We start from the raw sequence: 113421 nt of genomic DNA, 5'->3' as shown, positions 1-113421 counted from the left end.
CCGCCATCGGGACGCTTCTCGCGGGCGATCTTGCGGCCTGCCGCCCAGGTACCGCCTTCCAGAATGCGCGCCAGCGGCATTTCGGCTTTGGTCTTGCCCAGGCGCTCGCGCACCCGATCGGCGATACGATCCAGCAGCGCCAGCGTCAATGCCCGCCACTCCACCACTGCCTCGTCTTCCACCGGAAGGGCGAACTGCCCCAAAGCCTCATGGCGCAGACTGAGCACCCCCAGATCGAGGAACAGCCCGCCATTGCGATATTCGGGCAGGCCGGTGAGGTCATCGAGGCCGGTGATTGCAATGCCTGCATCCTCGAATATCTCGACCAGCGAGTAGGTCAGCCATTGCGATAGTTTATGGAATGGCACCAAGCCAGAGGTCAGGTCGCCGCTGACGATGCCCCGGTGCCGCCAGACGTCGCCCAGATTGACGCCATCCATGGTCATACGCGAAGGCCAGATCGGCCCGAAACCATCCAGCACAGCCGACAGGATGGTACGCGCCGGCAGCTTGCCGTCTTGCGCCTGGCGCCTCAGGTAGTCATAGAGGCCGCCGATGCGGGCATCGCGGCCGAACAGATCCGGCCGCGCCTTCAGGGCAGCGCCGAGATTACGCATCAGGGCGGCGCGGCCTTCGACGCCGACCAGCGGATTCTTCTCGGTCACCTGGAACGCCTTTTCGATGGCGTTAGGCGGGATCGGACAAAGTCCGGCCGCATCAGCGCGCAAAGGCTGCGCCCTGTCGCCTGAGAAAAGCCCACTGCGGAAGGCATGCAGGCTGGCGACAGCCAGACCTTCCGAACGTGCGATCGTCTGCCCCGTTTCGGCCTCGGCGTATTTCCAGTCCGGACCTGCGCCAGCATCCAGCAACACGCTGGTAACGCAGAGATCGAAGCGGATGCGGGCGATTTCGTCCTGATCGACATCCTTCAATTCAGCAGCCAGCTTGCCCCAGCGATCAATGCCGCCAGCGGCGAAGTGACGCCACCGCGCGTGATAGGGAATCTCCAGGGTCGGATAGTTCTCCCGGATCACCTTTGCGACATAGTCCGCCGCCGCCGGCATGGCGTCGAAATGGACGTGGAAATTCGGCAGAGCATCTCGCTCGCCGAGCGCCAGCAGTTCATGACAACGCGCGCGAATTGCTTCCGGCGAACGCAGCCAGGCTACCGCCTGCGCCGGATCATTCAGATTACCCAAGTTTGTTACTCCTCGAGACCGCGGCCCTTGGCCTTCTTCAACTCTTCAGCGTCAGGCACTTTCTCGGTGTAGTAACCGGCTGCCTTCTTGGCGTCCATCTCCACCTTGGCATCGGCCGGAATTAATTCGTCCGGAATCGGCACCCGCTCGACCACCTGGATACCGCTATCGACGATGGGCTGGAACTTCATGTTGCTCATCGATACCAGACGGTCGATGCGGCTGATGCCAAGCCAATGCAGCACATCCGGCATCAACTCCTGGAAGCGCATGTCCTGAACGCCAGCTACGCATTCGGTGCGCTGGAAATAGGCCTCGGCGCGGTCGCCGCCTTCCTGCCGCTTGCGCGCGTTGTAGACGAGGAACTTGGTGACTTCGCCCAGCGCGCGGCCCTCCTTGCGGTTATAGACGATGACGCCCACCCCGCCCTGCTGCGCCTGCTCGATGCAAACCTCGATGCCATGCGCCAGATAGGGGCGGCAGGTGCAGATATCCGAACCAAAGACATCTGAGCCGTTGCACTCGTCATGAACCCGGCAGGCGATCTTGGTTTCGGTCTGGCCCAGCTTGCGCGGGTCGCCGAACAGATAGATCGTCATGCCACCGATGGGCGGCAGGAAGACCTTCAGGTCGGGGCGCGTAACCAGTTCCGGGAACATGCCGCCGGTCTGCTCGAACAAGCCGCGGCGTAATTCGGTCTCGCTGATCTTGAACCGCTTGGCGACGCCCGGCAGCCACCAGACCGGCTCGACGGCAATCTTGGTAACCTTCACATCGCCATTGGCGGCCAGGATATTGCCGTCTGGCTTCAGGCGGCCGGCCTGTACCGCCTGCTGCAGCTCCGGCATGTTGATATGCGCCTTGGTAACCGCGATGGTGGGGCGGATGTCCCAACCCGCCGCGATCTGCTCGGCGAAGACCTCGGCCGTCATATGGCCCCAGGGATCGAGCGAGACGATCTTCTCGGGATCGGCCCATTGCGGGAAAGGCCCGATGGGTTCGGCCGGCGTCGTATTGGTCAGGTCGGGCTTGTGCTCGGCCTTGAGCTGCCCTGCAGCAATCGCCAGCGCACGATAAAGCGAATAGGCGCCGGAATGCGTGCCGATAGCATTCTTGCCGCCAGGGTTTTTCAGCGTCGCCACCACCGGGCCGCGCAGGATCGGATCCGCCATGCCCCATTCAATGGGCAGCGGCTTGGCCCCTTCCACCTTGCTGGGATGCGACGTGAGAATGATCGGCTTTGGCGCCGCTTTCTTCTCGTTGGGAATGTTCGGGATATCGGTGGTAGTTGTCATGGTCTGTACCCGAAGGTTGGAACACCCGGCCGCCGCAGTGGCGCGGCCAGATTGGCAAATTCGCAAAGCAGCGGGCGTGTGTCGCGCGGATCGATGATCTCTTCCACCAGGAAGGCCTCGGCCGTTCGGAATGGCGAGCGCACCTTGTTCAGGCGGTCCTCGATCTGCTTGAGCAGAGCGGCTGGATCGTCGGCTTTCTCCAGTTCGGCGCGGTAAGCTGCCTCGATGCCGCCCTCAAGCGGCAGGCTCCCCCAGTCGCCCGAGGGCCAAGCATAACGATAGTGCAGCCGTGCGTGATTGGAATGCCCGGCACCGGCGACGCCGAAAGCCTTGCGTACGATGATCGAGCACCAGGGCACAGTCGCCTGATACACCGCCGCTAGCGCCCGCGCGCCATGCCGGATGGTGCCGGCCTGTTCGGCCTCCGGTCCAATCAGGAAACCGGGAATATCGACGAAATGCACGACCGGCAGATGAAAGGTCTCGGCCAGGTCGACGAAGCGCGTGATCTTGTGCGAGGAATCCGCCGTCCAGCCGCCGCCATAATGATAGGGATCGCTGGCCAGCACCGCGACGGGCCAGCCATCCAGCCGCGCCAGTCCGGTGATCACCGAGCGGCCATACAGGCGGCCGATCTCGAAGAAGCTGCCGGCATCCAACGTCATGTCGAGGATGTCACGCATCTTGTAGACACGCCGCCGGTCGCGCGGCACGATGGAAAGAAGCTTCTCTTCGCGCCGATTGACGTCATCCTGCGGCGTGACGCGCGGCGGCAAGTCGTAGACCGATTGCGGCAGATAGGACAGGAAGCGCCGCGCCGCCTCAAACGCCTCATCCTCCGTCGCCACGGACAGATCGGCCGCACCCGCACGCATATGGATTTCGGCGCCGCCCAGTTCCTCCTTGGTCATCTGCACGCCGGTGCGGGCTACTACCGGCGGACCGGCGATGAACATCTGCGAGATGCCTTCGACCATCACGCAAAGATGGCTGCTGACAGCGCGCGCTGCGCCTAATCCCGCCACAGAGCCAAGCGCCAGCGACACCACCGGAACCGTGCTGAGATTCGCCACCACATGATCCCAGCCCGGCATCATGGGAACATAGGTGCGGCCGTCCATATCCAGGGACTTCACCGAACCGCCGCCGCCCGTGCCATCGACCAGCCGAATCATGGGAATACGCAGCTCGCGCGCCATCTGTTCGGCATGAACCTGTTTCTGCCAGATCGAGGCATCGGCCGCTCCGCCGCGGACGGTGAAGTCATCGCCACCGACTACGACCGGCCGGCCGTTGATCCGACCACGGCCGAAAACGAAATTGGTGGGGCTGAAATCGACCAGATCGCCGTTGGCGTCGTACTGGCCGCGTCCGGCGATGGCGCCGATCTCATGAAAAGTGCCAGCATCGAGCAGACGGTCGATGCGTTCGCGCACCGTCAGCTTGCCACCGTCATGCTGGCGTTTGACCTTCTCCGCTCCGCCCATGCGGCGAGCGAGTTCCTCACGGCGCCGGAGTTCGGCGATCTCGGCTTCCCAGCTCATATGCTCCTTCCGGACCAGGGTCCAAAGCACTGGAAAGCGATGGAGTGTAACGCCCGCCGAAGGGGTACACAACGGCCTCGCATACCCATGCCTCTCGGTCTCAAAACTGTCATCCCGCCCTTCCCTGACGGCAACCGCCGGAACGGGGCTGGGCGGTGCGACACAAACCCGCCCTGTGAACCGTCATGGATCCGTGAAGGCCAAAATAACACCCACTGGAGAAGCCATGCCCCCCGATTGAAAGACCATATCAAGCTCGCCCCGGAACCCATCAAGGCGATGATGGCGCTGGAAAACGCCCTGGCCAAAAGCGGCCTGGAGGAAAGCCTCCGGCATCTTGTGAAGCTGCGTGCATCGCAGATCAATGGATGCGCCTTCTGCATCCATATGCATGCCACCGATGCACGCAAGCAGGGCGCAAGCGAAATGCGGCTATACATGCTGAACGCCTGGCGCGAGAGCCCGCTATACAGCGACTGCGAGCGCGCGGCCCTTGCCTGGACGGAAGCGCTGACCCCGCTGGCACAGACCGGAGCGCCGGATGCCGATCACGATCTGGCGAAGGCTCAGTTCAGCGATGCCGAACTGGTCAACCTCACTTTGCTGATCGGCGATCAATACCTGGAACCGACTGCAGCTCGGCTTCCGGGTACAGCATCCGTTGGATGCTTCGATGAAGACGGCGTGAGGGGATAATGAAAAGGAGGCGAAAGCCTCCTTCTCACTCAATGACAGAAATTTGGCAGCGGCTTAGAACGTCCCCGGATAGCTGCCGCCGTCCAGCAGAATGTTCTGCGCCGTGAGATAGGCCGCAGGAACCGAGCAGAGGAAAGCGCAGACCTGACCAAACTCCTCGGCGGTGCCGAAGCGGCCAGCGGGAATAGTGGCCGCCTGCTTCTCAATCTCGGCTTCCAGCTCAGCCCCGCTTTTCTTGGTCTGCGCGCCGATGGTGATCTTCAGCCGATCGGTCAGGAAACGGCCCGGCAGCAGGTTGTTGATCGTCACACCATCCTTGGCCACCTGACGCGCCACGCCGCTGATGAAGCCGGTCAAACCGGCACGTGCGCCATTCGACAATCCAAGATGCGGAATTGGCGCCTTCACCGAGTTCGAGGTGATATTGACGATGCGGCCGAACTTGCGCTGCGCCATGCCGTCGACCACCGCCTTGGTCAGCAGGATCGGCGTGATCATGTTGGCGTCAACGGCCTTGATCCAGGCATCGCGATCCCAGTCGCGGAAATCGCCTGGCGGCGGGCCGCCGGCATTGGTCACCAGGATGTCGATAGTGCCTGCCGCAGCCAGTGCCTGCTGACGCCCTTCCTCGGTGGTGATGTCGCCGGCGACCGTCTTCACGGTCACGCCCGGCGCCGCGGCGCGGATCTTCTGCGCTGCTTCTTCCAGCACATCCTTGTTACGCGCCGTGATGGTGACGTTGACCCCCTCCTTGGCCAAGGCCAATGCGCAGCCGAAGCCCAACCCCTTGCTGGCGGCGCAAACCAGTGCATTGCGTCCACTGATACCGAAATCCATGACTTTCTCCTCTTTTCTGGGGAACCTGTCTTTATCCGAAGCTTCTTAATCTGGCGTCTATCGAGCGGCAGCACTGCCACCGTGAACGCTGCGATCAGTCAGGATGACAGAGCGGCCTTATTCACCAGACGCGGCACGCATTGCCCCCTTGTTCATCACGCCCCAGTCGCGCAGGGCATCCTCGCCACCCTCGCCGCGCGCTGCGGGCTTCGAGCGGATGGCGCCGGGCGTGCGCGAAAAGCGCGGCGCCGGTGCGGGCTGCACCACACCATCGCGTTCGACGAAGTTTCGCCGCGCTGCCATATGCGGGTGCCCGGGCGCTTCCTCAAGCGAGAGCACAGGCGCAAAGCAGATATCGCTGCCTTCCATCAACGCGCACCATTCATCTCTCGTCCTGGTTTTGAAGACAGCAGCGAAGGCTGCCCGCAGGCTTTCCCAATTCTTGCGGTCATGCTGCTTGGGCAGCGTTACAGGATCGAGTCCCAGAACCTTGATGAGCTCGGCATAGAATTTGCCTTCGATGGACCCGATCGAGACGAACTTGCCGTCCTTGCATTCATATGTGTCGTACCAGGGAGCACCGCTATCGAGGATGTTGACGCCATGCTGATCCGTCCAGATGCCGGCCGCCTTCATGCCGTAGAACATGGTCATCAGCGATGCTGCGCCGTCGACCATGGCGGCATCGACCACCTGCCCTCTGCCGGATTGCTGACGCTCGAACAAGGCCGCCAGCACGCCCATGGCGAGATACAACGAACCGCCGCCGAAATCGCCGACCAGATTAAGCGGCGGCACCGGCTTGCCGTCCTTATGCCCAATGGCATGCAGTGCACCGGTCAGCGCGATGTAATTGATGTCATGCCCGGCGGCGTGGCTCAGCGGACCATCCTGGCCCCAGCCGGTCATCCGGCCATAAACGAGTTTCGGATTGCGCTGACAGGCCACGTCCGGCCCCAGGCCCAGGCGCTCCATCACGCCAGGTCGGAAACCTTCCAGGATGACATCCGCCTTCTCAACAAGCTGAAGCATCAATTCAATGGCCTTGGGATCTTTCAGATCCAGCGCCAGCGAGCGTTTGCCGCGGCCTGCGAGCTCGTACTTCGTTTCCACCGGAAGCCCCAGATCGGCATCGCCCGTGCGGTCGATACGCAACACATCGGCGCCAAGGTCGGCCAGCAGCATGCCGCAGAATGGCACCGGGCCGATGGCCGGCATTTCGATGACCTTGAGGCCGGACAATGGCCCGCTCATTTCTTTTCGCCCTCTGCTTTAGGGACTTTCGGCTGCCACGCAGCGACCGGCAGGCCGGCCTTCTTCCATTCGCCAAAGCCGCCCTCGATATGCGCAACCTTCTTCAGGCCCATATCCTGCGCTGTCTTGGTCGCGAGCGCCGAACGCAGCGCGCCTGCGCAATAAAAGATGAACTCCTTGTCTTCGCTGAACACCTTGCGGTGATAGGGGCTTTCCGGATCGATCCAGAATTCCAGCATGCCGCGAGTAGCATGCAGCGCATTCGGGATCATGCCGTCGCGTTCCAGCTCGCGCGGATCGCGAATGTCGACAAACACGACTTCCGGGTCGTTCAGCTTCGCGGCCGCTTGCTGCGGCGTAAGCGTGACGATCTCAGCCATCGCCTCGGCCACCATGGCCTTATAGCCTTTAGGCATCTGCTATCCTCCCTAAACCTGGGAGGTGGAACTATAAGTCAGCGTTCCGGGCTAGACCATGCTTCCGGCAAACTGAGACGCGGCAAGACTTGCGGCTGCCACCCCCAGCCGCCGGTGAGTACGGTATCGCGCACGGCGGTCAGCAGAGGATCGTCGCTTTCGATCAGAAACGGATTGTTGCGCCAATATTCCGGTAGTGCCGGCGCAGCCCCGGCCTGAGGTGGCTCGCCTACCTGACCGACCAGCAGCAAGGCATTGACGGCGTTGCGTCCGGAATCGAAATCCAAGGTCATGCCCGTGATCCAGGTGCGGCCAGCCAGCTGATCGAAGTCCCCGCGGCGCAGATCGAGCGGATTGCCCGCCAGCATGAAGCGATCCCGATCCGTAACTGCTACGGCACGGACGCGATCGCGATGCTGCTCCAGCAATGTCAGGCGGCGGCGCAACTCGTCCTCGGCGACCGGCGTCCCTTCACCGGGTTGCCACGCCGTCCGCTCCAGCATCAGGGCTGCTATGATCAAGTGGCCCACAACCCACAGCGCGACGACCACGCCATGGCCGGCCCGGCTATGCAGCAACCGTAAAGGCCCGGGGAAACGGCTGGCGCGCAATGCGGGCGTCGCTCGGCGCCGCTTGGCCAGCAGAGCCGAATTCGGCGCATAGAAGGCAAACAGGCTGTCGCCGATCACCAGCCATTGGCCGCGCGCGTAGGTACCGGGCCTGCTTGCTGTCTGAAAGCTGATGCCGGCATCGGCATATTCGACCCCGGCAGCAGCGAAGCTTGCAAAGCGCTGCTCCGCGGCCTGCTCGGCGGCTTGTTGACTGCTGAACCGCGCTGCGATAGTCGCCGTACCGTCCTCGAACCGCGCCAGTTCGGCCGCCTGGGCATTGGGAAAAAGCGGGCGCAGGTCGCGATATTCGGTGGCGTGACGGCCGAACACGGCCCAGGAGTTCATGAAGCCGCCATACCGGGTCGCCAGTGCGACGGTGTCCACTTTCAGCCGCCGGGCTGCCCAGCGGTCAAACAGGCTGTAAAGCAGCGCTGGCAGGACGATGCCGCTGACCAGCATCAGCAGCAGCGCAAGCCAAGGCCCGTCCTCTACCCAGTCGATTTGCGCGCCCTCTATCAAAGAGGCGAAATCCGCCACCTTCTCCCCCCTGTCTGCCCTCTCTCTGTTTGCCTCGAAATCCTTGGCAAAACAAGGGGATATCCGGCTCGCCTTGGCGTTAACGGAATCTTTGCGCCATAAGCTTTATGGATAAGGCTGGTCCAGATTACGTGATTGGCAGATGGCCCCGATTACACCACCCTCCGCCTCCGGCCTGAAGGTCGTCGACAGCTACCGCATCGGCGGGCATAAGGTGAGTTACGAACTCCTCGCCACGCTGCGCCAGGCCAGCCAGCGGACCGGCGTGGATTTCGCCTATCTGGTTTCTCAGGCCGGCCAGGAAAGCGGCTTCAAGGCCGATGCCCAGGCCAAGACGAGTTCCGCCCGCGGCCTGTTCCAGTTCATCGAAAGCACCTGGCTGGAAATGGTGCGCGACCATGGCGCGAAATACGGTCTGGCCGCCCAGGCCCAGCAGATCGATACCGGCAGCGACGGCCGCCCTCGCGTCATGAATGCCTCTGCCCGGCGCGAAATTCTCGCACTGCGCGACGATCCCCGCATCGCCTCGGCTATGGCGGCCGAATATGCCCGCAGCAACCAGCAGATTCTGTCACGTGAAGTCGGCGTCGAGGTCGGAAAGGTGGACCTCTATCTGGGCCATTTCCTTGGTCCGGCCGGCGCCAGCAAGTTCCTGACGGCGCTGAAAGAGAATCCCGCGCAAAATGCCGCCGCCCTTCTGCCCGAAGCTGCGGCGGCCAATCGCAACGTCTTCTACACGGCCGATGGCCAGCCCCGCAGCGTGGGCGACATCTACGGCTATTTTGAGCGCAAGCTGGAAAACAATGCCGCTGGCCTCGATGCCGTGGCAGCCGGCACTGCTCCGGCTGGGCGCTCCTCGCCGGTTGCCGACCATCTGGCCGAGCAGCGCCGGATTACCGATCACGCCGTGAAGATGATGGCGTTCGAGGCGCTGCGCGACCTGATGATGCGGACCCGCAGCCGCTGGGGCAGCGGTACCGACAGCTCCTGGTAATTACACCACCCGGGTCAGCACCGGCTGGCCCGCGAAATGGGCTGCAAGGTTCTTCAGCACAAGCTCGCCCATCGCCCGCCGCGTCTCATGAGTGGCACTGCCGACATGCGGCGCCAGCGCGACATTGTCCAGCGTCAGCAACTCCTGCGGCACATGGGGCTCATTGGCGAAGACGTCCAGGCCGGCGCCGGCAATCTTCTTCTCGACCAGCGCTTTCACCATCGCCGGCTCATCAACCACGCTGCCGCGGGCGATATTGACGATATAGCCTTTCGGCCCCAGCGCCTCGATCACTGCAGCATTCACAATCCCGGCTGTCTCCTTGCCGCCCGGGCAGGCGATCATCAGGATGTCGACATCCTTCGCCATGGCGACGAGGTTGTCGTAATAACGGTAGGGCACGCTGTCCTTGCGACGCGGACCGAAATAGCGGATCTCGATGCCGAATGGCTCGGCCCGGCGCGCGATGGCCTGGCCGATCCGGCCCAGACCGACGATTCCCATAACCTTCCCGCCCATCTTGTCGGTCAGCGGGAACTTGCCCCGGGCCCATAGCCCCTGACGGACGAATTGGTCGCCCTGCGGAATGCGGCGCATGACACTGAGCAGCAACACCATCGCGATATCGGCGACATCGTCGGTCAGCACGTCGGGCGTGTTGGTAACGATCACGCCCCGCTCCTTCGCGCAGTCGATGTCGATGGGATCATAACCGACACCAAAGGAGGAAATGATCTCCAGCTTGGGGAGGGCCTCGATCAGGCTGCGGTCGGCGCCGACACTGCCCGAAGTAACAAGGCCTCGTACACGACCGGCAACCTCGCCCAGCAGGGCGCCGCGATCCGGCGCCTGCCATAGCCGATGGACCTGGTAATCGCGCTGCAGAATTTCTTCTACCGCCGGAGGCAATGGCGTAGTCTGCAGAATCTCAATACCCATCCGAGGCGTCTCCCTTGTGACTGAGCCAGTCTTCTGATCTGGGAAGGAAGCTACCTGCCGACAGGGCTTTGCATCAAGCCATACGTCTTCCTGCGCTACTCGGCGGCCTGCGCCTGCAGGTGTCCCTGGAATAATGCAGCGCCACCGGTCGGATTTCGGGACAGGCCGGGCTGGCTGCCATCGGAACCGCTCCGGTCCAATCACTCGGCGACATGCCCCGCCGCTCCAGCACCTCGCGCAGATCATCGTCTTGGAGATGCCATGCATCAGAAACGATCAAAATGCGCATAGTTTGAACTGCCCTTTCCCAGCAAGCCGGCCGAATCGCCCCATTCCGACTGCATCGCGATTCGGCGACAGAGCCATGAAGGGTTAGGGACAAGGTGGGGACAGCCGTAAGCCTCCTAGGCTAACATCCGCCCCTGCCATTGCTGAGAGCGAACCCCGTTGTCATAATTCGACTCTCACTGAACGAGGGAATCCGTCGCCATGCGTCTAGCCGCCCTGCTTACCGCACTTCTGGCCACCGCTGCCCTGCCCTTCGCCCCCCATGCGGCTGCGCAGGAGAAAGTTGTCAATGTCTACAACTGGTCAGACTATATCGACGCCGAAGTCCTGAAGGATTTCGAGAAGCAGACCGGCATCAAGGTACGATACGACGTCTATGATTCCAACGACACGCTGGAATCCAAGCTGCTGGCTGGCAAGACCGGTTATGACGTGGTGGTGCCAACGCAGTACTACATGGCGCGCCAGGTGCAGGCCAAATTACTGCGGCCGCTCGATAAGGACAAAATCCCGAACCTGAAGAACCTCGATCCGGCGCAGATGGAGCGCCTGGCGAAATACGATCCCGAGAACAAGCATGCCGTGATCTATCTGTGGGGAACCAGCGGCATCGGCCTGAACCCCGACAAGATCAAGCAGCGCATGCCAAATCCGCCGGCCTACAGCCTGCGCATGCTCTTCGATCCCGAAGTGGTGTCGAAATTTGCCGATTGCGGCGTTGTGCTGCTGGACGCGCCGGACGAGATCATGGTGGCCGCGATGAAATATCTCGGCCTCGATCCGAACTCCAAGGATGCCGCCAGCATTGCCAAGGCCGAGGAAGTGCTGATGAAGGTGCGTCCTTACATCCGAAAATTCCATTCCTCGCAATACATCAATGACCTTGCCAATGGCGATGCCTGCCTGGCCTATGGCTTCTCGGGCGACATTTTGCAGGCGCGCACCCGCGCCGAGGAGGCGCAGAAAGGCGTCCGCGTGCAGTATCTGCTACCCAAGGAAGGCGCGCAGCAATGGTTCGACGTGATGGCAATCCCCGCCGACGCGCCGAATGTGGACAATGCCCATGCCTTCATCAACTACATTCTCGACCCCAAGGTGATCGCCAAAATCACCAACGCCGTGCAGTATCCGAACGCCGTGCCGGCCTCGATGCCCTTCATCGATCAGGAAGCCATGGCCGACAAGGACGTCTTCCCGCCGGCAGAGGCGATCAAGAACCTCTATACCGTTCAGCCCTATAACCAGGCGGAGCAGCGTATCCTGACCCGCGCCTGGACGCGTGTTAAAGGCGGCGGCTGAGCATGCCTCTGCTCAACATCCAGGGCGTCAGCAAGTATTACGGCGACGAAACGGCGGTCGATAATCTTGACCTGGAGGTCGAGGAGGGCGAATCCCTCGTCCTCCTCGGCCCGTCCGGCTGCGGCAAGTCCACGCTGCTGCGCATGATCGCCGGCCTAGAAATGCCGGACGAAGGAAAGATCCTGCTCGACAATCAGGACATCACGCGCCTGCCGCCTCATAAGCGGCCGATCAATATGATGTTCCAGTCTTATGCGCTGTTTCCGCATCTGAGTGTGAGGGACAACATCGCCTTCGGCCTGCGGCGTGAAGGCATGGCCAGTGCCGAGATTGCCCGCCGCGTCGACGAAGCCATGGCGATGCTGGAGATCGGCAACTATGGCAACCGCAAACCGCACCAGCTTTCCGGCGGTCAGCAGCAGCGTGTGGCCTTAGCCCGCGCACTGGTGAAACGGCCGCGGCTTTTGCTGCTCGACGAGCCGCTTGGCGCCCTGGACAAAAGGTTGCGGCAACAGACCCAGGCCGAATTGCGCAAGCTGAACCGGCAAACCGGCATCGCCTTCGTTTTCGTCACGCATGATAACGATGAAGCCATGGCGCTGGCCGACCGCATTGCCGTCATGCAGGCGGGCCGCTTGCGGCAGGTGGACCATCCGCGCCGTATCTACGACCGTCCCGTCGACCGCTTCGTCGCCACCTTGATGGCCGATGCCAACCTCTTCGAGAGCATCGTGGTGGAGGAAGCGGAAGACATGGTGCATGCGCGATGCGGCGAGCTCGAGCTGCAATTCCGTGCAGACGGCATCCCTCGCCCCGCCGACAGCTACCAGTTGCTAGGGTTGCGTCTGGAACAGATTGAAGTGTCACGGGACCCGTTGCCCAAAGGGCCGAATACAGCGTCAGGCACCGTGATCGACATCGATTATATCGGCGACATGACGACCATCGAGGTACGGTTGAGCGACAACCAGATCGTCAAGGCCTCGCAATTGAACGCATTGCACGAGCCGCTGATCGAACTGGACGAGACCGTGTGGCTGACCTGGGAAGCCGATGCCCTGGTGCCGCTGGCCGATGCGTAGCGCGCCATGATTTATCGCAGCCTCGCCCTCATCGCCCTGCCCGCGTTGTGGACGCTTCTGTTCGTCGCGATCCCGGCGGCCTTGATCCTGAAGATCAGCTTCGCCGAGCCACAATTGGCGCAGCCGCCCTATACGCCACTCTTCGAGGCCGGCGAATACGGTCTGGTCCTGAAAGCGCATCTGGCCAATTACACCCTGATCTTCAGTGATCCCCTGTATATCCGCGCGCTCGGCAACAGCCTGCTTTATGCCGGCATCGCAACCTTGTGCTGCCTTGCGCTCGGGCTGGCAATTGCGCGCGCGGTCTCCTGCGCTGCGCCGCGCTGGCAGCCGCTGCTGCTTACGCTGATCATCCTGCCCTTCTGGACCTCGTTCCTGATCCGCGTCTATGCCTGGATCGCTTTGCTGAAGCCTGAAGGCTTGATCAATGCAGCCCTGATGGGGCTTGGTTTGATCGATGAGCCGCTGGTGATGATCAATACAGGCTTTGGCGTGGTCATTGGCATGACCTACACTTATCTGCCTTTCGCCATCCTGCCGATCTATGCCAGCCTGATCGGACAGTCTCCACGCCTGACGGAAGCCGCCGTCGATCTCGGTGCCTCGCCCATCGCTGCTTTCTGGCTGGTCACTGTGCCGCTGGCGCGCTCTGGCATCCTCGCGGCAGGCCTGATGGTATTCATTCCGACCGTGGGCGAATTCGTCATTCCCGATCTGCTCGGCGGCTCGGCCACGATCATGCTGGGACAGGCGCTGTGGTCGGAGTTCTTCTCCAACCGTGACTGGACCATGGCCAGCGCGCTTGCCGTCATCCTCACCATCCTTCTTCTGGCACCTGCCCTTATTTTACAGCGCCTGGAGCTGGGCAGCCGGCCAGGGATGAAAAAATGAAGCGGCTTGGCAGCATCCATATCACAGCGCTGACCTTCGGGCTGGCCTTCCTTTACCTGCCGATCCTGCTGGTGGTGATCTTCTCGTTCAACGCCTCCAAGCTGGTTACCGTCTGGGGAGGCTTCTCGCTGCACTGGTATGGCGTTCTGTTCTCCAATTCCGCCTATCTGGAAGCGGCGCTCAATTCGCTGAAGATCGCGACCACGGCGGCGACCATAGCCACCCTGCTCGGTACCTTGGGCGCACTTGTGCTGACGCGGCTCGGACGGTTCCCGGGCCGCCAGGCCATTGGCGGATTCATGCTGGCGCCGATGGTGCTCCCGGAGGTGATTCTGGGCGTCAGCACGCTAATGCTGTTCGTCTCGCTCGGCATCGAACGCGGCCTGCTGACGGTTGCGCTTGCGCATGCCACCTTCGGTGCAGCCTTCGTCCTGGTGATCGTGCAATCCAAACTCGTCAGCCTCGATCCCAACCTTGAAGCTGCCGCCCGCGATCTCGGTGCCGGACCGGTCCAGGCCTTTCTGCTGGTCACCGTACCAAGCCTCGCCCCTGCCTTGGTCGCCGGCTGGCTGCTGGCCTTCACCTTGTCGCTGGACGATGTGGTGGTCGCCTCTTTCGTCAATGGCCCCGGCGCCACCACTCTGCCGGTACGCGTCTACTCGGCTGTGCGGTTAGGCGTCTCGCCGGAGATCAACGCGATCTCCACTATTTTGCTCGTAGTGGTCAGCGCGGTTGTGATCATGGCCAGCCTGCTGCAGAAGCAGGCGCTGATGCGCGATCAGCGCTGAATCGGGTATTCCTGCAATACCACGCCAAGGCGCCGCCGGAACTCCGCCTCATCACCCGGCAAGCCAAAGCGCATCCATCGTGGCTGTGCTTCGAAAATGCGAACATGAATTCCCTGCCGGCGCAGCGCGGCCGCAAACGCCGCCGCATTAGCGACCTCGGCCAGCCGGAAAAGACTGGTTCCGCCGATCACTGGAATGCCATGTTCTTGCAAAACCGCATCCAGCTTCCGTTGACGTTGTCCCAGTTGTGCGCGCATCTGCGATTGCCAGTCGGCATCACGCAGCGCCGCGGCGCCAATGACTGCTGCCGGGCCCGCCACCGCCCAGGGACCAAGCGCCTGACGCAGGGCATGCACCAGGCGCGGATCACCCAGCACGAAACCGAGCCTGATCCCGGCAAGGCCGAAGAACTTGCCGAAAGAACGCAGGATGATAAGTCCTGGCTTGCCTGCTTCGTCAGCCATGGAAATTTCCGGCGCCACATCGGCGAAGGCCTCGTCGAGGATCAGACATCCCTCGCGCGCCACAAGCTCTTCGCGCCTACGGCGCAACACGTTTTTGTCAATGATGCGGCCATCCGGATTATTCGGGTTGACCGCAATCAGAATCTCGATGCCATCAAGATTGTCCGGAAGAACTGAAAGCTCCGCAACCTCATGGCCGGCCTGCCTCCAGACATAGGCATGCTCGGCATAGGTCGGTCCCAGAACGGCCACGCGCTTTGGCGAAAACAAGCGTGGCAGCCATTGGATGGCCGCCTGTGTTCCGGGTGCCGCAACCACTTCGCTGTCATCCGGACAGCCGTATGCCTCACGCGCTGCCGCCAACAAGGCCTCGATGTCGGCTGCAACCGGCAGACGCCGCCATGCATCATCCGGAATCGGCGCCAATGGATAGGATAGCGGATTGATCCCGGTACTGAGATCAAGCCATGCACCGGCATAAGCGCCGGGCACGGCACGGAGAGCGCTTAGATCGCCGCCGTGAACCGGCGCCTGTTGACGACCCCGCTCCGCCTCGCCCATGGTGCCCTCAAGAATGAAACTACGGCGATCTTACGGTGACTGACACGGCGATCAACCTTTGGCTTCTCGTCATCGCACTCAGTGTGGATGCGGTGATCGGTTATCCGGATGCGCTTTATCGTGCGATCCGGCATCCGGTCGTCTGGTTTGGCATGGCCATCAGCCTGCTGGAGCATGTGCTGAACCGCCCGGCTTGGCGTAATGCGCGGCGTCGCCTCGCTGGGATTGTCGCCCTGCTGTTTCTGCTTGCGCTGGTAGGCATCGCTGCCTGGATCATCAGCGCCATGCTGCGCGGCCTGCCCTATGGCTGGGTGCTGGAAGCATTGCTGGGGGCCAGCCTGATCGCACAGCGCAGCTTGTACCGCCATGTGGCTGAGGTCGCGAAAGGATTGGAACAGGATGGCCTCTCCGGAGGACGCGAAGCGGTGGCGATGATTGTCGGCCGCGATCCGGAAAGCCTGGACGAACATGGCGTCAGCCGGGCAGCAATCGAAAGCCTGGCCGAGAATTTCTCAGACGGCGTCGTGGCGCCGGCCTTCTGGCTGGCAATCGGCGGCCTGCCGGGCATCGCACTGTACAAGGCGATCAACACGGCCGACAGCATGATCGGCCACAAGTCGGACAAATACCGGGCCTATGGCTGGGCGGCGGCACGGCTGGATGACCTTGTCAATCTCCCTGCCTCCCGGCTGAGCGCCCTGCTGCTGATCATTGCCTCTAGGCTTACCAAAGGAGCTTCGGCTTTATGCGCTTTCGCTGCGGTTGAGCGCGATGCCGGCCGACACCGCTCGCCGAATGCCGGCTGGCCGGAAGCGGCCATGGCCGGTGCGCTCGGACTGCGGCTGGCGGGACCGCGGCGCTATGGCGAAAGCTGGGTGGATGACGCCTGGATGGGTGATGGTCGCGCCGAAGCCAATGCGGAAGACATCCGCAAAGCATTGGCCTTGTACAAGCTAGCCTGCCTGATTTTGGGAATTGCCGCGCTTCTGGGGGCTATCGCGCTGCCGCTATGATTGTGTCGAGATCGAGATGCGTTTCGATGGCTTCGGCTAAGTCGTCCAGGGCCTGTTCCACACCGGCCTCGTAATTCTCCACCCCCACCGCGCGGCCTGCCAGTAGCGACAGGTAAGCTTGCCGGAAGGCATCGCTGGCAAACAAGCCATGAAGATAACAGCCGGCAACACGGCCGTCATCGGAAACCGCGCCGTCGTGCCTACCTGCCAACCGCAACATCGGCCGGGTCGCATCCGTCCCGGATGTGACGCCGATATGCATTTCATAGCCGCGCACTTCCTCGCCTGTGAAACGCTCAAAACCATGCGTCTCGACCAGGGTCTTCTCCCGGGTCAGCACGGTTTCGACGTCGAGCAGGCCGAGAGCGCCAATAGCCTCCGCCTCACCCTCTATGCCATGCGGATCGGCTATGCTGCGCCCAAGCATCTGGTATCCGCCGCAGATCCCAAGAACGCGCCCCCCTCGCCGCATATGCGCGGTGAGATCGATATCCCAACCCTGCGCGCGGAAGAATTTAAGATCGGCGATCGTTGCCTTGGTGCCCGGCAGGATGACCAAGGTAGCATCGGCGGGCAGCGGCTGGCCGGGCTGGACGAAAACGAGTTTCACCTCCGGATGCTGCCGCAGCGGATCGAAGTCATCGAAATTGGCAATATGCTGCAGACGCGGCACGGCAATGACAATGGTGCCGTCACGCTGCGCTGTTTTGTCCAGCGCCAGAGCATCTTCTGCCGGCAGGCGTGATACCATCGGCAGGTACGGCAACACGCCTAAGCTTTTCCACCCGGTACGCTGGGTGATGATGCGCAGGCCTTCGTCGAACAGGCTCACGTCGCCACGGAACTTGTTGATCACATAACCGGCGATCAGCGCCTTTTCCTCAGGCTCCAGCAGCACGTGAGTGCCAACCAGGCTTGCAATTACGCCACCCCGTTCGATATCCCCCACCAGGATCACCGGCACATTGGCACGGGTCGCAAACCCCATATTGGCGATGTCGTTGGCGCGCAGATTGACCTCGGCCGGTGAGCCGGCGCCTTCCACAATGATGAAATCGGCTTCACGCTTGAGGCGTTCGAAGCTTTCTGCAACGAACGGCCATAATGTGGCTTTCTTTCCAAGATAGCCGCGCGCGTTGCTCTGGTCATGAATATGGCCATGAACGATGATCTGCGCGGTGCGGTCGCCCTGCGGTTTCAGCAGCACCGGGTTCATGTGCACGCTCGGCGCTACGCCGGCGGCGCGCGCCTGCAGGGCTTGAGCACGGCCAATCTCGCCGCCCTCCGCTGTCACAGCAGCGTTATTCGACATATTCTGGGGCTTAAACGGCAGCACACGATGACCGCGGTTCTTCATCGCACGGATCACACCAGCGCAGAGCACGGATTTGCCGACATCCGAGCCCGTACCCTGGAACATCAAAGCCCGGCTCATTTAAGCACCAGCGGCAGTCCCGCCGCTGTGAAGATCACATGATCGGCCAATTCAGCCACGCGCTGGTTCAGCCGCCCCTGAAGGTCGCGAAAGTCCCGTGCCAGCTTGTTTTCCGGCACGATGCCGAGGCCAACCTCATTGGAAACCAGAATGACGGGGCAAGCAGTGGCCGACAGCGCCGCAAGCAGGCCTTCCTGCTCCCGCTCGACATCGCGAGGGGCGTGCATGAGGTTGGACAGCCACAAGGTCAGGCAATCGATCAGAACGACGCCGGTTTGCTCCGGGAGCGCCAATAAGACTTCGGCCACGGCCAAGGGGGCCTCAATGGTGCTCCAGCGATCGCCGCGCCGCATCTTGTGCTGGGCGATGCGGGCACGCATCTCATCATCCCAGGGTTCGGCGGTGGCAACATAGACCAGCCGCCCGCCATGGCGCTCGGCCAGATTCTCCGCCAGCCGCGACTTGCCCGAGCGGGCACCGCCAAGGATCAGCGTAACCCGGGCATCGGTACGCGGCTGATTGGTCATGTCAGACCTTTGCCGGCTCGCGCACCTTCTCGCGCATGGTGACGAACTCCTCGGCGGCGGTGGGATGGATGCCGATGGTGGCGTCGAAGTGAGCCTTCTTCGCCCCGGCCTTCAGTGCAATGGCGATGCCCTGAATGATCTCGCCAGCCTCGTGGCCGACCATGTGGACGCCAACCACCGCATCGGTCTTGGCATCCACCACCAGCTTCATCATCACCCTTTCGTCGCGGCCAGACAGCGTCGCCTTCATGGGACGGAAGGTGGTGCGGTAGATATCGATCTCGCCGTACTTCTTCCGCGCATCCGCCTCGCTCAATCCCACCGTGCCGACGGTCGGCTGGCTGAAGACGGCTGCCGGAACATTCTGGTAATCCACCGCACGTGGCTTGCCGCCAAAGACCGTATCGGCGAAGGCGTGGCCCTCGCGGATGGCAACCGGGGTGAGGTTCATCCGGTTTGTCACATCACCGACGGCATAAATGTTCGGTACGCTGGTCTGCGAGTAGGCATCGACGACGATGGCGCCTTCTTCGTCAGTCTTGACCCCGACTGCCTCCAGTCCCAGCCCATCGGTATTCGGCTTACGGCCGGTGGCCGCCATGACGCAATCCACCTCCAGCGTGGTGCCGTCGGTGAGATGAATGATCAGACCGCCCGAGCCTTTCTCGACCTTGGTCACATCGGTCTTCACCCGCAGATCGACACCGGTCTTCTTCATCTCTGCGGCAAGATGATCGCGGATATCCTGGTCGAAGCCGCGCAATATCTGCTCTCCGCGGTAAAGCTGAACCACTTCGGAGCCAAAGCCGTTGAATATCCCGGCGAATTCACAGGCGATGAAACCGCCGCCGAGAATGGCTATGCGCTTGGGCAGCTCGGTGAGATGGAAGGCTTCATTGGAGGTGATCATCAATTCGGCACCCGGAACCGCCGGTTTGGACGGATGGCCGCCGGTGGCAATCAGGATCTTGTCGGCTGTTACCGTCTCGCCGCCTTCGATCACGACGGTATGGGCATCCTTCAAGGTCGCACGCGCCTCGAAAGTCTTGGCACCGGCATTCACGAACAGGCCGTGATAGATTTTCTCAAGCCGGGCGATTTCCTTGTCCTTGTTGGCGATCATCGTCGCCCAGTCGAATGTGGGCTTAGGCACCGTCCAGCCGAAGCCAGCGGCATCCTCAAAGGCATGGGCGTATTCCGATCCATAGACCAGCAGCTTCTTCGGCACGCAGCCGCGGATGACGCAGGTTCCGCCGTAGCGGTATTCCTCCGCCACGCCGACGCGGGCGCCGTAGCCGGCAGCAATGCGGCTGGCGCGCACACCGCCCGAGCCGCCGCCGATCACGAACAGGTCGAAGTCATACTGGCTCATGAGGATTCGGTCCTTCATCGAAATCTGCAGGCAATTCATGCCCGCGACCGACGCTGGAGATCAAGGTCCGAACCTCGGGAAAGCGACGGGCTACGGCAATGTGGTGCTGCCGGAGCGCCTCGACAAGCGCCCCGCCCCGGCCCAGCAGCCGGTCGGCATGGCTGATCATCACCGTATTCGGCCAAGCCTTGGGACGGATATCGGCCAGCACATTGAATATCTCGGCTTCGCGGCCGGGATTGCGCTGGGCCATCAGGATGGCGGCAGCGGCCGTCGAGCGCGAAACGCCGGCATAGCAATGCACCAGCAGGTGCTCGACGGATGTTTGGGCCAGGCTGTCGCCAACTTCCAGGATGCCGGCGACATCCTTCTCGCTGGGCAGTACCTTTCGCGGCTCCTCCATCACGATGTCGTAGAAACGGAAGCTGCTGCACACCGCCTTCGGATGAAAGAGACTGTAGACCGGATCCGGCGTCCCAGGATCAAGGATGCCGAGGATGTGGGAAACCCTGCCCGCGAACTGGTGCAGTTCGGCTACGCCGCAGATGCTGAGTCTGAATGGCAGAAGTCCGCGCTCCAGCGCGCTCATATCAATTCCCTTACTCGACGGTCACCGACTTGGCCAGATTGCGCGGCTGATCCACGTCGGTACCTTTCAGCACGGCCACATGATAGGCGAGCAACTGCACCGGGATGGCATAAAGGATCGGCGCCACGAAGGGGTCCACCTGCGGCAGCTCGACCGTGGCGAAGGTGCGGTTGTCGATATGCTTGAAGCCGTTGCGATCCGACATGAAGATCACCTTGCCGCCGCGCGCCATCACCTCCTGCATGTTCGAAATGGTCTTTTCGAACAAGCTGTCGCTGGGGGCGATCACAATGACCGGTACCCCCTCGTCGATGAGGGCGATAGGGCCATGTTTCAGCTCTCCGGCCGCATAGCCCTCGGCGTGGATATAGGAGATTTCCTTCAGTTTCAAAGCCCCCTCCAGCGCCAGCGGGAAGCAGGGGCCGCGGCCGATATACAGCACGTCCCGGGCATCCATGATCTTTTCGGCCAGCGCCTGCAGGGACTCGTCGTGATTCAGCACCTCGGCCGCGCGCGAAGGCGCTTCGATCAAGGCTTCCATCAGGCGTCCAGTCTCGACGGCGCTCAGAGCCTCGCGCGCCTGGGCGACTGCCAGGCTGAAGGCTGCCAGGGTAACGAGCTGGCAGGTGAACGCCTTGGTGGACGCGACACCGATTTCCGGCCCCGCCTTGGTCAGCAGAATACCGTCGGCCTCGCGCGCCATGCTGCTTTCCGGCACGTTGACGATGGCAAGGGTGCGCCCGCCGCTATTCTTCACATAGCGCAGTGCCGCCAGCGTATCAGCGGTTTCGCCCGACTGGGAGATGAAGATGGAGAGGCTTTTCGGGTCGACCGGCGCTTCGCGGTACCGGAATTCAGAGGCGATATCGACCTCGACGCCGATGCGCGCATAGCGTTCAAGCCAGTATTTGGCCACCAGCCCCGAATAATACGACGTGCCGCAGGCGACGATGGTCAGCCGGGAGATCTGCGCCAGGTCGACGCCGAGATCCGGCAGATGCACGAGGCGATCGGTCGGGCTGACGACCGTGTTAATGGTATCGCCCATCACTGCCGGCTGCTCGTAGATCTCCTTCTGCATGTAATGGCGGTAATTGCCCTTGCCGATCATTGCGCCGCTGATGGCAGTGGGGCGCACGACGCGTTCCACCGCACGGCCTTCGGCATCGAAGAAGAGCGCACCTGAGCGGGCGAGAACGACGAAGTCGCCCTCCTCCAGATACGCGATACGGTCGGTCAGCGGCGCCAGCGCCAGGGCATCCGAGCCGAGATACATCTCGCCGTTGCCGAAGCCGACAGCCAGCGGCGCGCCACGCCGCGCGCCGATCAGCAGGTCTTCCTTGCCGTGAAACAGAATGCCAAGCGCAAAGGCGCCATGCAGCCGCGCCAGTGCCGCCTGTACCGCTGCCTGCGGCTCCTTGCCCTCGATCAGGTATTGATCGATCAGGTGCGTCGCCACTTCGGTATCGGTCTGGCTCTGAAAGACATGCCCCTTGGCGAGCAGTTCCTCGGCGATCTCGCGATAATTCTCGATGATGCCGTTATGTACCATCGCCACGCGCTCGGTTGCATGCGGATGGGCATTTGCCTCATTCGGCGCGCCATGGGTGGCCCAGCGCGTATGGGCGATGCCGATCAGCCCACGCAATGGCTGCTGCTGCAAACGTTCTTCCAGCCTGGCGATCTTGCCTTCGGCGCGACGGCGCTCGATTGCGCCATCCTTCCCCAGCGTGGCGATACCTGCGGAGTCATAGCCGCGATATTCCAGCCGCTTGAGGCCGTCGATCAGCAATGGCACGACATCCCGGTTGCCGACGACGCCGACAATTCCGCACATGAGCTTACTCCTTAGCCGTTTTTCTTGGCCGTCCGGCTGGCACGAAACCGGGACGCGAAACCCGCGATATCTTGCTGCCGGCCGCGCGCGACGCCCAGCGCATCCGCGGGCACGTTGCGCGTGATCGTGCTTCCGGCCGCAACAATGGCGCCATCGCCGATCTTGACCGGCGCAACCAGCGCGCTGTTCGAACCGATGAAGGCTCCGGCTCCGATATCGGTGAAATGCTTGGCAAAGCCGTCGTAATTGCAGGTGATGGTGCCTGCACCGATATTCGCCTTGGCCCCGACCCGGGCATCGCCGATATAGGTCAGGTGATTGACCTTGGCGCCGGCTTCGATCTTCGCATTCTTGATCTCGACGAAATTACCGATATGCGCCGCTTCGGCGATCTCCGCGCCTGGCCGCAACCGGGCGAACGGCCCGATGGTCGCGCCCGCTGCGATGCTGGCGCCTTCGACATGGCTGTGGCTGCGGATCACCACATTGTCGCCGACAGAAACTTTCGGGCCGAACACCACGAAAGGCTCAATCACGACATCACGGCCAAACGTCGTGTCACTGCGCAGGTATACGGTGTCCGGCGCCACCATTGTCACGCCGCTCAACATCGCCTGGTGACGCAGCCGCTGCTGCATCGCGGCTTCGGCCTGAGCCAGTTCGGCACGGGTGTTGATCCCCATCACCTCAACGGGATCGACCTCAACAACGCGGCAGGTCCAGCCAGCGGCATTGGCATGCTCGACCACGTCGGTGAGCAGATATTCGCCTTGCATATTCGCATTGCTGAGTTTCTTCAGGAGTTGCGGCAGCCGCACGCCATCCAGTGCCATCAAGCCGCCGTTGCATAGCCGGACCTGACGCTCGCGCTCGGATGCGTTCTTGTATTCGACGATCTTCTCCAGCGCGCCGTCCTTGCCCAGGATCAGACGGCCATAAGCGGCCGGGTCGGCAGGCGTGAAGCCGGCAATCACCGCCGCGGGATTGCCCTCCGCTCGGCGCGCCTCCAGCAACGTCTTGAGCAGATCGGAGGTCAGCAGCGGCGTATCGCCGAACACGACCAGCACATCGCCGGTGAAGCCCTCCAGGGCCGGGAGCGCCGCGCGCACGGCATCACCGGTGCCCTGCGGCGGATCCTGCACCACCGTCACCGCCGGCGCGGCAGCGGCGGCAACGGCATCCTGCCCCTTGCCGATGACGACGACCACCCGGTCCGGATCCAGCGCCCTAGCGGCATCGAGCACATGGTCCAGCATCGGCTTGCCGGCCACCGGATGCAGCACCTTGGGCAGCTGCGACTTCATGCGCGTGCCTTGCCCCGCCGCCAGTACCACTATTGCCACGCCGCTCGTCATATTTGATCCGTAAACAGAAAATCCTTGCAGAAAACCGCGATTCGCCTTCCCCGGCGCAGCGGACTGTGTCATAGCCTCCGTACAGAGCGGAAATCAAAAGGTTTTTCCGTCTGTTTCAGGGTTTTTCAGATTGTAACACGATGATGCGCAAAGCGATTTTGTTCGATCTCGACGGCACGCTGGTGGATACCGCGCCTGATCTGGCCGCTGCCACCGATTACGCGCTTCAGTGCGCTGGCCGCCCGCCGGTCGGCCTCGATGCGATCCGGCAGATGGTCGGCGATGGAGCCCGGGTCATGGTCGAGCGCGGCTTCGAGACGACCGGCGGCCAGCCTTCCGCCGAGGTCTTCGAAAAGGCGATGGCCGATTTCTTCGCCTGCTATGAGGCCAATCTGGCTAACAAAAGCCGCCCATTCCCGGGCGTCGCGACCTGTCTGGCTAAACTGGCCGAGCGAGGCTATCTGCTGGCGGTCTGCACCAACAAATACGAGCATTTCAGCCGTTCGCTGCTGGATCAGCTCGGCCTGAGCAGCTTTTTTGCCGCCATCGTCGGCGGCGACACCTTGCCGGTGCGCAAGCCCGATCCCGGCCATATCCATGGCACTTTGGAGCGCATCGGCGCTTCCGTCGATTGGGCTGCGATGGTCGGGGATTCCGCCAATGATGTGAATGCCGCCAAGGCGGCCGGCCTGCCCTGCGTGGCCGTCAGTTTCGGCTACACGCGCATCCCGGCTCATGAGCTGGGCGCGGATCGCCTGATCGATCACTTCGACGAGTTGCCCGACGCGCTCTCTACTCTAGGCGGTTGAGCATCCGCGATAACCCGCTGCGGCGGCAGGCGGATGTCGACCCTCGTCCCTTCGCCCGGCACGCTATGCAGCGAGAGGCGGCCGCCATGCAGCCGCACCAGACGCTCGCTGAGCGGCAGCCCCAGCCCCGTGCCAGGCTGCGCCCGCGTCAGCGCGTTATGGATCTGACCGAAAGGCTGCAGCGCGATCTTGATTTGCGCCGCGGTCATGCCGATGCCGGTATCGCTCACCGAGTAGATGAAGCTGCCGTCGTCAGCCAGTTCGGCGGAGAGCGTTACTTTGCCCACCCGGGTGAACTTTACAGCATTGCTGAGCAGATTGATCAGCACCTGAAGCAAGGCGCGGCGGTCGGCATGCAAATTCACCCGCCGCACCGGCGGACTTATCTGCAAGTCGATCTGCGCCTGGACCGTCTTTTCGCGCACCAGCCGGGCCGCCGCCTGCATGATCTCTTCGGCGTCAAACTCCTCTTCCGCCAGTTCGAACTTGCCGGCCTCCACTTTCGACAGATCGAGGATGTCACCGATAATGGCAAGCAGATGCTCGCCGCTGGCATGGATATCGCCAGCATACTCGCGATAGCGCGGAATATTCACCGCCCCCAGCATTTCGCTTTTGATGATCGATGAAAAGCCGATGATCGCGTTCAGCGGTGTGCGCAGCTCATGGCTCATATTGGCCAGGAATTCCGATTTCGCACGGCTTGCTTCTTCGGCAGCACGTTTGGCAGCCAGCGCCGCCAGCTCCGCCTGCTCTTTCAACTGGACCACCTGACGCTGGCGGAACAGCAACAGCACCAGTCCGATCACCAGGGCGGCCACAAAGGCGATCAGCACGCCGACGCCATCGGCGAAGCGATCCAGCCGCTGCTCTTGTGTCTGCAGCATCTCGCGGGCGGTAGCGCGTGATTCCTGCAGCAGCAGGACCAGCTTGGTTTCGGCGTCGCGTGCCCGTCCAAGGATCAGCGAGATTACCGCCTGCGAGTCCCGCGCCTGCCCCGGCACGCCCTCCAGGAACCATCGCGTGATGTCCTGCAGCGCAGGATTGGCGACTGCGTACATGCCGGCAGCACCAACCATGTTGTCGAGATTGTAGTTGGCCCGCAGTTCATCTGCGCGGATCCGGGCTGTTCCAAGCAGAACCCCGACCCGGTCGCGGCTCGCTTCCGTTGGCTCGTGAGCCCATAGTTCTACCGCCCAGGCCAGGTTCGCGACTTCGCGGATCAGCATCTCTGCATCCCGCTCCTGATCCAGCAGGGTCACGGGCAGATTGCGCGCAACAGTGGTCAGCGTATCTTGCACATAGAGCGCAATGCCGACTGCACCGGCGACGATCAGGATGATCGCTGCCATGATCCGTTTGCCTTCGAGGAAGAAGCTCATTCGCTTAATCCGGCCTCAGGCCACGATCGCGGTAAAAGCGGTCGGCGCCTGGATGTAGCGGAAGACTGCGGCCCTCCAGCGCCGCTTCGAAACGGATATCGGCTGCACGAGGATGACCGCGTCGCAGAATCGACTGGCCGCGCTCGCTCCATAACGCTGTCAGAACTGCCTCCACGAGATCATCGGGCAGATCGGCACGGGCCACCAGTTGAGCTCCCACCATCAGCGACGGCACAGCGGGAATGCCCGCATATGCATGGGCTGGTATTTCGCCCTTGGTCAGAAAGGGGTTGGACTTGAGGGGACCGGCGGCAGGATCGACGTCAATCGGCAACAGACGCGCATGACCGGATGCCAGGGCATCGAGCACTGGTTTGGCTGGCCAGCCGGCAACCATGAAGAAGGCATCCAGCCGTCCCTCGATCAGCTGCGGCACAGCCAGGTCCGCCTTCACATAAACGCCCTGCAGATCGGCCTCGCGCAGGCTGTAAGCGGTCAGCAGATTGCGGGCGTGGATGAGCGTTCCCGAACCCGGCTCATCCAGCGCCACCTTGCGGCCCTTCAGGGCGGCAAGGGTATCGATCCCGGATTGCCGGCGGGCCACCACATGCATCGCCTCGGGATAAAGGTTGGCAAGGAACCGGACGCGGTCATGCCGCGGCTTGCCCTGGTAAATTTCCTTGGCCTCAAAGGCCCAGTGGGCGACGTCGGCCTGGACCAGTGCGGCTTCGACCTCGCGCGCCTGCAAGGCCGCCATATTGGCGACCGACCCATTCGAAATCTGCGCGACACCGACCAGCCCGGGCACTCCGCAGCGCGGTTCGGCGCAGTTCGGACCGGCAGGCATATCGCTGATCGCCTGAGCAATCAGCAAGCCCACAGGAAAATACGTGCCGCTCTGCCCTCCCGTGGCGATACGGAAAAAGCGCGACTCCTGCGCTTGGCCTGTGGCGAGGGCAACGAAGAAAGCCGAAACCGCGGCCGCGAAGGCGATGCCGAACCGCCGCCTATTCCGCATCCGGCTGCTTACCCGGCGCCGCCTGGGCGAAGGCTTCCAGCTTCTGGCATTCGGCGTCGATGCGCAGCACGGTCGGACAGGCCGAAAGGTCGCAGTTGAAGCGCCGGGCATTTGCTACCTGCGGCACCAGGCAGATGTCCGCCAAGGTAGGCTTGTCGCCATGGCAGAAGCGCCCGGTGGCGGGATTGCCGCTCAGCAGGGCTTCCACAGCCTGCAGGCCCGTCTCCACCCAATGGCGATACCATTGATCCTTCTTCTCGTCTGGCAGCCCCAGATCCTTTACCAGATAGCGCAGCACGCGAAGGTTGTTGATCGGATGGATGTCGCAAGCGATGGCCTGGGCGAGCGCGCGCACCCGGGCCCTTTCGGCCGGCGTCTTGGGCAACAGCGGCGGCTCGGGATGGGTCTCATCCAGATATTCGATGATGGCCAGCGACTGGGTGAGGACCTGCCCGTCGTCAACAAGGGCCGGGACCAGCTTCTGCGGGTTCAGCTTCGCGTATTCGTGAGCGAGCTGGTCGTTCTTCTGCAGGTGGATGAAATGGTTGTCGTAGGCAAGGCCCTTGAGGTTGAGGGCAATCCGGACCCGGTAGGCCGCGGAAGACCGAAAATAACCATATAGAAGCATGCGAATCCCTCCCCTCGGGGCCCAAATCTACCTCATAGGCTTGGCATTACAAAGCCTTGGGCCGGATTTGGACGAACGTAAGGGTTGCCGGTCCGGGTGCACGCGCTCTATTGTCGGCCCTCCTTTCGGACCCCATCTGTCCTGTCAGGTTCGAAAGGAGCGTTCAGGGTGGCCAACATGCGGTTAACGATCAATGGCGAGACCCGCGACATGGCGGGCACGGCGACGGTGGCGGAGCTTCTCGCGAAGCTTGATCTGGATATGCGTAAAATCGCCATCGAGCTGAATCGCGAGATCGTGCCCCGCTCGGCTTATGACGCCACCCGCCTCTCCGACGGCGACCAGATCGAGATCGTGCATTTCATCGGCGGCGGCAACGCCCCCCTCGGTGCGGTTGCAGACGACTATTTTGAAGTCGCCGGCCGCCGCTTCCGGTCGCGCCTGCTGGTCGGCACGGGGAAATACAAGGATTTCGAGCAGACCAAGCTGGCCATCGAGGCCTCAGGCGCCGAGATCGTCACGGTGGCGGTTCGCCGGGTGAATGTCACCGACCCCAAGCAGCCGATGCTGGTCGACTACGTCGACCCCAAGAAATACACCTATCTGCCGAATACCGCCGGCTGCTACACCGCCGAGGAGGCCGTACGCACCCTGCGGCTGGCACGCGAGGCCGGCGGCTGGAAACTGGTCAAGCTGGAAGTGCTGGGCGACCAGAAGAGCCTCTATCCCGACATGGAGCAGACGCTGGCGGCCACCAAGCTGCTGGTGAAGGAAGGCTTCGATGTCATGGTTTACTGCGCCGACGATCCGATCGCGGCGAAGAAGCTGGAAGACCTCGGCGCCTGCGCGATTATGCCGCTGGCCGCACCGATTGGCTCAGGCCTCGGCATCCAGAACCCGGTGAATATCCGGCTGATCATCGAGAACGCCAAAGTGCCGGTGCTGGTCGATGCCGGCGTCGGCACGGCGTCCGATGCTGCGGTGGCAATGGAGCTTGGCTGCGACGGCGTGCTGATGAACACCGCCATCGCCGAGGCCAAGGACCCGATCCGCATGGCGCGGGCGATGAAGCTGGCGATCGAAGCCGGCCGCCTTGCCTATCTGGCGGGGCGCATGCCGAAGAAACGTTATGCCGATCCCTCCTCGCCGCTTGCCGGCCTGATCTAACGCCCAGAGAAAAACCGGCCGCCCCGTGGATATCGATATCTATCAACTGATCGAGCGATACCAGGACTGGTTCTATCTCATCACGTTCATCTGGACCTTCCTGGAAGGCGAGACATTTGTGATCTTTGCCGGCGCAGCAGCCAGCCAAGGCCTGTTGCACATGTACTGGCTGATTGCGGCGGCCTGGCTGGGCAGCTTTTCAGGCGATCAGCTCTACTTCCTGGTCGGACGCCGATACGGCCACCGCCTGCTCAAACGCTTCCCCAAGCTGCAGGGCGGCGTCAACGTCGCGCTCGACATGCTGCACAAATACCATGTCGGCTTCATCCTCAGCTTCCGCTTCATCTATGGCGTGCGCAACTTCTCGTCGCTTGCCATGGGCATGAGCATGATCTCGTGGCCGCGCTTTGCCGTGCTGAACTTCGTCGCCGCCGGCCTGTGGGCGAATGCCTTCTGCTGGGCTGGCTATCTGCTCGGCGTCGCCTTCGAGGCAGTGCTCGGCAACATCGCCAAGGATTTCGGGTTGATCATGCTCGGGATCTTCATCACCGTCGGCATCGTGCTGTTCATTGTCCATCGCCGCGGCAAAGCCCGTTTCGAAGCCCAGATCGCCGCCAAGCAGAAACAGGCCGTGACGGCGTCCGAGGAAGCTTCAGGCTCCTGAAGAACGTAGCGCTACCCGGCCTTTGGCGCGGGGATCGCCCCCTCTTTCACCAGCACCTCATGCGCCGCCCGGAAGGCTTCCAGTCCGGCGGGAATGCCGCAATAGGCGGTGGCATGCAGCAGTGCGGCCTTGATCTCCTCCACGGTTAGGCCGTTGTTCAGCGCGCCTTTGACATGCAGCTTCAGCTCATGCGGCTTACCCATAGCGGTCAGCATCGCGATGTTCATCAGGCTGCGCTGCTTGCGGTCCAGCACCGGATTGCCCCAGGCCCACCCCCAGGCCCAGGCCGTGGTGGCGCGCTGGAATGCCATCATGAAATCGTCGGCCTTGGCCATCGACTCATCGACGTAATCAGCCCCCAGCACGGCGCGGCGGATGGGCATGCCAATTTCGAACAGCGCATCATCAGCAGACATTTGCTTCCTCCCTGGCGAATCGTCTGCCTAAATCTTAGCTGGATTCCGGCATCTCGTTCATCCGCTTGGTCAGCTTGTCGATGATGCGGTTCAGCTGCGCCACCTCATCGGGTGTCAGGGCAGTGAGCAGGTCACGCTCAAAGCCGAGCGCCAGCGGCGCAATCTCGCCATAGACCTGAAGCCCTTTTGCCGAAAGCGACAGCCGCGACTTGCGCTTGTCGCCCGCATCGCGGACACGGTCTAGCAATCCCTTTTCTTCCAATGCCGCCACCGCGCGGGAGACTGTGACCTTGTCCATCGCCGAACGCTCGGCGACTTCATTTGCCGTCAGATCAGGATGCCGGCCGAGATTGGCGATCACCCGCCATTCGGGAATGCTGATGCCAAACCGGGCCGCATAATGCCGTGAGAGTGCACCGCTGATCCGGTTCGTCACGACCGAAAGTCGGTAAGGCAGGAAATGCTCAAGAATGAGCGTTTCTTTTGTCGATCCAATCTTACCCATTCGCTTCCCGCCCGCAGAATCCGGCGCCCTTGAAATTAGTTTCAATTGTAACTATTATCATCCGCAATCGCAAATCCAAACGGGAGGATATCCCAATGGCCGATCTCTTCGATAATCCGATGGGCACGGACGGCTTTGAATTCATCGAATATGCCGCCCCGGAACCCGCCAAGCTGGCCGCCCTGTTCGAGCGGATGGGTTTCTCTGCTGTTGCCAGGCATCGTTCCAAGAACGTCACGCTCTATCGTCAGGGCGACATCAATTTCATCCTCAATGCCGAGCCGGAAAGCTTCGCCCAGAGCTTCGCCCGCATCCACGGTCCGTCTATCTGTGCCATGGCCTTCCGGGTCAAGGATGCCGCCAAGGCCTATAAGCGCGCCCGCGAACTCGGCGCCTGGGGCGTCGAGCCGCATGTCGGCCCGATGGAACTGGCGATCCCGGCGATCAAGGGTATCGGCGACAGCCTGATCTATCTGGTCGACCGCTATGGTTCGCGTGGCACCATCTACGATGTGGACTTCGTGCCGATCAAGGGCGCCGAGCGCAATCCGAAAGGCGTCGGTCTGACCTATGTCGATCACCTCACCCATAATGTGCATCGCGGGCGCATGGCGGAATGGGCGGAGTTCTATGAACGCCTGTTCAATTTCCGTGAGATCAAGTATTTCGACATCGAGGGCAAGCTGACCGGCCTGAAGTCGAAGGCCATGACCAGCCCCTGCGGCAAGATCCGCATCCCAATCAACGAGAGCTCCGACGACAAGTCGCAGATTGCCGAATACCTGAATGCCTATCATGGCGAAGGCATCCAGCACGTCGCGCTCGGCACCGACGACATCTACAGCACCGTCAGCAGCCTGCGCGGCCGCGACGTGCCGTTCCAGTCGACGCTCGACACCTATTACGACCAGGTGCCGGACCGTGTACCTGGCCATAACGAGGATCTTGCCCGCCTCAAGGAGCTGCAGATCCTGATCGACGGCGCACCGACCCAGAATCAGGGCCTGCTGCTGCAGATCTTCACCGAGAATGTAATTGGTCCGATCTTCTTCGAGATCATCCAGCGTAAAGGCAACGAAGGTTTCGGCGAGGGCAACTTCAAGGCGCTGTTCGAGTCCATTGAGCTCGATCAGATCCGCCGCGGTGTGCTCAAGCCGAACGCATAAGCGTCAATAGCAGTTCAATAAGCAGTAAGGAGAAAAACGCCATGGCCAAGACATGGATTCCGATGACCCACAGCGCGGGGGTGGCCTCGCGCCAGGCCCATGTCGCCCTGCCCGAAGGCACTTATGAACGTGAGATGGGCAAGGAGGGTTTCTTCGGTCCAGCGGCCCATCTCTATCACCAGAACCCGCCGACCGGCTGGATCGACTGGGAAGGCCCGCTGAAGCCGCGGGCCTTTGATACGGCGAAGTTCGCCGATGCCGTCAGTTGCCCGTGGAAGGCCAAGCTGCTGCTCGGCAATGCCCATGTGAAATACCGTCACATGCTGATGACCGAGACGATGGATCACCTGGTCCGCAACGGTGACGGCGACGAGCTGCTTTTCGTTCATGATGGCGAAGGCGAGCTGTTCTGCGACTTCGGGCATTTCTCCTACACGGAAGGCGACTACATCATGCTGCCGCGCGGCACCATGTGGCGCCTTGAGCCCCGCAGCCCCAGCAAGTTCCTGCTGATCGAAGCGACCAACGACAGCTATCGCCTGCCCGACAAGGGGCTGCTTGGTCCGCATGCGATCTTCGACCCCGCCGTACTGCGGATTCCGGAGATTGACGAAGCCTTCAAGGCGCAGCAGCAGAAGGGCCCGGTGAGCGGCGGCAAAGCCTGGCGCGTGGTGATCAAGCGGCGCGACCAGCTCTCCACCGTCACCTATCCTTTCAACCCGCTGGATGTGGTCGGCTGGAAGGGCGATCTCACCGCGGTGAAGCTGAACTGGCGCGACATCCGGCCGCTGATGAGCCACCGCTATCACCTGCCGCCTTCGGCGCATACCACCTTCCTGGCATCGCGCTTCGTTGTCTGCACCTTCGTGCCGCGTCCGATCGAGAGCGATCCCGAAGCGCTGAAGGTGCCTTTCTTCCACAACAACGACGATTATGACGAGGTGATCTTCTACCATCAGGGCCAGTTCTTCAGCCGCGACAATATCCATCCCGGCATGATCACCCTGCATCCCTGCGGCTTCCCGCATGGCCCGCATCCCAAGGCTTTCGCCACCGGCGCCAAGGCTGCGCGGAAGGAGACCGACGAAGTCGCCGTGATGCTCGACACCCGCGATGCGCTGGATGTCGCGCCCGCCGCCGAGAGCGTCGAGTTCAAGGGCTATGTCGGCACCTGGAACCCGGAAGGCTTCAAGCAGGCCGCGGAATAATCGCAAACATCAGCTGGCGTCCCCGCACATGCGGGGACCTAGTCTTCAGTTTTTGCTTCCCACGCTCGTGGGAGTATCTAAGCGTTCAGGAGATAAACACCGATGAAACTAGCCTCGCTGCGGCATGGCCGCGATGGCCGCCTTTGCGTTGTCAGCCGGGATCTGACCCGGATGCTGCCGGTCGATAACCTGCTGCCGACATTGCAGATGGCCCTGGACAGCTGGGCGATCAGCGCGCCGAAGCTGCAGCAGATTTCAGATGCGCTGAACAAGGGCGAGATCGGCAATGCCATTGCCTACGATCCGGACAAGCTCGCCTCGCCCCTTCCCCGTGCCTATCAATGGTGCGACGGTTCGGCCTATCTCAATCATGTCGAACTGGTGCGCAAGGCGCGCGGCGCGCAGATGCCGCCGGAATTTTTGCACGATCCGCTGATGTATCAGGGCGGCTCGGACGACTTCCTGCCGCCCACTGCCGACATCCCGGTGGCCGACGAGGCTTACGGCATCGACATGGAAGGCGAAGTGGCCGCAATCACCGATGACGTGCCGATGGGCATTTCGGCGAAGGATGCCGCTGGGCATATCAAGCTGCTGATGCTGGTCAACGACGTCTCGCTGCGCGGCCTTATTCCCAACGAACTCGCCAAGGGCTTCGGCTTCTTCCATGGCAAGCCATCCACCGCTTTTTCGCCGGTGGCGGTAACACCCGATGAACTTGGCCCCGACTGGCGGGATTCCAAGGTCTGCCGCCCGCTGGTGACGCATCTGAACGGCAAGAAGTTCGGCGAGCCCGATGCGGGCACCGACATGCAGTTCAGCCTCGCCGATCTGATCGCCCATGCCGCCAAGACGCGTAACCTGCGCGCCGGCTGCATCGTCGGCAGCGGCACGGTGTCGAACCGCGATGCCTCGAAGGGCTTCTCCTGCCTGGCCGAGATCCGCATGATCGAGACGATCAACGAAGGCAAGCCGAAGACGCCGTTCATGAAATTCGGTGACCGCGTGCGCATCGAGATGTTCGACCGCGACGGCAAGTCGATCTTCGGCGCCATCGATCAGAAGGTGGTGAAATACACCGGGCCGTAAGATCGGGGTTGCTTCATTACCGACGTGCCAAACCTGCTGCACCCTCGGAGTTCCAACTCCGAGGGTGTTGCTTTTCGGCGTAGAGATGCCCGAGCCCGGGCATGACAATTGGAAGCTCGGCAGCAAAGACTCCTGCGCTGCCTTGCGGCTGTCTTACGCTATTCCCAGCGCGCGATCAGAAACGAAAGGGTTGGTCGCCCTCTCCTGACCGAAGGTGGAAAGCGGGCCATGGCCGGGGACAAAGGTAATGTCGTCACCGAGCGGGAACAGTTTCTCGCGGATCGAGCGGATCAAATCGGCGTGATTGCCGCGCGGGAAATCTGTGCGGCCGATGGAGCCCTGGAACAGAACGTCCCCCACCAGCGCCACCCGCGACAGCCGATGCACGAAGACGACATGGCCCGGCGTATGGCCGGGGCAATGCACGACATCCAGCTTCAGATTGCCAACCTCGACAACGTCGCCGTCTTTCAGCCAGCGCGTCGGCGTGAAGCTGCGGCAGGGCGGGAAGCCGTACTGCTTGGCCGCCTGCGGCATGCCATCGATCCAGAATTTGTCGTCCTCATGCGGCCCTTCGATGGGCAGATCGAGCTGCTCGGCAATATCCATCACCGCGCCGGCATGATCGAGATGGCCATGGGTGACCAGCAGCTTCTCAAGGGTCACGCCACGGCGCTTTGCCGCTTCCAGCAATTGCTGCGGCTCGCCGCCGGCATCGACCAGCGCGCCGCGCATCGTCTCCGGGCACCAGATCAGCGAGCAATTCTGCTGGAACGGGGTGACCGGATTGATTTCGGCATGCAGGCGGGGGGCAGCTTCGGAGGGACGGCTATCGTCAGTCATGTACCCGACTTAACCAGCCAGAACGGCTTTGGCAATGCCGTCCGCCCGGAATGATGACCGTTGCGACAGCCTTACGCGGAAAGATCCGCAGACAGCGCCGCGGTATCCGTCGGGTTATCCTGATAGGCCTGTGCGGCGCGCGCGGTGACAGTCAGCGATGCCGCGGCTGGCGCCGCCTCAGCCATGATCGACTGCAGACTCTGGATCGCACTGTTGCGCAGCCAGTCGTCGCCCTGATGCGCCAGATCGGCTAAAGCCCCAATGGCATCGATCGTCGCCAGAAGTCTGGTGGGCATGTCGGCGCCGGCTCGCAGATCGGCCAGCGTCTCACTCAGCAGCCCGACAATCTCACCCGCATAGCGGCGGAAATCGCGGGCCGTATTGGCTGGCGTCGGCAGCCGGTCGAGGAAGCTTTGCAGCGCTGCCATCCCCGCGGTTTCGCCCTTCAGGGCGCGCCCCAGACGACTAATCGCCGAAGCCAGCGGCTGCAGATTGTTGTTGTTCGGATTGGCATCGGTAAGCCGCTTGTCGCCGACGCGGATGATCACGTCGCGCAAGGCATCGGCTGCTGCGCGGTTGGTCGCCGCAGCGAACTGCCGCAAGCCATCGCTCAGATTGCGGAATAGCTGCGGGTCGCGCCAGTAATCGGCGAATTCGAACCCGCCCTGTCCGATCACGCTGGTTTCAATACGGCCCACGATATCGCCAAGAATCTCCCCGCCGCGCGCATTGCCGACCGTTTGTGCGAAGCTCTGCAGGAATCCCGACAGGCTGGTGACCAGAGCGCTGTCACGATCATTGCTGCTCCCGGCGCTGGCAATGCGGTCGAACACGTCGCGCAGTGCGCTCAGCGCATCCAGTGTCCGCGCGCTAACCGGCGCCGTATTGGTATTGACGGGCGTGGAAACGCCGGCGGCCGGCGGCGTCTCAGATGGCGATGGTGGTAGCGTCGGATCGGCGCCAGCCGTATCTGCCGGCACGCCAGAATCAGGCGTCGGAGCGGAGGTGTCCGTTGGAGCCGTCGTATCCGGCGGCGTCGTAGCCGGAGTCGGGCTACCCGGCGATGGCGCGCTCGGCGCCTCAATGCCTGGTGTCGCAGAATTTGGTGTCCCAGTGCTCGGCGCCCCGGGTCCCGGCTTCACAGGATGCGGTGGGGCGGCAGGGCTACGGAAACGCGGCAAAGGCTCAGCATCGCTGTGCCGCCGGCTCTCGGCGCGGCGGGAAGCCTCCAGCGCGGCGATCAGGTCGGTATCGAGAAGTGGCCGGTCCAGACGCAGTTGCGGCCGCTGAGCCTTGTTCTGCTGCTTCTGCTGCGAAGACGACGGCAGTAGCTGCTCAGCCAGCGTCTTCCCTTGGCTGGTCTGGTTGGAGACCATCCGGGAGAGAAGGACAAGCGCTGCGCGCCCATTGACGGGATTAACCATAGGTTTAGAGTTACTGCGCTTCGGGTCGCGTTAAAATATATTGATTTTTAGGCGTTTCCATTGGTTAATTCTACTTGAAGATATATTAAATTCAATATGATTCTAGTTAATTAATTCTACCTGCACTAGGATACAGGGCGTCTATGCGCGTCCCCTGCTCTTCGCCATCCGGGTTATGTTTCACGTGAAACATACCCGGAACACAAACCAGTCTTTCTGGCCTGCGCTCAGATAGCGCGCCTATTCAATCAACGGGTTGCCCCGTTCAATGCGATAGTGTACGGCAAGGCGCTCAAGTCGGACGGAATGGCAGGACTCATGGCGCAGCAACGGAAACAGCCGAAATCGGGCGAGCGTAAAGGTTCGCTGCCGGTCGTTTACGTGCTGAACGGGCCAAACCTCAACATGCTGGGGCTGCGCGAGCCGACCATTTACGGCAAGGAAACCCTGGCCGATGTCGAGAAGCTTTGCCGCGCGGCCGGCAGCCGTCTCGGCCTGGCCATCGATTTCCGCCAGAGCAACCATGAGGGTGAGCTGGTCGACTGGATCCAGGAGGCGCGCAGCAAGGCGGCCGGAATCGTCATCAATGCCGGCGCCTACACGCATACCTCGGTTGCCATGCTGGATGCCTTGAATGCCGCCGAGAAACCGGTTGTCGAAGTCCATTTGTCCAATATCTTCCGGCGCGAGAGCTTCCGCCATCACTCCTATATTTCGCTGGCTGCGAAAGGCGTGATCTGCGGCTTTGGCCCGAAGGGTTATGTCTTGGCGCTGGAAGCGCTGGCCGAAACCATCTGAATCCCGCATCTTCGCGATAACGATTCGCATTCGAATAGAGGAGTTCTCCCATGGCGTCCGCGCCGAAGGAAAAGAACGGCAAGCCCAGCGCCAGCCGCGTTGACCAGCAGATGATCCGCGACCTGGCCGAGTTGCTGAACGAGACCGGCCTGACCGAGATTGAATGGAGCGAAGGTCCGCTGAAGGTACGGGTTACCAAGGGCGGCGCGGTCTACGCCGCTGCTCCGGCCTTTGCCCCTGCCCCGACCGCTGCGGCGGCGCCTGCCGCTGCTGGTGCCAGCGCCGGTGCCTCAGGTGGCGAGGTCGACTATTCCAACCATCCCGGCGCGGTGAAGTCGCCGATGGTCGGCACCGTCTATGTCGCGCCGGAACCGGGCGCTGCGCCCTTCGTCAAGCTGGGCGATACCGTCAATGCCGGTCAGACGCTTCTGATCGTTGAGGCGATGAAGACCATGAACCCGATCACGGCGCCCAAGGGTGGCCGGATCTCGAAAATCCTGATCGAGAATCAGCAGCCGGTCGAATTCGGCCAGCCTCTGCTGATCATCGAATAAGGGATCGGATTGCCCATGTTCGACAAGGTGCTGATCGCCAATCGCGGCGAGATCGCGCTTCGCATTCACCGTGCCTGCCGCGAGATGGGCATTCGCACCGTGGCGGTGCATTCCACCGCGGATGCGGATGCCATGCATGTCCGCATCGCCGATGAGTCCGTCTGCATCGGCCCGCCGCCCTCCAGCCAGAGTTATCTGAACATTCCCGCCATCATCGCGGCTGCCGAAATCACCGGCGCGGACGCGATCCATCCGGGTTACGGCTTCCTGTCCGAGAACGCCAAGTTCGCCGAGATCGTCGAGGCGCATGGCATCGCCTTCATCGGGCCGACGCCCGAGCACATCAAGATGATGGGCGACAAGATCACCGCCAAGCAGGTGGCGAAGGATCTTGGCCTGCCGGTGGTGCCAGGTTCCGACGGCGCCATCGAATCCGAAGCCCAGGGTCGAAAGCTGGCCGATGACATGGGCTACCCGGTGCTGATCAAGGCCACTGCGGGCGGTGGCGGCCGCGGCATGAAAGTGGTCCGTTCGCCTGACGAATTCGGCCCGGCTTTGGCCCAGGCACGCAACGAGGCGCGCAACGCTTTCGGTAATGACTCGGTCTATGTCGAGAAATATCTCGCCCGGCCGCGTCACATCGAAATGCAGATCTTCGGCGACAGTCATGGCAATGCCGTGCATCTGGGCGAACGCGATTGCTCGCTGCAGCGCCGCCACCAGAAGGTGCTGGAAGAAGCCCGCTCGCCGGCACTGAATGACGATCAGCGTGCCCAGATCGGCCAGATTGCCGCCAATGCCATCGCCAAACTCGGCTATCGCGGCGCCGGCACCATCGAGTTCCTGTACGAGAACGGCCAGTTCTATTTCATCGAGATGAATACCCGCCTGCAGGTGGAGCATCCAGTGACCGAGATGATCACCGGCCTCGATCTCGTGCGCGAGCAGATCCGCGTCGCTGATGGCGCGCCGCTCGGCTACACGCAGGACGACATCAAGTTCAACGGCCACGCCATCGAATGCCGCATCAACGCCGAGAATCCGCGCACCTTTGCGCCCTCGCCCGGCCGCGTTACCGAATATCACGTGCCCGGCGGTCTGGGCGTACGCGTCGATAGCGCGCTCTATGCCGGCTATCAGATTCCGCCGCATTACGACAGCTTGATTGGCAAGCTGATCGTCCACGGTACCAACCGCAATGAATGTCTGATGCGGCTGCGCCGGGCGCTGGAGGAGTATGCGATCGGCGGGCTGGAAACCACCATTCCACTGCATCTTGCGCTGATCAACGAGCCCGACTTCGTTAACGGCGCCTACGACATCCACTGGCTGGAAGAGTTTATCGCCCGGCAAGGATAGGTTCGATGGCGGGACTGGCGCGGCGCGTTCGCCGCGCTAAGCTCATGTGCAAATGGTGAGCACCCGCCCCGAACCGCTGACGCCCGAGTTGCTGCTCCAGGCTTATGCGCGCGGCTATTTCCCGATGGCCGACAGCGCCGACGACCCCGGATATTTCTGGGTCTATCCGCAGCGCCGGGGCATCCTGCCGCTGGACAGCTTCCATGTCCCGCGCAAGCTTGCGCGCACGGTGCGCGCCGGTCGTTTCCGCATCACCGTGGATCAGGATTTTGCCGCCGTCATTGCGGCCTGCGCCGCGCCCGCCGATCATCCCCAGCGCCGCAACACCTGGATTAACGAAACCATCCGCCACGCCTATATCCAGCTGCACCGGCTTGGCTTTGCGCATAGCGTCGAATGCTGGGATGGCGAGAACCTCGTCGGCGGGCTTTACGGGGTGAAGCTGGGAGCGGCCTTCTTCGGCGAAAGCATGTTCAGCCGCGCCACCGATGCCTCGAAGGTGGCATTGGTGCATCTGGTCGGTCGCCTGATCGCGGGCGGCTTCGTCTTGCTGGATACCCAGTTCGTGACGCCGCACCTGATGCAGTTCGGTGCCATCGAAGTGCCGCGCGAGAAATACCTAGATATGCTCTTCGACGCGCTGCCGCGCCGCGCTGACTTCTACGGCTTGCCGCCCGATGCGCCGTCCGACCTGGTTCTGCAATCGATCAGCCAGACATCGTAGACGGGATGCTCCAGCGGATTGAGCCCCGGGCTTGAGGCGAACATCCAGCCGTGGAAGCGCTCGAGCGGCTCCTGCTCCGGCCGCTCTTCAACGATTTCGAGATAGGCTGCGCTTTCCGGCGGATATTCCGGCGGCCGCTTGCGGCAGGTCCGCACCGTGACTTTGAGCGTGCCAAAGCCAATGGTCTGATCGACCGGCGCCTCGAAGGTGTAGATGCGTGCGGTGATCTTATCCAATCCCTGCAGCACGGCGATCGGCATCGGATTGGACGGATATTGCGGCGTATTGTCTGGGACCTGCGCCACCGCAGGCGCCGTGGCCAGCAATGCCGTCGCGATGAGGAAGCGCCGAATTACAGCCACAGGGCTACGCGCAATTGAATGGATTACTTCGGCAGCGGAGACAATTCGGTCTCGCCGCCCTCCTGCCCCTTGCCGCTATTGCCGGCGCCGGTGGCGCTGAAGATCGCCTGACCGATCAGATCCATCAGGTTGACCGAACCCTGCGTGTACTTCACTTCCTGGCCGGCCTTCAGCATCACGTCGCTGCCGCCCGGCTCGATGGACAGATAGTTGCCGCCCAGCAGCCCCTCGGAGGCAACCTTCACAGCCGTGTCCTCCGGCAGTTCGTAGCGGCTATCGACAGAGAAGGTGACCACCGCAGTATAGGTCTTCGGATCGAGCGTCTGGCGAGTAATCGTGCCGATCTTGATGCCGGACAGGCGCACATCGCCGCCGACGACCAGGCCATCGGCACGGTTGAAGCGTGCATGCAGCTCGTAACCCGACAGGCCGGCATTGCCGAACCCGGTCTTGGTATAGGCGAAGCCGAGGAAGAACAGGGCCACTGCCAGCACGACCGCGCCGATCAGGGTTTCAACCAGATTGCCGTTCATTGCTGCCCTCTCTCCTGTCAGCTCCAGGTGGCCGTTATTCCGGCCGCCAGGCTTCGTAATCGCCGGTCGCCGCCGGGCGCTGACCGCCCTTGGCGACACTGCCCTGCGGACGATAGGCGTAGGGCGTGCCGCTCAGGTTCGGCACATGCTCCTTCTGCCAGGGCTTCCGCTCGATGCCGCCGATCGGGGCGTCATCCGTCGTATAATGCAGCCAGGCGTGCCATTCCGGCGGAACCTTGGAGGCCTCCGGCTTGCCATTATAGATGACCCAGCGCTTGCGCCCGCCCTTCTCGCGGAAATAGCGGTTGCCAAACTTGTCCTGGCCGACGAATTCGCCCTTCCACCAGGTGTAGAGCTTGGTGCCGATAAGACTCATGGGATTTACCTCAACCGGAATCCGGGCCGAAATTCGGCCGGACTATGGCATTCCCGCCCCCGCCGGGCAAGCCTCGCAGCGGGCGGGCAGGATCACTTAACGTGCTGTAATCAGCGCGATTTCCTGGGCGAATTCGCGCTCCAGTTCACGCTTGGCCGCCGTTTCGAAAGCCGGGTATTTCGCCGCGGCTGCCTGCAGGGCGGGGTTGTCGCGCGGCAGGTCTTCCGGCCGCAGGATGTCGTTCGCCCGCACCTGCCCCTTCTGGCCCAGCCCCAGGACGGCTCGGGTGATGGCGGTGGTCAGCAGGCGCTGCCCCTCCCCGCTGGCGAAATAGGCGTCCAGCGCGTCGATCTCCGATTTGCTGTAGCTCTGCACGGCGGCATTGACCACCGAGCCGCGAAAGCGCTGGCCTGCGCCCGGCGCCCGCTGGCGCAAGCTTTCGGCGCGGGCCTGCTGCGCTGGCGTCTCGGTTGGCAGGAAGGTCAGATAAAGCTGGACCATGGTATCGACCCGCTTTTCCAAGCCGATGGTGGTCATCAGCCGCTCAGCCGCCTCCCGCGTCGCCTTGTCCGGGGCCGCGGCAGCCGGCAAGACGAAAACGGCCGTAAAAAAAATCACGGTGGCGGCAAGAAAGCGGCGCATGAGCGAATCCTGAATAACTCAACGAGTCATATTGAGCAGGGGAATATGGCAAATCCCTGTCAATGTCTCGTCGGGCGATATGTAGCAGATTTCGTGTTTGCTCGTCCCGGCGCGTTCACCTACATTTAGGGCCGTTGCGGCGAGATGGCGCTAGATGTTGGGCTTTTCACCCTTCTTCAGTCGCCTCATTAGACCACAACACATTGATTTCATTGGGCGACTTAGTACGGCGGGGAAAGAATCACCATGCGTATTCAGCGGCATTTCACCATCGCAGGCGAAGACGCTTATGCAGGTCTGGAGTGGAAGACCACGACGAGCGAAATCCGCAATCCGGATGGCAGCGTGGTGTTCAAGCTGGATCAGCTGGAAGTGCCCGCTGGCTGGTCGCAGGTGGCCGCCGACGTGCTGGCCCAGAAGTATTTCCGCCGCGCCGGCGTCCCGGTCGCGCTGAAGCCGGTGCCGGAAGAGGATGTCCCCGAATTCCTCTGGCGCCGCGAGGCTGATACCGAGGCACTTGAGTCGCTGCAGCCGCAGGACCGCACCACCCAGGAAACCAGCGGCCGCGAGGTTTTCGACCGTCTGGCCGGCACCTGGGCCTATTGGGGCTGGAAGGGCGGTTATTTCGATTCGGAAGCAGATGCCCGCGCCTATTATGATGAGATGCGGTTCATGCTGGCGGCCCAGATCGCCGCGCCGAACTCGCCGCAATGGTTCAATACCGGCCTGCATTGGGCCTATGGCATCGACGGCCCGGCGCAGGGCCACTATTACGTCGACTACAAGACCGGAAAGCTGACCAAGTCCAGTTCGGCCTATGAGCATCCGCAGCCGCATGCCTGCTTCATCCAATCGGTGCAGGACGACCTCGTCAACGAGGGCGGCATCATGGATCTGTGGGTGCGCGAAGCGCGCCTGTTCAAATACGGCTCCGGCACCGGCAGCAATTTCTCGAAGCTGCGCGCCGAAGGCGAAAAGCTGTCCGGCGGCGGCAAATCGTCGGGCCTGATGAGCTTCCTGAAAATCGGCGACCGCGCCGCCGGCGCGATCAAGTCGGGCGGCACGACACGCCGCGCTGCCAAGATGGTGATCTGCGATATCGACCATCCCGATATCGAGCAGTTCATCGACTGGAAGGTGGTCGAGGAGCAAAAGGTTGCGGCGCTGGTTGCCGGCTCCAAGCTGGCCAACAAGCACCTCAACCTGATCATGAAAGCCTGCCAACTCGGCTCTGGCGATGACCGCTTTGATCCGAAGAAGAATGTGCAGTTGCGCCGCGAGATCGTCGCCGCCCGCAAGGCGATGATCCCGGAGAACTACATCCAGCGCGTCATCCAGTTCGCCAAGCAGGGCTATACTGAGATCGAATTCCCGACCTATGACACGGATTGGGATTCGGAAGCGTATCTCTCGGTCTCGGGCCAGAACTCGAATAACTCCGTCCGCGTCTCGGACGAGTTCCTGCGTGCCGTCGAGCAGGACGGCAACTGGAACCTCACCTTCCGCGGCAACGGCAAGGTGGCGAAAACGGTGAAGGCCCGCGACCTGTGGGAGCGCATCGGCTATGCGGCCTGGGCTTCGGCCGATCCGGGCATTCAGTTCGATACCAGCATCAACGACTGGCATACCTGTCCGGCGGATGGCCGCATCAACGCGTCCAATCCCTGCTCGGAATACATGTTTCTGGACGATACGGCCTGCAACCTCGCCTCGCTGAACCTGATGTGCTTCCGTCAGGACGACGGCAGCTTCGACGTCGAGGGCTTCCAGCACGCCGTGCGGCTGTGGACCATCACGCTGGAAATCAGCGTGATGATGGCGCAGTTTCCGAGCCGCGAGATCGCTGAGCTGTCTTACAAGTTCCGCACGCTTGGCCTGGGTTATGCCAATCTGGGCGCGCTGCTGATGTCGTGTGGCCTGTCTTACGACTCTGATGCCGGCCGCGCGCTTTGCGGCGCCATCACTGCGCTGATGACCGGTATTGCCTACGCCACCTCGGCCGAGATGGCGGGCGAACTCGGCGCCTTCCCCGGCTATGCGCCGAATGCGGAAAACATGCTGCGTGTGATCCGCAATCACCGCCGCGCCGCCCAGGGCGATCATTTCGGCTATGAAGGCGTGACCACGCCGCCGGTGCCGCTGGATCATGCAAGCTGTCCCGATGCTGCCCTGCTCGGCGCCGCCGAGGCGGCCTGGGATCTGGCACTCGAGCTTGGCCAGCAACATGGCTACCGCAACGCTCAGGTCAGCGTGATCGCGCCGACCGGCACCATCGGTCTGGTGATGGACTGCGATACCACCGGCATCGAGCCGGACTTCGCGCTGGTGAAGTTCAAGAAGCTCGCTGGCGGCGGTTACTTCAAGATCATCAACCGTACCGTACCGCTGGCACTCAAGACGCTGGGCTACACGGATGCACAGATCAAGGATATCGTCGACTACGCGGTCGGCCATGGCACCCTGAAGGGCGCGCCTGGCGTCAACCACGAGACGCTGAAGGCCAAGGGCTTCACCGACGAGGTGATTGCGAAGGTGGAGAAGAACCTGCGCGGCGCCTTCGACATCAAGTTCGTGTTGAACCGCTGGACGGTAGGTGCAGATTTCTGCAAGAGCCTTGGCTTCACCGATGCCCAGCTTGACGATCCCAGCTTCGACCTGCTGTCAGCGCTGGGCTTCAGCAGCCAGGAAATCGCCGCGGCAAACCTTTATTGCTGCGGCGCCATGACGGTGGAAGGCGCGCCGCATCTGCGCGATGCGCATCTGCCGGTTTTCGATTGCGCCAATCCCTGCGGCAAGGACGGTAAGCGCTTCCTCTCGGCGGAAAGCCATATCCGCATGATGGCGGCGGCGCAGCCCTTCATCACGGGCGCGATTTCCAAGACCATCAACATGCCGAACCTTGCCACTGTTGATGACTGCAAGCAGGCCTACATGCTGGCCTGGAAGCTGGGCTGCAAGGCGATTGCGCTCTATCGCGATGGCTCTAAGCTGAGCCAGCCGCTGCAGGCGCAGGTGCTGGAGGATGACAGCGACGATGAAGGCCTCGCCGAGCAGCTGGCAGATGCGCCCTCCGCCCAGCGCGCCCAGGTCATTGCCGAGCGCATCGTCGAGAAGCATGTTGCCGGCCGTCTGAAGCTGCCGCTGCGCCGCAAGGGTTACACCCAGAAGGCGATCGTCGGCGGGCACAAGGTATATCTGCGCACCGGCGAATATGACGACGGCAAGCTGGGCGAGATTTTCATCGACATGCACAAGGAAGGCGCCGCCTTCCGCAGCCTGATGAACAACTTCGCCATCGCGATCTCCATCGGACTGCAGTACGGCGTGCCACTGGAAGAATTCGTCGATGCCTTCACCTTCACCCGCTTCGAGCCCTCGGGCATGGTGGAAGGCAACGACGTCATCAAAATGGCGACGTCGATTCTCGACTACGTCTTCCGCGAACTGGCGATCAGCTATCTCGGCCGCACCGATCTCGCCCATGTGCAGCCCGACGATCTGCGCCACGACGCGCTGGGCGCCAAGCAGGCGCCGATGAAGGAGGTCGAACAGGTCGAGGAAGTGATCAAGGTCGCCTCCACCGGCTATATCCGCTCGAACCTTTACGTGCTGAAGGGCGGCCAGAACCGCGCGCCGACGGCCGAGCTGCAGGCCACCGGCACTGATGGTCCGATGATGTCGGTCTCCGCCGAAACGGCGGTGACGGTGAGCACCAGCAGCAAGGTGATGGAGCGCATCGCCGAAGCCCGCATGAAGGGCTACGAGGGCGATGCCTGCCCCGAATGCGGCAACTTCACGCTGGTGCGCAACGGCACCTGTCTGAAATGCGATAGCTGCGGCTCGACCACGGGCTGCTCGTAAGCCTTAGTTCACAGTTCTCTCCTCCAGAAGAAGCCCCGGCGCACAGAAGTGCGTCGGGGTTTTATTTGGCCGCCAGGGGATTTTGTGTTGACCATCGCTCGGCTAGCCTGCCTCGGATGAAGCAGCAAATCGGCGCATGATTAGGATTGTTCAGGCCCGAACCTGTTCCCCATATTGTTGCTCTGCTCTCTGTTGATGGGAGGCAGCGCAGCCGCTGAAACCAGCTGGCAGAACCAGCTTCTTGCCGCAGTGAACGCAACCCGCGCCACCCATAATCTTGCGTTGCTGCGATGGAGCGACCGTTTGGCGGAGGCGGCGTTAGCTCATGCCGCCGATCTGCAAACCTGTGGCAAGCTCAGCCATGAAGGCTGCGACGGCGGCGATCTGCGCAGGCGGCTGCACCAGGCTGGTTATCGTTTCCGCAATGCAGCCGAGAATATCGCACTTTGCCTCTGCGATCCGTCCGAGGTGGTACGGCTGTGGATGAACAGCGAAGGCCACCGCCGCAATCTGCTCGATCCCAGCATCGTCGAACTGGGCGGCAGCCGTCTCAGTGACCGCGAAGATTTTCGCCGCGATCTATGGGTGCTGGTACTCGGGCGAGAGTAGATATTACTGCCCGAAGGCGAGCTTCAGAGCCACCCCCATCTCAGCCAATGCCTGGCCGGCCTGCGGCATGACTTTACCCAAAGTCACGAAGCCATGAATCTGGCCTGCGAACTCGCGGAACACCACCGGCACGCCAGCCTTCTTCAGCGCCATCGCATAAGCTTCGCCTTCGTCGCGCAGAGGGTCATGGCCGGCCACCAGCACGTAGGCCGGCGGCAAGCCTTGCAGGCTTTTCGCGTGCAGCGGAGACGCGCGCCAGTCGTCCCGATCCTCGGGGCCGTTCAGATAGTGCTGCTGGAACCAGTCCATGCTGGCTCGCGTCAGCAGATGACCCTCGGCAAACTTCGTATGCGAGGCTGTCGTCATATGCATGTCGGTCGCGGGATAGATCAGCAGCTGATAGGCAATCTTCGGCACGTTTTCCAAGCCTCGTGCCATGAGACAGACCACCGCCGCCAGATTGCCGCCGGCGGAATCGCCGCCAACTGCCAGCCTGTCGGCATCGACGCGCAGCGGCTTCGCCTCATCCGCCACCCATTTCGCCGCGGCATAGGCATCGTCTACCGCCATCGGGAACTTGCATTCCGGCCCCATGCGGTAATCGACCGCGATCACCGCGCAGCGGGCCTCGGTGCTCAAGATCCGGCAAACCACGTCATGCGTGTCGAGATCGCCCAGCACCCAGCCGCCCCCATGGTAATAGACCAGAACCGGCAGCACTTCTTTCTTGTCGACACCGGCCGGCCGGTAATAGCGCAGCGGGATCGGGCCATGCGGGCCGGGCGCGGCGATATTGTCGACCTCCGACATTTCCGGCGGCTCCGGCGTGACGGCGCCGCGGCTGTCCTTGTAAAGCTTGCGCGCCGCTTCCGGTGTCATCGTCGCGTAGTCGGGACGATTGGCCGCTTTGACGAGGGCCAGATAGGCTTCGGCTTCTTTGTCCAGCATGGCGAGGCGTGTTCTCTCTTTTTATCAGCCGAGGGCGGGGAATAGCCCCCGTAACCCGTTAGCGAAGATTTGAACCGCTACCGCGGCCAGCAGCAAGCCGAAAATGCGGTTGAGGATGTTGATCCCGGTGCGCCCCAAACGGTTGCCGATCGGCTGGGCCAGCTTCAGCACAATCCAGACGATTACACAGATCAGCGCCAGCACCGCGATGCTCAAGGCGGAATGGGCCAATCCCTCGCCCTTCTGCACATGAATGATGATTGCCGAGATTGAGCCGGGACCGACCAGCAGCGGCATGGCGATCGGCACGACGCCGACGGCTTCGCGGTCGGATGCCTCCGCCTCCTCTTCCGGCGTATGCTGCTGCGGGCTGAGCTTGGCGTTGATCATGCTGAGCGACATCAGAAACAGCACGATACCGCCGCCAACCTGAAAGGCCGGCAGACTGGCGCCCATGAAGCGCAGAATCACGTCGCCCGAGAAGCCGGCGATCAGCAGCCCTCCAAACACGGCCAGGGCCGCCACGCGCGCCGTCTGATTGCGGTAGGATTTCGGCCGCCCCTCGGTCAGCAGCAGGAAGACCGGGATCGCCGCGAAGGGATCGAGAATCGCGAGCAGGGTCAGCGCGAAGCGGACATAATCGAGGATATCGAGCATGCCGCTCCGCCGTCTCCGTCGTTACGATTTCTTGTCCGCTTCAGGTGCGACGACACGGATATGCAGCTCGCGAAGCTGCTTCGGTGTCACTTCGCTCGGCGCCTGCATCATCAGATCCTGCGCCTGCTGGTTCATCGGGAACAGCACGACCTCGCGGATATTTGGCTCATCGGCCAGCAGCATGACGATACGGTCGATGCCCGGCGCGATACCGCCGTGCGGCGGGGCGCCATACTTGAACGCGTTCAGCATGCCGCCGAACTTGCTCTCCACCACTTCAGGGCCATAGCCGGCGATCTCGAAGGCACGGTACATGATCTCGGGCTTGTGGTTACGGATGGCGCCCGAAGACAGTTCCACGCCATTGCAGACGATGTCGTACTGATAGGCCAGGATGTCGAGCGGATCCTTGGTGTTCAGCGCTTCCAGACCACCCTGCGGCATCGAGAAGGGATTGTGCGAGAAGTCGATCTTCTTTTCGTCTTCGTTGTACTCGAACATCGGGAAGTCGACGATCCAGCAGAACTTGAAGACGTTCTTCTCGCAGATGTCCAGTTCGTCGCCGATGCGCAGACGCGCCTGACCGGCCAGCTTGGCCGCCGCCGCTTCCTTGTCGCAGGCGAAGAAGATGGCATCGCCGTCCTTCACGTTGCCCTGCTTCTTCAGCAGCGCGATGCGATCGGCATCAAGGAACTTCGCGATCGGCCCCTTGGCTTCCCCATTGTCAAAAATGATATAGCCCAGACCCGCCGCGCCTTCCTGACGTGCCCAGTCATTGAGCTTGTCGAAGAAGCTGCGCGGACGCGACGCTGCGCCGGGCGCCGGAATGCCGCGCACCACAGCGCCGTTTTCGATGTTGCGCGCGAATACGCCGAAGCCCGAGCCGCGGAACACTTCCGTCACGTCGGCCAGGATGATCGGGTTGCGCAGATCAGGCTTGTCGGAGCCGTATTTCAGCATCGCCTCGCGATAGGGAATGCGCGGAAAGTCCTTCGGTCCGCAATCGCGGCCATTGGCGAACTCCTCGAACACGCCATGGATCACCGGACCGACGGCGTTGAAGACGTCCTCCTGCTCGACGAAGCTCATCTCGACATCGAGCTGGTAGAACTCGCCGGGGCTGCGGTCCTTGCGGGCATCCTCATCGCGGAAGCACGGGGCGATCTGGAAATAGCGATCGAAGCCCGAGACCATGATGAGCTGCTTGAACTGCTGCGGCGCCTGCGGCAGCGCATAGAACTTGCCCGGATGCAGACGGCTCGGCACCAGGAAGTCGCGCGCGCCTTCCGGCGAGGACGCCGTCAGGATTGGCGTCTGGAATTCCATGAAGCCCTGCTCGGTCATGCGCCGGCGGATCGAGGAAATGACCTTCGAGCGCAGCACGATATTGTTGTGCAGGCGCTCGCGGCGCAGATCGAGGAAGCGGTATTTCAGACGGATCTCTTCCGGATATTCCTGCTCGCCGAATACCGGCATCGGCAGTTCCTGCGCTTCGCTCAGGACTTCAATGCCAGACACCACCACCTCGATGCTGCCGGTCGGCAGGTTAGGGTTCACCGTCTCCGGCGTACGGGCGACCACCTTGCCGGTGACGCTGACAACGTATTCCGAGCGCAGTGCCTCCATCTGCTTGAAGGCTTCCGAGCCGCTTTCGGCCACGCACTGGGTGATGCCGTAATGGTCCCGCAGGTCGATGAACAGCAGATTGCCGTGGTCGCGCTTGCGATGGACCCAGCCGGCGAGCTTGACTTGGGCGCCGACCTCGCTGGGACGCAGTTGGCCACAGGTATGCGTGCGATAACGGGACATGGAATAACCTTCGGAATCTCTCTGAAAAACCGACGAAAATCGAGGGGGAACTGGCCCTGTCGGACGGGGAAAGTCAAGGCCGATCCTAGCGGAAAATACGCCCCTCGCATACCCTGAGGGGATTGGGCTGAGGCGTTGAGCATGCTAAGAGGCAGCACATGCGTGCCGACCCCTCCCCCATCACCACCACCGACGAACTCGCCCAATTCTGCGCCTCGCTGGCCGGGACGACCTACGTAACGGTGGACACCGAATTCATGCGGGAAACCACCTATTGGCCCAAGGTCTGCCTGATCCAGCTGGCCGGCCCGGATGAAGCCCGCGTCATCGACCCTCTGGCCGTCGGCCTCTCCCTGGAGCCGCTGTTTGAGCTGCTGCGCAACCCGAAGATTTTGAAGGTATTCCATGCCGCACGGCAGGACCTTGAGATCTTCACCAAACTGATGGGCCAGGTGCCCGCGCCGCTGTTCGATACCCAGGTGGCGGCCATGGTCTGCGGCTTCGGCGACCAGGTTTCCTACGAACAGCTGGCCTCCAAGCTGGCCGGCGCCCAGATCGACAAATCCTCGCGCTTCACCGACTGGGCGCGCCGGCCGCTGACCGAAAAGCAAATCCGCTATGCCCTGTCGGACGTTACGCATCTCCGCAAGATCTACGACAAATTGTCGGCCCGCCTGGAGAAAACCGGCCGCGCCGAGTGGCTGAGCGAGGAAATGGCCGTGCTGGCCGATCCCGCCACCTATGAGCTGCCGCCCGAGAATGCCTGGCGGCGCCTCAAGCCGCGCACCACCAAGGGCGAGTATCTGGCGGTGCTGCAGGCGGCAGCCGCCTGGCGGGAAGTGGAAGCGCGCAACCGCGATATCCCGCGGCAGCGGATCCTGCGCGACGAAAGCCTGATGGAAATCGCCGCCCATCCGCCCAAAACTCCGGAAGACCTGGAGCGCATGCGCGGCCTGTCAAAGGGCTTTGCCGAGGGCAAGATGGGACAAGGGCTGCTTGCCGCCATCGCCTCGAAACTAGCGGCACCCAAGGAGACCTGGCCGGTGCTCGAGCGCGAGCCGGAGCTGCCCCGCGGTATCGGCCCGCTGGTCGAATTGCTGAAAGTGCTGCTCAAGATGAAATGCGACGATCACGACGTCGCGCAGAAGCTGATCGCCTCGTCAGCCGATCTCGACAAGATCGCGGCCGACGACAATGCGGATGTGCCTGCCCTGCAGGGCTGGCGGCGCGAGATCTTCGGCGAGGATGCCCTGCGGCTGAAGCATGGCGAACTGGCGCTGGCGGCCGAAAAAGGCCGGATCAAGCTGGTCCGGCTGAAGGATTAGCCGCCCCCTTCAGCGCGCCTTAGCAACGCGCAACTCGATGCTCCGCCCCAGCGCCTTGCCCAGTGCCTCCATGCGGCGCTGCACGGCCTCACCATCCAGCACTGCATGCTGCGCTGGCAGTTCCAGGACGATGCCATTGCCGCTCGGCCGCAGCTTGCACTCGGCCAGAATGCCGGGCACGCCACCGGATAGCGTCTGAGCCAGGCGAAGCGCCAGACCGACGCGCAAGGCGTATTGGATTTCCTCTGCGTTCAGCAACTGCCAGGCCGGCGCCGCGACCGGATCGCTGGCAGTGCCGGTGTAGCGCGTGAATACGATCAGCGCCAGCAGTGCCCGCTCGTTCTGCAAAATCGCACCAAAAGGTGCATGCAGGATCAGCCCCAGCGATTGCTCGCCGCGATAATCCGGATGCACGCGCCAGGCGGTATCCGACAGGATTGCCGCCGCGTAACGAATGCGCTGCCGCGCCGGCGTGTCGCGCTCGAAGATGGGCGCAATGAATCGGTCGATCTCGGCGCCATGCTCGCCAAAGCGGCCCTCACGGTTTGCCATATGGAGGCAGTAAGCCAGCAGCGGATCTTCGCCGCGCTGGCGCTCATCCAGCAAGGCATAAGCCAGCCCCTCGCGCAGGCCATTGGCCGAGAAGATCACATCTTTGGGCTCCAGCATCTTCAACAGGCGTCGCATCACCAAAGCCGCAATCGGCAGCACATCCTGGCGTTTGCGCGGCACGCCTTCGACGCGGGCCAGGGATTCCTTGCTTTGCTTCGCCAGAAGGCGGGTGAAGTCATTCGCCTCGGCGCGCGGCAGCGAGTATTGATGGATGATGTGCAAGGGGCTGTGCTTCTGCGCCATATGCACGCGGGCAATGGCGCGCCACGAACCGCCCACGGCATAGAGCGACTTGCCCTTCCACTTCTTCAGCCAGCCGACTTCGCTGATCTTTTCGTCGATATAGGCCTTCACGACGGCATAGGAACCGAGATTGGCAATGCGCAGCGGCCCCAGCGGCAGCGTAACGCTGTCGCCAAGCTTCAGACCATCGACAGCCACCAGTTCCAAACTGCCGCCGCCCAAGTCGCCGATGACGCCGCAGGCATCGGGAATGCCGGAGAGCACGCCATAGGCCGAATAGGTTGCCTCCTCCTGACCTGACAGAATGCGAACCTTCTCGCCCGTGTCGCGTTCGATCTGCCTCACAAAAGCGGGACCGTTGCTGGCATCGCGTACGGCAGCGGTGGCCACGATCTGCAACGCCCGCACCTTCATGTGCCGCGCCAAGGCAACAAAGCGACGGATGGCGGCCAGCGCCTGACGCGCCCCCTCCTCGTCCAGCGCGCCCGTTTCGCTCAAGCCGCGGCCGATGCCGCAAAGCACCTTTTCATTGAACATCGGCGTCGGCGCGCGCGACGGCTCATCGAAAACGACAAGACGAACGGAGTTCGACCCGACGTCGATGACGCCAAAAGGCAAACTGCCCGTTACGGCGAGACTTTTGTAAACCGATTGTGCGACTGCCATCCTAGCTCGTCTTCAACTGTAAGCGCGGAATTGCTTCGGGCTTCTTCAATGCCTTGCCGCGCCCAGACAAGCTCGGGTTGGTCATGAAATAGGTATGCGCGCTGAAAGCATCGGGATCGGTCGAGGCGCGGATATACTTATCGCCTTCGACAAGATACCAGCTTTGTGCCTGATCCTTCAGATTGGCAACCATGATCTGATCCAGAATCTGCTCGTGCACGGTGGGATTCTCAATCGGGACCAGCACTTCGACGCGGCGGTCGAAATTGCGCGGCATCCAATCCGCAGAAGATATGAAAACCTTGGCCTCCGGCGACGGCAAGCCATGGCCAGAGCCGAAGCAGACAATGCGCGAATGCTCTAAAAAGCGGCCGATCAGGCTCTTCACCCGGATCGTTTCGCTAAGCCCCGGCAAACCCGGCCGCAGGCAGCAGATGCCGCGCACGATCAGATCGATCTGCACGCCGGCCTGGCTCGCCTGATACAGCGCATCGATCACAACGGGATCAACCAGACTGTTCATCTTGGCCCATATCGCCGCCGGCCGTCCCGCTTCCGCATGACGGATTTCCTCGGTGATCAGCTCCAGCAAACGAGGCCGCAGCGTGTAAGGCGAGATTGCCACCCGCTTCAGATTCTCCGGCGCCGCATAACCGGTTAGAAAATTGAACAGGCAGGTCGCGTCGTGGCAGAGCTCGGGATCATCGGTGAAGAAACTCAGATCCGTATAAACGCGCGCGGTGTATGGATGATAATTGCCGGTACCAAAATGCGCGTAGGTATTGAGCTGGCCACCCTCGCGGCGGATCACCAGCGAAATCTTGGCATGCGTTTTCAGCTCGATGAAGCCGTAGACCACCTGGACGCCGGCACGCTCCAGGTCGCGTGCCCATTTGATGTTGGCGGCCTCATCGAAACGCGCCTTCAACTCAACAAGCGCCGTTACAGACTTGCCGGCTTCCGCAGCCTCGATCAGCGTGCGCACGATCGGGCTGTCATCAGAGGTGCGGTAAAGCGTCTGCTTGATCGCCACAACCTGCGGATCGGCTGCCGCCTGACGCAGGAACTGCACCACTACGTCGAAGCTTTCATACGGATGATGGACGACAATGTCCTTGTGCCGAATTGCGGCAAAGCAGTCGCCGCCGAAATCGCGGATACGCTCCGGAAAACGCGGACTGAACGGCGGGAATTTCAAGTCGGGCAGATCATCGACGATCAGCTTCTTGGTATCGGCAAGACCAAGCAGGCCATCAACGGGGATCACCGTTTCCGGGCTGACGCCGAGTTCCTCGCAAACGAACTTGCGCAGGTCATCTGGCATGTCGTGGTTGATCTTGAGGCGGATCACGTTGCCGCGGCGGCGACGCTTGAGCGCTGTTTCGAACAGCCGCACCAGATCCTCGGCCTCTTCCTCGATTTCGATATCGCTGTCGCGCGTGATGCGGAACAGGCCCGAGCCCAGAATTTCGTAGCCAGGAAACAGCTTGCTGAGAAACAGCCCGACCAGATTCTCCAGCGACAGAAAGCGGATATGCTCGCCTGGCAGGCGCACGAATCGCTCGACCTGGCTCGGCAGCGGCAACAGCGCGTTCAGGCTGCGGCCGTCACGCATCCGCCGCATCTGCATCACCATCGCGAAACCCAGATTGGGGATAAACGGGAAGGGATGCGCGGGATCGATGGCCAGCGGCGTCAGAACCGGAAAGACATGGGCGAGGAAATAATCCTCCAGCCACTTGCGATCGTCGGCAGTGAGATGATGCGGCTCCAGCACATGGATGCCAGCTTCGGCAAGTTCGCGGATTAAGTTGCGCCAGCAAGCCTGCTGCTTAATCATCAGCTCGGTGGCGTCCTGGGTGATCAGCGCCAGTTGCTGCGCGGGTGTCAGGCCGTCCTGGCTATGCTCCTCGATACCGGCGCGGATCTGGCCGTACAGGCCTGCGACGCGGACCATGAAGAACTCATCCAGATTGTTGGCCGAGATCGACAGGAAGCGCAGGCGTTCCAGCAGCGGGTAGCGTTTGTTGTTCGCCTCCTCCATGACGCGCAGATTGAAGGCGAGCCAGGACAGTTCGCGGTTTATGAATCGCTCGCGCGGGCTGAGCGTGATCGGGGGCCGCGCCAGGGGGGCGCCCTCGGGGGGGACGGCCTGGAGATTTTCCGCCAATTGCTGCATATCTGGGCCTCTGTTGCTTCCGGGTATAGGTCTAACGCCCGATCATGTCAAAGCAGCGACAACCGCTCGCCCCCTCGCGCTAAGGATGATTCCATGCTCCGGCTCTGGCTTCTGCGGCATGCCAAATCGGCCTGGGACGACCCCGAGCTGGACGATTTCGCCCGACCATTGAGCCCGCGTGGCGAGAAAGCCTGCCGCCGGCTAGCCCGGCATATGTCCGAGCGCGGCATCCGGCCCGATCTGGTGCTGTGCTCGCCCGCCACTCGCACTCGACAGACCTGGGAGCGGCTGGAAAAACGCCTCGCCCCAACCCCGCCCGACCAAATCAAGACCCGCTTTGAGGCCAAGCTTTATCTGGCTGAGGCGGCCGTCCTGCTCACCGTTATCCGCACTGTGCCCGCCACCTGCCGGGAAGTGCTGCTGATCGGCCACAATCCCGGGTTGGAGGATTTCGCGCGGCGCCTGACCGGGACCAGCGCGGGCAACGCCCTCGCCCGGCTGGAAGAAAAATACCCGACGGCAGGCTTGGCCGAGCTCTGCTTCCCGGTGGAAAACTGGCCGCAGGTCAAACCGGGGGCTGGGTTTCTGGCCAGTTTTGTAACACCGCGCCAACTGGACGGCTGAAAGTCGTAAGGGGCTGACCTGAGCCGGTCGGCGCAAGGGATGCCAAACCAGCCCATCCCGTTCAGCCATCAGCTCCATGCCCGGGAGGGATATTGGCAACACGGAGCGCCCCCTGGACCACCCCTGCCCTTGCCGCCCGGCATTTGGTATCCTGACACGGTTCAGCAGCAGGATTCATCCGTGGCCGATCTGATCAACCTCAACAAGGCCCGCAAGGCGCGGCAGCGGGAGGAGGCCAAGGCGAAGGCGGCCGAGAACCGCATCCGCTATGGCCAGCGCAAGTCCGACCGCGATGCCGCGCGCAAGGAGGAGGCCCGCTTCCAGCGGAAGCTCGACGGCAAGAAACTCGAATAGTCTTCTTTCTTACTGCGCCTGCTCACAGGGCAACGGCATCCGCAGTAGCGCAGGCCATTGCTCGGTCCAGCCCTCGCCATGCGTTGCCACCACACGGCTCACCGCCGCGCAGCGTCCGGCATTCTTTGCGAATTGCTCGATTACGAAAGCCGGAATGACCGTATCCTTAGTTCCCATAAAATGGCGCTGCGGCATCGCGGCAAGCGCTGGGGCCATGGCCGCGATGTCGATGGCGGTGGGCATGGGGGAAACGCGATGAAAGCGGGTGATCGCCGCCGGATCGAGATTGCCCGCCACGGTGCGCAGCGAAACAACATCCTGCCGCCGCGCTGCCAGGGCAGCGGCGATGGCCGCGCCGCCAGAATAGCCGACCAGATGCACGCGCATGTTGGCCGGCTTTAATTGCGTGAGCGCCTGATCGATGGCGGCTATGGCGGATTGATCGAAGCGTCCATCCGTCCAGGTCTCGATCCGGCAGGATGGCTGACGGCTGAGATCGACATACATGCAGGGGCGCGCGATGGCGATCACATTCGGCGCCGGGTCGCGCGCCGCCAAAGCAAGGCCGAGAGGATGGCGCGGTGTGGGATCGGGCGATGGCCGGTTGCGATCCAGCCAGGCCAGGCCATCGCCTTCGATATAGACATGCACCGGCTGCGATGGATCGCTCATGCGCTTCCACGCCGCCAGACGATAAGACGTGGTCTGCGTCGTCCGGAATTGCAGGCCGGCCGGTGCGGCGATCTTCTCCGCGCTTGCGAAACGGTCCGCTGCGCAGCCCGCCAGGCTAAGGCCTGCGGCCATGACGAGGGGCAGGATGCGAGGAATCAAACTACGGGGTATTAAACGGCGCCGCTGCATGCCGGAACCCTAACAGGGGTGGCGGCAGCTTGCCCACCCCTGCTGTCGCCAATCAGGCATCGATGCTTGGCATCACAGCGCGATTTTGGCGCGTCCTGAGAAGGTGTGGTCCTGGGCATCGCGGGCGAGGCTGCCGCCATAGCCGATGCTGAAGGTCAGGCCCTCGCCAAGGTCGATCACATCAAGCCCAAGGCCGATCTCAAGACTGTCGCGCTCCATCTCAGCACCCGTCACCGAGAACCGTGCATCCGGCAGCAGCGCAAAAGCCGCATCCATCCGCGGCGCATCCGCAGCAAACTGATGCGCCCAGCCAAGGCTTACCATCGGCGACAGACGCGTCTCCTTCCCAGCCTGGATGTCAAACTCCCAGCTCGCGCCAACACGGCTCACAAAGCTGTCACGCGTGAAGCTGCCATAGCGAAGGTTCGCCGTTTCGGCCCCGCTCTCGGTGAACGCGCCCTGCCAGTAGCGCTGGGCCGTCACCCCCGCAAAGGGACGCAGCACAGCATGGACATCCTCGCTGCGCGCAACCTCAAGGCCCGTGCTGACCTGCAGCCCAGCCCCAAGGCTCCAGCCGTCATTCTCCCCCTTCGCCGTGGCAGTTGCCACACCCAGCGTGACAGTGCGGCTCTGCTCGCCGTAATGGCGGCCGCCCATCAGGGTGCCGTCCAGGCGGATGCCCCAGTCCTCCAGACGGCCATAGAGGTCCAGGAAGCCCGCCTTGGCATCCGCCGTGCCGCCGTCATTGTCGATCTCCGTGCGGCTGCCGACATAGCCAAACGACACGCCCGCCGTCACACGCTCAGGCTCCAGCGCGAAGTCAAGCCCGCCGGCAAAGCCGCCGGTCCGCGTATCCGAGCCGGCGATGCCGTTCTTCGCATCCACAGACCCGAAGCCGCCCAGCACGGAAACCCAGGCGCCATGATCAGGCGAGGCATCACCCGTCGAGATGCCGCTGCGGCGCCCCGCATCGGCACTGTCGCCTGTGCCGCCAAAGCGCGTCGGCGCCGTCGCCCCGGGCTGCGCCGTGTTGTGGTTGAGCACCGTCGACACCACCGAGGCCGCCGAGACCGTCGGCATCGCCGCCATCGTCGTCGTCGTCTGCCCCGACAGCGAGGTCAGCGCAGCTGCCTTCTGCGCAGGCGGCAATGCGTCCAGCACCGCGATCAGGTTGGTCAGCTGGGAATTGCCGCGCGCCGCATCCAGCACCGCTGCCGCAGCCGTGCCGCTCGCCGTCGTCGCAGCAGGAACAAGCTGACCGCTGTGCCCGCCGCCACCGCCAACGTTGTCGTTGCCACCGTCATCGTCATCATCGTCGTCACTGTCAGGATCGGCATAGGTGCCGAGCTTGACCGTTATCTCATTGGCCGTGTAGCTGGCCGATGCAGCTATGGTTTGCCCTCCGTACAGCTCAATGGTGCTGAATTTGCCGGTAATGCCTTTGGCTGCCGTCAGGATCGAGAATGAGCCATCCGAGAACAGCCCCAAGCCGGGGAAAAGCTCCAGTGTGGTGTTCTTGGCGATGCTCGCACTGCCACCGACGACCAGCCTGCCGGCGGTGTATGCTATCACCGGCGAATAGGCCGTGCCCGATTTGAAGACGACATTTCCACCCACAGCCAGGTCGCTGAAGGTCCTTACCTTGCCATTTGAAACCGTCAGGTTGCCTTTGATGACGACATTTGTTGCGGATGCACCAAAAAAGCCACCTGCTACGTCAACATCGGCATTGTGCTCGCCGAGGAGCATGACCATGCCCCCGGTGACCCGCAGGTCGCGCTTGGGGCCGCCACTGCTGCGCGACACATTCCAGTTGCCATCGGCGAATTCAAAAATCTCAAAACCGCTGTTGTCCGATTTTATGAAATTGTCCAGATCGACTTCTTCGTCCTCCAGAAACGTCATCTCCTTCGAAGCCCGGAAGGTATCCTTGGTGGTCCTGGCTTCCATATAGGAGGCGAGGTCGAAATTACTCGTCTCCACGGTGACGCGGGCCGTGCTGTCAAGGATCAGCCCGCCATTGGGATTAAGCACGGCGCTTGGCTTGAAAAAGATTTCGTAATGGTTGCTCTCTCCCCCCTCCAGGCTGATCAGGGGCTGGGTCGTACCCTCGTTGGTCAGCGTCCCCTCGACAACGATCTTGCCGCTGCCTTGGCCGAGCGAAATCAACGGGCCGCCGGAGGTAGACATCTCCACGCCGGAACCGATGTTGAGCTGGATGCCCGTCCCGCCATTGCCGCTGATCAGCGGGCCGTTGTTGATCCAGTCGGCGGAAACATTGACCGTTACATTGTCATAGCCGCCAATATCGAGTCCATTGCCGGCGATCAGGCTGTCGCAGTTCAGGGTGACGCCATCACCGACACTGGCGCCGCAAAGAGGCGCCGCTGAGGCAGGCAGCGCATAGAGAGCCGTCAAGGCCGTTCCCGCCAAAGCCGCGTTGCGCACAGAAAGCATCGCGTTACGGGGTGCAACGCGCAGACAGAAGCCAATGATCATGGTTCCCCCCAAGGCACTGCTAATGCCAGGCTGATGAATTACTCTTTTCACAAGAATGGGGGGGGTCCTGTCTTCCTACCAATCCCGACCAATTCTTACAGAATCTGACAAACACCCACCTCTGCCCCGCTCCTTTCAAGGCTAGGCAGATGGCAGAGGATGGGACAGGATGCGGCCGCAATGCTCGACCTGAAATCCATCATCATGATGCTCGGCGTTACCGTCACCCTGCAGGGGGTGGTGTGGATCTACGTCTGGGCCATGCAGCGCAGGTTTTACGAATTGCGGCTGATCGCGGCCGGCTCGATTGTCGGCGCGGTCGGCATGTATATGATAATCCTGCGCGGCCCGGCGCCGCCGGCCTGGCACATCGTGCTGGACAACGCCGCCATCAATGCCGGCCTGGTGCTGATCGTCAGCGGGCTCGCCCGCTTCCTCAATCAGCCCGCCTATCCCGTCATCGGCATATCCTGCATCGTCTTCACCCTGCTGTTCTGGCCACTGGCGCTGTATCTGGACCCGGCCAATGTGGCGCCGAGGATTTACGCCACCTCAGGCGTGACCATCATCATCATGCTGATGGCGATCCGGACGATGCTGAACGACCGGACCCAGCCGAAGTCGCTGCGCATCGCGACGATCATCATCCTGCTGACCCACGCCGTCGCCTCTGCCGCGCGCAGCATGCAGATTGCACTCGACTCTGCCGGTACCGAACTGCCAAACGCGAACGGCCAGGCCTGGTATTTCTTCGAGAGCAATCTGTTCATGATGACGCTGTTCCTGGCGATGATGATGATGGTCGGCGTACGCATGGCCTCGGATCTGCGTCAGCGGAATGCCGAGCTTGAACGCGAGGTAGGCGAGCGCCGGCGCCTGCAGGAACAGCTCTCCCAGAGCCTGCGTACCGAGAAGGCCCTGCGAGAGGAACAGCGTCAGCTGCTGCGGATGGTCAGCCACGAATTCCGCACGCCGCTCGCGATCATCGACCGCGCTGCTGAAATGATCGAGGTCGTGCTGGACAAACCACCGGGGACCGTGGAGATGCGCCTGAGCAGCATCCGCGGGGCCGTGCGACGGCTGCTGATGCTGATCGACCGCTTCCTGGATTCCGAACGCCATCCGGCCGAACTCGTGCAGCCGAGCCAGATGACCATCGACGATTTGTTCGCCCGCGTCACTCATCATTTCGACGATCCACACACCATCAAGCGGCTGTCCTTCTCGACGGATTCCGCCTTGCCGGCCTATGGGGGCGATGCCGAGATGCTGGCTACGGTCATGGCAATCATTATTGACAATGCCCTGAAATATTCCGACGAAGACAGCCCGGTCGAAATCGCGGCCGGCCTGGACGGCGATGCCATTCTCATCACCGTGACGGATTGCGGCATCGGTATTCCTGCCGACGAAATGCCGTCCATCGGCCGCCGCTTTTTCCGCGCCTCCAACACCAAGCCGGCGACCGGCACCGGGATTGGATTGCACAGCGCCCGGCAATTGCTGGGCTATCACCATGGCGATCTGAGCCTGCGAACCAGGCCTGAAGGCGGCACCATCGTGACGATCCGCCTGCCGCTGCCGGGACTGGTGCCCGTTACCGAAAGCAAGAAGGACTCTAAAGCAGCATGACGACGCGTATCCTGGTCGTCGAAGACGAACCCTCGCTCCGTACCGATCTCGTCGATTACCTCGCCATGCGCGGTTTTGATGCCACGGGGGTCGGAACCGCGCGCGAGCTGCGCGGCACCCTCGCCGAGGGACCCTTGCCCGACATCGTGATCCTGGATATCGGCCTGCCGGACGGCAACGGCTTCGACCTGGCGGGAGAGATCCGCGCCCGCGCCGATTGCGGCATCATCATGCTGACCGCCTTGGGCGAAGCGGACGACCGGATCAAGGGCTTCGAAAGCGGCGCGGATATCTACCTCGTCAAGCATAGCAGCCTGCGCGAGATCGAAGCCACGATCCACAGCCTGCTCCGGCGCCTGCAGGACCCGCGCAGCACGGCCGTCAACCGTGTGCCGGATCAGTGGATACTCAACCGCAGCGCTTGGCAACTGGTGGCGCCCAACCGGGTGGAGATCAAGCTCACCGCCACCGAACTGGCCTTCATGGGCGCGTTGCTCGAGAATGCCGGTCAGCCCTGCTCACGCGAGATGCTGGCAGAAGTTCTGGCGCATCCGCAGACCAGCTGGGACAACCGCCATCTCGATGCCGTGGTCAACCGGCTGCGCCGCAAGATCAAGGACGCTTCCCAGCTGGAGGCGCCGATCAAGATGATCTATGGCCGCGGCTACACCTTCAGCGCGCCGGGCCGCATCGAAAACTAGAAACCGAGAACTAGAAACCGTTCTCGTCCTCCAGCACCTTGCGGGTCAGTGCCACGGTGACCGCGCGACCCTGCGCCAGGGCTGCGGCATCGAGGGCGGCGACCCAATGGCGGGCAGCGTGACAGGAGCGCTCGATCCGAGCCACCAGGTATTTCACGACGTCTTCGCCGACATTGAGCTGCCGGTCGGCGAACAGCTTGACCAGCACAGCGGCCAGGAGCGCATCGTCCGGCTCTTCGATGCCCTGGGCCGGCATGGCTTTCAGGCGCGACATCAGATCGGGCAGTGCATAAGGCCATTGCGCGGGCGGAGACGATCCGGTGAGCAGCAGGCTATGGCCGCGCTCGCGCATCAGGTTGACCAGATGGAACAGCGCGACGGGATCGCCTACCCGGTCGGCATCGTCCAGTGCCAACGGGCGCTGTGCCAGTTGATCGACCGTAGATGCGGTCAGCGCATCCGCGCCAATCACCTGCGCCTGCGGCACCTGCGCGGCCCAGATATGCGCAAGATGCGTCTTTCCCGTGCCCGCGTTTCCATGCAGCGCGAGTGCGTTATTTGGCCAATCGGGCCAGCGGTCGAGCCAGCCCAGCGCGGCTTCGTTTCCGGGCACGACCAGGAAGTCCTCGCGCGCCCAGGAAATCGGCAGCGTGAGGCCAAGGCTGAGTTGACGCGTCTTCATAGATGGGGATCGAGCGGTGTGCCGGGCTTGTAGAGTTTGCTTTGGCGATAGCGTTCCAGCGTATAGCGGGCCAGCACGCCAATGACCGCGAACATCGGCACCGCCAGCAGCACGCCGACGAAACCGAACAGACTGCCGCCTGCCAGCAGGGCGAAAATGACCCAGACGGCGTGCAACCCGACGCGATCGCCGACCAGCTTGGGCTGCAGGAAATTGCCTTCGATGAACTGGCCAAGGGCAAACAGGCCGGCGACGGCGCCGATCCAGATCCAGTCCGGCCAGAACTGCACGAGAGCCACGCCCACCGATGCAATGAAGCCGAGCGCCGAACCGACATAGGGAATGAAGGAGATCATGCCGGCAGTGATGCCGATGAACAGGCCGAACTGCAGACCCAGGGCGGTCAGGCCGATGCCGTAGAAGAAGGCCAGGAACAGACAGACCATCACCTGGCCGCGCACGAAACCGGCCAGCACGCGGTCGATCTCCATGGCCTGCGTGCGGATGGTTTCGACATGGTCGCGCGGCAGATAGGCATCAATGCGCGCGATCATGCGATCCCAGTCACGCAGCAGATAGAAGGCAACTACCGGCGTGATGACCACCAGCGACAGGGCATTGAAGACGGCCCAGCCGCCGCCCAGCAGGCCATTGACCACCTCACCCAGTACCTTCATCGCCTGCTCGCGATTGTTGCTGAGCGCCTGCTGAACCTCGAATTGCAGGTCGATGCCGAAACGCGCCGCAACATCCTGCACATAGGGCATCACGCGGTGACGCAGCATGCCCATATATTCCGGCAGCCGCTCGATAAAAGCGCCAAGCTGGCTCACCACCACCGGGATCAGCAGAATGAACAGCAGCAATGCCACCAGGAAGAAAATTATGACGATCACCGAGGTGGCCAGGGTACGGGACAAACCCCGGCGCTCCAGCCAGTCGGCCACCGGATCAAGAAAATAGGCGATCGCCATGCCTGCCACGAAGGGCAGCAGAATGGGGCTCAGCAGTACCAGCAGGGCAATGGTAACGGCTGCGATGATGCCCCAGGCGGCATATTGCTGTCGTTCGGTCACTGCTTGCGGCTCCGCAGCTGCCAGAAGCCGTCACGCTGCTCCAGCATGATGTCGCGCTGCGCCAGCGCGACGGCAAGCTGATCCGGATCGCCGTAGAACTCGATCAGCAGCTGGGCATCGCGATGGCTCAGGCGCTGCACTTCCACCTTGCGCAGGCCCGGCACGCCATTCAGCGAGTTGCGCAGCGTGGTCCATTCCGCCAATCCGCCAAACAAGGCGGCGGCGCTGAGCTGGCTCTGCTTTTCCAGATCGATCACGGTGGCGGCCTTCCAGCGCGCCTCAATGCGGCGCGTCATATCCATCGCCGCATTCGTCAGCACCTCTTCCTGGGTACCACCCGTCATCACGAAGCGCTCCAGGCTGTCGAGGAAGGTCGCGCTGCCGTCGTGATAGGGATAGATCTCGATCCGGATATTGCCGAGTTCCTGCTGCTGCAAGGTGGCGGGAACCACCAGGACATCCTCGAAGCCGAGCTTGCGTGCGAAGGTGCGCAACTCATCCGGGTTGCCGAGCAGGCGATCCAGCGGCGGACCATCCTCGCGCGCCGGTGCGATGCTGAGCGGCACCAGGCCGCTGCCTTCCGGCCGCCGCAGCCAGGCCTCGCGCCATGGATTGTCCGCTTCCCACAGGCGGTCGCCCGACGGTGCCTGCCAGACCGGGATCACCAGGACCGGGCGGCTCTGCGTTTCTGAATAAGGCAGCCGGGCATCCTGCAGCAGGCGCCGGATCATGTCCGGGTAGAAGCTGACGGTAATGCGGCCGATATAGCGCGTCGGCGAGGTGCGCTCTTCGTCGATCTCGAAGCCGGCAACGCTCTGATTCAGCACCGCCTCGCTGGGGCGCGGCAGGCGCCCGTGATCTTCCGGCAAGGTGAGACGGCGCAGCAGCTGCGTGAATGCGCGGCGCTGGCCCTCGGCGATGGCAATGGGCCGTGCCGCAGCGGCACTCTCGGCGCTGGCATCGACAGGCACACCTGAAACCGTAAAGGGATTGGCCGCGCGGCGTTCGGGGCGAACACCCTGCGCCTCCGCCGGGGCGCTTGCCGCAAGCCCCAGAAGACCAGCAAAAAGGATGGAAAACCATGGTCTTAGCAAGCGCGCCTGGAGCATTGCAAACGGGGACGGAATGGGTATGTTGGCCGGCATCCACTCTAGCCCATCGTGGAGGCCACCATCAACACGTCGCCGCTTTATAAGGCTGCCGGTGTCGATATCGACGCGGGCGAGGCCCTGGTCGATGCCATCAAACCGCTGGCTGCTTCCACGCGCCGCAAGGGAGCCGATGCCTCGCTCGGCGGCTTCGGCGCATTGTTCGATCTCAAGGCGGCGGGCTTCACCGATCCGATCCTCGTGTCTTCGACGGATGGTGTCGGCACCAAGCTGAAGATCGCCATCGAAACCGGCCGCCATGACGGCGTCGGCATCGATCTGGTGGCCATGGTGGTCAACGATATTCTGGTGCAAGGCGCCGAACCCCTCTTCTTCCTCGACTACTACGCCACCGGCAAACTGGACGTGGAAGTTGCCAAAAATGTGATCGCCGGGATTGCCGAGGGCTGCCGCCAGGCCGGCTGCGCCCTGACAGGCGGCGAGACCGCCGAGATGCCGGGCATGTATGCGGCGAAGGATTACGACCTTGCCGGCTTTGCCGTCGGCGCCGCCGAGCGCGGCCGTCTGTTGCCGCGCGATGTGCAGCCGGGGGATGTGCTGCTGGGTCTGGCCTCCTCGGGTGTGCATTCGAATGGCTTTTCGCTGGTGCGCAAGGTGATCGCCGATAACGGCCTGTCCTTCGAATCGCCGGCACCGTTCGACACGGCCAAGCCGCTGGCCGAGATCCTGATGGTGCCAACCCGCATCTATGTGAAAAGTTGCATGCCGCTGGTGCGCGACGGCCGCATCAAGGCGATGGCGCACATCACCGGCGGCGGACTGGTCGACAACGTGCCGCGCGTTCTGCCCGACGGCACCAAGGCGGTGATCGATGCCAAGAGCTGGACGATGCCGCCGGTGTTCAAATGGCTGAAGGCCGCCGGCAGGATTTCCGATGCCGAGATGGCGCGCGCCTTCAATTGCGGCATCGGTCTGGTCGTGGCCGTGGCGGCGGATCAGGCGGATGCCGTCCACTCGGCGTTGCAGGCCGCCGGCGAAACCGTTTCGCGCATCGGCCGGATCGAAGCCCTGGCCGACAAGAGCGCCGAGCCGGTCACCGAAGTCGTCAACATGGCCGAGGCCTGGAACTGATGATGGACCGCAAGGCTGTCGCCGTCCTGATCTCGGGGCGCGGCAGCAACCTGCGCGCCCTGGTCGAGGCGGCAGACCAGCTTGATTTTCCGGCCCGCATCGCGCTGGTCCTGTCGAACAATCCCACGGCAGAGGGGCTCGACTACGCGCAGGCGAAAGGCATCACCACGGCAGTGATTCCCAGCAAGGGCCGCACACGCGAGGATTTCGACGCCGAAGTGAACGAAACCCTGCGCACCCATGGCATCGAACTGGTCTGTCTTGCTGGCTTCATGCGCATCCTGACCGAAGGTTTCGTGCAGACATGGACAGGCCGGATGATCAACATCCACCCTTCCCTCCTGCCTGCCTTCAAGGGCGTGAAGGTACATGAGCAGGTGGTCGCCTCCGGCGTGCGCTTTACCGGCTGCAGCGTGCATTTCGTCACGCCCGGGATGGACGAAGGCCCGATCATCATCCAGGCTGTGGTGCCGGTGCCAATTGATGCGACACCCGAGACCGTCGCCGCTGCCGTGCTGGAACAGGAACACCGGATTTATCCGACCGCGCTGCGCTGGCTGGCGGAAGGCCGGCTTTCCATCGAGGGACAGGTCGTGCGTGTGAAGGATGCGACCGCGGCCAGCGGCGTAATGATCTCGCCTTCTGTCTGAGGCGCTTCTGACGCAGCGTATTCAGAAAGCAAAAAGGCCCGACAATGCTGCCGGGCCTTTCGCATTTCAGAAAACTGAAAAATCAGCCGACGATCTCGGTGCCCGAGAAGAAATAGGCGATCTCGACGGCAGCCGTCTCCGGCGCATCCGAGCCATGCACCGAGTTGGCTTCGATGCTCTCGGCGAATTCCTTGCGGATGGTGCCAGGCGCAGCATTGGCCGGATTGGTGGCGCCCATCACTTCGCGATACTTGGCGATGGCGTTCTCGCCTTCCAGCACCTGCACGACCACCGGGCCGGAGATCATGAAGTTGACCAGGTCCTTGAAGAAGGGACGCTCCTTGTGCACCGCATAGAAGGTCTCAGCCTGCTTCTGGCTCATCCAGATGCGCTTCTGGGCGACGATGCGCAGGCCGGCGGCTTCGATCTTCGCGTTGATCGCGCCGGTCAGATTGCGGCGGGTGGCATCCGGCTTGATGATCGAGAAGGTACGTTCAATCGCCATGGTCGGATTGTCCTTTCAGGCATTGGCGGGAAAAAAGGTCGCGGCTATATAGAGGCTCCGCCGCACCCCCGCAACTCCTGGCGTGACCGCCGGGCTTAGAAATTCTCGGATTTCCGATGCTGACCTTCCGTGACCTGACCTACCGGATCGCCGGGCGCGTCCTGCTGGACCACGCCTCAGCCACGATCCCGGCCGGCCACAAGGTCGGCCTGGTAGGCCGCAACGGGACCGGAAAATCCACGCTTTTGAAGGTGATCTGCGGCGAATTGCAGACCGAAACCGGCGGGGTTGAGCTGCCCGAGCGCTGCCGCATCGCCAAGCTGCCGCAGGAGCCGCCGGGCGGCAGCCAGACGCCGATTGGCTATGTCCTGGCAGCCGATGCGGAACGCGAGGCCCTGCTGGCGGAAGCCGAGGCGCTGGAGCAATCTAGCCGCATGGAGGACGCCGAGCGGATCGCCGAGGTGCATCTGCGGCTCTCCGAGATCGACGCCCATAGCGCCCCGGCGCGGGCGGCGGTGATCCTCGCCGGCCTGGGCTTTGACGAAGTGATGCAGAACCGGCCGCTGGACAGCTTTTCGGGCGGCTGGCGCATGCGCGTCGCTCTGGCAGCAACCCTGTTCGCGGAACCAGACCTGCTGCTGCTCGACGAGCCGACCAACCACCTCGACTTGGAAGCGTCGCTGTGGCTGGAAGGCTATCTGAAAAACTATCCGCGCACCTTCCTGCTGGTCAGCCATGACCGGCATTTCCTGAATAATGCAGTCGAGCATATCCTGCATATCGACAACACAAAGCTGGTGCTCTATCGCGGCAATTACGACAGTTTCGAAGCCGAACGCCGCGCCCGCATGGAGCAGCAGTCGGCACTGGCAGCGCGCCAGGCTGAGCAGCGCCGGCATCTGCAGGAATTCGTCGACCGCTTCCGCGCCAAGGCCTCCAAGGCGCGCCAGGCGCAAAGCCGTCTGAAGATGCTGGCGAAGATGCAGCCGATCGTGGCTGCCATCGAAGATCCGACCGTGATCTTCCGCCTGCCCGAGCCCGAGGAACTGGCGCCGCCGATCATTGCGCTTGAGAATGTTGCCGTCGGCTATCAGCCCGGCAAGCCGGTCCTGCGCAGCCTGAACATGCGGATCGACATGGACGACCGCATCGCCATGCTGGGCGCCAACGGCAATGGCAAATCGACGCTGGCCAAACTGCTGTCGCGGCGCCTTGAGCCGCAGGCAGGCAAGATGCACCAGACCAACAAGCTGCGCATCGGCTATTTCGCCCAGGACCAGGACGAAGTGCTCGATCCGGACCGCACGCCGGTCGAGCATATGCAGGATCTGATGCCCAAGGCGACGGTGGAGCAGATCCGCACGCGGCTAGGCGGCTTTGGCCTGACCGGCGACAAGGCGAATACGGCAGCCGGCAAGCTCTCCGGCGGGGAACGCGCACGCCTGCTGTTTGCCATGGTGACACATCACACGCCGCATCTTCTGATCCTCGACGAGCCGACCAACCATCTCGACATGGATACGCGCGATGCGCTGGTGCAGGCGGTGAACGAGTTCAAGGGCGCCGTGATCCTGGTCAGCCACGACCGGCATATGGCGGAGGCCTGCGCGGACCGCTTCTGGCTGGTGGCCGACGGCACGGTGAAGGATTTCGACGGCGATCTCGACGATTACGCGCGCCTGCTGGCGGAACGCCGGAAAGCAGCGCTGGCAAGCGAGCGCGGCGCCAGCGGCGAGAAATCGGCTGCCGACCGCAAGGCGGAGCGCAAGCAGGCGGCAGTCATGCGCCAGATGCTCGCACCGCTGCGCATCGCTGTGCAGAATGCCGAGAAAGCCTTGGCCAAGCTGAATGCCGAGAAGGCCAAGCTGGACGCCAAGCTGGCCGATCCGAAAACCTACGAGACGTTATCGGCCGTCGCCCAGGCCGACCTGCAGAAGCAGCATGGCGAACTGGTGAAGAAGATCGAGGCCATGGAAGACGCCTGGCTGGAAGCGCAAGAGAAACTGGAAGAAGCACAGACCGACGCGGCGCAGGCCTAAGCCGCTACGTCATCCTCGGACTTGCCCCGAGGATCTCTCTCAGCTTGCCCGAGATCCCTACCCCTCCGCCTTCTTGACCCAGCCGGTTTCAGATTGCTGCCAATAGGTCAGCTTGTGGCCGGCGTCCTTTGCGCGTTTCCAGCGCATGCGTGCTGCCTGCACGGCGTCTTCGTCATTGCCGTCGAAAAGATCGCAGACCCGGTCATAGACGGACACATCAGCCGTATCCGCGCCATCCACGAGGAACAACACCTGAGCGCCGTTGGGCCGCTCGTCCTCGGTGGTCAGGTAGATCGGCTGCTTGTCCTCGAAGCCATCAGCCTTGACGCCGTGCGGCAGGAAACTGGCACGCCCATAGGTCCACAGCACATTATTCAGATCATCGATGCGCTCCGGCGTGCCGCCTTTCACGACGGCGCGCCAGCCGCGCTGCAAGGTCTTCTCCAGCAGTTCCGGCAGCACCTGTTCAAGGCGCCGCCGGGTCAGATGATAGAAGAGCAATTCGGTCATGCTGGAGAGGAGCGCGATCAGCGCTCCTCGTAATGATCCGCGATGAGGCGGTTCAGCAGGCGCACGCCGAAGCCGGTGGCACCTTTCGGCACCGTGGCCTTGTCCTTCTTGCTCCAGGCGGTACCGGCGATATCAAGATGCGCCCAAGGCGTCCTGTCCTTGACGAAGCGCTGCAGGAACTGCGCGGCCGTAATCGAACCGGCGCCGAAACCCGGCCCGGCAATGTTCTGCATGTCAGCGATCTGCGACTTCAGGCCTTCGTCGTAAGCATCGGACAACGGCATGCGCCAAAGCAGCTCATCCTCGGCCTTGCCGGCTGCGGTCAGGCGTTCGGCTAGCTTGTCGTCGTTGGAGAACAGGCCAGCATGCTCATGTCCCAGCGAGATGATGATCGCGCCGGTCAGGGTGGCGAGATCGACCATCGCCTGGGGCTTGAAGCGTTCCTGTGCATACCACATGGCATCGCAGAGGATCAGGCGGCCTTCAGCATCCGTATTCAGCACCTCGATGGTCTGGCCCGACATGGACTTCACCACGTCGCCCGGGCGCTGCGCCTTGCCGTCGGGCATGTTTTCCACCAGCGCCACGACGCCGACGACATTGGCCTTGGCCTTGCGGCCAGCGATAGCGGCCATGGCACCGATCACCGCGCCGGCGCCGCCCATATCCCACTTCATCTCCTCCATGCCGGCGGACGGCTTGATCGAGATGCCGCCGGTATCGAAGCAGACGCCCTTGCCGACCAGGGCGACTGGCTTGGTGCCCTTCTTGCCACCATTCCACTGCATGACGACGAGCTGGGACTCACGCTCCGAGCCCTGGCCGACGCCCAGCAGCGCGCCCATGCCGAGCTTTTTCATTTCCCGCTCACCCAGCACCTCGACCTTCACGCCGAGCTTGGCCAGCTTGCGACATTCGGCCGCCAGGGATTCCGGATAGATGACGTTGGCGGGTTCGGTAACCAGATTGCGGGTCAGAACCACGCCGTCAGCCAGCTTGTCAAGCGGCTGGTAGAGCTTGCGCGCTGCCGCGGCCGCGCCGGTGAGAACGGCGACCGAGCTCAGGGACGGCTTTTCCTTATCCTTTAAGGTGGTGCGGTACTTGTCGAAGCGATAGCCGCCAAGCCGCGCGCCCAGAGCGGCCCGGGCCGCCGCCTCGGCAGCCGGCAGAACCGCGCCTTTCGGCACTTCGGCCACAATGGCGAGTTCCGTCTCGCCCGAGGTCATCAGGCGGCGGACCGCCTCGCCCCCCAAAGCCTCGAAAGCGGTAGCCTTGACGTCGACCGGCTTGCCCAGGCCGGCGAGCAGGACGCGCTTCAGCCCCCCACCCGGCGCCAGCACCTCCAGCCACTGCCCCTTGGCACCGGAAAACCGGGCCGCGGCCGTCATGGCCCGGGTCAGGGCGCCGCCGACGGCCTTATCGATCTGCTGGCCCAGAGGCCCCAACTGCCGCCCCTCGGCAACGCTGAGGACGACACTGCCCTTCTTCGGGGTCTTGGCTTCGACAATGGCGATTTTCATGATGCTCCAATCCGGCTGAAATTCGGGTGTCTGACCGGCCGAGCACTATAGCGGCGGCGGCGGCGGCCGATCAATCCGCGACGGCAGGCGATTCGCCGAATCTTCTTTATGGACCAAGCCCTTCTTTTCGGTTCTGGGCTGTGGCCAGCAAGGGTGGAATCGTTATACTGCCGGCGATGCGCGGAGTGACCCTATACATCATGCGCCAGATCGCCTGGCCGCTGCTGTTTGCCACCTTCACCCTCACTGGCGTGATCTGGCTGACCCAGTCGCTGCGCTTCATCGACCGCATCGTCAACAACAACCTTGCTTTTGGCGATTTCTTCTACCTGACGATCCTGGTGCTGCCCAACATCGTCGCCATCATCCTGCCGGTGGCGGCGTTTTGCGCCACGCTTTATGCCTTCAATCGCCTGGCCGGCGATGCCGAGACCATCGTGCTGTCGGCCGCAGGCTTCAGCCGCCTCGCGCTGGCTCGTCCGGCCTTGTACATCTCCGTGGTGATCATGGCGGTGATGTACGTCATCCTGCTGTACCTGATGCCACTCGGCGCCCGCACGCTGCGCACCACGCAGTACGAATTCCGCAATGACCTGGCGGGCATGGCCATCCTTGAGGGCGTATTCAACACGCCGACATCGGATTTGACAGTTTATGTGCGTGAGCGCGAGCCCAATGGCGACATGATCGGCGTTCTGGTGCATGACAACCGCAATCCGGAACAGCCGGTGACCATGATGGCGGAGAAAGCCACTCTGCTGCGCACGCCGCAGGGACCGCGGCTTTACATGGTCAATGGGAACCGTCAGCAGATCAGCGCTGACCGGCAATCGCTCTCGCTGCTGTATTTCGACAATTACAGCCTCGATCTTGAGAGTTATGCCCGGAAAGAAGGCGAAGGCTGGCGGGAGCCTTCGGAACGTTATCTCAACGAACTCTTTTCGCCGAACATGGACGATCGCGCCGATCAGCAGAACTACGGCAAGCTGATAGTGGAAGGTCATCGCCGGCTGGTTACCCCCCTCTATGCGCCCGCGCTGATCCTGATCGCCGTTGCCAGCGTCCTGGGCGGTGAGTTCAGCCGTCGAGGACAAGGCCGTAGGCTGGCCGTGGGCGCTACCATTGCCATCGCATTGCAGATTCTCAGCTTAGGCGTGACGCATCTGGCGGCTACCTCCTTCGTCCTGATCCCATTAATGTATCTCACGCCAATTGTTTTTCTCGTCGGCGCTGCACTGATGCTGCGCGAGCCGACAATGCCCGCCCGCGTGCCACGGGAGGCGTGATGCGGCAGTCGCTGACTCTCTCGATGTATTTCGGGCGCCACTACTTCATGGCGATCCTGACCGTATTCATCGTCCTGGCGGTGCTGGCTTTCAGCTTCGATACCGTTGAGTTGCTGCGCCGCGCCAGCAAGGTACCGGATGCGCCGCTTGGGCTGGTGCTTGAGATGTCGCTACTGAAGCTTCCGTCCTTGCTCTCGAAATTGTTTCCGTTCGCGGTCCTGTTTGGCGGAATGCTGGCCTTAAGCCGGCTCACCCGCTCTCAGGAGTTGACCGTCAGCCGCGCCGCCGGCGTGTCGGTCTGGCAGTTCCTCTTCCCCGGCCTGGCAATCGCCTTCCTGTTGGGCGTGTTTGTCGTGACCGTCTACAATCCTTTGTCAGCCGCGATGCTCACGCGCTATGAGGCGATAGAGGCAAAGGCGTTACGCGGCCGGAGCAGCATGCTGGCTGTCTCATCGGGGGGCTTATGGCTGCGCGAGGCGGATGCAACGGGACAGATTGTCATCCATGCCCTTCGGGTCGCCCAGCAGGGCGTGCGCCTGCACGATGCCATCCTGTTTTACTTCGAAGGCAATGATCACTTCGTCAAACGCATCGATGCCGCCACGGCCTTTCTCGAGGAAGGCCACTGGTCACTGCAGAATGTGGTGATAAGCTATCCCGATCGGCCGACCGAGCGCTACCAGACGCTGCGCGTCGCAACCAGCCTGACCTTTGACCGCATCCAGGAAAGCTTTGCTTCACCCAGCACCATTTCCTTCTGGGAATTGCCGTCCTTCATAGCGACCCTGGAGGCTGCCGGCTTTTCCGCCGTTCGGCATAGATTGCATTTCTACTCGTTGCTGGCCTTGCCGGTGCTGTTGTGCGGCATGTTTCTGGTGGCTGCCAGTTTCAGCCTGCGGCTAACCCGCCGCGGCGGCATCGGCTTCATGCTGGCAGGTGGCGTAGGCACCGGATTTTTGTTGTATTTCAGCGTTGAATTGACCCAACCGTTTGGACTGAACGGCACCCTGCCGGTGCCACTGGCAGCATGGGCACCTACCGCCGTCTTTTTCATGCTCGGCACGTCCCTGCTGTTTCACCTGGAGGATGGATGAGCCGGGGCCGCAATCGCTTTCTAAGCCTCTCCGTCTGCTTCTGGCTCGCAACATCCGCCCTGGCTTTCGCTCAAACCGGGACGGATGCACCCGTGCTGGTGACCGCCGACAGCCTGACTTACGACCAGGAATTCGGTGTCGTCAAAGCAGCAGGCGGCGTCGAACTGGCGCAGGGTGGTCGAACCCTGTTGGCTGATCTGGTCAGCTACAGCGAACGCGACGATAAAGTCGTCGCCAGTGGCAATGTCACGCTCATGGAGCAGGATGGCTCAGTGCTGTTCGCCGATTACATGGAGCTGACCTCCGGCATGCGGAATGGCTTTATCCGCGATATATCCTTTCTGCTGAGCGACTATTCGCGCGGTGCTGCGGCCTACGGCGAACGCCGGGACGGCAACACCACCGTCATGCATAAAGCCGTATACACGACCTGTGAGCTTTGCCCAGATGACCGCACGCGGCCGCCGCTATGGCAGATTCGCAGTGATCGCGTCATCCACGACCAGCAAGCACAGGAAATTATGTACCGGGATGCATGGTTTGAAATGTTTGGCATCCCCATATTGTATACGCCCTACTTCAGCCACCCGGATCCGACGGTCAATCGGCGCAGCGGTTTTTTGCCGCCAAGCTATTTGAGCAGCGCATACTTCGGCCAAGCCTTTCGTGTTCCGTATTACTATGTCGTTGACGATAACACGGACGTCACGCTCATGCCGCAATACTCCACAGATCAAGGCGGCATGATGTATGGGGAACTGCGCCAACGTCGTGCAACCGGTGAATATTGGGTGGATGCCAGCATCACCCAGGCAGACAAGTACGACAACAAGAGCGGTGACGAATTCCGCGGCCACATCCGCGCAAACATGGCCTTCCGCTATAATGACGATGTCACCTGGGGGGCAAATATCTTCCGTGCCTCAGACGATACATATCTGAACCTTTACAACATTCCGGAATACTCGGCGGTCAATGCCCTAACCAGCCGTGTTTATGCTCAGGCGATCAATAATCGCCACTTCGCCGCAATAAATGCCTTCTCCTTCCAGAATCTGCGGGCGGGTGTACGCTCGGACACTGTTCCGATTGCTGCGCCGATCTTCGACTATAGCGCGATCATGGAACCAGGCGACTATGGCGGACGCTGGGCTTTTGACGCGAATATGGCGTCGATATATCGGCAGGCCGGTACAGATATGCGTCGTCTTTCCACTACCGTTTCCTGGACGCAGCCCTACTACGCATCTACCGGTGAAATTTTTACGGCGACGGCTCTGCTGCGTGCGGATGGCTACTGGGTCAACGATGTCGATGAATCGCTGGGCATGATCCCGTCCGGCAATGACGGTTCCAATTTCGCCGGCCGCGCCATTCCGTTAGTGGCGCTTGACTGGCGCTATCCATTTGTGCGCGACGAAGGCAAGGTCCGTCAGCTCATCGAGCCAATCGTCAGCGCTGTGATCACGCCACATGGCGGCAATCCTGACGATATTCCGAATGAAGATTCGCTCACCCTCGAATTCGATGAGACCAATCTGTTCAATTACAACCGTTTCCCCGGCTATGATCGCTGGGACGGCGGCCCGAAGCTCAATTACGGCCTCCGTGCCGCCGCCTACGGTCAATCAGGTGGCTACTCGGAACTCCTGCTCGGCCAGTCACTGCGAACCCGCGAGACCCATATTTATGCGGAGGGCGCTGGTCTTAATGATCGGCTGTCGGACTATGTTGGCCGCCTGACCATCTCTCCCGGACGCTATATAACCCTAGTCGATCGCATTCGTCTCGCGCAGAACAAGAATCTGGATGTCCAGCGACACGAACTGACAACCACGCTGGGCACCAATACCACTTACCTCAGCCTCACCTATGCCAATGTAGCGGACACCGATCTGGTCGACGACGGCATTGGAGATCAGGAGGCCGTCAGCGGCGCTTTACGCCTGCAGTTGACGAAGTACTGGGGTACGGAGTTCCGTCATACGCGGGAGCTGGGTTCGGAGGGCGGTTCACTGCTGAATTTTGGCGCCTTGCGCTATACCGACGAGTGTTTCGATATTGTACTCTTCGCCCAGCGGACCTTTACCGTGAACCGGGATATCCAACCGGACACCACCATTGGTTTCCGGTTCCGAATTGCAACCTTCAACTGAGTTGCCGATGCTTCGCCTGATCGCCCTTCTTGTGCTTCTCGTCGGACTGGCTGGAGGTCCCGCCTATGGTCAGGACCAGCAGCGCATCGTCGCGTTGGTGAATGATGAAGTGATCTCGCTTCGGGATGTCACCCAGCGGTTGCGCATCATCATGGCCACGGCTCGCCTGCCGGACAATCCCGAAGTGCTCCGTGCCGTTCGGGAGCAGGCCATGCGGTCGCTGATCGACGAGCGGCTGCAGATGCAGGAGGCCAAACGCCGTGGCATATCCATCTCGCAGCAGGAGCTGGATACTGCGCTCAGCGCAATCGAGCGTCAGCTTGGCATTCCGGCGGGGCGGTTCGAGGAATACGCCCAGCGTTCAGGCATCGATCCTGAAGCAGTGATGGCGCAGGTCCGGGCCGAACTGACCTGGGCACGCATGGTTCGCGGCCGACTGATGGCCACCACCACTATTACCGATCAGGAAGTCGACGAAGTCATCGCCAAGCTGCGCAGCTCCGCCGGCCAGACCGAAGAACTGATTTCGGAGATCCTGATACCGGTCGACAATCCCGATCAGGAGGAGCCGCAGCGTCAGACGGCCCTGCGCATCATCGAGCAGTTGCGGAATGGCGCGAGCTTTCCGGCCCTGGCGCGGCAATTCAGTCGCGGCACCACCGCAGCCAATGGCGGCGAGGTCGGCTGGGTTCAGCGAGGAACCTTGCCGGAAGAAGTCGAAGCAGTGGTCGCCCGCATGAACAAGGGCGATATTTCCGAGCCGATCCGCACAGTGGGCGGCTATCAGATCATCGCCCTGCGCGACCGGCGGCAGATCGCGCTCCCCGGCGCACAGGATACCAAGGTAACTCTGAAGCAGATCCTTCTGCCGCTGGACGGCAATGCCGGAAATGCGCAAGCCGTCTTCGCCCGGGCACAGTCGGTGCGTAGCGAAATCCGCAGCTGCGATGACGTCGAAGGTATCGCGGAGAGACTGCAGGCGCCTGGTTCCGGCAGCCTTGGGACATTGCGCCTCGGCGACTTGCCGGAGGCATTCCGCCAGGCCGTGAGCAACCTGAATGTGAACGAGACCTCCGAACCGGTGCAGACCCCGCGCGGCGTTCATCTGTTCACACTCTGCGGCAAGGAAGAAAGCAACGCCTTCGACCGCAACCAGATCCGGCAGAACCTTCTGATCCGGCGCGCTGAGTTGCTGGCCCAGCGCTACATTCGTGAATTGCGGCGAGATGCCACCATCGAATTCCGCTGAGCAGCGCCTGTCTGCGCCGCTTGCTCTCACTATGGGCGAGCCGGCGGGCATCGGCGGCGAAATCGCTATGCAGGCCTGGCTGCGGCGCCAGAAGGACGGCTTGCAGCCCTTCTTCATGCTGGACGACACCGGCCGCCTGAAATCGCTGGCTGAGCAGCTAGGGTGGGACGTTCCCATGCAGGCCATCGCCGAGCCGGATGAGGCCTTTATCGCTTTTGATGATGCCCTGCCGGTTCTGCCGGTGCCGGTGGAGAAAATACCTCTTCCCGGGCAACCCGAGCCGGCCAACGCTTCTGCGGTAATGCGCGCCATCGAAATCGCAGTCGAGCTGTGCCAGTCCGACCGGGCCGCCGCAATCGTCACCAATCCGATCCACAAGGCCGCGCTTTACGCGGCAGGTTTCAAATATCCCGGGCAGACGGAATTTCTTGGTGCGCTATGCGGCCAGCCTTTGCCCGTGATGATGCTGGCTTCCGACCGCCTCCGCGTGGTGCCGGTCACGATCCATATGTCGCTCCGGCAATCGATTGAGACCCTCACCACAGAATTGATATTTGAAACGGCGCGGACCACCGCGATGGATCTGCGGGACAAGTTCGGCATCGCTCAGCCACGTCTGGCAATCGCCGGCCTCAATCCCCATGCTGGAGAGTCCGGCAGCATGGGAACGGAAGACATCGACATCGTTGCTCCGGCAGTGGCCCGCCTGCAGGCGGAGGGCATCGCCGCAGTCGGCCCCCTGCCCCCCGACACGATGTTTCACGAGGCGGCGCGCGCGGAATACGATGCTGCGATCTGCATGTACCATGACCAGGCGCTCATCCCGATCAAGACACTGGATTTCGACAGCGGGGTGAATGTGACGCTAGGCCTGCCGATCATCCGCACCTCGCCTGACCATGGCACGGCCTTTGACATTGCCGGCAAGGGCATTGCCCGGCCGGACAGCCTGATCGCAGCTTTGAAACTGGCCGCGCGGATGGCGCGGTATCGTCGATGACATCGCCAGTCGAGGCTCTGCCGCCGCTGCGCGATGTCATCGCCCGGCACGATCTCGCTGCCCGCAAATCGCTGGGGCAGAATTTTCTCCTCGATTTGAATCTCACGCGCAAAATTGCCCGGGCAGCAATGCCCTGGTCTGACGCAACGGTGATCGAAATCGGTCCCGGTCCAGGCGGCCTGACCCGCGCATTGCTGCTGGAGAATGCACCGAAGGTTGTTGCCGTGGAACGCGACGAGCGCTGCCTGGCCGCGCTGGGCGAACTGGTCGCGGCCGCCGAAGGACGCCTTGCCCTGCATGCCGGCGATGCCCTGGAGACCGATCTTGCGGCCCTGACGACGCCGCCATGGCAGATCGTCGCGAACCTGCCCTACAACATCGCCACGCCATTGCTGCTCGGCTGGCTGGGGCAGGCAGATAAATTTACCCGCATTACCGTCCTGGTGCAGAAGGAAGTCGCCGAAAGGCTGGCAGCGCCGCCCGGAGGCAAGAACTACGGGCGACTTGCCGTCGCAGCCCAGTGGCGCTGCCACGTGCGCTTGCTATTCGACATCGGCCCGAAGGCGTTCGTGCCACCGCCGAAGGTGACCTCGACCCTGGTGGAGCTGGAACCGCGGGACCGGCCCTTGGCCGAAGCCGATCCGGCCAAGCTGGAACGTGTTACCGCAGCGGCCTTCAATCAGCGCCGCAAGATGCTGCGCACGGCGTTGAAGTCGATTTGGCCCAATGCCGATGCAAAGCTGACCGAGGCGGGAATCGATCCAACCAGACGCGCTGAAACGCTCACCATCGAAGAGTTCTGCGCCCTGGCGCAGCAGCTCTGATCAGCGGCCGTCACGCAGCTGCTTGACGAAATCGACAAGCCCAGTGCCGCGATGCCGCCGAAGCCGCTCTGCGGTGAGAATGGCGTGAACCTGCGCCAGGCAGCGCTCTACATCGTCATTGATCACGATGTAATCGTATTCGGCCCAGTGGCTGATCTCATCGGCTGCCTTGGACATCCGCTTGGCGACCACTTCCGCCGAATCCTGGGCGCGCGTTTTCAGCCGGCGCTCCAGATCGCGGATCGAGGGCGGCAGGATGAAGACGCTGACGAGGTCGGCACGGGCATTCTGCGCCAGTTGCTGCGTTCCCTGCCAGTCGATGTCAAAGAGGATGTCCTGACCGCTGGCCAGTCGGCTTTCGACCTGCTCGCGCGGGGTGCCATAGTAATAATCGAACACCTTCGCATGTTCGAGCAGCTCCTGGCGGTTCACCATCAGGCCGAAATCTTCGTTACTGATGAAGTGATAGTGAACGCCATCGGTTTCCCCGGGCCGGCGGGGCCGCGTGGTCACCGAGATCGACAGATGCAGGTTGGTGTCCATCTCCAGCAGACGGCGGGAAATCGTCGTCTTGCCGGCGCCCGAAGGCGAAGAGAGAACCAGCATCAGGCCACGGCGGCTGATGCTGATATGCGGGGAAACGTTACTCGACATTCTGAGCCTGCTCGCGCAACCGATCGACCACCAGCTTCAGATCCAGACCGATGGCGGTCAGCCCGGCATCGAAGGATTTGGAGCAGAGGGTGTTTGATTCACGATTGAATTCCTGCGCCAGGAAATCCAGCTTGCGGCCGACGCCGCGCGCATCGCCGCCCTCGATAAGCCCCCGGGCGGTTTCGATATGAGCATTCAGCCGGTCGACTTCCTCACGGATATCCTGCCGCGTCACCTGCACAGCCAGTTCCTGCGCCAGCCGTTCTTCCGACACTGGCGGCGACAGTGCCAGCAACTCATTGAGCTGCTGACGCAGGCGGTTGCGCAGCGCCTCCGGCCACATGGCCTCCGCCTCCCTTGCGCGCGCCGTCAATGCAGCGATCTCATCCAGCAGGCCGCGCAGCACGGCGGCCAGCTTGGCACCCTCGGCCGCACGGCTGGCAACCAGCCGATCCAATGCTTCGGCGAAGCTGGCTTTCAAAGCGGCTTCCAGTTCCGCACGGGCAGCTTCGTCTTCGCCGGCGCTGACCGGCTCGACCACGCCGCGCACCGCCAGCAGTCCATCGAGCCGCGGCGCGCCGATGCCCCTCTTCTCCAAGCGCGAGGCCAGTTCCAGCAGTTGCTCCAGCAGGGCCTCGTTCAGCCGGTAAGACGGTCCGGTTTCACCGGATTCGGCAAATTGCAGATTGAGTGTGACATTGCCGCGCACCAGCTTGGTTTGCGCCAAGGCCCGCAGCTCAGCTTCGAGGCTTTCATATCCGGAGGGCAGCCGGAACCGCAGTTCCAGCCCGCGGCCGTTGACCGACTTGAGTTCCCAGATCCAGGTCTTGCCAGCCGCACGACCTTCGGCGCGGGCAAAGCCAGTCATACTGATCAGCGACACGAATCCCCCAGGAATGCTACGGTGCGGCGCACTATAGTGGTAAACCAGCGGAGGGTCGAGGCTAAGTGGTGGAACCTGTTCCCCTTTCCGGGATCCTGATCACCGGAGCCTCCAGTGGAATCGGGGCGGCTCTGGCTACGCTATACGCCGCTCCTGGAGTGCTGCTGGCGCTCACCGGACGGAATGTTGCGCGCCTGGACGATGTCGCTGCGGCTTGCCGGTCCCGGGGTGCCCAGGTCATCGCCCGGCCTGTGCCGGTGACCGATGCCGCAGCGATGCGGGCGTTCGTCGAGGAGGTCGCAAGCCAGGTCCGGCTGGATTTGGTGATCGCCAATGCCGGCGTTTCGGGGGGCTTCAAGGGCTGGGATGAGTTTGACGGCTACGTCCGCGCAATCACCAGTGTGAATATCGACGGTGTGCTGAACACTGTGAACCCAGCCATTCCGATCATGGTGCGCCAGCGCAGCGGCCAGATCGGCATCATGTCATCACTGGCAGGCTTCATCTCGACGCCAGGTGCGGTGCCCTATTCCTCCACAAAACATTTCGCGCGCAGCTATGCCGAGGAACTGCGCGGCCGTCTGGCGCCAGAAGGCGTGAAAGTCTCAGCGATCTGTCCTGGTTTCGTGATCAGCCGGATGACCTCGCGCAACAAGTTTCCGATGCCCTTCCTGATGGACACCGAAAAGGCAGCGCGGATCATCCGCGATGGCCTGCGCCGGAACAAAGGCCGTATCGCCTTTCCTTGGCCGATGCTGGCCATGGCTCGCCTGCTCGGGTTACTGCCCTATCCGCTGCTGGACAGCTTGCTGCGCCGCGCACCGTTGAAGGATTAGCGTCGCTGGCTGGCACGATAGGCAGCAACGTTCTTCAGATGCTGCTCATAGGTCGTGGCGAACAGATGCCCACCTTTGCCGTCGGCAACGAAGAATAGGAAATCGTGCTGCTCGGGCTGCAATACTGCAGCCAGGCTGGCGCGCCCGGGATGATTGATCGGCGTCGGCGGCAGGCCATCGACGGTGTAGGTGTTCCACGGTGTGGCTTTGGCGAGATCGGCCCGGCTGAGCGGCCGGTCCAGTTCGCGCTCCCCCTTGGTCAGTCCGTAAACGACCGTCGGATCAGCCTGCAGGCGCATGCCTTTGCGCAGCCGGTTGATATATACGCCGGCCACCCGCGCGCGTTCTGCCGGGATCGGCGTTTCCGCCTCGACGATGGAAGCAAGAATGACAGCCTGCTCCGGGGTTGTAAAAGGCAGATCAGACGCACGCTTGGCCCATAGCTCCGCCAGCAGATTCTCGTGGCTTTTCCGCATCCGGGCGACCAGGTCGGCACGGTTGTCGCCATAAACGTAATGATAGGTTTCCGGCAGCAGCGCGCCTTCCGGAACCGGCTCCTTCGGCCACTCGCCGCTCATCGCTTCCGCGGCTTCGACCAACTGGCGAATCGCCGCACTGCTCAGACCTTCGGGGATCGTGAGGCGTCGGACCATGACCCGGCCGGCGGCAATGCGCTCCAGCGCGCGGCGCGGCGTTTCTGCGGCCGGAAAAAGATATTCCCCGGCCTTCAGCCGGCCGGCCGTGTCCGTGTACCAAGCAGCCAGTTCCAGGAGTTTTACGTGGGATACGACCTGCTGCTGCACCAGACGCTGGGCGATGCCGGCAATGCCGGTGCCGCGCGGGATGAGCACCACCGTCTCCTGCCCAGAGGGCCCAGGAGCATCGAGCCAGGACAGGAACCACGCATAGGCGCCGGCAAGCGCCAAAAGGGCTGCCAGCGAAACCGCCAGCAGCCAGCGCAGAATCCGCTTCATACGGGAGAGTTTAGGCGTCGTACCGCTTCAGGACCAGAGAGGCGTTGGTGCCGCCGAACCCGAACGAGTTCGACAGCGCCGCGCGGACCTCGCGCTTTTTCGCCTTATGCGGCACAAGGTCGAGGCCCTCCGCCACCTCGGACGGATCGTCCAGGTTCAAGGTCGGCGGAATGACGCCGGTCTTGATCGCCAGGATCGAGAAGATCGCCTCGACCGCGCCAGCGGCACCCAGCAGATGGCCGATGGACGACTTAGTCGACGACATCGACAGATTGGCCAGTGCACTACCGAACAGGCGCTTCACCGCGCCCAGTTCGATCTCGTCGCCCAGCGGCGTCGAGGTGCCATGGGCATTCACGTAATCGATATCGGAGGGCTGCAGGCCGGCACGCTTGAGGGCCATCTGCATGCAGCGGAAGGCGCCATCGCCGCTCTCATGCGGCGCGGTGATGTGATAGGCATCGCCCGAAAGGCCATAGCCCACCACTTCGGCATAAATCTTGGCGCCACGGCGCTTGGCATGCTCAAGCTCTTCCAGCACGACCACGCCGGCACCCTCGCCCATCACGAAGCCGTCGCGCCCCTTGTCCCAGGGACGCGAGGCAGCCGTCGGACGGTCATTGTAACCGGTCGACAGCGCACGGGCGGCGCAGAAACCGGCAATCCCGAGCGGACCGATGGTCGCTTCGGCGCCGCCGGCCACCATCACATCGGCATCGTCGAAGGCCACCAGACGGGCGGCATCGCCGATGGCATGTGCGCCGGTCGAGCAGGCCGTTACCACTGCATGGTTCGGGCCCTTCAGGCCGTGCTCGATCGAGACGTAGCCGGAAACAAGGTTGATCAGCCGGCCCGGAACGAAGAACGGGCTGATGCGGCGATGGCCCTTTTCTTTGAGCGTGATCGCCGCCTCTTCGATGCCGTTCAGGCCGCCGATGCCCGAGCCGATCAGCACGCCGGTACGGCAGCGATCTTCCTCGGTCTGCGGGGCCCAATTGGCATCCGCCAGGGCCTGCTTCGCCGCCGCCACGCCGTAGACGATGAAATCGTCCACGCGCTTGCGTTCCTTGGCTTCCATCCATTGATCCGGATCGAAGGCATCGGCGCGGTCCGGGAAATCCGCCTTAAGCGGAACTTCGCCGGCAACCTTTGCCGGCATCTCGGACGCATCGAAACGGGTGATCGGACCAAGACCCGACTCGCCGTTGATCAGACGGGTCCAAGTCGCCTCCACGCCAGTAGCAAGCGGCGTGACCAGGCCAAGGCCGGTGACGACGACACGACGCATGGCTCAGGCCTTTCGTGACGGGGACAGAAAAAGGTTACGCACGGGGGACGGCGGCGTCAGCCGGAATTACGACGCCGCACGCTCCTTGATGAAGTCGATGGCGTCCTTGACGGTCAGGATCTTCTCGGCCGCATCGTCCGGGATCTCGACGCCGAACTCTTCTTCGAACGCCATCACCAGTTCAACCGTGTCCAAGCTGTCCGCGCCCAGATCGTCGATAAAGCTTGCGCTCTCGGTGACCTTCTCTTCCTCGACGCCCAGATGCTCGACGACGATCTTCTTAACGCGCTCAGCAATGTCGCTCATTTCCAAATCCTTGTGGTTGTGGCTGCCTGCGTCGCGCCTTGGCGGGCGGCTGCCGGCAGATGGGGGCCTCCATTAGCATAGAAAATCGGCGCTTCCAAGCAGTTCCAAGAGGCCCAGGCTGGACGCTTCTGCGCCGAATTTCCTCAGGAAATCATAGCCATACCGCCATTTACATGGAGGGTCTGGCCGGTGACATAGCCCGCCTCTTCCGAGGCCAGATAGACCACCGCGGCGGCGATTTCAGGGCTCTGCCCGAGTCGGCCGGCCGGGATCTTTTGCGAAATGACCTCTTTCTGCTGGTCCGTCAGCACGTCGGTCATCGCGGTCTGGATGAAGCCCGGCGCCACGCAGTTCACGGTAATGTTGCGGGAGGCGACCTCCTGGGCCAGGGCCTTGCTCATGCCCGTCAGGCCCGCCTTGGCGGCAGCATAGTTCGCCTGCCCCGGATTGCCGGTCGCGCCCACCACCGAGGTGATGCTGATGATGCGGCCCCAGCGCCGCTTCATCATGCCCTTCAGCGAAGCGCGCGCGAGGCGGAAGGCGGCGCTCAGATTCACATCCAGCACCGTCTGCCAGTCCTCGTCCTTCATGCGCATGGCAAGGCCATCGCGGGTAATACCGGCGTTGTTGACCAGGATATCGACCTGGCCCATTGCAGCTTCCGCCTGACCGATCAGACTGTTGACCGCTTCGGCATCGGCCAGATTGCACGGCAGGAGATGAACGCGGCTGCCCAGCTTGGCAGCCAGTTCCTGCAGCACCGCCTCGCGGGTACCGGACAGGCCCACGGTAGCCCCCTGGGCATGAAGGGCGGTGGCGATCGCGCCGCCGATGCCGCCGGTCGCGCCGGTCACCAAAGCGAATTTGCCGGTCAGGTCAAACATCGATGTCTCCTCAAGGGGGATTTAGAGGGTCTTGGCCCAGGTTTCCAGCTCAGCAGGCGTACCGACGCTGATCGGCTCGATATCCTTGTCGATGCGCTTCACCAGGCCGGCCAGCACCTTGCCCGAGCCGAGTTCGACGACCTGACCGACGCCCTGATCCTTCAGCCACAGCACGCCTTCGCGCCAGCGCACGAGGCCGGTCACCTGCTGCACCAGCAGGGCCTTGATATCGTCGGGATTGGATTCGCCCTTGGCAGTAACGTTCGAAACCACCGGCAGCTTCGGCGCGTTCATCTGCACTTTCGCAAGCGCCTCGGCCATGGCGTCGGCAGCAGGCTGCATCAGTGCACAATGGAACGGTGCGCTGACCGGCAGCAGCATACCGCGCTTCACGCCTTTGGCTTTCGCCACTTCGATGGCGCGCTCAACGGCCGTCTTCTTGCCCGAGATCACCACCTGGCCACCGCCATTGTCATTGGCGCAGCCCAGCACTTCGCCCTGCGCCGCTTCGGCAACAACTTCCTGCGCAACTTCCAGCTCGGCGCCAAGCAAGGCAGCCATTGCGCCCTCACCCACCGGTACCGCCTTCTGCATCGACTGACCGCGCAGCTTCAGCAGACGCGCAGCATCGGCAACCGACAACGCCCCCATCGCGCAAAGCGCGGAATACTCGCCCAGCGAATGACCAGCTGCGAAACGACCTTTGGATGCGAGGTCAATGCCGAAATCCTTCTCCGCCACGCGGACCACCGCCACGCTGGCGGCCATCAGTGCCGGCTGCGCATTCTCCGTCAGGGTCAGATCGGCTTCGGGCCCCTCGAACATCAGGGTCGAGAGCTTCTGCGACAGCGCATCGTCGACTTCCTGGAACACCTCTCGGGCGCTGGCGAAGGCTTCGGCCAGTGCCTTGCCCATGCCAACGGCCTGGCTGCCCTGCCCCGGAAACAAGAAGGCGCGACTCATACGAAATGCTCCTGGCGATTATTGTGCCGCGAGACGGCAAAAATGACGCGCCAGTGATAAGCCGCGAGTTCGCCCTGTCAAGCGTCGCACCGCCCAGGCGCTATGCCACGCGGCCGATAGCCCGCTCATAAGCCCTTGAAATTTCCGCTGAACTGGGGCGGCGCCAGCGTGCGGCGACATGCTGGTCAGGCCGTAAAAGATAGGCCGTTCCCGGAGCGGCGCTGTAGCGATCAGCAGCGAGTCCTTCATCACGCACCGTCACCAGTTTCACCTTGTCCTGCAACGTGGACGGCAATTCTATCTCCCCATTGAAACTGATTAGTGTGAATGCCCCTGACTGGCAACGTCGCAGCAGCCAGTCCTTGCCCTGATCGATGGGTGCGTCGATGGCGGGGGCGCCTGGCTGCGGGCCTTTTTCGAAGGCCTCGGTATCCGGCGTGGAAAGGACGGAGTTGCGGTAGGTGGCCGGCATGGACAGCCGGCCCGAATTGACCAGCCGCCGCGCAAAGGCATGCTCGTCTGCAAGCCCCAGCACTGCATCGCGCAAGGCGCGAACCGCATTGTTGCGCGGCACGATGAAATCAGTGCTGCGGGTGGAATGCAGAATATTCTCATCAGCCGCCGCAACGCGCTCGAGATCGTAACTGTCGAGCAATGTCTCCGGCGCTTCACCCTGCATCACAAGCGCGAGTTTCCACACCAGATTATCGACATCCTGAATACCGGAATTTGCGCCGCGGGCGCCGAAAGGAGAAACCTGATGTGCGGAATCACCAATGAACAGCACTCGGCCATGACGGAAGCGATCGAGACGCCGGCATTGGAAGGTGTAGACACTGATCCATTCCAGCTCGAAAGGCGTGTTCTCGCCCAGCATGGCCTTCAGGCGCGGCAGCACGCGTTCAGGCTGACGTTCCACTTCGGGATCGGCCTGCCAGCCCAATTGCAGATCAATGCGCCAGACGTCGTCGGGCTGCTTGTGCAGCAATGCCGATCCGCCGGCATGAAAAGGCGGATCGAACCAGAACCATCGCTCGGTGGGGAAATCCGCCTTCATGCGGACATCCGCAATCAGGAACCGATCCTCGAAAACCTGTCCGCGGAAATCCAATCCGAGCTTGCGCCGCACCGTGGAGCGTGCACCATCGGCCGCAAGCACATAATCGGCGATCAGGGTGTAATCGCCATCCGGCGTGGTCACACTCAGCCGCACGCCGTCGTTGCCTGGCACGACATCATAGACCCGATGCTTCCAGCGCAACTCGATCTCCGGCCGCGCCTGCGCGGCTTCGACCAGATAGAGCTCGGCGTAGTATTGCTGAAGATTGATGAAGGCGGGAAAGCGATGCCCGCTCTCCGGAAGGAGGTCGAAGCTGTAGCATTGGGACGCGCCATGGAAGACCTTGCCAACCTGCCAGGTCACGCCCTTTTTAAGCATGCGCTCGCCCACGCCGAGCCGGTCCCAGATTTCCAGCGTGCGTTTGGCGTAGCAAATGGCGCGGCTGCCCACGCTGACGGTGTCTTCTTCATCGAGAAGGATGCAGGAAATGCCGTGCTGGGCCAGATCCAGCGCCGCCGTCAGCCCGACCGGCCCGCCGCCGACGATGGCCACGCGGCATTTTTCGCTGCCGCCCCTGGGCACCTTCGGCGCCGTGTAACCGAATTGCGGATAGGCGAATGCCGCCATCCGTTTCCTCCCGTTTTGGTTACATTTGAAACCAATCTAGCGAACCGGACCGCCGCAGGCCAGAGGGCGGCCGGCTTTCGCCACCACCTGGCGACAAAAAAACCGGCCAATGGCCGGTTTTTTCAACGGGATATGAAGCGCCGGTTACTTTCGGTCGAAGGCACCGGAGCGGATGGTGTCGGGCAGCTTCTCCAGACCATGGGCAGTGACCGCCTTGCCGAAGATCGACGTCAGTTCCGCAAGAGCCATGCTCATCGCAATCGCCGCAACGACCTCGCGATTGACGCCGCCATTCACCAGGGCCTCCCAGGTGGCGACGAAGGATTCGCGCGTGATTCTGCTCTGCTCTTCCTCGGTCATTGCCATGAACATTCCCCTCTCTTACGCGGTAGGCCTGCAACCACCGCCTTGTCTCACATCTTCCTTGAAGGAATGTAAATGACCAAAGCGGGAATGACCGGACGGCCAAAGGTAGATGAATTTCTACCTGCGGATCGGCACTGCCAAAAGGCTATTTCAGCCCTTCCATGATGTTGCGGTTGATCTGAATCAGCGCATCGACTTCGACTGGCTCACCGGCTAGAAGCTTCTCGGTGTGCTTGTTGACAAAGATGCAGATGTTGATCAGCGAGACTTTGACGTCCTTGGTCAACTTGTTGGCTTCGTCAAGCACTTCCGGCATCAGGTGATTCCAGACATCCCGATTCCAGTTCAGGGCCGAGTAAACCTTGGCGACATCGGCGGGATGCTTGCTGCCTATCAGTGGACGGATATCCATAAGGGCGCGAGTGACGGACGAAAACAGTCGGTATTCGACCTGTCGCGGCGTCTCAAGTGCGTTTTGAGCCGTCAGGTAAGGATTTTTTGCCGACATCAAGTAATCTCCGTTCCACCTCGATCAACCGTCGAGCCAGCTTCAGGAGCTTGAAAAAGTCTTTTTGGACCAGTGCCGCCCCGATACTGCCTACTATGGCATGAGTACTCGGAGCTGCCTTAACGAATTCCAAACAGGCTTCCTTAATTTTTGGATAGTACTCGTCGAAATTCTCTTCCCAGAGATAGGCCAGCTGGCAGAGGTAATAGATCTTCTTGGCCGCCGTATCGACGTCCTCCGGCTTCATGATGTGCTTTTCGCGCAGGAAGGACGCTTTGTTCTCAATAATAATGCTGGCCGATTTCGAGAGGCTGAGTACCGCCCGATTGAGGATGAATTTCTCGCCGGCTTTTAAAGTGATAATCAGTGGCACGCGATTTCGGGAGGCTTGCGCCTCCTCCCAATCTGTTAACGACTAGACAGGGCTATCCGGCTTCCGCCCCCCCGTCAAGAAATCCCGTTCGATCCCGTGACGAAAGCCGCTTAGAAAGCAAAAAAGATCGTGACGACAAAAAGAAAGGGGGCCTTGCGGCCCCCTTCCCCGAAGTCTTGTTCAGACTGCCGATTAACGGAACAGGCTGAGCAGGGTGTTCGGCGACTGGTTGGCGATCGACAGCGACTGGATGGCCAGCTGCTGACGGACCTGCAGAGACTGCAGGGTGGCGCTTTCGGCAGCCACGTCGGCGTCAACCAGAGCACCAAGGCCCTTCTTGGTGGCGTCGACCAGATCGTCAACGAAGCTCTTCTGCAGCGACATCGCCTTGGTCTGGGCAGCGATCGTCGCCGAAGCGTCGTTCACAGCGTTCTCAAGGGTGTCGATAGCAGCAACGTCGGCAGCGTAGTCGGCCGAACCGGTCATCGCCAGGGCGCCCTGAGCGGTGGTGATGGCAGCTTCGATATCGACCGCAGTCAGGGTCAAGATCGTGCCGCTGGTATCACCCACGGTCGACAGGTCCGTACCACCAGTCTTGATCAGGTTCTGACCATTGTACTCCGCCTGCTGAGCATAGCGGGTCATGGTACCCAGCAGCTCATTGACGTCGTTCTGGTAGATCGTGCGCTGCTCGGCGGTCAGAGCGTCGTTACCCAGCAGGGCCAACTTGGCGCGGACTTCGGCGATCTGATCCGAGATGCCCTTCAGCGCGGCGTTGGTCACCTGGCCGAGGCCTTCGCCGTTGGCCAGCGAGGACTGCACAGCCGAATAGGCCTTGATGTTACCACGGATGCCCTGAGCAACCGAGAAGACCGCAGCGTCGTCCGACGCGTCGGCAACCTTGAAACCGGTCTGAACCTTCTTGGAAGTCTTGTCCAGGTCGCTGTTGATCGTGCGCAGCGAGGCCAGGGCAACGAGGGCACCAGTATTGGTATTGACGGAATTAGGCATTTGAAAAGCTCCTGTTCTAGGATCTAGGTGTGTCGTCCTCTTTTGAGGATGACTGATTTTTACCCACCGGCGGCGAACCCGTCAATAGGGAAAAATGCGTCTGCGGCAAAATTTGCTAATTGTCATAAGGACTTCGGTGAGTTTTTGTTAACCAAAACCAGCCCGATTGCCGCTCTCTCCCTGCCCTGAGATTGGATTGTCGGGCAGTCATCCCATTGGATTTCCAAGTATCCTGGACGAGTGTCTTAGCGACGGAGAACTGCGCTCCGGCATAAAAAAGGTTAACGCCGGCATATCGTCGCAGCCAGAGCCTCCGCGTTGCGGTGGAACGTTATTATGCGAACATGCCCAGCATAAGCGATTAAGACAGGCGCAATAAGTCCTGTCGCGTATCGATTTAGGGGCACCGCGCATGACGATTCGTAATCTCGACAAGCTTTTTGCGCCGCGTTCTGTCGCAGTGATTGGCGCTTCCGACCGGCCGACCCGAGTCGGCACCGTGGTGCTGAGCAATATTCTGAGCGGTGGTTTCCAAGGCTCCATCTGGCCGGTCAATCCGAAATACCGCGCCCTGCAGGGCCTGACTTGCTATCCCGATGTCCGCGCCCTCCCCGCCAGCCCAGACCTGGCGGTGATCTGCACACCGCCTGACACCGTGCCCGGACTCATCGGGACGCTTGGCGAGACGGGATGCCGCGCAGTGATCGTTCTGACTGCCGGCTTATCGAGCGGCAAAACGCCAGACGGCCGCACACTTCAGCAAGCGATGCTGGATGCCGCCAAACCGCATCTGCTGCGCATCCTGGGGCCGAACTGCGTCGGCATGCTGGTGCCTGGCCTGCGTTTGAATGCGTCCTTTGCCCATACCAGCGCCGAACCGGGCCAGTTGGCCTTCGTCAGTCAATCCGGCGCGCTGTGCACCATCGTGCTCGACTGGGCGAAGCAGCATGGCATCGGATTCAGCCATTTCATATCGCTGGGCGATTCTGCCGACATCGATTTCGGCGACATGCTGGATTACCTGGCCAGCGATCCTCAGACCCGCGCCATTCTGCTTTACATCGAGTCCGTGAAGCAGGCGCGCAAATTCGTCTCTGCGGCACGTGCCGCAGCCCGCAACAAGCCGATTGTTGCGGTGAAATCCGGCCGCAACGCTCGCGCCGCCCAGGCAGCCGCCTCTCACACCGGCGCGCTTGCTGGCGGCGACGACGTCTACTCGGCGGCCTTGCGCCGCGCCGGTATCCTGCGCGTGGATGGTGTTGAAGAGCTGTTCGCCGCCGTCGAGACGCTGGGACGCAATCGGAAACTGCCGGGTGAAAGACTCGCCATCGTGACCAATGGCGGCGGACCGGGCGTCATGGCGGTGGATAAGCTGATCGAGTTTGGCGGCAGCCTTGCCGATCTTTCGCCGGCGACGATCACACAGCTCGATGCCGTGTTGCCTCCGACCTGGTCGCATAGCAATCCGATCGACATCATCGGCGACGCACCCAGCGAACGTTACGCCGCCGCCGTGCAGGCGGTGCTGTCCGACCCTGGCGTGGATGCCGTCCTGGTCATGCATGCGCCAACCGCCATCGTGCCATCCATCGAGCCGGCGCGCGCCGTCATCAAGGCGGTGCACAACAGCCCGAAAAACATCCTGACCTGCTGGTCCGGCGGAGATGCGGTGCAAAAAGCGCGCAAGGCCTTTGCCGAAGCGGGCCTTGCCTCCTACGACACCCCCGATGCGGCAATACGCGCCTTCGCCCATATGGTGAACTACCGCCGCAACATGCAGGTCCTGATGCAGACACCGGATGAGATGCCGGAGGATCTGCAACCCGATCATGCAGCCGTGCGGGAGGTCATCGAAACCGCGCTGCGTGAAAACCGCTCGATGCTGAACGAGATAGAAGGCAAGCGCATCCTGTCGGCCTACGGCATTCCCGCCGTGCCGACGGAAGCGGCAGCGACGCCGGAGGAAGCTGCGACTGCCACGCATCGGCTGGAATTCCCGGTTGCCATCAAGATCCTCTCCCCGGACATCACGCATAAATCCGATGTCGGCGGTGTCGCGCTCAATCTCAGCAGCGAGGCCGAGGTCTTAACGGCTGCACAGGCGATGCTGGAACGCGTCCGCAAGCACCGGCCGGAAGCCCGGATCGACGGCTTTACGGTGCAGCCGATGATTCGCCGCGCCCGCGCTCACGAACTGATCATCGGCGCCTTGACCGATCCGATCTTCGGGCCCGCGATCATGTTCGGCCAGGGTGGTGTCGGCGTGGAAGTGATCGGCGACCGCGCTGTGGCCCTGCCGCCGCTGAACATGCATCTGGCCAACGATCTGATCGACCGCACGAAGGTCAGCCGGCTTCTTTCCGGTTACCGCGACTTCCCGCCCGTCGACCGGAAGGCTTTGGCCACCGTTCTGATCCGCGTGGCGCAACTAATTGCCGATCATGCGGAGATCAGCGAACTCGACATCAACCCGCTTTATGCCGACGATCAGGGCATGATCGCGCTGGATGCGCGCATCGTGCTCAAGCCCAGTGATGTGGTCGGACATGACCGTCTGGCCATCCGGCCCTATCCTCGCGGCTTGGAAGAGACCATCACGCTGCCTACCGGCGAGATAGTGTTGTTGCGGCCCATCCGCCCCGAGGACGAGCCAACGCATCACGAATTCGTGCGCCGCGTCTCGGCAGAGGATTTCCGCCTGCGCTTCTTCTCGCCGATGCGGGCCCTGCCGCATTCGGAGATGGCACGCTTCACGCAGATCGACTACGAGCGCGAAATGGCGTTTATAGCCACGCGGAATATAAACGGGCATTCGGAAACCTTAGGCGTCGTGCGCGCGATCACCGATCCGGACAATATCCGGGCCGAGTTCGCGGTGCTGGTGCGATCCGATATGAAGGGCCATGGCCTTGGCCAGGCGCTGATGCGCAAGATCATCCAGTATTGCAAGCAGCGCGGCACGCGCGAGATCATTGGCGATATCCTGCGCGAGAATCAGGCGATGCGTACGCTCGCGACGGAATTGGGCTTCCAGACGGTGCCAGGCCCCAGCAGCGACGTCATCCAGGTTCGTCTGCCGCTCAATGGCTAGGCGCTGAAAGCGCTGATCGCCGCCAACTGATGTGATCAAGGTCAATTGCGGAGTTCGGAGGGATTGCCCCTGCTATCCCTCCTCTCTATTTTAAGGGCCTGGAGGTCGGGCTTTATTGCCCACAATTGCCATGCTTGATCCCTTCGGCCGCACGATTTCGTATCTTCGCGTTTCGGTTACCGACCGGTGCGATTTCCGCTGTGTCTATTGCATGGCAGAGGACATGACTTTCCTGCCGAAGGCGGAGCTTCTCAGCCTGGAAGAGCTCGACCGGCTTTGCTCAACCTTCATCCGCATGGGCGTGCGCAAACTGCGTCTCACCGGCGGCGAGCCGCTGGTCCGGCGCGGCATCATGACGCTGATCGACAGCCTTGGCCGTCATCTGAATACCGGCGACCTGGATGAGCTGACCCTGACGACCAACGGCAGTCAGCTGGAGAAATACGCGGCTTTGCTGGCGGCAGCAGGCGTGCGGCGGATCAACGTCTCGCTCGATACCTTGCAAGCGGACAAGTTCACGGCTTTGACCCGCTGGGGCAAGCTGGACAAGGTGATGGCGGGACTGCAGGCGGCGAAAGCTGCCGGCCTGCAGATCAAGATCAACGCTGTGGCGCTGCGCGGCATCAATGACAATGAATTTGACGACCTCATCGCCTGGTGCGGCGAGGAAGGCTTCGATCTTGTGCTGATCGAAGTCATGCCGATGGGCGAGATCGGCGACGCCGCGCGGCTGGATCAGTATCTGCCGCTATCGATGGCGCGGGCGCAGATCCAGCGGCACTGGACCCTGGATGAGACGGATTACCGTACCGGCGGGCCAGCGCGATATTACGTGGTGCGCGAAACCGGCCGCCGGCTTGGCTTCATCACTCCGATGACCCATAATTTCTGCGAAAGCTGCAACCGGGTGCGACTGACCTGCACCGGCACGCTGTATATGTGCCTAGGTCAGAACGATGCCGCCGATCTGCGCACACCGCTGCGACAGTCGGAAAACGATGCCCTATTGGAAGCGGCCATCCGCGAGGCGATTGCGCGTAAGCCGAAAGGCCATGACTTCGTGATCGACCGGCGCCAGCGGACCGCCGCAGTGCCGCGTCATATGAGCGTCACCGGCGGCTGAGCCCGGCCGCCTCTATATTTCATATTTCGCTACTCTTTTATCACGCCGATAGCCAGCGTGTACTGGTCTGCCCGGGCTTTGTAGCTGAAGCCCTTGCGCAGCGCCCAGGATGTGATCTCGAAATGCAGCGGCACGATGGCCTGGTCTTCCAGGGCCATCTGCGAGCCGCGCTGCAGCAAGGTTTCCCGGGACTTGTCGTTCACCGTGCGCAGAGCCTCTTCGATCAAGGCATCGAGCGCGGGATTCGAATAGCGGCTTTTATTCGCCGTACCGAAGCCTTTCTCGCGATTGACGGTTGCGATCAGGGAGCGCAGCGGGTTCGACATCTCGCCCGTACCTGCTGCCCAGCCGACCAGCGCCGCGGAGTAGGCAAACGCATCGCGGTTCTTGAAGAAAACCGTGCTGGGCACCGCATCCACCCTCGACTTCACCCCGACGCGGGTCCATTGCGAAGCGATCGCCTGTGCCACTTCGGAATCGTTGATGTATCGGTTATTGGGCGAACCTATGGTGATGCTGAAGCCATTCGGATAGCCCGCCTCGGCCAGCAGCTTCTTGGCGGCATCCGGGTTATAGGGATCCGGCTGCGCCTCGCGGCGGGCGCCGAACATCGGATAGGGCAGCAGATCACCTGCCGGCTTGGCCAGACCTTCGACGATGCGGCTGGTGATCGCCTCGCGATTGATCGCCAGCGACAGGGCTTTGCGCACACGCCGGTCCTGCAGCGGGTTCTTCCCGTCTGCATCCGGGATGCCAGCCGTCGGCGAACCCACATCCAGCGCCAAATAAATCAGCCGGTTCGACAGAACCTCGCTGATTTTCACATCCGTGTTGCTGCGCAGCCGTTTGATGTCGGCCGGCGGCGGATTCTCGATCATGTCGACATCATTCGCCAGCAATGCGGCGACACGCGCGGCGTCGTTCGACATCGGACGATAGATCACCCGCTCCCATTTAGGCTTGCCGCCCCAGTAATTTGGGTTGGCTTCCAGCACCAGCCGGTTGCCGCGCGTCCATTCCACAAAGCGATAAGGGCCGGTGCCGATCAGACCCTCGCCACGATTGAGAGCGTCGGTGGTGATGCCTTCCGCCACGTCGGGCTTGGCCGCCTTGGACGACATGATCGCCACGCGGCTAAGATCGTTGGGCAGCAAGGGCGTCGGGGACTTGGTGATGAAATGCACCGTGTGGTCGTCGATCACCTTCACCTCGGCGACCGAGCGGGTGAACAGCGTGAACGGCGACGGGCTGTTGGGCACCTTGGCCGGACGCGCCAGCGAAAACACCACATCGGCAGCGGTGAACGGGCTGCCATCGTGGAATTTCACGCCCTTGCGCAGCTTGAACTCCCAAGTCGTGTCATCGAGATTGCGCCAACTCTCAGCCAGGCTCGGCGTCAGCTTCTGGGTCTCGTCCTGCTGGATCAGGGTGTTGAAGATCGAATAGGCGATCTGGTTGTTCGGCGTGACATTGTGATAATCGGGATCCAGCGAGCTGGGCTCTGTGGACAGGCCGATCCTGAGCTCCTGCGCCCCCGCCATGCAGGGCAACAGCCCCAAAGAAATCGCCAGAACCGCTATGCGTAATGCCGACGTCATGGTCATCGCCTTTCTGCTGCGCGGACCGGCAGCTTGCCTGCTTGGGTAATACGTAGCAAGGCAGGGACAGGTTCCTTGAGGCTGGCGCACCCCATGGCCGCCGCTATACTGCGGCCATGACCAGCTTGAACAAGATCGCCTTCGTGGCGGCAAAAGGCGAGCCTGCGGAAGTCGCGCGCGAGCGCCTTACCGCCCGCTACGGCCACGTCGCCCCGGAATCCGCCGACGTGATCGTCGCCCTGGGCGGCGACGGCTTCATGCTGCAAACCCTGCATCGCTACATGAAGCTGAATCTGCCGATCTATGGCATGAACCAGGGCACGGTCGGCTTCCTGATGAACGAATACAACGAAGATGACCTGCCGGCGCGCTTGGCCAATGCCAATGCCGCAGCGATTCACCCCCTGCGCATGCAGGCCACCACCGAGGCCGGCGCAGTCCATGAAGCGCTGGCGATCAACGAGGTTGCCCTGCTGCGGCAGACCCGGCAGATCGCCAAACTGCGCATTTCCATCGATGGCCGGGTGCGAATCGACGAACTGGCCGGTGACGGCGCCCTTGTGGCGACACCAGCCGGCAGTACCGCCTATAACCTGTCGGCTCATGGCCCGATCCTGCCGCTCGATGCCGGCGTGCTGGCCCTGACGCCGATCAGTGCCTTCCGGCCGCGGCGCTGGCGCGGCGCCCTGCTGTCGCGGACTGCGACGGTAAAGTTCGAGGTGATGGATTATTTCAAGCGGCCGGTTTCAGCCACCGCCGATTTCAACGAAGTGCGCGACGTCGTCGAAGTCACAGTGAGGGAAGCCCCGGAGATCAGCCTGCGTCTGCTGTTCGATGCCGGTCATGACCTCGAAGAGCGCATTCTGAACGAGCAGTTCATCTCCTGAAAAAAACGCCGCGGCAATGCCGCGGCGTTTCCCTGGCCGTTTAGCGTAACGCGTCAGTCGCGCGTCACACCATTCGCATAGGTGTACTGGTCGGCGCGGGCTTTGTAGCTCAGCCCCTTGCGGGTGGCCCACGGCGTCACTTCGATATGCAGCGGAATCAGCGCCTGATCGTCGAGCGCCATCTTCGACCCCTGCTGCAGTAGGGCTTCGCGCTTGGCGTCGTCGACGGTGCCAAGCGCCTGCTCGATGATCGCATCCAGCTGTGGGTTCGAGTAACGGCCCTTGTTGGTGCCGCCGAAGCCCTTCTCCTTGATCGGGGTCGCAACCAGCGAACGCAGCGGGTCGGACATCTCGCCCGTGCCGGCGCCCCAACCGGCCAAGTAAGCCGAATAGGCGAAAGCGTCGCGATTCTTGAAGAACACGGTGGCGGTCGAAGCTTCCACCTTGGTCTTCACGCCAATACGGGTCCACTGCGAAGCCACGGCCTGGGCGACTTCCGCGTCGTTGATGTAACGGTTGTTCGGGGTGCCCAGCGTGATCGAGAAACCATTCGGATAGCCGGCCTCGGCCAACAGCTTCTTGGCGGCATCCGGATCATACTTCTCCGGCTTGGCGTCCTGACGGGTACCGAACATCGGATAGGGCAGGAAATCGCCGGTGGGCTGGCCCAGACCTTCCATGATGCGGCTGGTGATCGCCTCGCGGTTGATCGCCATCGACAGCGCCTTGCGAACGCGGACGTCCTTCAGCGGGTTCTTTCCATTCGCGTCGGGAATGCCAACGGTCGGCTCAGTGAAGCTGTCGAGATGGATGTAGATCAGACGGTTCGACACCGCCTGGCTGATCTTCACATTTGGATTCTCGCGCAGTTTCTTCAGGTCGGCCGGCGGCGGATTCTCAATCATGTCGACATCGCCCGCGAGCAGCGCAGCAACTCGGGCCGCGTCATTCGACATCGGACGATAGATCACGCGCTCCCAGGAAGGCTTGCCACCCCAGTAATCCTTGTTGGCTTCAAGGACGATGCGATTGCCGCGAGTCCACTCGACGAACTTGTAGGGACCGGTGCCGATTAGGCCTTCGCCCTTGCTGAGCGCCTCGGTGGTCATACCCTCGGCAACATCAGGCTTGGCCGCCTTGGACGACATGATCGCCACGCGGCTCAAATCGGTCGGCAGCAGCGGCGCCGGCGCCTTGGTGATGAACTGAACCGTATGATCGTCGATCACCTTGACTTCGGCGACCGAGCGGGTGAACAGCGTGAACGGCGACGGGCTGTTCGGAACCTTGGCCGGACGCGCCAGCGAGAAGACGACGTCCGCGGCGGTGAACGGCGAGCCGTCATGGAACTTCACGCCCTTGCGCAGCTTGAATTCCCAGGTGGTGTCGTCGATCGTCTTCCAGCTCTCAGCGAGGCCCGGCACCAGCTTCTGCTTGTCATCCTGCAGGATCAGCGTGTCGAAGATGGTGAAGGCCATCTGGTTATTCGGGCCGAGATTATGGTAGTGCGGATCAAGCGCACTCGGTTCGGTCGAGATGCCGATCTTGAGCTCCTGCGCCTGTCCCGGCAGCGCCACTGCCAACATCCCCGCCGAAAGCAAGGCGGCTGCAGTGAGCGTTTTCCATCGCATCATCATTACTATGCTCTCCCCTCAATGGCGCAACATCGCGCCAACCTGAAGGCGCAGATTGCCGATTCAGCGGCGGCCTGACAAGGATTTGGTTACAGGACCACTGTGATTGCGAAGCCCATCAGGACGGCGCCGGCGATGCGGTTGATCCAGCGTTTCCACTCATCATTGATGCGCTGCCGCATGGCAGCAGCGGCACCACTGAGAAACGCCCACCAAAGCAACGATCCGATGAAAACTCCGGCAACGGCTGCGGCTGCCGTAGGCAACGAGGCGTTCTCCGCCAGGCCGAGGCCGGCGAACAAGGCTGTGAAAGAAAGAATTGTTGCAGGATTGCTGATCGTCAGCAGGAAGGTAACCCCCAGCAGCCGCAAGGGCAGGCCTGTCTTCGGCGCCGCAGCGGCTCGCGATTCCAAGGGCGCCGTGAATGTCCGCCACCCCAGCCAGGCGATGAAAGCCGCCCCGATCCAACGCAGCCAAATGCCCGCCACACCGGCATTCTCAACGAAAAAGGCGAAGCCAGCTGCCGCCAGCGCGGCATAAACTGCATCCGCCAGCGCGGTGCCGATTCCGCCGCTGAATCCAGTCCAGAATCCGCCAGCGAGGCTGCGCTGGATGCATAGCACGCCGATCGGTCCGACGGGCGCAGCAACCGCCAGCCCGAGCAGGATTCCCCGTAAAAACAGCTCCCCTTCTGCGCTCATCCTACGGTATCTGGGATCGGCAAGGCCGCGGTTTCCTTGGCGGAGGACAGAACGATGGACGTCTGGCTGCGCGGGATGCCAGGCAGCGCCTTGATGCGGCGCGCTAGAAGATCCTCCAGCGCCTTCAGGCTGCCGGCCCGGACCTTCAGAAGGTAAGACCAGTCACCGGTAACATGATGGCATTCCAAGATGGCCGGCTCGTCCCGGACCAGGGTGAGGAAAGCGGCCTCATGCTCGGGCCGCTCAATCATCACATAGACGAAGGCCAAAATCCCGCAGCCAGCCGCCACGGGATCGAGCCTGGCGCCCCACTGGGCGATAACGCCCTGCTTTTCCAGCTTTTTCAGGCGCTCGTTGACGGCTGAAACGGACAGGCCCGCCACAGCCCCGATTTCGGCGTAAGAGCTGCGGCCGTTCTCCTGAATAAACCGTAAAATTTTCCTGTCACTTTCGTCCATAGCCGGATTTTATACGGCGAAATGGTGAAATGACAAGATGTTCTACACCTCCACTCCCGTACCGATCGGACAGCTTATGCCTGTGCCGCCCAAACCGCAGTAACCATTTGGATTCTTTGCCAGATATTGCTGGTGGTAATCCTCGGCATAGTAAAATTCCGGCGCGTCGAGGATCTCGGTCGTGATCCGCCCTCGCCCGGCGGCCGTCAGCGCCTTCTGATACATCTCCCGCGATGCTTCGGCCTGGCGGCGCTGCTCCGGTGAATAGACATAGATCCCTGACCGGTACTGCGTCCCAATGTCGTTGCCCTGCCGCATCCCCTGGGTCGGGTCGTGGCTTTCCCAGAAAATCTTCAGTAATTCCGGGTAAGTGATCGCGGCGGGATCGAACACCACCCGCACGACCTCGTTATGGCCGGTCAGCCCGCTGCAGACCTCCTCATAGGTCGGGTTCGGCGTGTAGCCTGCCGCATATCCGACTGCAGTACTGTAAACACCCGGGGCCTGCCAGAATTTCCGCTCCGCGCCCCAGAAACAGCCAAGGCCAAACAGCGCCATTTCCATCTGCTCCGGAAACGGGGGCTGAAGCGGCCGGCCATTGACGAAATGCTGGGCCGGCACAGGCATGGGCATGGCGCGCCCCGGCAAGGCACGGTCACGCGGCGGCATTTCCATTTTATGGCGCGGTACGGTGAACCACATCAGCGGCCTCCTGCTTACAGCCCGGGTCACAGCTATGACTACCAGCTTGGGCGGGTCTGCGTCTGCGTCAAGACAGCTTTGCGTGAACACCCATTTCCCAAAGACACCGGGCGGGCTAGTGTGCCGCAAATCGTCCAAACAGAAAAAATCCGAATGAGCCCCGCCCGCATTGCCACCCTGCCCGGCGCCTATTACGCGCAAATCCTTGGCCATGGCACGTCGCGCGGCGTGGCATCGATGCTGATCGGCATGGCGGCCTTCGTCAGCAACGATGCCCTGATCAAGCTGGCCAGCGTCACCACACCGACGGGACAGCTCGTCACCATCCGCAATCTGATCGCCACCGCGGTGATCCTCAGCTTGATCCATCTCACCGGCCAGGCCGCTCATCTGCGGCGCAGCATCAATGCCGTCGTGCTTGCCCGCAGCGGCTTCGATATCCTCGCGACCCTTCTCTATCTTCTGGCACTGTTCCATATGCCGATCGGCAATGTCACCGCCATCAACATGGCCACGCCGCTGGCCATGACGGCAGCCGCGGCGGTCTTCCTGCGGGCGCCGGTGGGCTGGCGGCGCTGGACCGCGGTGATCGTCGGCTTCATCGGCGTGATGCTGATCGTGCAGCCGAGGGCCGAAGGCTTCAACGCCTATGCCTTGCTCGCCGTCGGCTCTGTCATCTTCATCGTCGCGCGCGACCTGACCACGCGGAATATCGATCAATCGATCCCCTCTTTGGTGATCACCTTGACCAACGCAGTGATGGTTATGCTGGGGGCCCTTGTGATGGTGGCTTTCGAAGGCTGGGCCGATATCGGACTGCGCGAATATCTGCTGATCGTATGCGCGGCCTTCTTCCTGATTGCCGGTTATCTGCTGATCGTCGATGCATTCCGGCATGGCGATCTCGCCACCGTCAGCCCCTTCCGCTATACGGCCCTGATCTGGGCGCTGTTGTTCGGCTTCCTGATCTGGGGCGATCTGCCGAATCTGCTGGCGCAGGTCGGCATCGTCATCGTGGTCGCCAGCGGCCTGTATGTGCTGCATCGCGAACGCGTGCGCGCCCGTGACGAAGCCGCCAAATCAGTCGTCAGCGAGTAAATTCCTCGATAGTGATATCGGCCGCGCTGATGTGGCGGGCCATCGCCTGTTCAGCCGCGATGGCATCGCCCCGCAGGATCGCGTTGACGACGCTCTCATGCTCGGCGAAGGAACTGGCCAGGCGGCCGACCAGCCGGAATTGGGCACGGCGGAAAGGCGATAGGCGCCGCCGCACAGCCGTGGAATTCTCGACCAGGGCCGTGTTGTGCGTGCCCTCGAAGATACAGCTATGGAAAGCGACATTCAGCGCAGCGTAAGCCTCGACCTCGCCATCCCGGACCATCTGGCGGGATTGCTCATGCAGGTCGGCCAGCTTTTTGCGTTCGGCGGAGGTCATCCGCTGCGCGGCGTAGCGCGCACAGATCGCTTCGAGTTCGCGCATGACCTCGAACAGGTCGCGCATATGCTGCCGGCTCGGTGTCGCCACGACGGCACCGCGATGGGGGCGGATGTCTACCAGTCCGGTCTCGACCAAAGCCTTAAGCGCTTCGCGGACCGGCGTGCGGGATACCCCGAAGCGGTCGGCCAGATCCTGTTCCTCGAGGCGGGTTCCAGGCGGCAGTTTACCGACGAGGATTTCGTCGGCGATGCGCTGGCGCAGCGTGTCCGCCCGTGTCCGCTTGGCCGCGATTTTTGTTTCGGCTTGCAGCCTGACCTGGTTCATGCACTATCCCTGTCGTAAACACGACTGTATCAGCAGTCGCGCCGCGCCGCCACCGCACTCAGCTGGGGCAAAAGACTTCCCAACGGTCCGTTCTGCGGTCAGCATGCGCTCATGAGTGAACCACGCCTGAAAGCCCGGATTCTCGTCCAAGCCATCCTGCGCCGATACGATCAGGAAGCAATTCCCGCCTATATCCGCCGCAGCGGGGATCCTGATGCTGGCGCTGTCATGCTCAAGGTTGCCCTCGGGCCGCAAGAGGCCATCCTGCTCAGCCAGGCCCGCGATGCGGAAGGCCGTGCCGGCTGGCTGCGGCTGGGCGGACAGGAGCATCTGGACGAGGCGGCCGCCGAGGCGCTGATCGAGAAGGCCGTCCACCGCGACCCAGACCTTTATGTCATCGAGGTGGAAGACGCGAAGGGGCGGATACTGGTCGAAGGGCGGATGCTTTAGGCGGTTGCAGCCCAAACCGGATCGCCGGACATGGCCTCTTCGCGCGCCTGCGCGAAAACAGCCCCGATACCAAGCAAAACCGGACGGTCCTGGCCAATCTGATCAAGTCCGATGCCGACCTGATCCAGACGGCCGAGCCAGCGTCCCTCATTAGGCCGGGAGACAGCCGCCATGATCGCGACCGGTGTGCCCGGCGACAGCCCTTCCGCCATCAATCGCTGTGCAGCCGCCGGTCCTGTCCGTCCCGCCATATAGAAGACCAGCGTGGTCTCGCTATCGGCAAGCCCCTTCCAGTCGAGATCGTCGGGCAGCGCGCCATCCCGCGAATGGCCGGTGACAAACCGCACAGAATGGGCAGCATGACGATGCGTGAGCGAAACGCCAAGACTGGCCGCAGCAGCAGCAGCAGCAGCCGTAATGCCTGGCACTACCGACGCCGGAATGCCTGCGGCTTCCAGGGCAGCGATTTCCTCCCCGGCACGGCCGAAGATCATCGGGTCGCCGCCTTTTAGGCGCACGACGCGCTTGCCTTGCCGGGCCAGCTTGATCATCAGTTCATTGATCTCTTCCTGCTTGCAGCTTGGCCCGTTGCCGCGCTTGCCAACCAGCATCCGCTTGGCCTCTCGGCGCGCCAGTTCGAGAACGTCGTCAGAGACGAGGTCGTCGAACAGAACGACATCCGCTGCCTGCAAGGCGCGCATGGCCTTCAGTGTCAACAACTCCGCATCGCCGGGACCTGCGCCGACGAGAGTGACACTGCCAGAGTGTGACGGCATCTGCATGGCCGTAGTTATGATCTCATCGGGCGTGCGGGTAGCCGGTCGCGTGAAGGCAAGGTCGGCAAACCGTTCCCAGAACAAACGGCGTCGGCTGGCATCGGGGATGACGGCGATGACACGGTGGCGGATCGCCTGCGCTAGTTTAGCCCATGCGGCAAGGCTGGCCGGCAGCACCGTCTCGATACGGCGGCGGATGGACTGCGCCAGTACGGGAGCGGCACCATCCGTGGAAATGCCCACCACAACGGGCGAACGGTTGACGATGGCGCCGAACTGCGCATCGCAAAATACCGGCTTGTCAATGACGGAGCAGATCGCGCCTACGGCGCGGGAGATCTGCTGGAACCGCTTTGCTTCGTCCGGATCTTCCGTCGCCAGAACCGCGATCGCTGCACCGAACAGGTCGTCCTCTTCCCAGCAGCGGCGAACAAGATGAACTGTGTCAGCGAGGTTCTGCAGTTCGGCACAAGGTTCGGCCGCATAAACCTGCACGGCTGCGCCGGCTGCAGCCAGCAGCTCTGCTTTCCAGGCTACTGCTGGCGTATTACCGGCTACGAGGGCCCGCTTGCCCCGCAGATCGAAGAAAAGCGGCAGCTTGGCCAGCTTTCCGATCCGCGGTACTGCAGCTTCAGACGGCTTTCTGAATCCGCGCGCCATCGAGCATTCTCCGGATTTCGCTACGGCAGGAGCCGCAATTGGTGCCAGCCCGCACCGTCTCGCCTATCGCTTCCACCGTGGCGCAGCCTGCCCTGATGGCCTCGGCGATCTGATTGGCGCCGATATCGAAGCAGGTGCAGACAATAGCGCCGCGATCGAGGCTTTCCGCCCCTGCCCGGCCGGCCAGCAGCCGAAGCCTGTCTGCGGGAGCCGAGAACTCATTTTCTAACTGCTCAGCGAGCCAGGACCGCGATACCGGGACGGGTTCGGGCGCTACGAAAAGCACGCCACGCAGGCGATTGCCATGAAACAGTGCAAAGCGATGACGATCCGTGGCGCTGTCGTGATAAGCCAGCACTTCGTGTGTCGCAGCATCATCGAAGAGCTGCCGCGCGAAATCGCTCCAATTCTCCGGCCGCCTTTCGCCGGCCATCTCAACGCGCCAGCCGCCCTTCGCACGCGCCAGGGCCCAGTATCCAGCCGCAATCCATGCCGGCCGCTGCACAAGGACCGCAAAGCCATACCAGCTTGCCGCATAAGGCCAGACCTGCGCGGGTGTAAACTTCAGTTCAGGCTGCCCAGAGACCGGATCGACATGGGACGCGACCACGACATTCACCCGTGCTTGCGCCGCCAGTTGGTCTGTCCAGTGCAGCGGCACATAGACCGATCCCTTCTGCTGATCCTCGCTGATCAGGGCACGCACGACGATGCGGCCATGCAGGCTTTCCACCTCAACAAGTGACGCCGCCGTGATGCCGCGCGAGGCTGCGTCTTCTGGATGAAGCTCCGCGAAAGGCTCGGCGATATGGCTCATCAGCCGTGCCGACCGGGCGCTGCGGGTCATGGTATGCCATTGATCGCGGATGCGTCCGGTATTCACCACCAGTGGGCAGGTCTCATTTGTTGATGAGGCTGGTGTCCGCCACGGTGTGGCAACAAAGCGTGCACGCCGGTCTGACGTGAAGAATTGCCCGTCGGCAAAAAAACGCCTTTGGCCGGGCTGGGCACCTTTCACCAAGGGCCACTGGAACGGCTGCAGCGTGTCATAGTCCCGCTGCGTTATTCCACTCAAGGCGGAGATGTCGAAATCACGGCTACCGTTATTCTCAGTGCCTGACAAAGCGGCATATTCGCGGAACACGTCGACGGGATGCCGGTAGGCGAAAGCATCCACCCATCCCATGCGCCGGGCAACTTCTGCAAAGATCCACCAGTCAGGCTTTGTCTCACCTGGCAACGGCAGAAACGGGCGCTGGCGCGAAATGCGGCGCTCGGAATTGCTTACGGTGCCATTCTTTTCACCCCAGGCAGCAGCCGGCAGCAGCACATGTGCATGCGCCGCCGTATCCGTATGGCGAACCACATCGGACACCACCACGAGCGGACAGGTGCGCAGAGCGGCCTTCACCAGATCTGCTTCCGGCATGCTGTCCACCGGATTGGTGCCGGCGATCCAGACCGCTTTCACCCGGCCATCGCGCAACGCCTGGAACAGATCGACCGCCTTGAGTCCCGGACGGTTGGCGATTTTTGGGGAACGCCAGAAATCCTGCACGATCCGGCGATGATCGGGATTATCCAGCTCCATATGGCAGGCAAGCTGATTAGCAAGGCCGCCGACTTCCCGTCCCCCCATCGCGTTCGGCTGTCCGGTGATCGAGAAAGGCCCCATGCCGGGACGGCCGATGCGGCCGGTCAGCAGATGGCAATTGAGGATGGAATTGACCTTGTCTGTGCCGTTGCTCGACTGGTTCACGCCTTGCGAGAATCCGGTGACGACTCGTTCGGCGCGCGCAAAGAGCTCGTAGAACTGCCGCAGCAGCGTCGCCGATAGTCCCGTGATGGATGATATCTTTGGCAAAGAAAGTGCCCGCGCTGCCTCAAGCGCAGCGTCCAGGCCATTGGTATGGCGGGCGACATACTCGCCATCGATCTGGCCATTGTCCGCAAGATGCGCCAGCAAGCCATTGAACAAGGCCACGTCAGAGCCGGGCTTCAGCGGCAGATGCAGGTCTGCAGCCCGCGCCGTCATTGTGCGGCGCGGATCGATGACGACAATTTTCATCTCCGGTCGCGCTGCCTTGGCCTCCGTCAGCCGCTGGAACAGCACCGGATGGCACCAGGCAAGATTCGATCCGACCAGGACGACCAGATCGGCCAATTCCAGATCGCTGTAAATCCCAGGCACGGTATCGGAACCAAAAGCGCGCTTATGACCGGCCACAGCCGAGGCCATGCAAAGGCGTGAATTCGTATCGATATTCGCGGTGCCGATGAAACCTTTCATCAGCTTGTTGGCGACGTAGTAATCCTCAGTCAGCAACTGCCCGGATATGTAGAAGGCAACAGCGTCCGGTCCGTGCTCGGCGATCGTTTCCTTAAATCGGGTCGCGATATGATCCAGCGCTCGCTCCCAAGTGACCCGTTTGCCGTTCAGCAGCGGGTAAAGCAGCCGGTCCTCAAGCCCGACCGTTTCTCCCAGAGCCGATCCCTTTGAACAAAGTCGTCCAAAATTGGCCGGGTGATCCGCATCGCCTTGGATGGTCACCGCTCCAGTTCGGTCCACGCTCACCCGCAAGCCACATCCCACGCCGCAGTACGGACAGGTGGTGCGGACCTCAAATGGCGATGCGTCGATCATTGCAGGTCAGGCCGCTTGAACCGCAAGACCAGGCCAGGAAAGCAGAATGCGGTCACCCTGCAATTTCACCGCTATGGTGCGGGCGCAGCCCTGATCGGGGGCTTGGGCCTCGCCGGTTTCCAGGCTGATCACCCAGTTATGCATCGGACAGGTAACGGCATTCCCCTGGACGATGCCCTGAGACAGCGGCCCGCCCTTATGGGGGCAACGGTCATCCAGGGCGAAGACCTTGTCGTCAGCGGTGCGGAAGATCGCGATGTCGCCGCGTACGGTCTTCACCACGCGGGCGCCACGGCGAGGGATGTCGTCCAGACCGCCAATATCGAGCCATTCATTGCTCATCTTCGTGCCCTTTCACTCCGCTGCCTGCGCGATGCACAGATCTGCCAGGGGTTTGAACTCATGGGCAAAAGCGCCGTTGACGCGCTCGGCCCAGGGGTCGACCTGGGCGAATTTCTGAGCGAACACGAAACGGGCGAAGAGAGCGCGGCGGCGTTCGTGATCCTCGACGATCTGCTGCTTCACCGTCTCCAGGCCAACCCGGTTCAGCCATTTATGGATACGGTCAAGGTAATGCGCCTGCTCGCGATAGAGCTGCATCAGCGCGCCGGCATATTCCAGCACCTCTTCTTCCGTCTCCAGCTTGCAGAGCAGGACGGTCTGCTTCACTTCCAACCCGGCCGCGCCGCCGATATGGAACTCGTAGCCGGAATCGACGCAGACGATGCCGATATCTTTGACCGTCGCTTCGGCGCAATTGCGCGGGCAGCCAGAAACGCCCAGCTTCACCTTATGGGGCGTCCAGCACCCCCAGGTGAACTTCTCCAGCTTGATGCCAAGTCCGGTGGAATCCTGAGTGCCAAACCGGCACCATTCCGTGCCGACACAGGTCTTCACCGTGCGCAAGGCCTTACCGTAAGCATGGCCGGAGACCATGCCGGCGGCATTGAGATCCGCCCAGACGCCAGGCAGGTCTTCCTTCTTCACCCCCAGCAGGTCGATCCGCTGGCCGCCGGTAATCTTTATGGTCGGGATATTGTACTTCTCGGCCACATCGGCGATGGCGCGCAGCTCCCTGACGCTGGTCATGCCGCCCCACATGCGCGGCACCACCGAATAGGTGCCATCCTTCTGGATATTCGCATGCGCGCGCTCGTTGATGAAACGCGACTGGTTGTCGTCGGTATATTCCCCCGGCCAGCTTGCCAGCAGATAGAAGTTCAGCGCCGGCCGGCATTTGCTGCAGCCGCAGGAAGTCCTCCATTCCAGTTCCTGCATCACTGCTGGAATGGATTTCAGCTCCTTGGCGACGATCAGGCGGCGAATTTCGTCGTGGCTGAGATCGGTGCAGCCGCAGGCCGCCTTGGAAGTCGAGGGCGCATAGGCGTCGCCCAGCGTAAAGCTGATCAGCTTCTCCACCAGTCCGGTACACGAGCCACAGGAGGCCGAAGCCTTGGTGACGGCCCGCACCTCTTCCAGACTGCTCAGACCGTTCTCCTGAATGGCGGCAACGATCCTGCCTTTGCACACGCCGTTGCAGCCGCAGATCTCTGCGTCATCCGACAAGGCTGCAACGGCCGCCGTAGGGTCCAGAGGGGCCCCTCCAGCATAGCCCTGGCCGAAGATCAATGTATCGCGCATTTCGGAGATATCTTTCCTCTCGCGCAGCAACTGAAAGAACCAAGCCCCATCGGCGGTATCGCCATACAAAACAGTTCCGATGATGCGGCTATCCTTCAGCACCAGGCGCTTGTAGATGCCACGCCCGGCATCGCGCAGCACAATTTCTTCCCGATCCTTCGCTTCGGCAAAATCGCCCGCGGAAAACAGATCAATGCCAGTTACCTTCAGCTTGGTTGCCATAACGGACCCGTGATAGGCCGCCTGCTCTCCCGCCAGAGTTTTCGCCAATACACCAGCCATCTCATAGAGCGGCGCCACGAGACCATAGGTCATACCGCGATGCTCGACGCACTCTCCAACAGCAAAGATGTCCGGGTCTGAGGTGCGCAACTGATCGTCGACGATGATGCCACGATTGACGGCAAGGCCTGCCTTTTTGCCCAGCGCGGCATTGGGCCTGATGCCTACTGCCATCACCACCAGATCTGCGGGGACAACTGTGCCATCCTCCAGCTCGACCGCCTGCACCTTGCCGTTGCCAGTAATGGCTTTGGTATTCGCGCCGGTCAGCACCTTGATGCCGCGGCTTTCGATGGCCTTCTTCAGGAGATAGCCGGCATTGGCATCGAGCTGACGCTCCATAAGCGTCGGCATCAGATGCACGACGGTGACGCTCATCCCCTGCTCGGCCAGACCCGCCGCCGCTTCCAATCCCAGCAGGCCGCCGCCGATGACAACCGCCCTGTCGCGAGATTTGGCCGCCAGGATCATGGCATCGACATCGTCGAGATCACGATAGGTCAGCACGCCGGGCAGATTGTTGCCCGGCACCGGGATGATGAACGGCACGGAGCCGGTGGCGATCACCAGCTTGTCGTACTTCTCCACCAGGCCGTTATCGGTGGTAATCGTTTTGCCGACACGATCGATCCCGGTGACGCGCGTTCCCTTGTGCAGGGTGATGCCGTTTCTGATGTACCAGCCATCGCCATGAATAACGATCTGTTCATAGGTCTTCTCGCCGGACAAGACGGGCGACAGCATGATGCGGTCGTAATTTACCCGCGGCTCGGCATTAAAGATGGTGATGTCGTATCTGCCGGGTGCGATCTCCAGCAACCGCTCCAACATCCGGCCCGGCGCCATGCCATTGCCCACGATCAGCAGCCTTTCAGCCATGAGCCGTACTCCTATTGCATTGCATGCCCTTCACGACGTCCTCCTGAATATTTTTTAGGCTGCGTGAGCGGCCGGAGCGCGATGCCGCGCATACAGGAATTCCAGGATCTGCTGGCGGCAGCGGTTGTATTCCGGATCGGAAGCGAGCTGCAGCCGGTTGCGCGGCCGCGGCAACTTTACCTCCATCACCTCGCCGATGGTGGCCGCCGGCCCGTTGGTCATCATCACCACACGATCCGACAGCAGCACGGCTTCGTCGACGTCATGGGTAATCATGATGACGGTGTTCTTCAGCTTGGCCTGCAACTCCATCACCGTGTCCTGCAGAGTGGCCCGGGTCAGCGCATCCAGGGCACCGAATGGCTCATCCAGCAACAGGACCTTCGGCTCCATCGCCAGCGCGCGAGCAATGCCGACACGCTGCTTCATGCCTCCCGATATTTCCTGCGGCCGTTTCTCCAGCGCGTGGTCCATGCCGACCAGCGCCAGATTGTGACGCGTCCACTCATCACGCTCAGCAGAGGTCTTTGTCCTGCCGTGGACCTTGTCGACTGCCAAGCGGACGTTGTCATAGACGCTGAGCCAAGGCAGAAGCGAGTGGTTCTGGAACACCACGGCCCGGTCCGGCCCCGGCTCCGATACTTCCTTGCCCTGCAGCAGCACGCCGCCCGTTGTGGCGCGCAGCAGGCCGGCCACGATGTTGAGCAAGGTGGATTTTCCGCAACCGGAATGGCCAATCAGCGCGACGAATTCGCCGCGTTCGATCTTCAGCTCGATATCCCGCAGAGCGATGAACGGGCCATTGGCTCCTTTGAAGATCATGCCGACATTCTCAAAGCTCAGATAAGCGCTCATGGGGCACTCCTATCGATTGGCCTAGCGGTTGGCACTGGGGCGGCGGATTGCGATTGCGGATGGCTCCGCATTCATGCGGGCAGCTGTCGACATCGCCCGCGCCGAAGAGACGTAGGAGCCGTCAAAGAAAAGGTCCGCCCCCATGGTAATCGGCGCGCTGGCCTGGGCCAGCGTCCAAGGCCCAGCATGCAGTCCTTCCGGCTTGCGGTCGATCAGTGGAAACGGCCGGTCGAGCGCAGCGGCCGCTTCACGGTAGAGATCGGTGCGATAGACGCAGTCGGCTATAGCGGCGACGTCGATTGTGGGATCGATCAGCTTCCAGCGCTGCATCTCGGTGAGATACCATTCCGCCTGACTGCGCCAGGGGAAATTCGCGCTGTAGCGATTGAAGACGAAGAAGTCCGGCATGGCTTCCGGGCTGACATCCAGGCCGTATCGAACGACACCCAGCATGCCCAAGCGGATCGCCTCCGCTGCCTCCGGCCCGATATAATCGGGCTTGGCCATGATCTCGACGCCTTCCAGACGATTCTCGGGACGATCGAGCCATTCGGCAGCCTCGATCAACCCCATCAGCATCGCCTTATGGACCAGTGGATTCCGCTCCACCCAATCCCGGTTGACGCCGATCACCTTTTCAATGCGGTTGTTCCAGATTTCGTAGCCGGAGATCAGGATGCGCCCGACGCCGCGCAGCACGGCGAGCGAATTCCACGGATCGCCCACGCAGAAACCGTCGATCTCGCCTGCTGCCAGCCGGTCGGTCATCTGCGGTGGCGGCACAACCACCAGATTCACATCACGATCAGGGTCGATGCCAGCTGAAGCCAGCCAATAACGGAGCTGGATCTGATGTGATGAATAATTGAATACCGTCGCGAAGGTGAGCTTCGGCCGGCCGGCCTTGCGGTCGGCCGCAATTACACGGCGCAGGACATTGGCGCTTTCCTGCCTGGCATACAGCAAGGCCGGCTCTGCCTCGACCAGACGGTCCCACAGCTTGGCCGAGATGGTGACGGCATTGCCGTTGAGGTTAAGGACAAAAGATGTGATTTGCGGCTTCTTCCAGCCGCCGGCGCCCAAGGTTGCAGCCAGCGGCATAGGGGCCAGCATATGCGCCGCATCCAGGGCGCCCAGCGCGACCTTGTCGCGCATATTTGCCCAAGAAGGCTCCCGCACCAGCGTCACATCCAGACCGTGGCGCGCGAAGAATCCCTTCTCCTTTGCCACGATCAGCGGGGCACAGTCGGTTAAGGCGATAAAACCGATCCGCATGGCTGTCGGGGCCGCCAGCGTGGCTGCCCGTGCAGCTTTGGTCTTGGCGGGACGTCGTGCCATCGCTGCCGCCTTACTGCTGGGCATAGCCGCCGATACGATTGCCGATGAAGGCAATCAGTCGGTCCAGCATGAAGCCGACGAGGCCGACATAGATCAGGGCGAGAATGATTTCGCTGATCAGCGAGCTGTTCCAGGCATCCCAGATGAAAAAGCCGATGCCGACGCCGCCAATCAGCATCTCGGCCGCGACAATGGCCAGCCACGACAGGCCAATGCCGATCTTCAACCCGGTGAACATGAACGGCACAGTGGCCGGCAACATCACCTTGAAGAAATATTCAAAGCCGTTCAACCGCAGCACCTGGGCAACGTTGCGATAATCCTGCGGGATGTTGCGGATGCCGACCGCCGTGTTGAGGATGATCGGCCAGATCGCTGTGATCGCAATGACGAAGATCGCCGATGGATCGGCGTTGCGGAACGCGGCGAGCGAGAGCGGCAGCCAGGCCAGCGGCGGCACAGTGCGAAGCACCTGGAAAATCGGGTCCAGGCCGCGGAAGGCCAACGTGGATTGACCGATCAACACCCCCAGCGCGATGCCGATACTGGCGGCAAGTGCAAAGCCGATGGCGACACGCTTGAGGCTGGATGCCAGATGCCAGAACAGGCCCTTGTCCAGATTGCCCTTATCAAAGAATGGATCGCTGATCAGAACCCACGTATCTTCGATGACCACCGAAGGCGGCGGCAAGGTGGCATCCGGGCCAGAGCAGGCGATTTCCCAGACGCCTATAATCAAGGCAAGAAACATGACAGGTGGCAGCACTCGGGTCGCCACGTAGCGCAAGCCGCCCAACACGCGCGGCATCAAGGCAGCGAGGAAACCCTCGCTGCCCAGGTCCATCTTCAAGACATCAGCTTTGATCGCCATGGAATTCTCCCCGTCTTGCGCCGGCATTACACGCGTGCGATGGCAAGGCTCTTCAGGTAGGCCATCGGATCCTCCGGATCGAAGACCTTGCCATCGAAGAAGGTTTCCTTGCCGCGCGAGGTGGATTTCGGAATCTCTGCGTCGCTGGCGCCGATCCCCTTGGCGGCCTCTCGCCAGAGGTCCTCGCGGTTGACCTGTTTGATCAGGCCTTTGGCGTCGAAATCGGTGGGCAGATAGCCCCAGCGCATATCCTCGGTGAGGAACCAGAGTTCGTGGCTTTGGAAGGGATAGGATGCGAAGTCGCGCCAGAACTTCATCATCAGCGGGCTTTCGACGCCCACGGTGACCTTGCGGCCACCATCACCGTAATCGATGACGCCCTTGGCACGATCGAGAATGTCCTTGACCGGGACCTTGAACCAGTCGCGGCCACCCATGATCGTGCACATCTCATCCTTGTTCTCCATTTTGTCGCACCATTGCTGCGCTTCCTGAGTGGCCATCAGGATCGCCTTGGCAGCCTTCGGATGTTTGTCGACCCAGTCGGCGCGCAGCGCGAGCGACTTCTCGGGATGGTCGTTCCACAATTCGCCGGTCATCAATGCGGTGAAGCCGATCTTCTGATGGATGAGCTGCAGGTTCCATGGCTCGCAAACGCAGAAGGCCTCCATCGCATTGACCTTCATGTTCGCCACCATCTGCGGCGGCGGCACGACGATGGTCGCAATGTCCCTGTCGGGATCGATCCCGGCTGCCGACATCCAGTAGCGGATCCACAGATCGTGCGTGCCGCCCGGGAAAGTCATGGCGGCCTTCAGTTCCTTGCCTTCCGCCTTGGCTTTCTTGAAGGCAGCGCCAAGCGCCTTGGCATCCTTGGTCACGCCCATGCCGGCATAGGCTTGCGCCACGGAAATACCCTGACCATTCAGGTTCAGGCGCGCGAGGATGTACATCGGCACCGGCACATTGCCCTTGGTGACTTTGCCGGACGAAATCAGGTAAGGCATGGGGGTGAGAATATGCGCGCCGGTGATGCCGCCACCCGCCTCGCCTAACTCGATATTGTCGCGCGTGGCGCCCCAGGAGGCCTGCTTCTCGATGCTCATGTCAGGCAGGCCGTATTTGGCAAAGAATCCTTTTTCCTTGGCGATGATCAGCGGCGACGCATCGGTCAGCGCGATATAGCCAAGCTTCGTGCCCTTCACTTCCGGACCTGCGGCCTGCGCAAATGCGCCGGAGGGAAACTGCAGCCGCGCTGCGGCCATCAGGGCAGCGGCACTGCCTGCGCCCTTGATCAGCTGACGGCGACTCACCTTGAAGGTCTTCTTCTCACCCATGTCACTCTCCGTCCCTGCTCGGCCGTCGTTGCGGCCAATAAAAAAAGCGCCCAGCAACAAGGTCTCGGCTGAGACCTCTTGCAGGACGCCCTTGTCCAATTGCGACCGACGAACAGCACGGCCTGGGGAGGCATTTGCTGGGATCGGTCACCCGCTGCGTCATTGCAGCGAGCTGTCGCGATTACTCAGAGCAGGAATTGTGCCAAATGTAACACGGTGTGCTTTTCCAAGGATTCACGAGCATTAAGCCGCGCATGCCACAAAAGATGACTTGCCGTGCTGCACATTTAATAAGCGAAGCTGCGCCAGGATTGTGCAGCCTACTTCTTCTTCAGCACATCGGCAAAGGCCAGCAATGCCTCCGCTACGTCCACCAGCCTCTGCTGCCGGTCCATCGCCAGCTTGCGCAAAGCGGCATAAGCCTCGTCTTCCGACAGGTTGCGCTCGCGCATCAGCAAACCCTTGGCGCGGTCGATCAGTTTACGCTCGGCCAGGGTCGCTTTTGTTTTCTTCAACTCATCGCGCAGAGCCTGGAATTCGCGGAAACGCGCGATCGCCACATCGAGGATCGGCTTCACGCGCTTCACGTTCAAACCGTCGATGATGTAGGCGGAAACGCCCGCCTGCATGGCCTGTTCGATCATGCCTTCATCGGATTGATCGACGAACATGACCACCGGGCGCGGCTGGTCGGCGTTGATCTGCCGCATGCTTTCGATGGTATCGCGGCTGGGCGATTCCATGTCGACGATGATCACGTCGGGTGCGATTTCCTGCACTTTCCTGGCGCTGAGGTCGCGGGGTGCCAGGCGTGCTACCAGTTTATAGCCTTGTCCCTGCAGAGCTTCGGTAAGGATGACCGCGCGCTCCGGGTCTTCGTCAACCAATAAGATACTCAACCCCGCCACTGACTCCATCCCGCCGGAACTGAAAGCAGCATCTCCGCTGTTTCAGAAGCAAAATGCATACCGCCCCGGTTGCACTCCGTCGTTCCGAGTGCATGCCGCATACGGAGTATTCTATGGTGAGAAATAGCGAAGCTGCGGCATAGATCGGAAGAGCGTCGTGTAGGGAAAGAGTGTAGATCTCGGTGGTCGC

General features: G+C 62.1%; 105 protein-coding genes (1 of these 105 only partly in view). 39 read left to right on the top strand and 66 right to left on the bottom strand.

What is annotated here, in order from left to right; all coding sequences use genetic code 11:
- The 3 genes in view from Q0603_RS01410 to Q0603_RS01400 are tightly spaced (at most 5 nt apart) and all read right to left on the bottom strand, a layout consistent with a single transcriptional unit that may run on beyond the window.
- Positions 1-1199, bottom strand: the 5' portion of a protein-coding gene (locus tag Q0603_RS01410) for a URC4/urg3 family protein (protein WP_298720940.1). It extends 40 nt beyond the left edge of the window; 1199 of the gene's 1239 nt are visible here — the first part of the coding sequence; it begins with the start codon at positions 1197-1199; the stop codon falls past the left edge of the window.
- 5 nt (positions 1200-1204) lie between these two features.
- Entirely contained in the window at positions 1205-2494 is a 1290-nt protein-coding gene (locus tag Q0603_RS01405) for a GTP cyclohydrolase II (RefSeq protein ID WP_298720937.1), read from the bottom strand.
- On the bottom strand, positions 2491-4038 hold the full coding sequence (locus Q0603_RS01400; RefSeq protein WP_298720934.1) for a carboxyl transferase domain-containing protein: 1548 nt from the start codon (positions 4036-4038) through the stop codon (positions 2491-2493). The genes Q0603_RS01405 and Q0603_RS01400 overlap by 4 nt, the downstream gene beginning before the upstream one ends.
- Before the next feature lie 237 nt (positions 4039-4275).
- Here Q0603_RS01400 and Q0603_RS01395 point away from each other — a divergent pair, with 237 nt between their 5' ends.
- Positions 4276-4734, top strand: a complete 459-nt coding sequence (locus Q0603_RS01395) for a carboxymuconolactone decarboxylase family protein (protein ID WP_298720932.1) — start codon at positions 4276-4278, stop codon at positions 4732-4734.
- A 54-nt stretch (positions 4735-4788) separates the two neighbouring features.
- Here Q0603_RS01395 and Q0603_RS01390 read toward each other — a convergent pair whose 3' ends face one another.
- The 4 genes from Q0603_RS01390 to Q0603_RS01375 all read right to left on the bottom strand — a co-directional run bounded on the left by Q0603_RS01390 (position 4789) and on the right by Q0603_RS01375 (position 8389).
- Complete coding sequence (locus Q0603_RS01390; protein WP_298720930.1) at positions 4789-5571, bottom strand: SDR family oxidoreductase; 783 nt, start codon at positions 5569-5571, stop codon at positions 4789-4791.
- 117 nt (positions 5572-5688) lie between these two features.
- The gene (locus tag Q0603_RS01385; protein WP_298720927.1) at positions 5689-6825 is read right to left on the bottom strand and encodes a CaiB/BaiF CoA-transferase family protein; all 1137 of its coding nucleotides are present in this window, start codon (positions 6823-6825) and stop codon (positions 5689-5691) included.
- Positions 6822-7241: a rhodanese-like domain-containing protein gene (locus tag Q0603_RS01380; RefSeq protein ID WP_298720924.1), complete on the bottom strand. Its 420-nt coding sequence runs from the start codon at positions 7239-7241 to the stop codon at positions 6822-6824. Before Q0603_RS01380 ends, Q0603_RS01385 begins: the two co-directional genes overlap by 4 nt.
- A gap of 38 nt (positions 7242-7279) precedes the next feature.
- The gene (locus Q0603_RS01375; protein ID WP_298720921.1) at positions 7280-8389 is read right to left on the bottom strand and encodes a hypothetical protein; all 1110 of its coding nucleotides are present in this window, start codon (positions 8387-8389) and stop codon (positions 7280-7282) included.
- Positions 8390-8531: 142 nt separating this feature from the next.
- Here Q0603_RS01375 and Q0603_RS01370 point away from each other — a divergent pair, with 142 nt between their 5' ends.
- Positions 8532-9383, top strand: a complete 852-nt coding sequence (locus Q0603_RS01370) for a transglycosylase SLT domain-containing protein (RefSeq protein ID WP_298720918.1) — start codon at positions 8532-8534, stop codon at positions 9381-9383.
- Here Q0603_RS01370 and Q0603_RS01365 read toward each other — a convergent pair whose 3' ends face one another.
- Positions 9384-10322, bottom strand: a complete 939-nt coding sequence (locus Q0603_RS01365) for a 2-hydroxyacid dehydrogenase (protein ID WP_298720915.1) — start codon at positions 10320-10322, stop codon at positions 9384-9386. It abuts the gene before it with no gap.
- Positions 10323-10811: 489 nt separating this feature from the next.
- Between Q0603_RS01365 and Q0603_RS01360 the strand changes: the two genes are divergently transcribed.
- Genes Q0603_RS01360 through Q0603_RS01345 form a run of 4 tightly spaced genes read left to right on the top strand, consistent with a single transcriptional unit; the run spans position 10812 to position 14670 of the window.
- The gene (locus Q0603_RS01360; RefSeq protein ID WP_298720912.1) at positions 10812-11909 is read left to right on the top strand and encodes a polyamine ABC transporter substrate-binding protein; all 1098 of its coding nucleotides are present in this window, start codon (positions 10812-10814) and stop codon (positions 11907-11909) included.
- Between the two features lie 2 nt (positions 11910-11911).
- The gene (locus tag Q0603_RS01355; RefSeq protein WP_298720909.1) at positions 11912-12991 is read left to right on the top strand and encodes an ABC transporter ATP-binding protein; all 1080 of its coding nucleotides are present in this window, start codon (positions 11912-11914) and stop codon (positions 12989-12991) included.
- Between the two features lie 6 nt (positions 12992-12997).
- Complete coding sequence (locus Q0603_RS01350; RefSeq protein WP_298720906.1) at positions 12998-13882, top strand: ABC transporter permease subunit; 885 nt, start codon at positions 12998-13000, stop codon at positions 13880-13882.
- Positions 13879-14670, top strand: coding sequence for an ABC transporter permease subunit (locus Q0603_RS01345; RefSeq protein WP_298720903.1), 792 nt, complete (start codon positions 13879-13881; stop codon positions 14668-14670). The genes Q0603_RS01350 and Q0603_RS01345 overlap by 4 nt, the downstream gene beginning before the upstream one ends.
- On the opposite strand, the gene cobD is transcribed toward Q0603_RS01345, so the two are convergent.
- Positions 14661-15695, bottom strand: coding sequence for a threonine-phosphate decarboxylase CobD (gene cobD, locus Q0603_RS01340; RefSeq protein WP_298720900.1), 1035 nt, complete (start codon positions 15693-15695; stop codon positions 14661-14663). The two genes, Q0603_RS01345 and cobD, sit on opposite strands and share 10 nt — an antisense overlap.
- A 35-nt stretch (positions 15696-15730) precedes the next feature.
- Here cobD and cbiB point away from each other — a divergent pair, with 35 nt between their 5' ends.
- Positions 15731-16708, top strand: a complete 978-nt coding sequence (cbiB, locus tag Q0603_RS01335; RefSeq protein ID WP_298720897.1) for an adenosylcobinamide-phosphate synthase CbiB — start codon at positions 15731-15733, stop codon at positions 16706-16708.
- On the opposite strand, the gene Q0603_RS01330 is transcribed toward cbiB, so the two are convergent.
- The 6 genes from Q0603_RS01330 to glmU are packed head-to-tail and all read right to left on the bottom strand — an operon-like array spanning position 16689 to position 23823.
- On the bottom strand, positions 16689-18143 hold the full coding sequence (locus Q0603_RS01330) for a cobyric acid synthase (protein ID WP_298720894.1): 1455 nt from the start codon (positions 18141-18143) through the stop codon (positions 16689-16691). The two genes, cbiB and Q0603_RS01330, sit on opposite strands and share 20 nt — an antisense overlap.
- Positions 18140-18670: a bifunctional adenosylcobinamide kinase/adenosylcobinamide-phosphate guanylyltransferase gene (cobU, locus tag Q0603_RS01325; protein ID WP_298720891.1), complete on the bottom strand. Its 531-nt coding sequence runs from the start codon at positions 18668-18670 to the stop codon at positions 18140-18142. The genes Q0603_RS01330 and cobU overlap by 4 nt, the downstream gene beginning before the upstream one ends.
- Before the next feature lies 1 nt (position 18671).
- A complete protein-coding gene (gene gor, locus Q0603_RS01320; protein ID WP_298721440.1) occupies positions 18672-20042 on the bottom strand; it encodes a glutathione-disulfide reductase in 1371 nt (456 codons plus the stop codon).
- On the bottom strand, positions 20029-20631 hold the full coding sequence (locus Q0603_RS01315; protein ID WP_298720889.1) for a protein-tyrosine-phosphatase: 603 nt from the start codon (positions 20629-20631) through the stop codon (positions 20029-20031). The genes gor and Q0603_RS01315 overlap by 14 nt, the downstream gene beginning before the upstream one ends.
- Positions 20632-20641: 10 nt before the next feature.
- The gene (glmS, locus tag Q0603_RS01310; RefSeq protein ID WP_298720886.1) at positions 20642-22468 is read right to left on the bottom strand and encodes a glutamine--fructose-6-phosphate transaminase (isomerizing); all 1827 of its coding nucleotides are present in this window, start codon (positions 22466-22468) and stop codon (positions 20642-20644) included.
- An 11-nt stretch (positions 22469-22479) separates the two neighbouring features.
- The gene (glmU, locus tag Q0603_RS01305; RefSeq protein ID WP_298720881.1) at positions 22480-23823 is read right to left on the bottom strand and encodes a bifunctional UDP-N-acetylglucosamine diphosphorylase/glucosamine-1-phosphate N-acetyltransferase GlmU; all 1344 of its coding nucleotides are present in this window, start codon (positions 23821-23823) and stop codon (positions 22480-22482) included.
- A gap of 140 nt (positions 23824-23963) precedes the next feature.
- Between glmU and gph the strand changes: the two genes are divergently transcribed.
- Positions 23964-24632: a phosphoglycolate phosphatase gene (gene gph, locus Q0603_RS01300; protein ID WP_298720878.1), complete on the top strand. Its 669-nt coding sequence runs from the start codon at positions 23964-23966 to the stop codon at positions 24630-24632.
- On the opposite strand, the gene Q0603_RS01295 is transcribed toward gph, so the two are convergent.
- From Q0603_RS01295 to maiA, 3 genes are read right to left on the bottom strand one after another with little or no spacing between them, the layout of a single operon-like run.
- Positions 24587-26014, bottom strand: a complete 1428-nt coding sequence (locus Q0603_RS01295; protein WP_298720875.1) for a HAMP domain-containing sensor histidine kinase — start codon at positions 26012-26014, stop codon at positions 24587-24589. The genes gph and Q0603_RS01295 overlap by 46 nt on opposite strands.
- Positions 26015-26018: 4 nt before the next feature.
- Positions 26019-27032 carry a TAXI family TRAP transporter solute-binding subunit gene (locus Q0603_RS01290; protein WP_298720872.1) on the bottom strand — a complete coding sequence of 338 codons (1014 nt, stop codon included), beginning with the start codon at positions 27030-27032 and terminating at the stop codon, positions 26019-26021.
- Complete coding sequence (gene maiA / locus Q0603_RS01285; protein WP_298720869.1) at positions 27022-27660, bottom strand: maleylacetoacetate isomerase; 639 nt, start codon at positions 27658-27660, stop codon at positions 27022-27024. Before maiA ends, Q0603_RS01290 begins: the two co-directional genes overlap by 11 nt.
- A gap of 177 nt (positions 27661-27837) precedes the next feature.
- Between maiA and thiS the strand changes: the two genes are divergently transcribed.
- Together thiS and Q0603_RS01275 are read left to right on the top strand one after the other, a co-directional pair.
- Positions 27838-28827: a sulfur carrier protein ThiS gene (gene thiS / locus Q0603_RS01280; protein ID WP_298720866.1), complete on the top strand. Its 990-nt coding sequence runs from the start codon at positions 27838-27840 to the stop codon at positions 28825-28827.
- 25 nt (positions 28828-28852) lie between these two features.
- Positions 28853-29491 (top strand): DedA family protein, encoded by a 639-nt coding sequence (locus Q0603_RS01275; protein WP_298720863.1) that lies wholly within the window; start codon positions 28853-28855, stop codon positions 29489-29491.
- Positions 29492-29502: 11 nt separating this feature from the next.
- On the opposite strand, the gene Q0603_RS01270 is transcribed toward Q0603_RS01275, so the two are convergent.
- Together Q0603_RS01270 and Q0603_RS01265 are read right to left on the bottom strand one after the other, a co-directional pair.
- Positions 29503-29907, bottom strand: a complete 405-nt coding sequence (locus Q0603_RS01270) for a carboxymuconolactone decarboxylase family protein (protein ID WP_298720860.1) — start codon at positions 29905-29907, stop codon at positions 29503-29505.
- 34 nt (positions 29908-29941) lie between these two features.
- Positions 29942-30412, bottom strand: a complete 471-nt coding sequence (locus tag Q0603_RS01265; protein WP_298720857.1) for a MarR family winged helix-turn-helix transcriptional regulator — start codon at positions 30410-30412, stop codon at positions 29942-29944.
- A gap of 95 nt (positions 30413-30507) precedes the next feature.
- Here Q0603_RS01265 and hppD point away from each other — a divergent pair, with 95 nt between their 5' ends.
- The 3 genes from hppD to Q0603_RS01250 all read left to right on the top strand — a co-directional run bounded on the left by hppD (position 30508) and on the right by Q0603_RS01250 (position 33875).
- Positions 30508-31578 carry a 4-hydroxyphenylpyruvate dioxygenase gene (gene hppD / locus Q0603_RS01260; protein ID WP_298720854.1) on the top strand — a complete coding sequence of 357 codons (1071 nt, stop codon included), beginning with the start codon at positions 30508-30510 and terminating at the stop codon, positions 31576-31578.
- Between the two features lie 41 nt (positions 31579-31619).
- The gene (locus Q0603_RS01255; protein ID WP_298720851.1) at positions 31620-32786 is read left to right on the top strand and encodes a homogentisate 1,2-dioxygenase; all 1167 of its coding nucleotides are present in this window, start codon (positions 31620-31622) and stop codon (positions 32784-32786) included.
- A gap of 102 nt (positions 32787-32888) precedes the next feature.
- Positions 32889-33875, top strand: a complete 987-nt coding sequence (locus tag Q0603_RS01250; protein ID WP_298720848.1) for a fumarylacetoacetate hydrolase family protein — start codon at positions 32889-32891, stop codon at positions 33873-33875.
- A gap of 153 nt (positions 33876-34028) precedes the next feature.
- Here Q0603_RS01250 and Q0603_RS01245 read toward each other — a convergent pair whose 3' ends face one another.
- Together Q0603_RS01245 and Q0603_RS01240 are read right to left on the bottom strand one after the other, a co-directional pair.
- The gene (locus Q0603_RS01245) at positions 34029-34718 is read right to left on the bottom strand and encodes an MBL fold metallo-hydrolase (protein ID WP_298720845.1); all 690 of its coding nucleotides are present in this window, start codon (positions 34716-34718) and stop codon (positions 34029-34031) included.
- A 71-nt stretch (positions 34719-34789) separates the two neighbouring features.
- Positions 34790-35698 carry a hypothetical protein gene (locus tag Q0603_RS01240; protein ID WP_298720842.1) on the bottom strand — a complete coding sequence of 303 codons (909 nt, stop codon included), beginning with the start codon at positions 35696-35698 and terminating at the stop codon, positions 34790-34792.
- Positions 35699-36460: 762 nt separating this feature from the next.
- On the opposite strand from Q0603_RS01240, the gene aroQ reads away from it, so the two are divergent.
- From aroQ to aat, 4 genes are read left to right on the top strand one after another with little or no spacing between them, the layout of a single operon-like run.
- Positions 36461-36940 (top strand): type II 3-dehydroquinate dehydratase, encoded by a 480-nt coding sequence (gene aroQ, locus Q0603_RS01235; protein ID WP_298720839.1) that lies wholly within the window; start codon positions 36461-36463, stop codon positions 36938-36940.
- Positions 36941-36990: 50 nt separating this feature from the next.
- A complete protein-coding gene (gene accB, locus Q0603_RS01230) occupies positions 36991-37494 on the top strand; it encodes an acetyl-CoA carboxylase biotin carboxyl carrier protein (protein ID WP_298720834.1) in 504 nt (167 codons plus the stop codon).
- Between the two features lie 15 nt (positions 37495-37509).
- Positions 37510-38853, top strand: coding sequence for an acetyl-CoA carboxylase biotin carboxylase subunit (gene accC / locus Q0603_RS01225; protein ID WP_298720832.1), 1344 nt, complete (start codon positions 37510-37512; stop codon positions 38851-38853).
- A gap of 52 nt (positions 38854-38905) precedes the next feature.
- On the top strand, positions 38906-39577 hold the full coding sequence (gene aat / locus Q0603_RS01220; RefSeq protein WP_298720829.1) for a leucyl/phenylalanyl-tRNA--protein transferase: 672 nt from the start codon (positions 38906-38908) through the stop codon (positions 39575-39577).
- On the opposite strand, the gene Q0603_RS01215 is transcribed toward aat, so the two are convergent.
- The 4 genes from Q0603_RS01215 to Q0603_RS01200 form a co-directional block, all read right to left on the bottom strand.
- Positions 39514-39939: a DUF2155 domain-containing protein gene (locus Q0603_RS01215; RefSeq protein ID WP_298720826.1), complete on the bottom strand. Its 426-nt coding sequence runs from the start codon at positions 39937-39939 to the stop codon at positions 39514-39516. The two genes, aat and Q0603_RS01215, sit on opposite strands and share 64 nt — an antisense overlap.
- Positions 39940-39962: 23 nt before the next feature.
- Positions 39963-40472: an outer membrane lipid asymmetry maintenance protein MlaD gene (mlaD, locus tag Q0603_RS01210; RefSeq protein WP_298720823.1), complete on the bottom strand. Its 510-nt coding sequence runs from the start codon at positions 40470-40472 to the stop codon at positions 39963-39965.
- 34 nt (positions 40473-40506) lie between these two features.
- The gene (locus Q0603_RS01205; RefSeq protein WP_298720820.1) at positions 40507-40848 is read right to left on the bottom strand and encodes an NADH:ubiquinone oxidoreductase subunit NDUFA12; all 342 of its coding nucleotides are present in this window, start codon (positions 40846-40848) and stop codon (positions 40507-40509) included.
- Between the two features lie 96 nt (positions 40849-40944).
- Positions 40945-41490: a hypothetical protein gene (locus tag Q0603_RS01200; protein ID WP_298720817.1), complete on the bottom strand. Its 546-nt coding sequence runs from the start codon at positions 41488-41490 to the stop codon at positions 40945-40947.
- A 246-nt stretch (positions 41491-41736) separates the two neighbouring features.
- Here Q0603_RS01200 and Q0603_RS01195 point away from each other — a divergent pair, with 246 nt between their 5' ends.
- Both Q0603_RS01195 and Q0603_RS01190 read left to right on the top strand, forming a co-directional pair.
- Positions 41737-45351, top strand: a complete 3615-nt coding sequence (locus Q0603_RS01195; protein WP_298720814.1) for a vitamin B12-dependent ribonucleotide reductase — start codon at positions 41737-41739, stop codon at positions 45349-45351.
- Positions 45352-45546: 195 nt separating this feature from the next.
- Positions 45547-45960: a CAP domain-containing protein gene (locus Q0603_RS01190; RefSeq protein WP_298720810.1), complete on the top strand. Its 414-nt coding sequence runs from the start codon at positions 45547-45549 to the stop codon at positions 45958-45960.
- 3 nt (positions 45961-45963) lie between these two features.
- Here Q0603_RS01190 and Q0603_RS01185 read toward each other — a convergent pair whose 3' ends face one another.
- The 3 genes from Q0603_RS01185 to aspS are packed head-to-tail and all read right to left on the bottom strand — an operon-like array spanning position 45964 to position 49374.
- Complete coding sequence (locus tag Q0603_RS01185; protein WP_298720807.1) at positions 45964-46908, bottom strand: alpha/beta hydrolase; 945 nt, start codon at positions 46906-46908, stop codon at positions 45964-45966.
- A gap of 24 nt (positions 46909-46932) precedes the next feature.
- Positions 46933-47565 (bottom strand): MarC family protein, encoded by a 633-nt coding sequence (locus tag Q0603_RS01180; protein ID WP_298720804.1) that lies wholly within the window; start codon positions 47563-47565, stop codon positions 46933-46935.
- Between the two features lie 21 nt (positions 47566-47586).
- Positions 47587-49374, bottom strand: a complete 1788-nt coding sequence (aspS, locus tag Q0603_RS01175) for an aspartate--tRNA ligase (protein ID WP_298720801.1) — start codon at positions 49372-49374, stop codon at positions 47587-47589.
- A 158-nt stretch (positions 49375-49532) separates the two neighbouring features.
- Here aspS and rnd point away from each other — a divergent pair, with 158 nt between their 5' ends.
- Positions 49533-50699, top strand: a complete 1167-nt coding sequence (gene rnd, locus Q0603_RS01170; RefSeq protein ID WP_298720799.1) for a ribonuclease D — start codon at positions 49533-49535, stop codon at positions 50697-50699.
- 9 nt (positions 50700-50708) lie between these two features.
- On the opposite strand, the gene Q0603_RS01165 is transcribed toward rnd, so the two are convergent.
- The gene (locus tag Q0603_RS01165) at positions 50709-52220 is read right to left on the bottom strand and encodes a Ppx/GppA family phosphatase (RefSeq protein WP_298720793.1); all 1512 of its coding nucleotides are present in this window, start codon (positions 52218-52220) and stop codon (positions 50709-50711) included.
- Between the two features lies 1 nt (position 52221).
- On the bottom strand, positions 52222-54399 hold the full coding sequence (locus Q0603_RS01160) for an RNA degradosome polyphosphate kinase (protein WP_298720790.1): 2178 nt from the start codon (positions 54397-54399) through the stop codon (positions 52222-52224).
- Between the two features lie 93 nt (positions 54400-54492).
- On the opposite strand from Q0603_RS01160, the gene Q0603_RS01155 reads away from it, so the two are divergent.
- The gene (locus tag Q0603_RS01155; protein WP_298720788.1) at positions 54493-55023 is read left to right on the top strand and encodes a histidine phosphatase family protein; all 531 of its coding nucleotides are present in this window, start codon (positions 54493-54495) and stop codon (positions 55021-55023) included.
- 180 nt (positions 55024-55203) lie between these two features.
- Positions 55204-55377, top strand: coding sequence for a DUF4169 family protein (locus tag Q0603_RS01150; protein WP_298720786.1), 174 nt, complete (start codon positions 55204-55206; stop codon positions 55375-55377).
- A 9-nt stretch (positions 55378-55386) separates the two neighbouring features.
- Here Q0603_RS01150 and Q0603_RS01145 read toward each other — a convergent pair whose 3' ends face one another.
- Both Q0603_RS01145 and Q0603_RS01140 read right to left on the bottom strand, forming a co-directional pair.
- Positions 55387-56181, bottom strand: coding sequence for an alpha/beta hydrolase (locus Q0603_RS01145; RefSeq protein WP_298720784.1), 795 nt, complete (start codon positions 56179-56181; stop codon positions 55387-55389).
- Between the two features lie 129 nt (positions 56182-56310).
- Positions 56311-58737, bottom strand: coding sequence for an autotransporter outer membrane beta-barrel domain-containing protein (locus tag Q0603_RS01140; RefSeq protein WP_298720782.1), 2427 nt, complete (start codon positions 58735-58737; stop codon positions 56311-56313).
- A 180-nt stretch (positions 58738-58917) separates the two neighbouring features.
- On the opposite strand from Q0603_RS01140, the gene Q0603_RS01135 reads away from it, so the two are divergent.
- On the top strand, positions 58918-60369 hold the full coding sequence (locus Q0603_RS01135) for a HAMP domain-containing sensor histidine kinase (protein ID WP_298720779.1): 1452 nt from the start codon (positions 58918-58920) through the stop codon (positions 60367-60369).
- Positions 60366-61070: a response regulator transcription factor gene (locus Q0603_RS01130; RefSeq protein WP_298720774.1), complete on the top strand. Its 705-nt coding sequence runs from the start codon at positions 60366-60368 to the stop codon at positions 61068-61070. Before Q0603_RS01135 ends, Q0603_RS01130 begins: the two co-directional genes overlap by 4 nt.
- Before the next feature lie 10 nt (positions 61071-61080).
- Here the strand turns inward: Q0603_RS01130 and Q0603_RS01125 are convergent, their stop codons facing one another.
- From Q0603_RS01125 to Q0603_RS01115, 3 genes are read right to left on the bottom strand one after another with little or no spacing between them, the layout of a single operon-like run.
- Positions 61081-61752, bottom strand: a complete 672-nt coding sequence (locus Q0603_RS01125; RefSeq protein ID WP_298720771.1) for a DnaA/Hda family protein — start codon at positions 61750-61752, stop codon at positions 61081-61083.
- Complete coding sequence (locus tag Q0603_RS01120) at positions 61749-62828, bottom strand: AI-2E family transporter (RefSeq protein WP_298720768.1); 1080 nt, start codon at positions 62826-62828, stop codon at positions 61749-61751. The genes Q0603_RS01125 and Q0603_RS01120 overlap by 4 nt, the downstream gene beginning before the upstream one ends.
- Positions 62825-63922, bottom strand: a complete 1098-nt coding sequence (locus Q0603_RS01115) for a DUF2066 domain-containing protein (RefSeq protein ID WP_298720765.1) — start codon at positions 63920-63922, stop codon at positions 62825-62827. The genes Q0603_RS01120 and Q0603_RS01115 overlap by 4 nt, the downstream gene beginning before the upstream one ends.
- Positions 63923-63988: 66 nt before the next feature.
- On the opposite strand from Q0603_RS01115, the gene purM reads away from it, so the two are divergent.
- Entirely contained in the window at positions 63989-65068 is a 1080-nt protein-coding gene (purM, locus tag Q0603_RS01110; protein ID WP_298720761.1) for a phosphoribosylformylglycinamidine cyclo-ligase, read from the top strand.
- Positions 65068-65718, top strand: a complete 651-nt coding sequence (gene purN / locus Q0603_RS01105) for a phosphoribosylglycinamide formyltransferase (RefSeq protein WP_366132432.1) — start codon at positions 65068-65070, stop codon at positions 65716-65718. The genes purM and purN overlap by 1 nt, the downstream gene beginning before the upstream one ends.
- Positions 65719-65800: 82 nt before the next feature.
- Here the strand turns inward: purN and ndk are convergent, their stop codons facing one another.
- The gene (ndk, locus tag Q0603_RS01100; protein WP_298720758.1) at positions 65801-66223 is read right to left on the bottom strand and encodes a nucleoside-diphosphate kinase; all 423 of its coding nucleotides are present in this window, start codon (positions 66221-66223) and stop codon (positions 65801-65803) included.
- Positions 66224-66339: 116 nt separating this feature from the next.
- Here ndk and Q0603_RS01095 point away from each other — a divergent pair, with 116 nt between their 5' ends.
- The gene (locus Q0603_RS01095) at positions 66340-68262 is read left to right on the top strand and encodes an ABC-F family ATP-binding cassette domain-containing protein (protein ID WP_298720755.1); all 1923 of its coding nucleotides are present in this window, start codon (positions 66340-66342) and stop codon (positions 68260-68262) included.
- A gap of 57 nt (positions 68263-68319) precedes the next feature.
- Here the strand turns inward: Q0603_RS01095 and Q0603_RS01090 are convergent, their stop codons facing one another.
- Together Q0603_RS01090 and Q0603_RS01085 are read right to left on the bottom strand one after the other, a co-directional pair.
- Positions 68320-68772, bottom strand: a complete 453-nt coding sequence (locus Q0603_RS01090) for a DNA polymerase III subunit chi (RefSeq protein WP_298720753.1) — start codon at positions 68770-68772, stop codon at positions 68320-68322.
- Between the two features lie 17 nt (positions 68773-68789).
- Positions 68790-70292 (bottom strand): leucyl aminopeptidase, encoded by a 1503-nt coding sequence (locus tag Q0603_RS01085; protein ID WP_298720751.1) that lies wholly within the window; start codon positions 70290-70292, stop codon positions 68790-68792.
- Between the two features lie 185 nt (positions 70293-70477).
- Between Q0603_RS01085 and lptF the strand changes: the two genes are divergently transcribed.
- The 6 genes from lptF to rsmA are packed head-to-tail and all read left to right on the top strand — an operon-like array spanning position 70478 to position 77901.
- Positions 70478-71578 carry an LPS export ABC transporter permease LptF gene (lptF, locus tag Q0603_RS01080; RefSeq protein ID WP_298720748.1) on the top strand — a complete coding sequence of 367 codons (1101 nt, stop codon included), beginning with the start codon at positions 70478-70480 and terminating at the stop codon, positions 71576-71578.
- The gene (lptG, locus tag Q0603_RS01075) at positions 71578-72672 is read left to right on the top strand and encodes an LPS export ABC transporter permease LptG (protein ID WP_298720745.1); all 1095 of its coding nucleotides are present in this window, start codon (positions 71578-71580) and stop codon (positions 72670-72672) included. Before lptF ends, lptG begins: the two co-directional genes overlap by 1 nt.
- Positions 72669-74828 carry an LPS assembly protein LptD gene (gene lptD / locus Q0603_RS01070; protein ID WP_298720742.1) on the top strand — a complete coding sequence of 720 codons (2160 nt, stop codon included), beginning with the start codon at positions 72669-72671 and terminating at the stop codon, positions 74826-74828. The genes lptG and lptD overlap by 4 nt, the downstream gene beginning before the upstream one ends.
- Positions 74829-74835: 7 nt before the next feature.
- The gene (locus tag Q0603_RS01065; RefSeq protein ID WP_298720739.1) at positions 74836-76077 is read left to right on the top strand and encodes a peptidylprolyl isomerase; all 1242 of its coding nucleotides are present in this window, start codon (positions 74836-74838) and stop codon (positions 76075-76077) included.
- Positions 76055-77077: a 4-hydroxythreonine-4-phosphate dehydrogenase PdxA gene (gene pdxA, locus Q0603_RS01060; protein ID WP_298720736.1), complete on the top strand. Its 1023-nt coding sequence runs from the start codon at positions 76055-76057 to the stop codon at positions 77075-77077. The genes Q0603_RS01065 and pdxA overlap by 23 nt, the downstream gene beginning before the upstream one ends.
- The gene (gene rsmA / locus Q0603_RS01055) at positions 77074-77901 is read left to right on the top strand and encodes a 16S rRNA (adenine(1518)-N(6)/adenine(1519)-N(6))-dimethyltransferase RsmA (protein WP_298720733.1); all 828 of its coding nucleotides are present in this window, start codon (positions 77074-77076) and stop codon (positions 77899-77901) included. The genes pdxA and rsmA overlap by 4 nt, the downstream gene beginning before the upstream one ends.
- On the opposite strand, the gene gmk is transcribed toward rsmA, so the two are convergent.
- Both gmk and Q0603_RS01045 read right to left on the bottom strand, forming a co-directional pair.
- Complete coding sequence (gene gmk, locus Q0603_RS01050; RefSeq protein WP_298720730.1) at positions 77902-78555, bottom strand: guanylate kinase; 654 nt, start codon at positions 78553-78555, stop codon at positions 77902-77904.
- Positions 78545-79438: a YicC/YloC family endoribonuclease gene (locus tag Q0603_RS01045; protein WP_298720727.1), complete on the bottom strand. Its 894-nt coding sequence runs from the start codon at positions 79436-79438 to the stop codon at positions 78545-78547. The genes gmk and Q0603_RS01045 overlap by 11 nt, the downstream gene beginning before the upstream one ends.
- A gap of 68 nt (positions 79439-79506) precedes the next feature.
- Between Q0603_RS01045 and Q0603_RS01040 the strand changes: the two genes are divergently transcribed.
- The gene (locus tag Q0603_RS01040) at positions 79507-80274 is read left to right on the top strand and encodes an SDR family NAD(P)-dependent oxidoreductase (RefSeq protein ID WP_298720724.1); all 768 of its coding nucleotides are present in this window, start codon (positions 79507-79509) and stop codon (positions 80272-80274) included.
- On the opposite strand, the gene mltG is transcribed toward Q0603_RS01040, so the two are convergent.
- The 10 genes from mltG to Q0603_RS00990 form a co-directional block, all read right to left on the bottom strand.
- A complete protein-coding gene (gene mltG, locus Q0603_RS01035; protein ID WP_298720721.1) occupies positions 80271-81248 on the bottom strand; it encodes an endolytic transglycosylase MltG in 978 nt (325 codons plus the stop codon). The genes Q0603_RS01040 and mltG overlap by 4 nt on opposite strands.
- Positions 81249-81258: 10 nt before the next feature.
- A complete protein-coding gene (gene fabF / locus Q0603_RS01030) occupies positions 81259-82536 on the bottom strand; it encodes a beta-ketoacyl-ACP synthase II (RefSeq protein ID WP_298720718.1) in 1278 nt (425 codons plus the stop codon).
- Between the two features lie 66 nt (positions 82537-82602).
- Entirely contained in the window at positions 82603-82842 is a 240-nt protein-coding gene (locus Q0603_RS01025; protein WP_298720715.1) for an acyl carrier protein, read from the bottom strand.
- Between the two features lie 143 nt (positions 82843-82985).
- A complete protein-coding gene (gene fabG, locus Q0603_RS01020; protein WP_298720712.1) occupies positions 82986-83726 on the bottom strand; it encodes a 3-oxoacyl-[acyl-carrier-protein] reductase in 741 nt (246 codons plus the stop codon).
- 21 nt (positions 83727-83747) lie between these two features.
- Positions 83748-84689 (bottom strand): ACP S-malonyltransferase, encoded by a 942-nt coding sequence (gene fabD / locus Q0603_RS01015; protein WP_298720709.1) that lies wholly within the window; start codon positions 84687-84689, stop codon positions 83748-83750.
- A 100-nt stretch (positions 84690-84789) separates the two neighbouring features.
- On the bottom strand, positions 84790-86376 hold the full coding sequence (locus tag Q0603_RS01010; protein WP_298720706.1) for an FAD-dependent oxidoreductase: 1587 nt from the start codon (positions 86374-86376) through the stop codon (positions 84790-84792).
- A gap of 144 nt (positions 86377-86520) precedes the next feature.
- Positions 86521-86742, bottom strand: a complete 222-nt coding sequence (locus tag Q0603_RS01005; protein ID WP_298720703.1) for a hypothetical protein — start codon at positions 86740-86742, stop codon at positions 86521-86523.
- Positions 86743-86887: 145 nt separating this feature from the next.
- Positions 86888-87250, bottom strand: coding sequence for a flagellar biosynthesis regulator FlaF (flaF, locus tag Q0603_RS01000; RefSeq protein ID WP_298720700.1), 363 nt, complete (start codon positions 87248-87250; stop codon positions 86888-86890).
- Positions 87207-87623, bottom strand: coding sequence for a flagellar biosynthesis repressor FlbT (locus tag Q0603_RS00995; protein ID WP_298720697.1), 417 nt, complete (start codon positions 87621-87623; stop codon positions 87207-87209). The genes flaF and Q0603_RS00995 overlap by 44 nt, the downstream gene beginning before the upstream one ends.
- Positions 87624-87815: 192 nt before the next feature.
- On the bottom strand, positions 87816-88634 hold the full coding sequence (locus Q0603_RS00990; protein WP_298720694.1) for a flagellin: 819 nt from the start codon (positions 88632-88634) through the stop codon (positions 87816-87818).
- A gap of 412 nt (positions 88635-89046) precedes the next feature.
- Between Q0603_RS00990 and Q0603_RS00985 the strand changes: the two genes are divergently transcribed.
- Positions 89047-91725: a bifunctional acetate--CoA ligase family protein/GNAT family N-acetyltransferase gene (locus tag Q0603_RS00985; RefSeq protein ID WP_298720691.1), complete on the top strand. Its 2679-nt coding sequence runs from the start codon at positions 89047-89049 to the stop codon at positions 91723-91725.
- A gap of 130 nt (positions 91726-91855) precedes the next feature.
- The gene (gene moaA, locus Q0603_RS00980) at positions 91856-92848 is read left to right on the top strand and encodes a GTP 3',8-cyclase MoaA (protein ID WP_298721434.1); all 993 of its coding nucleotides are present in this window, start codon (positions 91856-91858) and stop codon (positions 92846-92848) included.
- 29 nt (positions 92849-92877) lie between these two features.
- On the opposite strand, the gene Q0603_RS00975 is transcribed toward moaA, so the two are convergent.
- Positions 92878-94452, bottom strand: coding sequence for an ABC transporter substrate-binding protein (locus tag Q0603_RS00975; RefSeq protein WP_298720687.1), 1575 nt, complete (start codon positions 94450-94452; stop codon positions 92878-92880).
- A 110-nt stretch (positions 94453-94562) separates the two neighbouring features.
- On the opposite strand from Q0603_RS00975, the gene Q0603_RS00970 reads away from it, so the two are divergent.
- Positions 94563-95333 carry an NAD kinase gene (locus Q0603_RS00970; protein WP_298720684.1) on the top strand — a complete coding sequence of 257 codons (771 nt, stop codon included), beginning with the start codon at positions 94563-94565 and terminating at the stop codon, positions 95331-95333.
- 53 nt (positions 95334-95386) lie between these two features.
- Here the strand turns inward: Q0603_RS00970 and Q0603_RS00965 are convergent, their stop codons facing one another.
- From Q0603_RS00965 to msrA, 4 genes are all read right to left on the bottom strand, one after another.
- Positions 95387-96970 carry an ABC transporter substrate-binding protein gene (locus tag Q0603_RS00965; RefSeq protein WP_298720681.1) on the bottom strand — a complete coding sequence of 528 codons (1584 nt, stop codon included), beginning with the start codon at positions 96968-96970 and terminating at the stop codon, positions 95387-95389.
- A gap of 86 nt (positions 96971-97056) precedes the next feature.
- Entirely contained in the window at positions 97057-97668 is a 612-nt protein-coding gene (locus Q0603_RS00960) for a LysE family transporter (protein WP_298720679.1), read from the bottom strand.
- Positions 97665-98126, bottom strand: a complete 462-nt coding sequence (locus Q0603_RS00955) for an Lrp/AsnC family transcriptional regulator (RefSeq protein ID WP_298720676.1) — start codon at positions 98124-98126, stop codon at positions 97665-97667. Before Q0603_RS00955 ends, Q0603_RS00960 begins: the two co-directional genes overlap by 4 nt.
- A 42-nt stretch (positions 98127-98168) precedes the next feature.
- Positions 98169-98828: a peptide-methionine (S)-S-oxide reductase MsrA gene (gene msrA, locus Q0603_RS00950; protein WP_298720673.1), complete on the bottom strand. Its 660-nt coding sequence runs from the start codon at positions 98826-98828 to the stop codon at positions 98169-98171.
- 153 nt (positions 98829-98981) lie between these two features.
- Between msrA and Q0603_RS00945 the strand changes: the two genes are divergently transcribed.
- Entirely contained in the window at positions 98982-99926 is a 945-nt protein-coding gene (locus tag Q0603_RS00945; RefSeq protein WP_298720670.1) for a DMT family transporter, read from the top strand.
- Here Q0603_RS00945 and Q0603_RS00940 read toward each other — a convergent pair.
- Positions 99916-100590, bottom strand: coding sequence for a GntR family transcriptional regulator (locus Q0603_RS00940; RefSeq protein WP_298720662.1), 675 nt, complete (start codon positions 100588-100590; stop codon positions 99916-99918). The two genes, Q0603_RS00945 and Q0603_RS00940, sit on opposite strands and share 11 nt — an antisense overlap.
- 111 nt (positions 100591-100701) lie before the next feature.
- Here Q0603_RS00940 and Q0603_RS00935 point away from each other — a divergent pair, with 111 nt between their 5' ends.
- Positions 100702-101040: a DUF1491 family protein gene (locus tag Q0603_RS00935; RefSeq protein ID WP_298720659.1), complete on the top strand. Its 339-nt coding sequence runs from the start codon at positions 100702-100704 to the stop codon at positions 101038-101040.
- On the opposite strand, the gene cysG is transcribed toward Q0603_RS00935, so the two are convergent.
- The 9 genes from cysG to Q0603_RS00890 form a co-directional block, all read right to left on the bottom strand.
- Entirely contained in the window at positions 101037-102476 is a 1440-nt protein-coding gene (gene cysG / locus Q0603_RS00930) for a siroheme synthase CysG (RefSeq protein WP_298720656.1), read from the bottom strand. The genes Q0603_RS00935 and cysG overlap by 4 nt on opposite strands.
- On the bottom strand, positions 102448-105120 hold the full coding sequence (locus Q0603_RS00925) for a nitrate reductase (protein ID WP_298720653.1): 2673 nt from the start codon (positions 105118-105120) through the stop codon (positions 102448-102450). Before Q0603_RS00925 ends, cysG begins: the two co-directional genes overlap by 29 nt.
- Positions 105121-105126: 6 nt before the next feature.
- Positions 105127-105462: a nitrite reductase small subunit NirD gene (gene nirD / locus Q0603_RS00920; RefSeq protein WP_298720650.1), complete on the bottom strand. Its 336-nt coding sequence runs from the start codon at positions 105460-105462 to the stop codon at positions 105127-105129.
- 12 nt (positions 105463-105474) lie between these two features.
- Entirely contained in the window at positions 105475-107922 is a 2448-nt protein-coding gene (gene nirB / locus Q0603_RS00915; RefSeq protein ID WP_298720647.1) for a nitrite reductase large subunit NirB, read from the bottom strand.
- A gap of 54 nt (positions 107923-107976) precedes the next feature.
- Entirely contained in the window at positions 107977-108777 is an 801-nt protein-coding gene (locus Q0603_RS00910; RefSeq protein ID WP_298720643.1) for an ABC transporter ATP-binding protein, read from the bottom strand.
- Positions 108778-108798: 21 nt separating this feature from the next.
- The gene (locus Q0603_RS00905; RefSeq protein ID WP_298720640.1) at positions 108799-110115 is read right to left on the bottom strand and encodes a CmpA/NrtA family ABC transporter substrate-binding protein; all 1317 of its coding nucleotides are present in this window, start codon (positions 110113-110115) and stop codon (positions 108799-108801) included.
- Between the two features lie 10 nt (positions 110116-110125).
- Complete coding sequence (gene ntrB / locus Q0603_RS00900) at positions 110126-110986, bottom strand: nitrate ABC transporter permease (RefSeq protein ID WP_298720636.1); 861 nt, start codon at positions 110984-110986, stop codon at positions 110126-110128.
- Between the two features lie 26 nt (positions 110987-111012).
- Complete coding sequence (locus tag Q0603_RS00895; protein WP_298720633.1) at positions 111013-112323, bottom strand: CmpA/NrtA family ABC transporter substrate-binding protein; 1311 nt, start codon at positions 112321-112323, stop codon at positions 111013-111015.
- Positions 112324-112643: 320 nt separating this feature from the next.
- Positions 112644-113210, bottom strand: coding sequence for an ANTAR domain-containing protein (locus tag Q0603_RS00890; protein WP_298720630.1), 567 nt, complete (start codon positions 113208-113210; stop codon positions 112644-112646).
- Positions 113211-113421 lie beyond the last annotated feature (211 nt).

The sequence above is a fragment of the uncultured Ferrovibrio sp. genome (assembly GCF_937960835.1).
Taxonomy (GTDB): Bacteria; Pseudomonadota; Alphaproteobacteria; order Ferrovibrionales; family Ferrovibrionaceae; genus Ferrovibrio.
The sequence above is the reverse complement of the archived record's forward strand: the minus strand, read 5'-3'. Positions and strand labels throughout refer to the sequence as shown.

Excerpts from the sequence above, each read along its gene's own strand:
- Q0603_RS01405 (WP_298720937.1), bottom strand. The coding sequence starts at position 2,494 with ATGACAACTACCACCGATATCCCGAACATTCCCAACGAGAAGAAAGCG.
- Q0603_RS01400 (WP_298720934.1), bottom strand. The coding sequence starts at position 4,038 with ATGAGCTGGGAAGCCGAGATCGCCGAACTCCGGCGCCGTGAGGAACTC.
- Q0603_RS01390 (WP_298720930.1), bottom strand. The coding sequence starts at position 5,571 with ATGGATTTCGGTATCAGTGGACGCAATGCACTGGTTTGCGCCGCCAGC.
- Q0603_RS01385 (WP_298720927.1), bottom strand. The coding sequence starts at position 6,825 with ATGAGCGGGCCATTGTCCGGCCTCAAGGTCATCGAAATGCCGGCCATC.
- Q0603_RS01380 (WP_298720924.1), bottom strand. The coding sequence starts at position 7,241 with ATGCCTAAAGGCTATAAGGCCATGGTGGCCGAGGCGATGGCTGAGATC.
- Q0603_RS01370 (WP_298720918.1), top strand. The coding sequence starts at position 8,532 with ATGGCCCCGATTACACCACCCTCCGCCTCCGGCCTGAAGGTCGTCGAC.
- Q0603_RS01365 (WP_298720915.1), bottom strand. The coding sequence starts at position 10,322 with ATGGGTATTGAGATTCTGCAGACTACGCCATTGCCTCCGGCGGTAGAA.
- Q0603_RS01360 (WP_298720912.1), top strand. The coding sequence starts at position 10,812 with ATGCGTCTAGCCGCCCTGCTTACCGCACTTCTGGCCACCGCTGCCCTG.
- Q0603_RS01355 (WP_298720909.1), top strand. The coding sequence starts at position 11,912 with ATGCCTCTGCTCAACATCCAGGGCGTCAGCAAGTATTACGGCGACGAA.
- Q0603_RS01350 (WP_298720906.1), top strand. The coding sequence starts at position 12,998 with ATGATTTATCGCAGCCTCGCCCTCATCGCCCTGCCCGCGTTGTGGACG.
- Q0603_RS01345 (WP_298720903.1), top strand. The coding sequence starts at position 13,879 with ATGAAGCGGCTTGGCAGCATCCATATCACAGCGCTGACCTTCGGGCTG.
- cobD (WP_298720900.1), bottom strand. The coding sequence starts at position 15,695 with ATGGGCGAGGCGGAGCGGGGTCGTCAACAGGCGCCGGTTCACGGCGGC.
- Q0603_RS01330 (WP_298720894.1), bottom strand. The coding sequence starts at position 18,143 with ATGAGCCGGGCTTTGATGTTCCAGGGTACGGGCTCGGATGTCGGCAAA.
- cobU (WP_298720891.1), bottom strand. The coding sequence starts at position 18,670 with ATGACCAATCAGCCGCGTACCGATGCCCGGGTTACGCTGATCCTTGGC.
- gor (WP_298721440.1), bottom strand. The coding sequence starts at position 20,042 with ATGAGCCAGTATGACTTCGACCTGTTCGTGATCGGCGGCGGCTCGGGC.
- Q0603_RS01315 (WP_298720889.1), bottom strand. The coding sequence starts at position 20,631 with ATGAGCGCGCTGGAGCGCGGACTTCTGCCATTCAGACTCAGCATCTGC.
- glmS (WP_298720886.1), bottom strand. The coding sequence starts at position 22,468 with ATGTGCGGAATTGTCGGCGTCGTCGGCAACCGGGATGTCGTGCCATTG.
- glmU (WP_298720881.1), bottom strand. The coding sequence starts at position 23,823 with ATGACGAGCGGCGTGGCAATAGTGGTACTGGCGGCGGGGCAAGGCACG.
- gph (WP_298720878.1), top strand. The coding sequence starts at position 23,964 with ATGATGCGCAAAGCGATTTTGTTCGATCTCGACGGCACGCTGGTGGAT.
- Q0603_RS01295 (WP_298720875.1), bottom strand. The coding sequence starts at position 26,014 with ATGAGCTTCTTCCTCGAAGGCAAACGGATCATGGCAGCGATCATCCTG.
- Q0603_RS01290 (WP_298720872.1), bottom strand. The coding sequence starts at position 27,032 with ATGCGGAATAGGCGGCGGTTCGGCATCGCCTTCGCGGCCGCGGTTTCG.
- maiA (WP_298720869.1), bottom strand. The coding sequence starts at position 27,660 with ATGCTTCTATATGGTTATTTTCGGTCTTCCGCGGCCTACCGGGTCCGG.
- thiS (WP_298720866.1), top strand. The coding sequence starts at position 27,838 with ATGCGGTTAACGATCAATGGCGAGACCCGCGACATGGCGGGCACGGCG.
- Q0603_RS01270 (WP_298720860.1), bottom strand. The coding sequence starts at position 29,907 with ATGTCTGCTGATGATGCGCTGTTCGAAATTGGCATGCCCATCCGCCGC.
- Q0603_RS01265 (WP_298720857.1), bottom strand. The coding sequence starts at position 30,412 with ATGGGTAAGATTGGATCGACAAAAGAAACGCTCATTCTTGAGCATTTC.
- hppD (WP_298720854.1), top strand. The coding sequence starts at position 30,508 with ATGGCCGATCTCTTCGATAATCCGATGGGCACGGACGGCTTTGAATTC.
- Q0603_RS01255 (WP_298720851.1), top strand. The coding sequence starts at position 31,620 with ATGGCCAAGACATGGATTCCGATGACCCACAGCGCGGGGGTGGCCTCG.
- Q0603_RS01250 (WP_298720848.1), top strand. The coding sequence starts at position 32,889 with ATGAAACTAGCCTCGCTGCGGCATGGCCGCGATGGCCGCCTTTGCGTT.
- Q0603_RS01245 (WP_298720845.1), bottom strand. The coding sequence starts at position 34,718 with ATGACTGACGATAGCCGTCCCTCCGAAGCTGCCCCCCGCCTGCATGCC.
- aroQ (WP_298720839.1), top strand. The coding sequence starts at position 36,461 with ATGGCGCAGCAACGGAAACAGCCGAAATCGGGCGAGCGTAAAGGTTCG.
- accB (WP_298720834.1), top strand. The coding sequence starts at position 36,991 with ATGGCGTCCGCGCCGAAGGAAAAGAACGGCAAGCCCAGCGCCAGCCGC.
- accC (WP_298720832.1), top strand. The coding sequence starts at position 37,510 with ATGTTCGACAAGGTGCTGATCGCCAATCGCGGCGAGATCGCGCTTCGC.
- aat (WP_298720829.1), top strand. The coding sequence starts at position 38,906 with ATGGTGAGCACCCGCCCCGAACCGCTGACGCCCGAGTTGCTGCTCCAG.
- mlaD (WP_298720823.1), bottom strand. The coding sequence starts at position 40,472 with ATGAACGGCAATCTGGTTGAAACCCTGATCGGCGCGGTCGTGCTGGCA.
- Q0603_RS01205 (WP_298720820.1), bottom strand. The coding sequence starts at position 40,848 with ATGAGTCTTATCGGCACCAAGCTCTACACCTGGTGGAAGGGCGAATTC.
- Q0603_RS01200 (WP_298720817.1), bottom strand. The coding sequence starts at position 41,490 with ATGCGCCGCTTTCTTGCCGCCACCGTGATTTTTTTTACGGCCGTTTTC.
- Q0603_RS01195 (WP_298720814.1), top strand. The coding sequence starts at position 41,737 with ATGCGTATTCAGCGGCATTTCACCATCGCAGGCGAAGACGCTTATGCA.
- Q0603_RS01190 (WP_298720810.1), top strand. The coding sequence starts at position 45,547 with ATGGGAGGCAGCGCAGCCGCTGAAACCAGCTGGCAGAACCAGCTTCTT.
- Q0603_RS01185 (WP_298720807.1), bottom strand. The coding sequence starts at position 46,908 with ATGCTGGACAAAGAAGCCGAAGCCTATCTGGCCCTCGTCAAAGCGGCC.
- Q0603_RS01180 (WP_298720804.1), bottom strand. The coding sequence starts at position 47,565 with ATGCTCGATATCCTCGATTATGTCCGCTTCGCGCTGACCCTGCTCGCG.
- aspS (WP_298720801.1), bottom strand. The coding sequence starts at position 49,374 with ATGTCCCGTTATCGCACGCATACCTGTGGCCAACTGCGTCCCAGCGAG.
- rnd (WP_298720799.1), top strand. The coding sequence starts at position 49,533 with ATGCGTGCCGACCCCTCCCCCATCACCACCACCGACGAACTCGCCCAA.
- Q0603_RS01165 (WP_298720793.1), bottom strand. The coding sequence starts at position 52,220 with ATGGCAGTCGCACAATCGGTTTACAAAAGTCTCGCCGTAACGGGCAGT.
- Q0603_RS01160 (WP_298720790.1), bottom strand. The coding sequence starts at position 54,399 with ATGCAGCAATTGGCGGAAAATCTCCAGGCCGTCCCCCCCGAGGGCGCC.
- Q0603_RS01155 (WP_298720788.1), top strand. The coding sequence starts at position 54,493 with ATGCTCCGGCTCTGGCTTCTGCGGCATGCCAAATCGGCCTGGGACGAC.
- Q0603_RS01145 (WP_298720784.1), bottom strand. The coding sequence starts at position 56,181 with ATGGCCGCAGGCCTTAGCCTGGCGGGCTGCGCAGCGGACCGTTTCGCA.
- Q0603_RS01140 (WP_298720782.1), bottom strand. The coding sequence starts at position 58,737 with ATGATCATTGGCTTCTGTCTGCGCGTTGCACCCCGTAACGCGATGCTT.
- Q0603_RS01135 (WP_298720779.1), top strand. The coding sequence starts at position 58,918 with ATGCTCGACCTGAAATCCATCATCATGATGCTCGGCGTTACCGTCACC.
- Q0603_RS01130 (WP_298720774.1), top strand. The coding sequence starts at position 60,366 with ATGACGACGCGTATCCTGGTCGTCGAAGACGAACCCTCGCTCCGTACC.
- Q0603_RS01125 (WP_298720771.1), bottom strand. The coding sequence starts at position 61,752 with ATGAAGACGCGTCAACTCAGCCTTGGCCTCACGCTGCCGATTTCCTGG.
- purN (WP_366132432.1), top strand. The coding sequence starts at position 65,068 with ATGATGGACCGCAAGGCTGTCGCCGTCCTGATCTCGGGGCGCGGCAGC.
- ndk (WP_298720758.1), bottom strand. The coding sequence starts at position 66,223 with ATGGCGATTGAACGTACCTTCTCGATCATCAAGCCGGATGCCACCCGC.
- Q0603_RS01095 (WP_298720755.1), top strand. The coding sequence starts at position 66,340 with ATGCTGACCTTCCGTGACCTGACCTACCGGATCGCCGGGCGCGTCCTG.
- Q0603_RS01090 (WP_298720753.1), bottom strand. The coding sequence starts at position 68,772 with ATGACCGAATTGCTCTTCTATCATCTGACCCGGCGGCGCCTTGAACAG.
- Q0603_RS01085 (WP_298720751.1), bottom strand. The coding sequence starts at position 70,292 with ATGAAAATCGCCATTGTCGAAGCCAAGACCCCGAAGAAGGGCAGTGTC.
- lptG (WP_298720745.1), top strand. The coding sequence starts at position 71,578 with ATGCGGCAGTCGCTGACTCTCTCGATGTATTTCGGGCGCCACTACTTC.
- lptD (WP_298720742.1), top strand. The coding sequence starts at position 72,669 with ATGAGCCGGGGCCGCAATCGCTTTCTAAGCCTCTCCGTCTGCTTCTGG.
- Q0603_RS01065 (WP_298720739.1), top strand. The coding sequence starts at position 74,836 with ATGCTTCGCCTGATCGCCCTTCTTGTGCTTCTCGTCGGACTGGCTGGA.
- pdxA (WP_298720736.1), top strand. The coding sequence starts at position 76,055 with ATGCCACCATCGAATTCCGCTGAGCAGCGCCTGTCTGCGCCGCTTGCT.
- rsmA (WP_298720733.1), top strand. The coding sequence starts at position 77,074 with ATGACATCGCCAGTCGAGGCTCTGCCGCCGCTGCGCGATGTCATCGCC.
- gmk (WP_298720730.1), bottom strand. The coding sequence starts at position 78,555 with ATGTCGAGTAACGTTTCCCCGCATATCAGCATCAGCCGCCGTGGCCTG.
- mltG (WP_298720721.1), bottom strand. The coding sequence starts at position 81,248 with ATGAAGCGGATTCTGCGCTGGCTGCTGGCGGTTTCGCTGGCAGCCCTT.
- fabF (WP_298720718.1), bottom strand. The coding sequence starts at position 82,536 with ATGCGTCGTGTCGTCGTCACCGGCCTTGGCCTGGTCACGCCGCTTGCT.
- Q0603_RS01025 (WP_298720715.1), bottom strand. The coding sequence starts at position 82,842 with ATGAGCGACATTGCTGAGCGCGTTAAGAAGATCGTCGTCGAGCATCTG.
- fabG (WP_298720712.1), bottom strand. The coding sequence starts at position 83,726 with ATGTTTGACCTGACCGGCAAATTCGCTTTGGTGACCGGCGCGACCGGC.
- fabD (WP_298720709.1), bottom strand. The coding sequence starts at position 84,689 with ATGAGTCGCGCCTTCTTGTTTCCGGGGCAGGGCAGCCAGGCCGTTGGC.
- Q0603_RS01010 (WP_298720706.1), bottom strand. The coding sequence starts at position 86,376 with ATGGCGGCATTCGCCTATCCGCAATTCGGTTACACGGCGCCGAAGGTG.
- Q0603_RS01005 (WP_298720703.1), bottom strand. The coding sequence starts at position 86,742 with ATGGCAATGACCGAGGAAGAGCAGAGCAGAATCACGCGCGAATCCTTC.
- flaF (WP_298720700.1), bottom strand. The coding sequence starts at position 87,250 with ATGTCGGCAAAAAATCCTTACCTGACGGCTCAAAACGCACTTGAGACG.
- Q0603_RS00990 (WP_298720694.1), bottom strand. The coding sequence starts at position 88,634 with ATGCCTAATTCCGTCAATACCAATACTGGTGCCCTCGTTGCCCTGGCC.
- Q0603_RS00985 (WP_298720691.1), top strand. The coding sequence starts at position 89,047 with ATGACGATTCGTAATCTCGACAAGCTTTTTGCGCCGCGTTCTGTCGCA.
- moaA (WP_298721434.1), top strand. The coding sequence starts at position 91,856 with ATGCTTGATCCCTTCGGCCGCACGATTTCGTATCTTCGCGTTTCGGTT.
- Q0603_RS00975 (WP_298720687.1), bottom strand. The coding sequence starts at position 94,452 with ATGACCATGACGTCGGCATTACGCATAGCGGTTCTGGCGATTTCTTTG.
- Q0603_RS00970 (WP_298720684.1), top strand. The coding sequence starts at position 94,563 with ATGACCAGCTTGAACAAGATCGCCTTCGTGGCGGCAAAAGGCGAGCCT.
- Q0603_RS00965 (WP_298720681.1), bottom strand. The coding sequence starts at position 96,970 with ATGATGATGCGATGGAAAACGCTCACTGCAGCCGCCTTGCTTTCGGCG.
- Q0603_RS00960 (WP_298720679.1), bottom strand. The coding sequence starts at position 97,668 with ATGAGCGCAGAAGGGGAGCTGTTTTTACGGGGAATCCTGCTCGGGCTG.
- Q0603_RS00955 (WP_298720676.1), bottom strand. The coding sequence starts at position 98,126 with ATGGACGAAAGTGACAGGAAAATTTTACGGTTTATTCAGGAGAACGGC.
- msrA (WP_298720673.1), bottom strand. The coding sequence starts at position 98,828 with ATGTGGTTCACCGTACCGCGCCATAAAATGGAAATGCCGCCGCGTGAC.
- Q0603_RS00945 (WP_298720670.1), top strand. The coding sequence starts at position 98,982 with ATGAGCCCCGCCCGCATTGCCACCCTGCCCGGCGCCTATTACGCGCAA.
- Q0603_RS00940 (WP_298720662.1), bottom strand. The coding sequence starts at position 100,590 with ATGAACCAGGTCAGGCTGCAAGCCGAAACAAAAATCGCGGCCAAGCGG.
- Q0603_RS00935 (WP_298720659.1), top strand. The coding sequence starts at position 100,702 with ATGAGTGAACCACGCCTGAAAGCCCGGATTCTCGTCCAAGCCATCCTG.
- cysG (WP_298720656.1), bottom strand. The coding sequence starts at position 102,476 with ATGGCGCGCGGATTCAGAAAGCCGTCTGAAGCTGCAGTACCGCGGATC.
- Q0603_RS00925 (WP_298720653.1), bottom strand. The coding sequence starts at position 105,120 with ATGATCGACGCATCGCCATTTGAGGTCCGCACCACCTGTCCGTACTGC.
- nirD (WP_298720650.1), bottom strand. The coding sequence starts at position 105,462 with ATGAGCAATGAATGGCTCGATATTGGCGGTCTGGACGACATCCCTCGC.
- nirB (WP_298720647.1), bottom strand. The coding sequence starts at position 107,922 with ATGGCTGAAAGGCTGCTGATCGTGGGCAATGGCATGGCGCCGGGCCGG.
- Q0603_RS00910 (WP_298720643.1), bottom strand. The coding sequence starts at position 108,777 with ATGAGCGCTTATCTGAGCTTTGAGAATGTCGGCATGATCTTCAAAGGA.
- Q0603_RS00905 (WP_298720640.1), bottom strand. The coding sequence starts at position 110,115 with ATGGCACGACGTCCCGCCAAGACCAAAGCTGCACGGGCAGCCACGCTG.
- ntrB (WP_298720636.1), bottom strand. The coding sequence starts at position 110,986 with ATGGCGATCAAAGCTGATGTCTTGAAGATGGACCTGGGCAGCGAGGGT.
- Q0603_RS00895 (WP_298720633.1), bottom strand. The coding sequence starts at position 112,323 with ATGGGTGAGAAGAAGACCTTCAAGGTGAGTCGCCGTCAGCTGATCAAG.